The 110994-nt window shown below is 69.2% G+C and carries 114 protein-coding genes and 6 tRNA genes (2 of these 120 cut by a window edge); 71 read left to right on the top strand and 49 right to left on the bottom strand.

All coding sequences use genetic code 11. The features are described 5' to 3' along the window. Positions 1 to 1071, bottom strand: the 5' portion of a protein-coding gene (gene glgX / locus BN1193_RS07790; protein ID WP_230206446.1) for a glycogen debranching protein GlgX. Its footprint begins 1062 nt before the window's first position; the window shows 1071 of its 2133 coding nt (coding positions 1-1071); it begins with the start codon at positions 1069 to 1071; its stop codon lies off the left edge, out of view. A 73-nt stretch (positions 1072 to 1144) separates the two neighbouring features. Between glgX and BN1193_RS07795 the strand changes: the two genes are divergently transcribed. Further along, positions 1145 to 2308 (top strand): cysteine desulfurase family protein, encoded by a 1164-nt coding sequence (locus BN1193_RS07795; protein ID WP_040165282.1) that lies wholly within the window; start codon positions 1145 to 1147, stop codon positions 2306 to 2308. A 9-nt stretch (positions 2309 to 2317) separates the two neighbouring features. Further along, positions 2318 to 3415, top strand: a complete 1098-nt coding sequence (mnmA, locus tag BN1193_RS07800; protein ID WP_094770343.1) for a tRNA 2-thiouridine(34) synthase MnmA — start codon at positions 2318 to 2320, stop codon at positions 3413 to 3415. A gap of 47 nt (positions 3416 to 3462) precedes the next feature. Here the strand turns inward: mnmA and BN1193_RS07805 are convergent, their stop codons facing one another. Next, positions 3463 to 3885 (bottom strand): MarR family winged helix-turn-helix transcriptional regulator, encoded by a 423-nt coding sequence (locus tag BN1193_RS07805; protein ID WP_230206447.1) that lies wholly within the window; start codon positions 3883 to 3885, stop codon positions 3463 to 3465. A gap of 68 nt (positions 3886 to 3953) precedes the next feature. On the opposite strand from BN1193_RS07805, the gene BN1193_RS07810 reads away from it, so the two are divergent. Beyond that, on the top strand, positions 3954 to 4370 hold the full coding sequence (locus tag BN1193_RS07810; protein ID WP_040165286.1) for a hypothetical protein: 417 nt from the start codon (positions 3954 to 3956) through the stop codon (positions 4368 to 4370). Beyond that, positions 4367 to 5011, top strand: coding sequence for an NAD(P)-dependent oxidoreductase (locus BN1193_RS07815; RefSeq protein WP_040165288.1), 645 nt, complete (start codon positions 4367 to 4369; stop codon positions 5009 to 5011). The genes BN1193_RS07810 and BN1193_RS07815 overlap by 4 nt, the downstream gene beginning before the upstream one ends. 3 nt (positions 5012 to 5014) lie before the next feature. Here the strand turns inward: BN1193_RS07815 and BN1193_RS07820 are convergent, their stop codons facing one another. Beyond that, a complete protein-coding gene (locus tag BN1193_RS07820; RefSeq protein WP_052460546.1) occupies positions 5015 to 5665 on the bottom strand; it encodes an HAD family hydrolase in 651 nt (216 codons plus the stop codon). Between the two features lie 38 nt (positions 5666 to 5703). Beyond that, entirely contained in the window at positions 5704 to 6000 is a 297-nt protein-coding gene (locus BN1193_RS07825; protein WP_141396651.1) for a hypothetical protein, read from the bottom strand. A gap of 48 nt (positions 6001 to 6048) precedes the next feature. On the opposite strand from BN1193_RS07825, the gene ligA reads away from it, so the two are divergent. Both ligA and BN1193_RS07835 read left to right on the top strand, forming a co-directional pair. Further along, positions 6049 to 8400, top strand: a complete 2352-nt coding sequence (gene ligA, locus BN1193_RS07830) for an NAD-dependent DNA ligase LigA (RefSeq protein ID WP_040165291.1) — start codon at positions 6049 to 6051, stop codon at positions 8398 to 8400. Positions 8401 to 8616: 216 nt separating this feature from the next. Continuing rightward, positions 8617 to 8943, top strand: coding sequence for a hypothetical protein (locus tag BN1193_RS07835; protein ID WP_096788220.1), 327 nt, complete (start codon positions 8617 to 8619; stop codon positions 8941 to 8943). Between the two features lie 231 nt (positions 8944 to 9174). On the opposite strand, the gene BN1193_RS07840 is transcribed toward BN1193_RS07835, so the two are convergent. After that, positions 9175 to 9987, bottom strand: a complete 813-nt coding sequence (locus BN1193_RS07840; RefSeq protein WP_052460547.1) for an aminoglycoside adenylyltransferase domain-containing protein — start codon at positions 9985 to 9987, stop codon at positions 9175 to 9177. Continuing rightward, positions 9984 to 11687 (bottom strand): long-chain-fatty-acid--CoA ligase, encoded by a 1704-nt coding sequence (locus BN1193_RS07845; protein ID WP_040165295.1) that lies wholly within the window; start codon positions 11685 to 11687, stop codon positions 9984 to 9986. The genes BN1193_RS07840 and BN1193_RS07845 overlap by 4 nt, the downstream gene beginning before the upstream one ends. A gap of 54 nt (positions 11688 to 11741) precedes the next feature. Here BN1193_RS07845 and gatC point away from each other — a divergent pair, with 54 nt between their 5' ends. The 6 genes from gatC to BN1193_RS07875 all read left to right on the top strand — a co-directional run bounded on the left by gatC (position 11742) and on the right by BN1193_RS07875 (position 17453). Next, on the top strand, positions 11742 to 12041 hold the full coding sequence (gatC, locus tag BN1193_RS07850; protein WP_040165297.1) for an Asp-tRNA(Asn)/Glu-tRNA(Gln) amidotransferase subunit GatC: 300 nt from the start codon (positions 11742 to 11744) through the stop codon (positions 12039 to 12041). Continuing rightward, entirely contained in the window at positions 12038 to 13555 is a 1518-nt protein-coding gene (gene gatA, locus BN1193_RS07855) for an Asp-tRNA(Asn)/Glu-tRNA(Gln) amidotransferase subunit GatA (protein WP_040165300.1), read from the top strand. Before gatC ends, gatA begins: the two co-directional genes overlap by 4 nt. After that, positions 13555 to 15069 (top strand): Asp-tRNA(Asn)/Glu-tRNA(Gln) amidotransferase subunit GatB, encoded by a 1515-nt coding sequence (gatB, locus tag BN1193_RS07860; RefSeq protein ID WP_040165302.1) that lies wholly within the window; start codon positions 13555 to 13557, stop codon positions 15067 to 15069. The genes gatA and gatB overlap by 1 nt, the downstream gene beginning before the upstream one ends. Before the next feature lie 199 nt (positions 15070 to 15268). Continuing rightward, complete coding sequence (locus BN1193_RS07865) at positions 15269 to 16525, top strand: DNA polymerase IV (protein ID WP_040165303.1); 1257 nt, start codon at positions 15269 to 15271, stop codon at positions 16523 to 16525. 48 nt (positions 16526 to 16573) lie between these two features. After that, positions 16574 to 16894 (top strand): hypothetical protein, encoded by a 321-nt coding sequence (locus tag BN1193_RS07870; RefSeq protein ID WP_040165304.1) that lies wholly within the window; start codon positions 16574 to 16576, stop codon positions 16892 to 16894. Continuing rightward, complete coding sequence (locus BN1193_RS07875) at positions 16878 to 17453, top strand: nucleoside/nucleotide kinase family protein (RefSeq protein WP_040165306.1); 576 nt, start codon at positions 16878 to 16880, stop codon at positions 17451 to 17453. The genes BN1193_RS07870 and BN1193_RS07875 overlap by 17 nt, the downstream gene beginning before the upstream one ends. A 119-nt stretch (positions 17454 to 17572) precedes the next feature. On the opposite strand, the gene BN1193_RS07880 is transcribed toward BN1193_RS07875, so the two are convergent. Genes BN1193_RS07880 through BN1193_RS07890 form a run of 3 tightly spaced genes read right to left on the bottom strand, consistent with a single transcriptional unit; the run spans position 17573 to position 18611 of the window. Next, positions 17573 to 18043, bottom strand: a complete 471-nt coding sequence (locus tag BN1193_RS07880; protein WP_040165308.1) for a DUF2017 family protein — start codon at positions 18041 to 18043, stop codon at positions 17573 to 17575. Beyond that, positions 18043 to 18324 (bottom strand): ATP-dependent Clp protease adapter ClpS, encoded by a 282-nt coding sequence (gene clpS, locus BN1193_RS07885; RefSeq protein ID WP_141396652.1) that lies wholly within the window; start codon positions 18322 to 18324, stop codon positions 18043 to 18045. The genes BN1193_RS07880 and clpS overlap by 1 nt, the downstream gene beginning before the upstream one ends. Before the next feature lie 5 nt (positions 18325 to 18329). Continuing rightward, a complete protein-coding gene (locus BN1193_RS07890; RefSeq protein WP_407662104.1) occupies positions 18330 to 18611 on the bottom strand; it encodes a metallopeptidase family protein in 282 nt (93 codons plus the stop codon). Positions 18612 to 19010: 399 nt separating this feature from the next. On the opposite strand from BN1193_RS07890, the gene BN1193_RS07895 reads away from it, so the two are divergent. Further along, positions 19011 to 19880 (top strand): SDR family oxidoreductase, encoded by an 870-nt coding sequence (locus BN1193_RS07895; protein ID WP_040165311.1) that lies wholly within the window; start codon positions 19011 to 19013, stop codon positions 19878 to 19880. A 7-nt stretch (positions 19881 to 19887) separates the two neighbouring features. On the opposite strand, the gene BN1193_RS07900 is transcribed toward BN1193_RS07895, so the two are convergent. Continuing rightward, positions 19888 to 20829: an AraC family transcriptional regulator gene (locus BN1193_RS07900; protein WP_040165313.1), complete on the bottom strand. Its 942-nt coding sequence runs from the start codon at positions 20827 to 20829 to the stop codon at positions 19888 to 19890. Between the two features lie 162 nt (positions 20830 to 20991). Here BN1193_RS07900 and BN1193_RS07905 point away from each other — a divergent pair, with 162 nt between their 5' ends. From BN1193_RS07905 to BN1193_RS07915, 3 genes are all read left to right on the top strand, one after another. After that, positions 20992 to 21861, top strand: coding sequence for an NmrA family NAD(P)-binding protein (locus tag BN1193_RS07905; protein ID WP_040165314.1), 870 nt, complete (start codon positions 20992 to 20994; stop codon positions 21859 to 21861). Next, complete coding sequence (locus BN1193_RS07910; protein WP_040165316.1) at positions 21858 to 22319, top strand: anthrone oxygenase family protein; 462 nt, start codon at positions 21858 to 21860, stop codon at positions 22317 to 22319. Before BN1193_RS07905 ends, BN1193_RS07910 begins: the two co-directional genes overlap by 4 nt. A 160-nt stretch (positions 22320 to 22479) precedes the next feature. Beyond that, complete coding sequence (locus tag BN1193_RS07915) at positions 22480 to 23268, top strand: SDR family NAD(P)-dependent oxidoreductase (protein ID WP_040165318.1); 789 nt, start codon at positions 22480 to 22482, stop codon at positions 23266 to 23268. A gap of 15 nt (positions 23269 to 23283) precedes the next feature. Here BN1193_RS07915 and BN1193_RS07920 read toward each other — a convergent pair whose 3' ends face one another. Next, positions 23284 to 24150: a helix-turn-helix transcriptional regulator gene (locus BN1193_RS07920; RefSeq protein WP_052460548.1), complete on the bottom strand. Its 867-nt coding sequence runs from the start codon at positions 24148 to 24150 to the stop codon at positions 23284 to 23286. A gap of 117 nt (positions 24151 to 24267) precedes the next feature. Between BN1193_RS07920 and BN1193_RS07925 the strand changes: the two genes are divergently transcribed. Next, positions 24268 to 25707, top strand: a complete 1440-nt coding sequence (locus BN1193_RS07925; protein WP_230206448.1) for an MFS transporter — start codon at positions 24268 to 24270, stop codon at positions 25705 to 25707. 24 nt (positions 25708 to 25731) lie between these two features. Here the strand turns inward: BN1193_RS07925 and BN1193_RS07930 are convergent, their stop codons facing one another. Further along, positions 25732 to 26193, bottom strand: a complete 462-nt coding sequence (locus tag BN1193_RS07930; RefSeq protein WP_195907831.1) for a MarR family winged helix-turn-helix transcriptional regulator — start codon at positions 26191 to 26193, stop codon at positions 25732 to 25734. A 49-nt stretch (positions 26194 to 26242) separates the two neighbouring features. On the opposite strand from BN1193_RS07930, the gene BN1193_RS07935 reads away from it, so the two are divergent. After that, positions 26243 to 27046: an SDR family NAD(P)-dependent oxidoreductase gene (locus BN1193_RS07935; RefSeq protein ID WP_094770346.1), complete on the top strand. Its 804-nt coding sequence runs from the start codon at positions 26243 to 26245 to the stop codon at positions 27044 to 27046. A 51-nt stretch (positions 27047 to 27097) separates the two neighbouring features. Here the strand turns inward: BN1193_RS07935 and BN1193_RS07940 are convergent. From BN1193_RS07940 to BN1193_RS07955, 4 genes are all read right to left on the bottom strand, one after another. Beyond that, positions 27098 to 27173: transfer RNA gene (locus tag BN1193_RS07940), tRNA-His, on the bottom strand. A 37-nt stretch (positions 27174 to 27210) separates the two neighbouring features. Next, positions 27211 to 27837, bottom strand: coding sequence for an oligoribonuclease (gene orn / locus BN1193_RS07945; protein WP_040165325.1), 627 nt, complete (start codon positions 27835 to 27837; stop codon positions 27211 to 27213). A 49-nt stretch (positions 27838 to 27886) separates the two neighbouring features. Continuing rightward, positions 27887 to 27959 (bottom strand) — tRNA-Arg (locus BN1193_RS07950). Between the two features lie 36 nt (positions 27960 to 27995). Continuing rightward, the gene (locus BN1193_RS07955; protein WP_040165327.1) at positions 27996 to 28232 is read right to left on the bottom strand and encodes a hypothetical protein; all 237 of its coding nucleotides are present in this window, start codon (positions 28230 to 28232) and stop codon (positions 27996 to 27998) included. A 122-nt stretch (positions 28233 to 28354) separates the two neighbouring features. Between BN1193_RS07955 and msrA the strand changes: the two genes are divergently transcribed. From msrA to BN1193_RS07985, 5 genes are all read left to right on the top strand, one after another. Next, positions 28355 to 28876: a peptide-methionine (S)-S-oxide reductase MsrA gene (msrA, locus tag BN1193_RS07960; RefSeq protein ID WP_040165328.1), complete on the top strand. Its 522-nt coding sequence runs from the start codon at positions 28355 to 28357 to the stop codon at positions 28874 to 28876. A gap of 163 nt (positions 28877 to 29039) precedes the next feature. Beyond that, a complete protein-coding gene (locus tag BN1193_RS07965; protein ID WP_195907832.1) occupies positions 29040 to 29534 on the top strand; it encodes a single-stranded DNA-binding protein in 495 nt (164 codons plus the stop codon). 455 nt (positions 29535 to 29989) lie between these two features. After that, complete coding sequence (locus BN1193_RS18275; protein ID WP_052460552.1) at positions 29990 to 30256, top strand: DUF6993 domain-containing protein; 267 nt, start codon at positions 29990 to 29992, stop codon at positions 30254 to 30256. Positions 30257 to 30516: 260 nt separating this feature from the next. Beyond that, entirely contained in the window at positions 30517 to 32196 is a 1680-nt protein-coding gene (gene ettA / locus BN1193_RS07980; protein WP_040165330.1) for an energy-dependent translational throttle protein EttA, read from the top strand. Then, positions 32189 to 32674: an acyl-CoA thioesterase gene (locus tag BN1193_RS07985; RefSeq protein ID WP_040165332.1), complete on the top strand. Its 486-nt coding sequence runs from the start codon at positions 32189 to 32191 to the stop codon at positions 32672 to 32674. Before ettA ends, BN1193_RS07985 begins: the two co-directional genes overlap by 8 nt. 130 nt (positions 32675 to 32804) lie before the next feature. Here BN1193_RS07985 and BN1193_RS07990 read toward each other — a convergent pair whose 3' ends face one another. Next, complete coding sequence (locus tag BN1193_RS07990; RefSeq protein WP_052460553.1) at positions 32805 to 33704, bottom strand: acyl-CoA thioesterase; 900 nt, start codon at positions 33702 to 33704, stop codon at positions 32805 to 32807. 47 nt (positions 33705 to 33751) lie between these two features. Between BN1193_RS07990 and BN1193_RS07995 the strand changes: the two genes are divergently transcribed. Continuing rightward, the gene (locus tag BN1193_RS07995; protein WP_040165334.1) at positions 33752 to 34423 is read left to right on the top strand and encodes a hypothetical protein; all 672 of its coding nucleotides are present in this window, start codon (positions 33752 to 33754) and stop codon (positions 34421 to 34423) included. Between the two features lie 6 nt (positions 34424 to 34429). Here BN1193_RS07995 and BN1193_RS08000 read toward each other — a convergent pair whose 3' ends face one another. Further along, positions 34430 to 36091: an FAD-binding dehydrogenase gene (locus tag BN1193_RS08000; protein WP_040165336.1), complete on the bottom strand. Its 1662-nt coding sequence runs from the start codon at positions 36089 to 36091 to the stop codon at positions 34430 to 34432. A gap of 171 nt (positions 36092 to 36262) precedes the next feature. On the opposite strand from BN1193_RS08000, the gene tdh reads away from it, so the two are divergent. Further along, positions 36263 to 37306 (top strand): L-threonine 3-dehydrogenase, encoded by a 1044-nt coding sequence (tdh, locus tag BN1193_RS08005; protein WP_040165337.1) that lies wholly within the window; start codon positions 36263 to 36265, stop codon positions 37304 to 37306. Between the two features lies 1 nt (position 37307). Beyond that, entirely contained in the window at positions 37308 to 38489 is a 1182-nt protein-coding gene (locus tag BN1193_RS08010; protein ID WP_040165339.1) for a glycine C-acetyltransferase, read from the top strand. A gap of 61 nt (positions 38490 to 38550) precedes the next feature. Here the strand turns inward: BN1193_RS08010 and BN1193_RS08015 are convergent, their stop codons facing one another. The 7 genes from BN1193_RS08015 to pepN form a co-directional block, all read right to left on the bottom strand. Beyond that, positions 38551 to 38976, bottom strand: a complete 426-nt coding sequence (locus tag BN1193_RS08015; RefSeq protein WP_040165341.1) for a globin — start codon at positions 38974 to 38976, stop codon at positions 38551 to 38553. Further along, positions 38973 to 40130 (bottom strand): mechanosensitive ion channel family protein, encoded by a 1158-nt coding sequence (locus BN1193_RS08020; protein WP_052460554.1) that lies wholly within the window; start codon positions 40128 to 40130, stop codon positions 38973 to 38975. Before BN1193_RS08020 ends, BN1193_RS08015 begins: the two co-directional genes overlap by 4 nt. 100 nt (positions 40131 to 40230) lie before the next feature. Then, entirely contained in the window at positions 40231 to 41082 is an 852-nt protein-coding gene (locus BN1193_RS08025; protein ID WP_040165342.1) for an ABC transporter permease subunit, read from the bottom strand. Beyond that, positions 41079 to 41990 carry an ABC transporter ATP-binding protein gene (locus BN1193_RS08030; protein ID WP_040165721.1) on the bottom strand — a complete coding sequence of 304 codons (912 nt, stop codon included), beginning with the start codon at positions 41988 to 41990 and terminating at the stop codon, positions 41079 to 41081. The genes BN1193_RS08025 and BN1193_RS08030 overlap by 4 nt, the downstream gene beginning before the upstream one ends. A gap of 117 nt (positions 41991 to 42107) precedes the next feature. Then, entirely contained in the window at positions 42108 to 42923 is an 816-nt protein-coding gene (locus BN1193_RS08035) for an ABC transporter permease subunit (RefSeq protein WP_052460555.1), read from the bottom strand. Positions 42924 to 42952: 29 nt separating this feature from the next. Further along, positions 42953 to 43864, bottom strand: coding sequence for an ABC transporter ATP-binding protein (locus tag BN1193_RS08040; protein ID WP_040165343.1), 912 nt, complete (start codon positions 43862 to 43864; stop codon positions 42953 to 42955). 204 nt (positions 43865 to 44068) lie between these two features. Beyond that, positions 44069 to 46612, bottom strand: coding sequence for an aminopeptidase N (gene pepN / locus BN1193_RS08045; protein WP_040165345.1), 2544 nt, complete (start codon positions 46610 to 46612; stop codon positions 44069 to 44071). 117 nt (positions 46613 to 46729) lie between these two features. Here pepN and BN1193_RS08050 point away from each other — a divergent pair, with 117 nt between their 5' ends. Genes BN1193_RS08050 through BN1193_RS08065 form a run of 4 tightly spaced genes read left to right on the top strand, consistent with a single transcriptional unit; the run spans position 46730 to position 50368 of the window. Next, positions 46730 to 47227 carry a ribose-5-phosphate isomerase gene (locus tag BN1193_RS08050; protein WP_040165346.1) on the top strand — a complete coding sequence of 166 codons (498 nt, stop codon included), beginning with the start codon at positions 46730 to 46732 and terminating at the stop codon, positions 47225 to 47227. Beyond that, on the top strand, positions 47227 to 48222 hold the full coding sequence (locus tag BN1193_RS08055) for an Fpg/Nei family DNA glycosylase (RefSeq protein ID WP_040165348.1): 996 nt from the start codon (positions 47227 to 47229) through the stop codon (positions 48220 to 48222). The genes BN1193_RS08050 and BN1193_RS08055 overlap by 1 nt, the downstream gene beginning before the upstream one ends. 14 nt (positions 48223 to 48236) lie before the next feature. Further along, complete coding sequence (locus BN1193_RS08060; RefSeq protein WP_040165350.1) at positions 48237 to 48878, top strand: FMN-binding negative transcriptional regulator; 642 nt, start codon at positions 48237 to 48239, stop codon at positions 48876 to 48878. Beyond that, the gene (locus BN1193_RS08065) at positions 48878 to 50368 is read left to right on the top strand and encodes an amidohydrolase (protein WP_230206449.1); all 1491 of its coding nucleotides are present in this window, start codon (positions 48878 to 48880) and stop codon (positions 50366 to 50368) included. The genes BN1193_RS08060 and BN1193_RS08065 overlap by 1 nt, the downstream gene beginning before the upstream one ends. Before the next feature lie 62 nt (positions 50369 to 50430). Here the strand turns inward: BN1193_RS08065 and BN1193_RS08070 are convergent, their stop codons facing one another. Then, entirely contained in the window at positions 50431 to 50916 is a 486-nt protein-coding gene (locus BN1193_RS08070) for a Dps family protein (RefSeq protein WP_040165353.1), read from the bottom strand. Positions 50917 to 51050: 134 nt separating this feature from the next. Here BN1193_RS08070 and BN1193_RS08075 point away from each other — a divergent pair, with 134 nt between their 5' ends. Beyond that, the gene (locus tag BN1193_RS08075; RefSeq protein ID WP_052460556.1) at positions 51051 to 51572 is read left to right on the top strand and encodes a gamma carbonic anhydrase family protein; all 522 of its coding nucleotides are present in this window, start codon (positions 51051 to 51053) and stop codon (positions 51570 to 51572) included. A 54-nt stretch (positions 51573 to 51626) separates the two neighbouring features. Here BN1193_RS08075 and BN1193_RS08080 read toward each other — a convergent pair whose 3' ends face one another. The 5 genes from BN1193_RS08080 to BN1193_RS08100 form a co-directional block, all read right to left on the bottom strand. Next, positions 51627 to 52418, bottom strand: a complete 792-nt coding sequence (locus tag BN1193_RS08080) for an amino acid ABC transporter ATP-binding protein (protein WP_040165355.1) — start codon at positions 52416 to 52418, stop codon at positions 51627 to 51629. Next, positions 52415 to 53239 (bottom strand): amino acid ABC transporter permease, encoded by an 825-nt coding sequence (locus BN1193_RS08085; RefSeq protein WP_052460557.1) that lies wholly within the window; start codon positions 53237 to 53239, stop codon positions 52415 to 52417. The genes BN1193_RS08080 and BN1193_RS08085 overlap by 4 nt, the downstream gene beginning before the upstream one ends. Before the next feature lie 64 nt (positions 53240 to 53303). Then, positions 53304 to 54101, bottom strand: a complete 798-nt coding sequence (locus tag BN1193_RS08090; protein ID WP_040165357.1) for an ABC transporter substrate-binding protein — start codon at positions 54099 to 54101, stop codon at positions 53304 to 53306. A gap of 121 nt (positions 54102 to 54222) precedes the next feature. Continuing rightward, the gene (locus tag BN1193_RS08095; protein ID WP_040165359.1) at positions 54223 to 54966 is read right to left on the bottom strand and encodes an SDR family NAD(P)-dependent oxidoreductase; all 744 of its coding nucleotides are present in this window, start codon (positions 54964 to 54966) and stop codon (positions 54223 to 54225) included. Positions 54967 to 55081: 115 nt separating this feature from the next. Continuing rightward, positions 55082 to 55155: transfer RNA gene (locus BN1193_RS08100), tRNA-Gly, on the bottom strand. A gap of 140 nt (positions 55156 to 55295) precedes the next feature. Between BN1193_RS08100 and BN1193_RS08105 the strand changes: the two genes are divergently transcribed. The 6 genes from BN1193_RS08105 to clpX all read left to right on the top strand — a co-directional run bounded on the left by BN1193_RS08105 (position 55296) and on the right by clpX (position 60268). Continuing rightward, positions 55296 to 55372: transfer RNA gene (locus BN1193_RS08105), tRNA-Pro, on the top strand. 61 nt (positions 55373 to 55433) lie between these two features. Beyond that, entirely contained in the window at positions 55434 to 56936 is a 1503-nt protein-coding gene (gene tig, locus BN1193_RS08110) for a trigger factor (protein ID WP_040165360.1), read from the top strand. A gap of 64 nt (positions 56937 to 57000) precedes the next feature. Beyond that, positions 57001 to 57516, top strand: a complete 516-nt coding sequence (locus BN1193_RS08115; RefSeq protein WP_040165362.1) for a tetratricopeptide repeat protein — start codon at positions 57001 to 57003, stop codon at positions 57514 to 57516. 94 nt (positions 57517 to 57610) lie between these two features. Continuing rightward, complete coding sequence (locus BN1193_RS08120; RefSeq protein WP_040165364.1) at positions 57611 to 58195, top strand: ATP-dependent Clp protease proteolytic subunit; 585 nt, start codon at positions 57611 to 57613, stop codon at positions 58193 to 58195. Between the two features lie 23 nt (positions 58196 to 58218). Next, positions 58219 to 58887: an ATP-dependent Clp protease proteolytic subunit gene (locus BN1193_RS08125; RefSeq protein ID WP_040165365.1), complete on the top strand. Its 669-nt coding sequence runs from the start codon at positions 58219 to 58221 to the stop codon at positions 58885 to 58887. Positions 58888 to 58999: 112 nt separating this feature from the next. Beyond that, the gene (gene clpX / locus BN1193_RS08130) at positions 59000 to 60268 is read left to right on the top strand and encodes an ATP-dependent Clp protease ATP-binding subunit ClpX (protein WP_040165367.1); all 1269 of its coding nucleotides are present in this window, start codon (positions 59000 to 59002) and stop codon (positions 60266 to 60268) included. A gap of 4 nt (positions 60269 to 60272) precedes the next feature. On the opposite strand, the gene BN1193_RS08135 is transcribed toward clpX, so the two are convergent. After that, positions 60273 to 60629 carry a GyrI-like domain-containing protein gene (locus tag BN1193_RS08135; protein WP_052460558.1) on the bottom strand — a complete coding sequence of 119 codons (357 nt, stop codon included), beginning with the start codon at positions 60627 to 60629 and terminating at the stop codon, positions 60273 to 60275. Between the two features lie 431 nt (positions 60630 to 61060). Here BN1193_RS08135 and BN1193_RS08140 point away from each other — a divergent pair, with 431 nt between their 5' ends. After that, positions 61061 to 62536 (top strand): HNH endonuclease signature motif containing protein, encoded by a 1476-nt coding sequence (locus BN1193_RS08140; protein WP_195907833.1) that lies wholly within the window; start codon positions 61061 to 61063, stop codon positions 62534 to 62536. Between the two features lie 32 nt (positions 62537 to 62568). Here the strand turns inward: BN1193_RS08140 and BN1193_RS08145 are convergent, their stop codons facing one another. After that, positions 62569 to 64614: a M3 family metallopeptidase gene (locus tag BN1193_RS08145; protein WP_052460559.1), complete on the bottom strand. Its 2046-nt coding sequence runs from the start codon at positions 64612 to 64614 to the stop codon at positions 62569 to 62571. Between the two features lie 110 nt (positions 64615 to 64724). On the opposite strand from BN1193_RS08145, the gene BN1193_RS08150 reads away from it, so the two are divergent. Together BN1193_RS08150 and BN1193_RS08155 are read left to right on the top strand one after the other, a co-directional pair. Further along, positions 64725 to 65327 (top strand): ArsR/SmtB family transcription factor, encoded by a 603-nt coding sequence (locus BN1193_RS08150; protein WP_040165370.1) that lies wholly within the window; start codon positions 64725 to 64727, stop codon positions 65325 to 65327. Continuing rightward, complete coding sequence (locus BN1193_RS08155) at positions 65324 to 65521, top strand: hypothetical protein (protein ID WP_040165373.1); 198 nt, start codon at positions 65324 to 65326, stop codon at positions 65519 to 65521. Before BN1193_RS08150 ends, BN1193_RS08155 begins: the two co-directional genes overlap by 4 nt. Before the next feature lie 66 nt (positions 65522 to 65587). Here BN1193_RS08155 and BN1193_RS08160 read toward each other — a convergent pair whose 3' ends face one another. From BN1193_RS08160 to BN1193_RS08170, 3 genes are all read right to left on the bottom strand, one after another. Further along, the gene (locus tag BN1193_RS08160) at positions 65588 to 65803 is read right to left on the bottom strand and encodes a hypothetical protein (protein ID WP_040165375.1); all 216 of its coding nucleotides are present in this window, start codon (positions 65801 to 65803) and stop codon (positions 65588 to 65590) included. 1 nt (position 65804) lies between these two features. Then, positions 65805 to 68399, bottom strand: a complete 2595-nt coding sequence (gene valS, locus BN1193_RS08165) for a valine--tRNA ligase (RefSeq protein WP_040165377.1) — start codon at positions 68397 to 68399, stop codon at positions 65805 to 65807. Positions 68400 to 68484: 85 nt separating this feature from the next. Further along, on the bottom strand, positions 68485 to 69144 hold the full coding sequence (locus BN1193_RS08170; protein WP_141396653.1) for a pentapeptide repeat-containing protein: 660 nt from the start codon (positions 69142 to 69144) through the stop codon (positions 68485 to 68487). Positions 69145 to 69274: 130 nt separating this feature from the next. Here BN1193_RS08170 and BN1193_RS08175 point away from each other — a divergent pair, with 130 nt between their 5' ends. The 8 genes from BN1193_RS08175 to ndk all read left to right on the top strand — a co-directional run bounded on the left by BN1193_RS08175 (position 69275) and on the right by ndk (position 79958). Beyond that, a complete protein-coding gene (locus BN1193_RS08175; protein ID WP_040165379.1) occupies positions 69275 to 70900 on the top strand; it encodes an ABC transporter substrate-binding protein in 1626 nt (541 codons plus the stop codon). Between the two features lie 16 nt (positions 70901 to 70916). Then, positions 70917 to 71864 (top strand): ABC transporter permease, encoded by a 948-nt coding sequence (locus BN1193_RS08180; RefSeq protein WP_230206450.1) that lies wholly within the window; start codon positions 70917 to 70919, stop codon positions 71862 to 71864. Next, positions 71861 to 72670, top strand: a complete 810-nt coding sequence (locus BN1193_RS08185) for an ABC transporter permease (protein WP_040165380.1) — start codon at positions 71861 to 71863, stop codon at positions 72668 to 72670. Before BN1193_RS08180 ends, BN1193_RS08185 begins: the two co-directional genes overlap by 4 nt. Further along, positions 72667 to 74208 carry an ATP-binding cassette domain-containing protein gene (locus tag BN1193_RS08190; protein WP_040165382.1) on the top strand — a complete coding sequence of 514 codons (1542 nt, stop codon included), beginning with the start codon at positions 72667 to 72669 and terminating at the stop codon, positions 74206 to 74208. The genes BN1193_RS08185 and BN1193_RS08190 overlap by 4 nt, the downstream gene beginning before the upstream one ends. A 238-nt stretch (positions 74209 to 74446) precedes the next feature. After that, complete coding sequence (gene ileS / locus BN1193_RS08195) at positions 74447 to 77821, top strand: isoleucine--tRNA ligase (protein ID WP_040165732.1); 3375 nt, start codon at positions 74447 to 74449, stop codon at positions 77819 to 77821. After that, a complete protein-coding gene (locus BN1193_RS08200) occupies positions 77818 to 79176 on the top strand; it encodes a bifunctional folylpolyglutamate synthase/dihydrofolate synthase (RefSeq protein ID WP_040165384.1) in 1359 nt (452 codons plus the stop codon). The genes ileS and BN1193_RS08200 overlap by 4 nt, the downstream gene beginning before the upstream one ends. Continuing rightward, positions 79166 to 79540 (top strand): DUF4233 domain-containing protein, encoded by a 375-nt coding sequence (locus BN1193_RS08205; protein ID WP_052460592.1) that lies wholly within the window; start codon positions 79166 to 79168, stop codon positions 79538 to 79540. Before BN1193_RS08200 ends, BN1193_RS08205 begins: the two co-directional genes overlap by 11 nt. Before the next feature lies 1 nt (position 79541). Further along, positions 79542 to 79958 (top strand): nucleoside-diphosphate kinase, encoded by a 417-nt coding sequence (gene ndk / locus BN1193_RS08210; RefSeq protein ID WP_040165386.1) that lies wholly within the window; start codon positions 79542 to 79544, stop codon positions 79956 to 79958. A gap of 52 nt (positions 79959 to 80010) precedes the next feature. Here ndk and BN1193_RS08215 read toward each other — a convergent pair whose 3' ends face one another. After that, positions 80011 to 80655, bottom strand: coding sequence for a vitamin K epoxide reductase family protein (locus BN1193_RS08215; protein ID WP_094770350.1), 645 nt, complete (start codon positions 80653 to 80655; stop codon positions 80011 to 80013). Between the two features lie 316 nt (positions 80656 to 80971). Here BN1193_RS08215 and BN1193_RS08220 point away from each other — a divergent pair, with 316 nt between their 5' ends. Further along, positions 80972 to 83566, top strand: coding sequence for an Rne/Rng family ribonuclease (locus BN1193_RS08220; RefSeq protein WP_040165387.1), 2595 nt, complete (start codon positions 80972 to 80974; stop codon positions 83564 to 83566). Positions 83567 to 83575: 9 nt separating this feature from the next. Here the strand turns inward: BN1193_RS08220 and BN1193_RS08225 are convergent, their stop codons facing one another. Further along, the gene (locus BN1193_RS08225; protein WP_040165390.1) at positions 83576 to 83848 is read right to left on the bottom strand and encodes a DUF4031 domain-containing protein; all 273 of its coding nucleotides are present in this window, start codon (positions 83846 to 83848) and stop codon (positions 83576 to 83578) included. A gap of 242 nt (positions 83849 to 84090) precedes the next feature. Between BN1193_RS08225 and rplU the strand changes: the two genes are divergently transcribed. The 10 genes from rplU to BN1193_RS08275 all read left to right on the top strand — a co-directional run bounded on the left by rplU (position 84091) and on the right by BN1193_RS08275 (position 91024). Next, a complete protein-coding gene (gene rplU, locus BN1193_RS08230) occupies positions 84091 to 84399 on the top strand; it encodes a 50S ribosomal protein L21 (RefSeq protein ID WP_040165392.1) in 309 nt (102 codons plus the stop codon). Positions 84400 to 84417: 18 nt separating this feature from the next. After that, on the top strand, positions 84418 to 84672 hold the full coding sequence (gene rpmA / locus BN1193_RS08235; RefSeq protein WP_040165393.1) for a 50S ribosomal protein L27: 255 nt from the start codon (positions 84418 to 84420) through the stop codon (positions 84670 to 84672). Positions 84673 to 84734: 62 nt separating this feature from the next. Beyond that, complete coding sequence (gene obgE / locus BN1193_RS08240) at positions 84735 to 86240, top strand: GTPase ObgE (RefSeq protein ID WP_040165394.1); 1506 nt, start codon at positions 84735 to 84737, stop codon at positions 86238 to 86240. Beyond that, the gene (gene proB / locus BN1193_RS08245; RefSeq protein ID WP_040165395.1) at positions 86237 to 87064 is read left to right on the top strand and encodes a glutamate 5-kinase; all 828 of its coding nucleotides are present in this window, start codon (positions 86237 to 86239) and stop codon (positions 87062 to 87064) included. The genes obgE and proB overlap by 4 nt, the downstream gene beginning before the upstream one ends. Before the next feature lie 23 nt (positions 87065 to 87087). Continuing rightward, complete coding sequence (locus BN1193_RS08250; RefSeq protein ID WP_040165396.1) at positions 87088 to 88323, top strand: glutamate-5-semialdehyde dehydrogenase; 1236 nt, start codon at positions 87088 to 87090, stop codon at positions 88321 to 88323. A 53-nt stretch (positions 88324 to 88376) separates the two neighbouring features. After that, positions 88377 to 88595 carry a hypothetical protein gene (locus BN1193_RS08255; RefSeq protein WP_040165397.1) on the top strand — a complete coding sequence of 73 codons (219 nt, stop codon included), beginning with the start codon at positions 88377 to 88379 and terminating at the stop codon, positions 88593 to 88595. A gap of 8 nt (positions 88596 to 88603) precedes the next feature. Beyond that, entirely contained in the window at positions 88604 to 89200 is a 597-nt protein-coding gene (gene nadD / locus BN1193_RS08260) for a nicotinate-nucleotide adenylyltransferase (protein ID WP_040165398.1), read from the top strand. Continuing rightward, a complete protein-coding gene (locus BN1193_RS08265) occupies positions 89197 to 90495 on the top strand; it encodes a hypothetical protein (protein WP_040165399.1) in 1299 nt (432 codons plus the stop codon). Before nadD ends, BN1193_RS08265 begins: the two co-directional genes overlap by 4 nt. Beyond that, on the top strand, positions 90492 to 90872 hold the full coding sequence (gene rsfS, locus BN1193_RS08270) for a ribosome silencing factor (RefSeq protein ID WP_040165400.1): 381 nt from the start codon (positions 90492 to 90494) through the stop codon (positions 90870 to 90872). Before BN1193_RS08265 ends, rsfS begins: the two co-directional genes overlap by 4 nt. Positions 90873 to 90951: 79 nt before the next feature. Beyond that, positions 90952 to 91024 (top strand) — tRNA-Ala (locus tag BN1193_RS08275). Positions 91025 to 91384: 360 nt separating this feature from the next. Here BN1193_RS08275 and BN1193_RS18565 read toward each other — a convergent pair. Further along, a complete protein-coding gene (locus BN1193_RS18565; protein ID WP_094770352.1) occupies positions 91385 to 91570 on the bottom strand; it encodes an LPXTG cell wall anchor domain-containing protein in 186 nt (61 codons plus the stop codon). Positions 91571 to 91710: 140 nt separating this feature from the next. On the opposite strand from BN1193_RS18565, the gene BN1193_RS18570 reads away from it, so the two are divergent. The 3 genes from BN1193_RS18570 (at position 91711) to BN1193_RS08300 (ending at position 93572) form a co-directional block, all read left to right on the top strand. Beyond that, on the top strand, positions 91711 to 92016 hold the full coding sequence (locus tag BN1193_RS18570) for a hypothetical protein (protein WP_195907834.1): 306 nt from the start codon (positions 91711 to 91713) through the stop codon (positions 92014 to 92016). A gap of 734 nt (positions 92017 to 92750) precedes the next feature. Further along, positions 92751 to 93395 (top strand): NAD(P)H-binding protein, encoded by a 645-nt coding sequence (locus BN1193_RS08295; RefSeq protein WP_040165402.1) that lies wholly within the window; start codon positions 92751 to 92753, stop codon positions 93393 to 93395. Between the two features lie 101 nt (positions 93396 to 93496). Further along, positions 93497 to 93572 (top strand) — tRNA-Ala (locus BN1193_RS08300). A 56-nt stretch (positions 93573 to 93628) separates the two neighbouring features. Here BN1193_RS08300 and BN1193_RS08305 read toward each other — a convergent pair. Then, positions 93629 to 94180, bottom strand: a complete 552-nt coding sequence (locus BN1193_RS08305) for a DEAD/DEAH box helicase family protein (RefSeq protein ID WP_040165403.1) — start codon at positions 94178 to 94180, stop codon at positions 93629 to 93631. 98 nt (positions 94181 to 94278) lie between these two features. Here BN1193_RS08305 and BN1193_RS08310 point away from each other — a divergent pair, with 98 nt between their 5' ends. Then, positions 94279 to 95034: an SDR family NAD(P)-dependent oxidoreductase gene (locus tag BN1193_RS08310; protein WP_040165404.1), complete on the top strand. Its 756-nt coding sequence runs from the start codon at positions 94279 to 94281 to the stop codon at positions 95032 to 95034. A 14-nt stretch (positions 95035 to 95048) separates the two neighbouring features. Here BN1193_RS08310 and BN1193_RS08315 read toward each other — a convergent pair whose 3' ends face one another. Further along, on the bottom strand, positions 95049 to 95924 hold the full coding sequence (locus BN1193_RS08315) for a 3-methyladenine DNA glycosylase (RefSeq protein WP_407662100.1): 876 nt from the start codon (positions 95922 to 95924) through the stop codon (positions 95049 to 95051). Between the two features lie 38 nt (positions 95925 to 95962). Between BN1193_RS08315 and BN1193_RS08320 the strand changes: the two genes are divergently transcribed. The 3 genes from BN1193_RS08320 (at position 95963) to BN1193_RS17875 (ending at position 97855) form a co-directional block, all read left to right on the top strand. Then, entirely contained in the window at positions 95963 to 97003 is a 1041-nt protein-coding gene (locus BN1193_RS08320; protein WP_040165405.1) for a hypothetical protein, read from the top strand. A 182-nt stretch (positions 97004 to 97185) separates the two neighbouring features. Next, positions 97186 to 97329 (top strand): hypothetical protein, encoded by a 144-nt coding sequence (locus BN1193_RS18030; protein ID WP_154670784.1) that lies wholly within the window; start codon positions 97186 to 97188, stop codon positions 97327 to 97329. A gap of 58 nt (positions 97330 to 97387) precedes the next feature. Further along, entirely contained in the window at positions 97388 to 97855 is a 468-nt protein-coding gene (locus BN1193_RS17875) for a hypothetical protein (RefSeq protein WP_154670785.1), read from the top strand. A gap of 83 nt (positions 97856 to 97938) precedes the next feature. Here the strand turns inward: BN1193_RS17875 and qcrB are convergent, their stop codons facing one another. Genes qcrB through ctaE form a run of 4 tightly spaced genes read right to left on the bottom strand, consistent with a single transcriptional unit; the run spans position 97939 to position 102196 of the window. Further along, on the bottom strand, positions 97939 to 99618 hold the full coding sequence (qcrB, locus tag BN1193_RS08330) for a cytochrome bc1 complex cytochrome b subunit (RefSeq protein ID WP_052460561.1): 1680 nt from the start codon (positions 99616 to 99618) through the stop codon (positions 97939 to 97941). Continuing rightward, positions 99615 to 100691: a cytochrome bc1 complex Rieske iron-sulfur subunit gene (gene qcrA, locus BN1193_RS08335; protein ID WP_040165407.1), complete on the bottom strand. Its 1077-nt coding sequence runs from the start codon at positions 100689 to 100691 to the stop codon at positions 99615 to 99617. Before qcrA ends, qcrB begins: the two co-directional genes overlap by 4 nt. A gap of 39 nt (positions 100692 to 100730) precedes the next feature. Then, the gene (gene qcrC, locus BN1193_RS08340; protein WP_040165408.1) at positions 100731 to 101537 is read right to left on the bottom strand and encodes a cytochrome bc1 complex diheme cytochrome c subunit; all 807 of its coding nucleotides are present in this window, start codon (positions 101535 to 101537) and stop codon (positions 100731 to 100733) included. Between the two features lie 20 nt (positions 101538 to 101557). Next, entirely contained in the window at positions 101558 to 102196 is a 639-nt protein-coding gene (ctaE, locus tag BN1193_RS08345; protein WP_040165409.1) for an aa3-type cytochrome oxidase subunit III, read from the bottom strand. Between the two features lie 187 nt (positions 102197 to 102383). Between ctaE and trpD the strand changes: the two genes are divergently transcribed. The 3 genes from trpD to BN1193_RS08360 are packed head-to-tail and all read left to right on the top strand — an operon-like array spanning position 102384 to position 105705. Continuing rightward, complete coding sequence (gene trpD / locus BN1193_RS08350; protein WP_040165410.1) at positions 102384 to 103448, top strand: anthranilate phosphoribosyltransferase; 1065 nt, start codon at positions 102384 to 102386, stop codon at positions 103446 to 103448. Between the two features lie 8 nt (positions 103449 to 103456). Further along, positions 103457 to 104440: a PHP domain-containing protein gene (locus tag BN1193_RS08355; protein WP_040165411.1), complete on the top strand. Its 984-nt coding sequence runs from the start codon at positions 103457 to 103459 to the stop codon at positions 104438 to 104440. A 38-nt stretch (positions 104441 to 104478) separates the two neighbouring features. After that, the gene (locus BN1193_RS08360; RefSeq protein ID WP_040165412.1) at positions 104479 to 105705 is read left to right on the top strand and encodes an MFS transporter; all 1227 of its coding nucleotides are present in this window, start codon (positions 104479 to 104481) and stop codon (positions 105703 to 105705) included. A 4-nt stretch (positions 105706 to 105709) separates the two neighbouring features. Here the strand turns inward: BN1193_RS08360 and BN1193_RS08365 are convergent, their stop codons facing one another. Beyond that, a complete protein-coding gene (locus BN1193_RS08365; RefSeq protein WP_230206452.1) occupies positions 105710 to 106633 on the bottom strand; it encodes a 5'-3' exonuclease in 924 nt (307 codons plus the stop codon). 536 nt (positions 106634 to 107169) lie between these two features. Here BN1193_RS08365 and BN1193_RS08370 point away from each other — a divergent pair. After that, positions 107170 to 108378, top strand: a complete 1209-nt coding sequence (locus BN1193_RS08370) for a DUF222 domain-containing protein (protein WP_040165413.1) — start codon at positions 107170 to 107172, stop codon at positions 108376 to 108378. Next, complete coding sequence (locus BN1193_RS17880) at positions 108353 to 108562, top strand: hypothetical protein (protein ID WP_141396657.1); 210 nt, start codon at positions 108353 to 108355, stop codon at positions 108560 to 108562. The genes BN1193_RS08370 and BN1193_RS17880 overlap by 26 nt, the downstream gene beginning before the upstream one ends. Positions 108563 to 109020: 458 nt before the next feature. On the opposite strand, the gene hpf is transcribed toward BN1193_RS17880, so the two are convergent. The 3 genes from hpf to BN1193_RS08390 all read right to left on the bottom strand — a co-directional run. Further along, positions 109021 to 109686: a ribosome hibernation-promoting factor, HPF/YfiA family gene (hpf, locus tag BN1193_RS08375; RefSeq protein WP_040165414.1), complete on the bottom strand. Its 666-nt coding sequence runs from the start codon at positions 109684 to 109686 to the stop codon at positions 109021 to 109023. 338 nt (positions 109687 to 110024) lie between these two features. Further along, a complete protein-coding gene (locus tag BN1193_RS08385; protein ID WP_141396658.1) occupies positions 110025 to 110438 on the bottom strand; it encodes a hypothetical protein in 414 nt (137 codons plus the stop codon). A gap of 121 nt (positions 110439 to 110559) precedes the next feature. Next, on the bottom strand, positions 110560 to 110994 hold the 3' end of the coding sequence (locus BN1193_RS08390) for an LpqB family beta-propeller domain-containing protein (protein ID WP_040165415.1). Its footprint extends 1230 nt past the window's final position; 435 of the gene's 1665 nt are visible here — the last part of the coding sequence; the start codon falls outside the window, past its right edge — the gene reads right to left on this strand; it ends in the stop codon at positions 110560 to 110562.

Here is a 110994-nt window from a genome sequence, read left to right on the forward strand (position 1 = left end):
CGTGCGAATCGCCTGCAGCAGCGGGTGCTCGGGGGTGAAGGTGTGCGTGCCGTCGCGGCCGAGGGCGACGGCCAGATCGAAGCGGAATCCGTCGATCTGGACCTCCTGGGCCCAGTACCGCAGGGAGTCGAGCACGAGGCGTGCGGTGGCGTCCTGCGATGTGTCCAGCGTGTTGCCGCACCCGGTCGTGTCGATGTAGGTGCCGTCCGGCTGCTGGCGGTAGTACGTGGGGTCGTCCAGGCCTCGGAGGCTGGACAGGGGGCCGCCCGGTCCCTCCTCGGAGGTGTGGTTGTAGACGACATCGAGGATGACCTCGATGCCGGCCTGGTGCAGGAGCTTGACCATGCCCTTGAACTCGCGGAGCACGGCACTCGCGCCGCCGCGGCGGGCATCGGCGGAGGCGTAGGGGGAGTGCGGGCTGAAGAAGTTGAGGGTGTTGTAGCCCCAGTAGTTCGACAGCCCGAGGTTCAGCAGTCGGGGTTCGGACACGAACGCGTGCACCGGCAGGAGTTCGACCGCGGTGACGCCGAGGTCCTGCAGGTACTCGATCATCGCGGGGTGCGCGAGGCCGGCGAACGTGCCGTGCAGCGCGGGTGGCACGTCCGGGTGCCGCTTGGTCATGCCCTTGAGGTGGCCCTCGTAGATGACGGTCTGATCCAGAGGGATGTTGGGCTTGCGGATCTCGCCCCAGTCGAACGCGTCGTCCACCACGACCGAACGGAAGTCCTCATACCCGTGGCCCTGCAGCACGCCGCGCGCGTACGGGTCCAGGAGGTGGCGCTTCGGGTCGAACCGGCTGCCCTCGGGTCCGCTCGCGTGCAGGACGTACGCACTGCCGATGTGCAGTGCGGGTGTGGTGGCACTCCACACGTCGCCGTCGCGGGTGAGCGGGATGGTCTCGATGACCCAGTCGACGTCGTCGTCGCTGAAGACGAGGAGATCGATGGACTGAGCGGTCCGTGAGTAGACACGGATCGTCGCGCCGTCCGGCCCCAGTCGCACGCCGAGATCGTCCAGGGCGGGAGAGAGGAATCCGGGCAGCGACGCGGTCATCGGGGCAGGGCTGTCCATGACACCAGATTACGACTCGCAGCGCGGCGTTGACTCCGACGCGCGTCGTGGCGTGGCGTGGGAGAGTGGAGGGGTGACCGTGTACCTCGACCATGCCGCCGCGACACCGCTGCGTCCCGAGGCGCGGGACGCCTGGCTGGTGGCCACGGAGACGCTCGGCAATCCCTCCTCGATCCACGGTGCCGGACAGGCTGCGCGACGGCTGCTGGAGGACGCGCGCGAACGCCTCGCGGCCGTGATCGACTGCGATCCGATCGAGGTGGTGCTGACCTCCGGGGGGACGGAGGCGATCAACCTCGCGCTCAAGGGGTCCTGGTGGGCACGGCCCTCCGGACGGAATGTGATCGTACTGCCGGACGGGGAGCACCACGCGACCATGGACGCGGTGGAGTGGCTCCGGTCCGCGGAGGGGGCCGCCGTTCGCGCGGTTCCCCTGACGCCGACCGGAGAGATCACACCGAACGCGTTCGCCGCGGCGCTCGGTCCGGACGTGGTGCTCGCGACCGCCCTGGCCGCGAACAATGAGGTCGGCACCGTCAACGACGTCGCCGCGCTGGCGGCCGCCGCCGTCTCCGCCGACGTCCCGCTGCACGTTGACGCGGTCGCCGCGTTCGGGCATGAGCCGGTGTCGTTCGCCTCGCTGCGGGGCGTCGGCGGAACCGGGCTCGTGGCGATGAGCCTGTCCGCGCACAAGATCGGCGGTCCCGTGTCCGCCGGTGCGCTCATCGTGTCCCGGACCGCGCGGATGTCGGCGCTCCTGCACGGCGGCGCCGCGCAGCGCGATCTGCGCGCCGGGACCCAGGACGTACCGGCCGCATCGGCGTTCGCGGCCGCCGCCGAGGCGACCGCGCGCGATCGTGCTGCGGAGGAAGTCCGGGTCCGCGGGCTCCGCGACCGGCTGGTGGCCGGCCTCCGGTCGGCGGTTCCGGAGTCCCGGCTGCTCGGCGACCCCGATCGCCGACTGTCCGGAAACGTGCACGCGCTGTTCCCGAACGCGCCGGGGGAGTCGCTGCTGTACCTCCTCGATCACGCCGGGATCGCGGTGTCCACCGGCTCCGCGTGCACGGCGGGCATCGCGGAGGCGTCGCACGTCGTCCGCGCGATGGGATTCAGCGAGTCCGAGGCGCGCAGCGTGCTGCGGTTCTCGCTGGGTCGCACGTCCACCGCGGCGGACGTGGACGCGCTGCTCGCCGCCGTCGGCGACGCGTACGGCCGCGCCTCAGCACGGCGCTCGTAGACTGGAACGATGCGAATTCTGGCAGCGATGAGCGGCGGCGTCGACTCGGCGGTCGCCGCGGCGCGCGCCGTCGACGCCGGACACGAGGTCGTCGGCGTGCACCTGGCGCTCTCCCGTGCCGGCGGCACGCTGCGGACCGGCAGCCGCGGGTGCTGCACGATCGAGGACGCGATGGACGCCCGCCGCGTCTCCGACAAGCTCGGCATCCCGTTCTATGTCTGGGACTTCTCGGAGCGGTTCCGGGACGACGTGATCGACGACTTCATCAGCGAATACCGCGCGGGGCGCACGCCGAACCCGTGCATGCGCTGCAACGAGAAGATCAAGTTCGCGGCGCTCCTGGAGCGCGCGATGGAGCTCGGCTTCGACGCGGTCTGCACCGGTCATTACGCCGCGCTCGTCGACGGCCCCGACGGGCTCGAATTGCATCGCGCCGCGGACGACGCGAAGGACCAGTCCTACGTCCTCGGCGTGCTGACCGCCGAGCAGCTGGCGCACACGTACTTCCCGCTCGGCACGACGCCGTCCAAGGCGGTGGTCCGGGCTGAGGCCGCTGAGCGCGGTCTGCTCGTGGCGTCCAAGCCGGACAGTCATGACATCTGCTTCATCCCGGACGGCGACACGAAGGGCTGGCTCGCCGAGAAGGTCGGCACCGCGACCGGGGACATCGTGGACCGCTCGGGCGCCGTGGTCGGCTCGCACGAGGGCGCGCACGCGTACACCGTGGGCCAGCGCCGCGGTCTGCATCTCGGGGTCCCGGCTCCGGACGGCAAGCCGCGCTTCGTACTCGAGGTCCGTCCGGTGACGAACACCGTCGTGGTGGGGCCGAAGGACGCCCTCGCGATCGCGGAGATCTCGGGTTCCCGCTTGTCCTGGGCCGGCGCCGCGCCGCGCTCCGAGTCCTTCGCCTGCGACGTGCAGATCCGCGCCCACGCCGACCCGGTTCCCGCGCATGCGGTGCACTCGGACGCGGGCCTGCGTGTCACGCCCGCCACGCCGCTGGACGGCGTTGCACCGGGCCAGACCGCCGTGCTCTACGACGGCACCCGCGTCATCGGCCAGTTCACGATCGATACGACCGTCTCCGCCGTCCCCGTCGACGCCTGACCGGTCTCAGCTCGGACCGGAGGTCGCGACGCCCCGCCCCGGCCAGCTCAATGACCGGGCGCCCGGCCCACGCGGTCGAGGAGCTCGAGGAGGGTGGCACGCTCCGCGACGGTGAATCCCGCGAACACGCGGTCCTGGACCTCGGCCATCACGTCGCCGAGGCGCGACACCTCCTCGCGCCCGGCAGCGGTGAGGGTCACGAGCTGGCGGCGCCCGTGGCTGGGATCCTTCACCCGCGACACCGCTCCGCGTTCCTCAAGCGCGCGCACGGTGTGGGTGACATCTCTCGGGTCGAGGGCCGCAGCGGCACCCAGCTCCGTCTGGCTGAGTCCGTCCCTGTCCGCGAGCACGGACAGGCAACGGAACTGATACCCGTTCGCACCACTCGCGCCCAGGTGCGCCTGCAGCATCTGGCGGGAGCGGACGGCGGCTGAGCTGAGCACCCAGGTGGGAAGATCCGTGAACTCCATCGACGCCTCTTGTCCTATCTTGGTGACACCAATACAGTGATGGTCACACCAACATTATCGGAGGAGCCATGTCTGATTCCCGCCCGCTGCCCACGGTGATCGGTCCGACCGAGAACGCCCTGCGTGCGCTTCTCACACGCACGCTGTCGATGACGCCGATAGCCGGGTACACCGCGTGGGTGGTCCTGAACACCGCGGAAAAGGTGGGTCACGAATCCGAGCTGCGTGGGGCGGTCGAGTCTCAGCTCCACGCTGAGCCGGCGGTGATCGACCATGCGATCGCGGACTTGCGTGAGCGCGGGATGCTCGGCGCTGACGGTGAGGGGATCACCAGCACCGGGGCCGCCGTGCTCGAGAGTGCCCGTGCCGACGTCCGGGCGGTGACGCAGGGTCTCGTGGGCGACGTCACGGAGGCGGATCAGGAAGCCACGCGGCGCGCGCTCGACGCGATTCGGCGCCGAGCAGAACAGGGGCTGGCGCGATGAACCTCGTGCTCTTCGGCGGTGCCGGCCGGACCGGACGGCACGTCCTCGACCTGGCGCTGCAGGCCGGGCACCACGTCGTGGCGGTCGTGCGGCGGCCCGAGGCCGTGGACGCGGACCGGGACGGGCTGCGAGTCGTCGTCAGCGACGTTCTTCGCCCGCAGCAGTGGGCCGCTGATGTCGTCGGTGCCGATGCCGTCGTCTCGACCCTCGGGATCGGTCCGGGCATCCGGTCGACGACCGTGTTCTCCGAGGGTGCCCGCGCCATGCTCGACGCCATGGACGACGCCGGTGTGCGACGAATCGCGGTCGTGTCCGCGCCGCCGGCGGAGCACCGGAGCGATTGGGGGCGTTACGGAGCGCTGCGTTCTCGCGTCCTCTTCCCGATCCTCGACCGACGGTTCGGGGTGAGCTACGACGACATGCGCCGGATGGAAGCGATCCTGCGCGCGAGCGACGCGGAGTGGACGAGTTACCGACCGCCGTATCTGTCCGATTCCGCTCGGAGGCACCCGGTCCGCACGGCGATCAACGCCCCGGTGCCGGGTGCACGACGACTGTCGCGCACCGAGCTCGCCGCGACGATGCTGGCGGGGCTGACGGACCCGACGCACGTCCGCGCGGTGGTCGACCTCGCGCGGTGATCCTCAGGCGCCGTGTCGGACCTCGTCGAACATCCGCCACATCTCGTCGGGCGGGGCGATGTGTGTACGCACGCCCACGTCCGCGGCGTCGCCGTCGTCACGGCGTGAGTCGCCGATCATGAGGCACCGGTCCGGTGATGTGCCGACAGCGTCAGCAGCGAGTCGGAAGATCACCGGGTCCGGTTTGACGCGGCCGACTTCGAAGGAGAGGACGACGGCGGTGAACGCTTCCGCCACGCCCCACCGGTGCAGCACGGGGCGCACATCGAGTGCCGTGTTCGACACCAGCGCGAGCGGGACACCCCGGGCGTGCAGATCGTGCAGGAACGCGATGGCGCCGCGGTTCGGCACGCACTGATCGAGCATCGTGTCGTACAGCGCGACGGCGGCGGGCGCGAGTCGTCGATCGCCCCGCGTCAGCGTGTCCGTGAAAGCGGTTCGATGGAGTGCCGGGTCCAGATCCCAGTCGCCGGCCGGATGACGCGTCGCCGCGTCGACCCACACGGTGGGCAGGCGGGCGGTGACGGTGCGCGCGATCGTGCTCGGCATCGCGGACGACCCGGCGGCGTCCGCCCACCGCTCGATCGGGCCGGCGACCGCGAGCGTCCCGAAGAAGTCGACGAGGACGGCGTCCGCATGTCGAGGGTCGGTCATGCAGCGACCCTCTCACGGACAGTGCGCGGGCCGGGCCGTCAGCGGGTGGGCGGAGTGCCGCGCACCGCGTCGAGGTGCTGCTGAGCGATGGAGCGGACGCCGGTGAGAACGACGGCGACGAGCAACCAGCCGAAACCGATCGCCACCCCGATCAGCCCGAGGGCGGTCTGAACCCGCACCCAGTCGAACGGATCCGCGTTGGGCGTGAAGCGGGACGCGTTCAGGTACAGCAGTCCGCCGAACAGGATCAGGAATGGGGGAATCACATAGCCCCACACGGCCACGCCGGGCAGCCTCAGCATCGTCCGTGGGTCCGTGGTCGGCTCGTCACTCATGTCCGGCATCCTACGGTCGATGTCGGTCCCGCCGCGTAGGCTGAACGGGTGACTGAAGCCGCACCGGTGCCCACGACCCTGGACGATGCTCGCGCGGAGTCGGAGGAGCTGACGACGCGCATCCTGGACGCGCGCGACGCCTACTACGGCGAGGATGTGTCGGTCGTCGACGACCAGACGTACGACGAGTGGATGCACCGCCTCGAGGCACTCGAAGAGGCGTATCCGGAGCTGCGCGGCCAGGACTCGCCGACGCAGATCGTGGGGGCGTCCGGGCAGAGCATGCTCTCGCCCGTCGAGCACGCCGAGCGCATGCTCTCGCTGGACAACGTCTTCTCCCCGGAGGAGCTGCACGACTGGTGCGTGAAGACGCAGACCGCCGCCGGCACGTCCGTCCGGTGGCTGACCGAACTGAAGATCGACGGGCTTGCGCTGTCGCTGCGGTATGAGAACGGCGTGCTGACGTCGGCCGCCACGCGCGGCGATGGACGCGTCGGTGAGGATGTCACGGTGAACGCCCTCCGCGTCGCCGGGGTTCCCGAGCGCCTGAGCGGCACCGGACATCCCGCGATCGTCGAGGTGCGCGGCGAGGTCTTCATTCCCGTCGCCGCGTTCGAGGCGTTGAACGCGCTGCAGGCCGAGCTGCGCGACCGGGTGGTCGCGGAGACGTCCGGACGCCGGGGTGTGGAGGAGGCGGAGAAGAGCGCACAGCGACGGTTCCCGGCCTTCGCGAACCCGCGCAACGCCGCCAGTGGTGGCCTGCGGCAGCAGCTGGACAAGAAGGACGGCATGGAGCTGGAGGCCGGCCTCGCCCGGTTGTCGTCACTGCGGCTGTACGTCCACGGTATCGGCGCGTGGGAGAACCCGCCGGTGTCCGCGCAGAGCGAGGTGTACGGACTGCTCGCCGAGTGGGGACTGCCGACGAGCCCGCACTTCCGGGTCTTCGACGACACCGCGGGCGTGCTCGAGTTCGTGGCCCACCACGGCGAGAACCGGCACGCGATCGAGCATGAGATCGACGGCATCGTCGTCAAGGTCGACGACCTCGCCCTGCACGCCGAACTCGGCGCCACGTCACGCGCGCCGAGGTGGGCCATCGCCTACAAGTACCCGCCGGAGGAGGTGCAGACGCGCCTGCTGGACATCGTCGTGTCCGTCGGGCGGACCGGTCGCGCCACGCCGTTCGCGCAGATGGCGCCGGCCAAGGTCGCCGGGTCCGTCGTGCGCCAGGCGACGCTGCACAACCAGCAGGTCGTGAAGGCCAAGGGCGTGCTGATCGGCGACATGGTCGTCCTGCGCAAGGCGGGAGACGTGATCCCCGAGATCCTCGGCCCGGTGGTCGAGCTGCGGGACGGCACCGAGCGGGAGTTCGTGATGCCGTCGCGCTGCCCCGAGTGCGGATCGGAGCTCGCGCCGCAGAAGGAGGGCGACATCGACCTCCGCTGCCCGAACGCGCGGTCCTGCCCGGCGCAGGTGCGCGGCCGGGTCGAGCACATCGGGTCCCGCGGCGGACTCGACATCGAGGTGCTCGGCGAGGTCACCGCGGCCGCGCTGACTCAGCCGGTCGCGGGCCAGAGCCCGGTGTTGGACACCGAGGCCGGACTGTTCGATCTCACGCTCGAGGAGATCGTGCCGATTCAGGTTCTCGTGCGTGACTCCGAGACCGGCGAGGTCAAGCTCGACGAGAACACCGGTGAGCCGGTCAGCCGTCGTCCGTTCCAGAAGTCGCGCAAGGCCTACCCGGACAGCGCCGCCGGGATGACCGCCGCCGAGCGCCGTGCCGCAGGCATCACGCAGATCACCGTGATCGAGCCGTCGGCGCAGGCGACGAAGCTTCTCGCGGAGCTGGAGAAGGCCAAGACGAAGGACTTCTGGCGTTTCCTGGTCTCGCTGAACATCCGCCACGTCGGTCCGGTCGCTGCGCGCGCCCTGGCGCAGTACTTCGGGTCCCTGGACGCGATCCGGGCCGCGTCGCGTGAGGAGCTGGCCGCCGTCGAGGGCGTGGGCGGCATCATCGCCGATGCGCTGCTGGACTGGTTCGACGTGGACTGGCACCGCGAGATCGTGGAGCGCTGGGCCGCCGCCGGAGCGCAGCTCTTCATCCCGGGCCACCCGGGCCCGGGGGCCGCTGTCGCCGCCGGGGGAGTCCTGGACGGGCTCACCGTCGTCGCGACCGGGACCCTGGACGGCTACACCCGCGAAGGTGCGCAGGAGGCGATTCTCAACGCCGGCGGCAAGGCCGGGAACTCCGTGTCGAAGAAGACTCACTTCGTCGCGGCGGGTCCCGGTGCCGGCTCCAAGCTCGCCAAGGCTGAGGAGCTCGGGGTCCGCATCCTCGACGCCGCGCAGTTCCACATCCTGGTGACCGAGGGCCCGGACGCCCTCCCGCCCGTCGAGTAGCCCGCGTCGCTCCCACGTTCGGCACGTTCGCGAGACCGGACCTGACGAAGGGGAGAGCAAGCCCGGCGTCGCTCTCAGGTTCGTCGGGAGCCGCGCTCCCTCCAGGCCCCGCGCGGACGGACCCGCGTGCCCGTTGTCGGCGGCTCGAGAACCGTGACCGGACGGGCCACCGGAGGGAGTGGGCCGGCATCCAGCCTCAGGCCCTACGCTCCCACCATGGACACCGGGGCCTTCCTCTTCGCGGTGCCGATCTATGCGCTGGTGGTCTTCGGGATCGTCATGCTTCCGGCGGTGTTGCTCACCATCGCCCTGCTGTACCGGGGGATCGCCGAGCTGTTCACCCTGCTGATGCGATGGGTCTGGAGGATCGCGCGCCCGAATCGACCCGGGCGAACGAGTGCGAGCATCAGCGCGCTGGGCGCGGAGACCGGTGGACGAATGACGCACGCCGCCCGCATCGCTGCGCGGCAGCGGTCGCGCACGCGGCGGGCGAAGCGCGCGAGCGCCGCGAAGGCGGCAGTGTCCGGAGCAGCCCTGGCCTGACCTTTCGCGGCAGTCACGGTTCCGGACCGGATGCTCCCAACCGCGACCGTTCCACGGCATCGGACCTGCAGAGCCTGAGAGCGAGCGCCGGCTCGCTCTCGATCTCGACAGGAATCAGGCTGCAGAAGCGAGGATCGTGGGAGCGACCCGGGTCAGGCGAGGGCGCTCGGTCGGGACGCCCCTCGCGAAACCGTCAGGACGCGAGTCGGTGCGAAGGAACGGGGCGTCCGTTCACCGAGGATCCTCCGTTGCGGCCGTGCCGGAGGACGTTTCGAGCGCGTCGAGGACCATCGTCTGCAGGGTGTTCGCGAGGCTGCGCGCCGGTTCGGGGTCTGGCCAGTCGTCGGTGCGCGTCCCGCGGTAGGCGTCGGCTGCGGTCCGCAGCACGCTCGCGTGCGCGGGGGTGAGTTCCGTCGCGACGATACCGGCGGCGTCGTCCTTCGAGACCACCCGTCCCGTACGGACGGTCACGAGCATGCGGGCGAGCGTGAGCAGGACGTTGCGCTCGTCTCCGCTGAGGTTGGCCACCACGTCGGGCAGGGCGCCGGCCACGGCGTCACGCAGTCGCACAGGACTAACCGGTGGGGTCAGCGACTCCAACGCCGCACCCCAGAGCGCCCGATTCGCATCAAGAGCGGCCGCGATCACGATCACGATGTCCGGATCGTGGGCGCGCGCCGGCGCGGGATCGGCCTCCAGCTCGGCCCGCAACCACTCGCCGTACTGGAAGTCGCGCCAATCGGAGTGATCGTGGAGATCCTCGCGGGTCAGCACCGTGAGCTCGATCGGACGGAGCGGATGCCCGGCGCGGCGCTCGGGGTGACCCGACCAGCCCGAGATGACGAACAGTTGCCGGACGAGCGCCGTGCGCTCGTCCGGCATGAGGGATCGGTCGGTCACCGCCAGGATGTCGAGGTCACTGTCCGGCCGCAGCCGGGAGGACACCGCCGACCCGACGAGGTACACGCCGAGCAGACGGCTCGGCAGCACTCGTTGCAGGAGCTCGAGAACCGCCCGCACCTGCGCGGGCGCGGGCTCGCTCACGAGTTCGGCTCGAGGACCTCGAGCACCTTCTCCTTGACCTGGCGGCGGAGGACCTTGCCGAGCATGGACTTCGGAAGTTCGTCCACCACGACGATGCGCCGCGGCACCTTGTACGGCGTCAGGTTGTCGCGTGCCCAGGCACGCATCGCGTCGGTGTCGACGGTGGCGCCGTCCTCGACGATGATCGCGGCGACGACCTGCTCGCCGGAGTGACCGTCCGGGAGCCCGACCACGGCGACGTCCGCGACGCCGGGGTAGTCGCGTAGTTGGTGCTCGACCTCGGTCGGTGCGACGTTGAAGCCGCCGGTGATGATGAGCTCCTTGATCCGGTCGACGATCTTCACGAAGCCGTCCTCATCGATCTGGACGACGTCGCCGGTGCGATACCAGCCGTCCACGAAGGACGCGGCGGTCTCCTCCGGACGGCCGTGGTAGCCGCGGAACACCTGCGGGCCGCGGACGACGAGTTCACCCGGGGCGCCCGGCTCGACATCCTTCGTCGGGTCTTCCTGATCCACCACGCGCACCTCGGTGCCCGGCAGCGGCAGGCCGATCGTGCCGGCCTTCCGGTTCTCCGCGACGGGGTTCACGGAGATGACCGGCGAGCACTCGGACAATCCATAGCCCTCGACGAGGTATCCGCCGGACGCCTTCTCGAACGGGACCACGAGCGAGTGCGGCAGGGCCATCGCGCCGGAGATCGCGACCTGTGTCCCAGCCAGCGAAGCGCCGGTCTCCGCCGCGCGCGACACGAGCCGCTCAGCGATCGGCGGCACCAACGGCAGCAGCGTCGCGGGGTGTTTCTTCGTCACCTCGAGCACCATGTCCGGATCGAACTTCGGAAACAGCACCAGTCGAGCCCCGAGGGACATCGCGAACGTGAGGCACAGCGTCAGACCGTACGCGTGGAACATCGGCAGCACGGCGTACACCACGCACCCCTCGCCGGGGGTGATCTGGGGGATCCAGGACTGCGCCTGCCGGGCGTTCGAGAGCAGGTTGCGGTGGGTGAGCTCGGCGCCCTTGGGAGAGCCGGTCGTGCCGGAGGTGTACTGGATGACCGCGAGATCGTCCGTCTCCGGGCGCGCCCAGGAGCCGGGCAGCGGACCGGCGGAGGTGATCTTCGGCCACGGGATCGTGCCGGACACCGGCGACCACAGCGCGTCGCGGGACTCGCGAGCCTTCGCGACGGGCAGCTTCAGCGCGAGGCGCGTGCCCAGCGGCATCGCCGGGATGACGTCAACGGAGATGAGGGTGTCCACGGCCAGTTCCGGCGGCAGGGCCTGAATGTGCTCCACGACCTTGTTCCAGACGATCGCGTGCTTGGCGTGGTGGTCGGCGAACTGCTTGGCGAACTCGCGCCGCGTGTAGAGCGGGTTGTGCTCGACGACCACGGCACCGAGTCGCAGCACGGCGTAGAAGGCGACGATGTGCTGCGGGCAGTTCGGCAGGCTGATCGCGACCGGATCGCCCGGCTTCACCCCGTGCTGGCGCAACCCCTCGGCAGCCCGTTCGATCTGGTCGCGCAGCTGGCGGTACGTGGTCTCCCGTCCGAAGAACTGCAGCGCAGGAGCGTTGGGATAGCGGGCGGCGGACTCATCGATGATGTCCACGAGCGAGCCGGTCACCTCGCCCAGATCCTCAGGAACTCCGGGGGCGTAGCTCGCGGTCCACGGCCGCGGTGGATGGAACTCAGTCACCGCGACAGCCTACGTCCCCCGGAGAGCGGACACGGACGAACTAGACTGGAGGGCGTGTCTGAAATCACCCCCGAACTCGTCCGCCATCTCGGCGTGCTCGCGCGGATCCGGCTCACCGACGAGGAGGTCGAGCGCCTGACGGGCCAGCTCGGCGTCATCGTCGACAACATCGCGAAGGTGTCCGAGGTCGCACTCCCGGACGTCCCCGCGACGAGCCACCCGCTGCCGCTGTCCAACGTCTTCCGACCCGATGTGCCGCAGCCGCCGCTGACCACCGCGGAGGTCCTGCAGAACGCACCGGACTCCGATGACGACCGCTTCCGCGTGACGGCGATTCTGGGGGAGGAACAGTGAGCGACATCATTCGCCTGAGTGCCGCCGATCTCGCCGCGAAGCTCCGCGCCGGCGAGATCTCCTCCGTTGAGGCCACGCGCGCCCACCTGGACCGCATCGCGGCGGTGGACGGCGACGTCCACGCCTTCCTGCACGTCAACGCGGCCGCCGAGCAGGTCGCGGCCGACATCGATGCACGCCGCGCGGCGGGCGAGGACCTCGGCGAGCTCGCCGGCGTCCCGCTCGCGATCAAGGACGTGCTGGTCACGACCGACATGCCCTCCACCTCGGGATCGAAGATCCTCGAGGGCTACATGTCGCCGTACGACGCCACCGTCGTGGCCCGCTCGCGTGCGGCCGGTCTGGTGCCGATCGGCAAGACCAACATGGATGAGTTCGCGATGGGCTCTTCCACGGAGCACTCCGCGTACGGCCCGACCCACAACCCGTGGGACCTGGACCGGATCCCGGGCGGCTCCGGTGGTGGCTCCGCCGCCGCCGTCGCCGCGTTCGAAGCGCCGCTCGCGCTCGGCTCGGACACGGGTGGTTCCATCCGTCAGCCCGCTCACGTCACCGGAACGGTGGGTCTCAAGCCGACGTACGGCGGCGTCAGCCGGTACGGTGCGATCGCGCTCGCCTCGAGCCTGGACCAGGTCGGTCCGGTCACCCGCACGGTGCTCGATTCGGCGCTGCTGCACGACGTGATCGCCGGCCACGACCCCAACGACTCGACCTCGCTCACGGACCAGTGGCCCTCGTTCGCCGCCGCCGCCCGCGAGGGGGCCCGGGGAGAGGTGCTGAAGGGGCTCAAGGTCGGTGTCCTCAAGGAGCTCCCGGACAGTGGCTTCCAGGCCGGCGTCGCGGAATCCTTCCGCGCGGCCCTCGCGCTCATGGAGGCACAGGGCGCTGAGATCGTCGAGGTCAGCACGCCGCACTTCGGATACGGGGTCGCCGCGTACTACCTGATCCTCCCGGCTGAGGCCTCCAGCAACCTGGCCCGCTTCGACTCGGTCCGTTACGGCCTGCGCGTCACGCCGGACGGCAACGCCACGGTTGAGGACGTCATGGCCGCCACGCGCGACGCCGGGTTCGGTGACGAGGTCAAGCGCCGCATCATCCTCGGGACCTACGCGCTGTCGTCCGGGTATTTCGACGCCTACTACGGCTCGGCCCAGAAGGTCCGCACGCTCATCCAGCAGGACTTCCATTCCGCGTTCGAGCAGGTGGACGTGATCGCGACCCCGACCGCCCCGACCACGGCGTTCCGTCTCGGCGAGCAGATCGATGACCCGCTGCAGATGTACCTGAACGACTTCACGACGATTCCGGCGAACCTGGCCGGTGTGCCCGGCATCTCGCTGCCGTCGGGGCTGGCGGCTGAGGACGGTCTGCCGGTCGGCATCCAGTTCCTCGCGCCCGCTCGCGAGGACGCCCGCCTGTACCGTGCCGGTGCCGCGCTGGAGGCGGTGCTGGTCGACCATTGGGGCGGTCCGCTGCTGGATCGTGCACCCGAGCTGAACGGAGCGGCACGCTGATGGCCGACACGCTGATGGACTTCGACAAGGCTCTCGAGCTGTTCGAGCCGGTGCTCGGCTTCGAGGTGCACGTCGAGCTGAACACCGAGACCAAGATGTTCTCCTCGGCGCCGAACCCGGCTCACGAGTCCAACCACGGGGCCGCGCCGAACACACTCGTCGCGCCCGTGGACATGGGTCTTCCGGGTGCCATGCCGGTGGTCAACCAGAAGGCGGTGGAGTCCGCCATCAAGCTGGGTCTGGCCCTCGGCTGCTCCATCGAGAAGCACAGCACCTTCGCGCGGAAGAACTACTTCTATCCGGACCTCGGCAAGAACTACCAGATCTCGCAGAAGGATGACCCGATCGCGTACGAGGGTTCCGTCGAGGTCGAACTCGCCGACGGACGCCTGATCGCGATTCCGATCGAGCGCGCGCACATGGAGGAGGACGCCGGCAAGCTCACGCACGTCGGCGGTGCCACCGGGCGCATCCAGGGTGCTGAGTACTCGTTGGTCGACTACAACCGTGCGGGTGTGCCGCTCGTCGAGATCGTCACGCACATGATCGAGGGCGCCGAGCACGACGCGCCCGAGATCGCGAAGGCGTATGTCGGGACGATCCGCGACATCGCCAAGGCCCTCGGCATCTCCGAGGCGCGCATGGAGCGCGGCAACCTGCGCTGCGACGCGAACGTGTCGCTGCGCCGCCGTGGCTCAGACCAGCTCGGCACGCGCACGGAGACGAAGAACGTCAACTCGATGCGGTCGGTCGAGCGCGCGGTCCGGTACGAGATCCAGCGGCAGGCGGCGATCCTCGAGGCCGGCGGCACGATCACGCAGGAGACGCGCCACTGGCACGAGGACACCGGACGTACGTCCGCGGGACGTCCGAAGTCCGACGCGGACGACTACCGCTACTTCCCGGAGCCGGACCTGGTGCCGGTCGAGCCGAGCGACGAGCTCATTGAGCGCTTGCGCGGCGAGCTGCCGGAGGCGCCCGTCACGCGTCGTCGTCGACTGAAGGCGGAGTGGGGCTTCACCGACCTGGAGTTCCAGGACGTGAACAACGGCGGACTGGTCGACCAGGTGGAGGCGACGATCGCCGCCGGTGCCACGCCGGCGTCCGCCCGCAAGTGGTGGACCGGTGAGATCACCCGTCTCGCCAACGCGCAGGACGCCGATGCCGCCGAGCTCGTCAGCCCGGAGCACGTCGCGGCCCTGCAGGGCCTCGTCGACGCCGGAACGCTGACCGACAAGCTCGCACGTCAGGTGCTCGAGGGTGTCATCGCCGGTGAGGGTTCGCCGCAGGAGGTCGTCGACGCCCGCGGGCTCGCCGTGGTCTCCGACGACGGTGCCCTGATCGCCGCGATCGATGAGGCACTCACCTCGCAGCCGGACGTCCTGGCGAAGATCAAGGACGGCAAGGTGCAGGCCGCCGGTGCCATCATCGGCGCCGTGATGAAGGCGATGAAGGGTCAGGCTGACGCCGCCCGTGTGCGCGAGCTCATCCTGGAGCGCGCCGCCGCGAACTGATCGCGACTCCGTGGGGCCCGCACCGCTCTCGGTGCGGGCCCCACGCTCGTCTCGGCCCGTCTTCGCCGGGGCGCAGCGGCGGGTGCTCGCGCCGACACGCCGGCCCCGGGTGCTGTCGTCGCGGCGTGTCGACGCTCTCGCCCGCCCGTGTGTTCGCGGTGGTGCGAACCGTGTCTGAGGGCCGGGGGAGAATGGATGCATGGGTCGAGGTGACGGCAGCGGGCGGATCGTGTCGCCGCCGAACGCGGACGACACCGGTGCCGGCATCCTGCACGTCGACATGGACGCCTTCTACGCCTCCGTCGCGGTGCTCGATGACCCCACCCTGGCCGGCAAGCCCATCATCATCGGTGCCCCGGAGGGTCGTTCGGTGGTCTCCAGCGCCTCCTACGATGCCCGGCGCTACGGCGTACGGGCGGCCATGCCGGTGGGGCAGGCCATCCGGCTGTGCCCGCAGGCGATCATCGTCGCGCCCCGGTTCGATCGCTACGTGGAGATCTCACGCCGGGTGATGGACATGTTCCGAGACGTCACGCCACTGGTCGAGCCGCTGTCGATCGACGAGGCCTTCCTCGACATCACCGGCGCGCGGCGGCTGTGGGGGAGTCCGCGCGAGATCGCGCAGCGCCTGCGGGCTCGGGTGGAATCCGAGGTGGGTATCACCTGCAGCATCGGCGCGGCCTCCACCAAGCACGTCGCGAAGATGGCGTCCACCCTGTGCAAGCCGGACGGGCTGCTGATCATCCCCGCAGCGAAGACGCTGGATTTCCTCGCGACGCGTCCGGTCCGAGCCATGTGGGGTGTCGGACCGAAGGCCGCCGAGGCTCTGGAGAGTCGGGGCATCCGGATGATCTCGGATGTCCGCGTGACGCCACCGGCCACCCTCGAGCGTGCGCTCGGACCGGCGATGGGGCGTCGGGTCTGGGACCTCGCACACGGTGTGGATGCGCGGGATGTCCAGACCACGCGTGTGGAGAAGAGCATCAGCCATGAGGAGACGTTCGAGACGGACGTCACCGACGCCGGATTCCTGCGATCAGAGCTGTTGCGGTTGTCGGACCGTGTCGCGGTGCGCTTGCGCAAGGGCGCGATGGAAGCGCGGGGTGTGGCGATCAAGGTCCGCTTCGACGACTTCACCACGGTCAACCGTTCGATGACGTTGAGCGAGCCGACCGACGTGGGGCGCCGCATCGCGCAGGCCGCCCAGGAGCTTTTCGATGCGCTCGATCTGCGTGCCCCGGTCCGTCTGGTCGGGGTGAAGACGGAGAAGCTGCAGCCGTCCGGCGGTGGCGGGCTGGGTCTCTGGGACGATGATGCGGACTGGCGGGCGGTCGATGACGCGATGGACGGCGCGACAGCGCGATTCGGCAGTGGCGTGGTGACGCGGGCGACGTTTCTCGGCCGCTCGAACCGGTACGCCGAGCCGAAGGCCAATGACCTGGACGAACGGTCCTGATCGGACTCGGGCGGTGACGCGGACGGCGCGGCACGCTAGCGTGGAGTCATGCCGAATCTCCCCATCGAACTCGGAAAACTGACCGGCGCGCTCGGCGTGAAGAGCACCTACGGCGAGCAGGAGGACGTCGACGGCGTCCGCATGATCCCCGTGGCGGTCTCCTGGAGCGGCTTCGGCGCGGGACAGGACGGCGAGTCCGGTCAGGGTGGCGGAGGTGGCGGCTTCAGCGCTCCCGTCGGCGCGTACATCCGCCGGGGCGACGACATCCGCTTCGAACCGAACATCGTGTCGGTGCTCGCGGTCGGGATCCCCTTCGTCTGGGTCGCCGGACGAGCTCTCGCGCGGATCATCCGTGCCCTCAAGCGCTGACCCGCTCGATGAGGCGCTGACCGCCGCGACCGCGCAGATCCTGTCCGCCGTCGCTCGCGTCGGTGTGCCGGCGCCGGTGGTGCTGCTGGACGGACGTTCCGGCGCGGGCAAGACCTCGCTCGCTGCGCGGTTGGCGCGTGCCTGGACATCGGGTGACGTGCAGGTGCTGGCTCTTGATTCCGTCTATCCCGGTTGGGACGGTCTCGCCCGGGGCGCGGAGATCGTGCGCGGCGGAGTGCTGGTGCCGCATCGCGACGGTGTCGCCGGACGCTGGAACCGGTGGGACTGGGCGCGTGACGAGCCGGCGGAGGAGCACGTGATCGACCCCGCTCGGCCGCTCATCGTCGAGGGCAGCGGCGTTCTCACCCGCGCGAGCGCGGAGCTGGCCGATGTCACCGTGTGGGTCGACGCGCCGGACGACGAGAGGCGCGAACGTGCCCTCGAGCGCGACGGGGACACCTATCGTCCGCACTGGCAGCAGTGGGCGGCGCAGGAGGACGCTCACCTCGCCTCCGACCATCCGCGCGACCTCGCGGACATCGTGATCTCTCTGCCCTGACGCTCCCGATCGCGACAGCTCCGGCGTCGGTGATCTGCCGCGCGTGGGAGCAAGCGGGAGACGCTCTCGAAAGTGGCAGATCGGGGCGTGTGAGAGTGCGGGAACGTGAGAGCGATGACTCAGGGGAGCAGATCGTCGGTCGCCTCGACCAGGCCATCCAGCCGGTAGCCGAGCCAGTCGTACACGCCGAAGCGGGCGTCGTCCGGATCGTGCTCGCCGTCGTCCTCGACGCCGAGGCGGGACGAGATGATCAACCGCAGTGCCGACAGCGTCCGCATCCAGCTGTCGATCGCCGCCGCGTCCAGCGCGATGTGGACCAAGTCCTCGGGTTCGCCCGCGATGCCGGCGGTCGCCAGTCCGTCCGCCACGACGCCGGCATCGGCGACGCGGCGCGCGATCAGATCGGCGGCGGTCAGGCGATGGAACTCCCGGCCGGCCTGGTCGTCGTCCGGATAGGCGTTCGGAGTGAGGCGCTGGACGGCGGGGTCATCGTCCGCGCCGGAACGGAGCAGATCGGTGAACTGCTCGACGAGGTCGGCGAGACCGCCGACCTCCATCCGGCTCAGCGTGAGGCGGAATTCGTCGGGCATCAGCCGGCCTTCCGCACGGTCGCCTGCAGGCCGTAGTCGTGCATGGCGCCGGCGTGCAGCTCCATCTGCTCCCGCGGCCCCTCAGCGACGACGGCTCGTCCGCCCTGGTGGACCTGCAGCATGAGCTCGGTCGCCCGCTCCCGGGAGTACCCGAAGTAGGTGCGGAAGACGCGGACGACGTACGACATGAGGTTCACCGGGTCGTCCCAGACCACCGTCTGCCACGGCACGTCGGGTGAGACGGCCGCGTTCAGGTCGACGTCGAGATCGGGAGTGGCCATCGCCATCATGCCCACCCCAGTTCGTGAAGGCGGTCGTCGTCGATGCCGTAGAAGTGCGCGATCTCGTGCACGAGGGTGGTGTGGACTTCGTCGCGCAGTTCGTCCATGCTCTCGCAGGCATGCAGGTGCGGCTCGCGGTAGACGATGATGCGGTCGGGCAGGTCGCCCATGCCGTAGTGACCACGTTCGGTCAGGGCGAGCCCGTCGTAGAGACCGAGAAGATCGAGGGAGCCGTCCTCGGGTCGGTCCTCGACGACGAAGATCACGTTGTCGAGGCCGTCGACCATGTCGTCCGGAAGCTGGTCCAGTTCGTCGATCACCAGCGCCTCGAACGCCTCCGGGTCGACCTCCAGCGGTGCCGCCGCGGTGTCCTCCGCCGGCACCTCGCTGATCTCACTCACCTGCTGCTCATCCATCCACTCGGCGTCTGTGCACCGCCAGTCTAACGATCCGACCGGGGGCGGGGCCGGTCGCGCGACGGTGAGCGGCGTCGACGTCGCCGATTGACGCGGACAGCCGGCGGCCCGGCTACCGACGCCGGGCGGACCGCGGACTGCGATCGCAGGCGATTCACACAGATCTCGGGTCGGCGCCTCGGTCCGCAGGCCTTTTCGGGGCCGTGGTGTCGGTGGGGCGGGACACCCTGATTCCGGGCCGGAGGAACCAGCCCGGAACAGGAGCCGATCATGTCCATTCTCATCACCGGCGCGACGGGCACCGTCGGGCGCCATCTCGTCTCAGCGCTCGTCGATGCGGGGGAGAGCGTGCGAGCGCTCAGTCGTGACCCCGCGTCAGCCGCGCTCCCGGAAGCCGTCGAGGTCGTCGCGGGAGATCTCGCCGCCCCCGCCGGACTCGCGCCGTCGATCTTCGATGGCGTCGATCGCGTGTTCGTCTTCCCCGCCGCCACCGTCGACCACCTGGTCGCGGGCGCCGTCGCTGTCGGGGTCGATCGATTCGTCGTGATGTCCTCGCTCGCGGCGGCGGAGGAGTTCCCGCGGGATCGCGGTTCGGCGAGTCAGGTCCATCACGCCGCTGTCGAGAAGGCCGTCACCGCTCGCAGTGACAACTGGACCGTGCTGCGACCGGGCACCTTCGCCGACAACCTGCTGTCCTGGGCGCCGTCGATCGCGCATGGCGCCCCGGTGCGGGCACCGTACCTCGCGTCGGCGCAGGCTCCCATCCACGCCGCCGACGTCGCGGATGCGGCCGCGGCAGCTCTCCTGAGCGACGACTGGACCCGCCAGGCGATCGCGTTGAGCGGGCCGGAATCGCTCACCCGACGGGAGCAGATCGCCGCGATCGGCGCCGCGATCGGCGCGGAGATCACGGCGGAGGAGATCACTCCGGAGGAGTTCCGCACGGAGGCCGCGGCGTATGTCCCCGAGCCGGTGATCGCGATGCTGCTGGACTACTGGCGCGACACGGTGACCGAACCTGACCGTGTGCGCTCAGGTGTGCGGGATCTGACCGGCAAGCCCGGACGCACGCTCGCCGAGTGGGCGGCCGAGCACCGGTCTGCGTTCCTGCCCGCGACGACGCCGGCCGCCGGACGCTGACGGTGGTTCACTCCGAGGCGCTGCGCCGGGTGGCGCCGGGCGTCCGCCCGATCACGCGGGTGAACGCCCGGGTGAAAGCGGCCTCCGAGCGGTAGCCCAGTTCGCCGGCGAGCGCGGACACGGTGGTCCGTTCGGTCGTCAGTCGACTGTGGGCCAGCGTCATCCGCCAGCGAGTGACGTAGGCCATCGGTGCGACCCCGACCACCTCGGTGAAACGGGCGCTGAAGGCGGAGCGCGACAGGCTCGCGGAGCGAGCGAGCAGCTCCAGCGTCCACTCGCGTCCGGGGTCGTCGTGGACGGCGTCGAGCGCGGCGCCGATCCGGGGGTCGCGCATCGCGCCGAGCCACCCCGTGCCGGCAGCGTCGTCCTCGGAGAGCCACTGCCGGATCGCCTCGATCACCAGAAGGTCGGCCAGCCGCGTCGCGACCGCATCGCCGCCGACCTGGGGGCGCGTCAGTTCGCCGGCGAGGAGTCTCAGGATGTCGCGCACTCCGGAAGCCAGCGACTGGTCTTCGCCCCGGACGAGCAGGGTTGTCGGGAGGGCCCGCAGCAGCTCCCGGGCGGCCGGCTCATCGAATGAGACGATGCCGCAGAGGAGCTGGGTCCGCGCACCCGTTCCGCCGTGCCGCACGAGCGAGTACTGCGGGGTGAGGTACTCCTGCGGGAGCAGGTCGACGCGTGGACCTTCCTCGATCTCGGGATGGCTGCGCAGCTCATGACCGCGGCCGTGCGGCACCAGGACGAGATCACCGGCACGGACCTCGATCAATTCGCCATCGGAGAGCCGGACCCAGCAGTGTCCGGTGACCACGGTGTGGAAACTGATCGCGTCCGGCAGCACGGGCATCTCTAGTGCCCACGGCGCACCGAGCTCGGCGCGGGAGCAGAACACGCTCCGCATCCGCACGGTGTGCAGGGCGTGCTCGAGCCGGTCCGGGGTGGAGGTCATGGGGTGATTCTGGCAGACCGTTCGCTCCGACGTCCGATCAGCGCGGACGAACGAGCAAGAACTCGAGATGAATGGGCATGGAACATCCGGTCTCGCGTCCGTAGCGTCGGCGTGACAGACGGTGATCAACACCGGCGCCGATCATCCCCAGGAGGAAACCTCATGTTCGTCATCGCAGGAGCAACCGGACGCGTCGGGTCGGCGGTGGCCAGGCGCCTTCTCCAGGAGGGGGCGGAGGTCCGCGTCCTGGTCCGTCGACCCGAGGACGCCGCGCCGTGGCAGGAACGGGGCGCGGAGGTCCGGCAAGCGAACCTCTCCGATCACGATCAGCTGCGGGCCGCTGTGCGGGGGAGCGCGGGATTCTTCGTCCTGCTGCCGTTCGATCTGCGATCGTCCGACCTCGATGCGCATGCCCGGTCGGTGACCGCCGCGGTCGCCGGCGCGGTCTCGGACGAGGCGATTCCCGCGGTGGCCATGCTTTCCTCCGGAGGGGCGGATCGAGCCAGCGGCACCGGCCCGATCCGGGGACTGCACGAGGTGGAGACGGCGCTGCGTGCGACCGGGACACGGCTGACCGCGCTCCGGCCTGGACACTTCCAGGAGAAGGTCACCGACGTGATCACCTACGCGCGGGCGAGCGGCCGGTACCCGATCTTCAGCCGGTTCCCGGATCGGCCGCGGCCGATGGTCGCGACCGCCGACATCGGTGACGCCGCGGCGCAGGCGCTGTTGACGCCCGCGTCGCGGTCGGAGGCCGTGGATGTGCACGGCCCGGAGGTGTCCGAGCTCGACCTGGCGGCGGACCTCGGCACCGCGCTCGGCTGCGAGCTGATGCCCGAGGTGATTCCGGAACCGGCCTGGGCGGAGGTGCTCACCGCGACGGGGCTCTCCGCCCACGCCGCAGAGAGTGTTGCGGAGCTGTACCGCGCGGATGACGCCGGATTGCTCGCGCCGCGGGGCGACCGGGTCATTCAGGCGCAGACGCCAGCGCTGCACACGATTCGGCGGCTGGTCGCGGATCTGACCTCATGAGCGCGGTCGCCGGCGGAGGAGTGGCCACCCTGTTCGTCGCGATCGTCGCCAACGGCCTCCTTGCGGGCATGTTCTTCACGTTCGCGGTGGCGATCAGCCCGGGTTTGCGACGCGTCGACGACGAGGTGTTCGTCGGGACAGTCCGGTCCGTCAATCGCGTGATTCTGCGACCGGCGTTCCTCATGGTGTTCGCGGCGGCCCCGGTGTCGGCGGTGGTGGCCACGGTCCTGGCGGGCGGAGAACCCCTGACGCTCGCCGGGGCGATCGCGGCTCTCGTCTCCTTCGCCGTCACCGCGCTGGGCAACGTTCCCCGCAATCGGGATCTGGATCGTGCGGGAGCCCAGCCGGCGGGGCTGGTCCGCGCCAGGTATGAACGCCCGTGGAACCGCGCGAACGTCGTGCGGACGATCGCGAGTGTCCTCGCGCTTCTGCTCCTGACGGCAGCGGCGGTGCGATGATCACGTTCCGTGAGTGAGGCGCGTGGCGGCGCTCGAAGCCTGTCCCTGTCGATGCTGGGCACCGCAGGGGCCTGGCTGTTCGGGGCTTCGCCGCGCACCGTGGAACCATCGCCGCGCCGCAACCGCCGCCGCGGCCGGACCGAATGAAGCGAGACATCCCATGCAGCTCGAGCTGACCGACCGTGTCGTCATCGTGACGGGAGGCACCAGCGGCATCGGCCTGGCCACCGTCCGCGAGCTGGCCGCCGAAGGGGCTCGGGTGGTGGCGGTCGCTCGTCGTCGTCCAGAGGCGGGCGCCCTACCCGACGGCGTCGATTTCCTCAGAGCGGACCTCGCCAACCCCGCCGTCGCAGCCCCCATGATCGCACAGACGCTGGAGTGGTACGGACGCATCGACGCCCTGGTGAACAACGCCGCGCTGTTCGACACGAGGGACGAGTTCACCTCGATCGAGGACGACCTGTGGCGAGCGACGTTCGAGCTCAACGTGTACGCGCCGGCGCGCTTGGTCCGGGCGGTGATCCCCGCGATGCGGGCGAATGAGGCCGGCGGCAGCATTGTGCATCTGGGGAGCGAAGCCGGACGGATGCCGGATCCATCGATGGCCGCGTACGCGGCGTCCAAGGCGGCGCTGCTGTCGCTGTCGAAGTCGCTCGCGAGCGCATACGGACCGGTGGGCATCCGCTCAAACGTCGTCTCACCCGGTCCGACCCGGACGGCCCTCTTCGACGCGCCCGGGGGCTTCGCGGACCAGTTGTCGGCGCGGTTCGGCAGCGACGCGGACGCCGCCGTCGACCGGTTCATCCGCGAGGAGCGCCGCCTGCCCAGTGGCCGGATCGGACGGCCCGAGGATGTCGCCGGGGTGATCGCGTACCTGGTCTCACCCCGCTCGAGTCAAGTGACCGGGGCAGAGTGGGCCGTTGACGGTGGGGCGCTGCGTCAGCTCTGAGGCCGTGGCATCGCGTCAGGACGAGGCCAGCAGACGCAGCGCGGCCGCTGAGGAGCTGCCCGGCTCCGCGGTGTGCGTGAGGATCCGCTGTCCGTTGCCTTCCGGCAGATGGAGGACCTCGAACCCGAGTGACAGCTCGCCCACCTGGGGGTGGCGGAACCGCTTCACGCCACTGGTGCAGAGGCGCACATCGTGTCCGGCCCACAGTCGCGCGAACTCCGGGCTGTTCATCGACAGCTCGCCGACGAGCTCGGCCAGGCGCAGGTCATCGGCGAACTGCGCCGCGACGTACCGGAGTGAGGCGACGGCTCGGGCGGCCTCCTCATCCCAATCCGCGTAGAGGTCGCGGGTGTGCTCGTCCCGGAACAGCAGCTTCAACTGGTTCGGACGCTCCTGCGGACGGGACGGTGCGTCAAAATCCAGGTGTCCAGCCAGCAGCAGATGTCCGGAGCGGTTCCAGGCGAGGATGTCGTTGAAGCGACCGAGCAGCACGGCCGGGACCTCGCCCATCGCGTGCAACAGCTGCTCCGCACCCGGTTTGGCGATCTCGGGTTGGGACGCGCGCGTGCGGACCGGGGGTGCTGGGTGCGCGAGCGCGTACAGGTGCGCGCGCTCATCCGCGTCCAGTTGCAGGGCACCGGCGAGGGCATCGATGATCGCGTCGGACGCGTTCTGGGATTGCCCCTGTTCCAGTCGGGTGAGGTAGGTCACGGAGACACCCGCCAGCTGCGCGAGCTCCTCGCGCCGCAGCCCGCTCACGCGGCGGCGTCCGTAGGAGGTGACGCCGGCCTGGTCCGGAGTGATCCGATCCCGTCGGGAACGCAGGAACTCACCCAACTCGGTCACGGGCCGATCGGCGTCCACGAGGTTCGGTACTGGCACACCACCATTGTCGTCGACCCGGCGGGACGGTGCCTGACCCTGTGAGTGCCAGGCTCCGCCAGCCCACCTTCACGGGGGATCTGGCTCCCGGTCCGGAGCGGATCGAATCTGGGGAGCATGAGCAGAATCAGCAGCCCGAATCCATCATCCGCGACGGGGATGAACCCGCCGCCGTCCAGCGGCGAGCGGTTCACGCGGACGGAATGGATCGCGATGGCCGTGCTGCTGACGGCGAACTTCACCCTGGCGGTGGACTTCTCGATTCTGAACGTCGCGCTCCCGCACATCGGCCATGAGCTCGGGTTCGCCACCGGCTCGCTGCAGTGGATCGTCACCGCCTTCGCCCTGTGTGCGGCCGGGTTCACCCTGTTCTTCGGGCGGGTCGCCGACCTGTTCGGACGCAAGCGTCTGTTCCTGATCGGCATCGTGCTGCTGGGTGTGTCGTCGTTGGTCGGCGGACTGGCCGGCGACCCGGCCGTGCTGCTGACGGCCCGCGTCGGCCAGGGCATCGCCACCGCGATGGTCACGCCGGCCGCGCTCTCGCTCATGACCACGATGTTCCCGGAGGGGCCCGCCCGCTCGCGGGCACTCGGACTCAACGGCGCACTGATGGCCGCGGGCTTCACTGCCGGTGCCGTCCTCGGCGGTGTGCTGACCGGCACCGTCTCCTGGCGCTGGGCGTTCTTCATCAACGTCGTCGTCGCACTCCTCGTGCTGACGATCGCTCCGTTGGTGCTTCGTGAGCCGGCCAGGGGATCCCGTCCGCGCCTCGACCTGCCCGGTGCGGTCCTCGTGACGCTCGCCCTGGTGGCGCTCGTGTTCGGAATCGACACCGCCGGGCACAGCGGGTGGGCGCATCCGCGCACGTGGGGCCCGCTCGCGGCCGCCGTCATCCTGTTCGCGATCTTCCTGGCGATCGAGTCCCGCACCACCGAACCGCTGATCGCGCCGGCCCTGCTGAGACGTCGGAACATCGCGTGGGGCAACCTCGCCGGGCTCCTGGCCTTCGCGACGGAGACGTCCCTGGTGTTCCTGCTGACGCTTTACCTGCAGGAGGTCCTCGGCTACACGGCGCTGACCGCGGGGTTGGTTCTCGGCGTTCTCGGCGTAGGCACGGTTCTCGGAGGACTTCTCGCGCCGAAGATCATCGGCAGGACGAACGCGCGCACGGCGATCGTGATCGGCTTCGTCGTCCAGGCTGCCGCGACGGTGCCGCTCGCGTTCGTCTCGGACAGTCGCCTCTGGCTGGCGCCGCTGCTGATCCTGACCTTCATCGGTGGTGTCGCGAACCTGGTCGCGATCGTCGGCTACGCCGTCGCTTCCACCTCCGGTGTCCCGCAGCGCCAGCAGGGGCTCGCGACCGGTCTGGTGACCATGAGCCAGCAGGTCGGCATCGCGCTGGGCACCCCGCTGATGTCGGCGATCGCCGTCAGTGTGACGGCGACGACTCTGCTGCCCGGAATCCGGCTCGCGATCGGTGTCAACACCGCTCTCACCCTCGTGGCCGGCCTCCTCGTCGCGCTCCTCCTGAAACGTTCCGACCGCCCGATGCCGTGACGACGGCGTCCGGTGTTCAGGCGATCATGCGCGCGGCTCCACCTCGTCCGGAGTTGATCGCGCGTGCTGCCAGAGCAGGAGAAGGTGACGGCGGAGCGCATCGCGCTGGGTTGTGTCGAGAGGGGCCAGAAGGTCCTCTTCGATGGAACCGGCGGCAACCGCGAGTTCCTTCGCCGCCGCAACCCCGCTGTCGGTGAGTTCGACGGTCCGGCGGCGTCTGTCCGTCGGGTCGTCGGAGCGCGAAATGAGGCCGCGGCGCTCGAGCGGAGTGAGGACCGGGCCCATGTTGCGCGGGTCGACCAGGGTCGCGTCGGCAAGGGCTGTGGCACCCATCGGGCCCGCCGCGAGCAGGGTCAGCAGGATCGCGTGGTGATGGGGGGTCAGATCACGCTGTGCGAGAACGTCCATCCAGGACCGCGTCGCGAGGACACCGAGCTGTGAGATCAGGAATCCTGTTGAGGTCTGGAAAGGGACGTCGGTCGGCATGTCCCACATGATACTTGAAGACAGTCATGGATCATGATACTCATCGTTCATGACTATTATGGTGACCGGCGCGACGAGCGGTATCGGACTGGCGAGCGTGATCGCCCTCGGCCACCGTGGTCGAGACGTGGTCGCGATCGGGCGTTCGGAGGAAACCGTTGCGCGTGCCGTCGAGACGGCCAAAGCGAACGGCGTCACTGGCCGGCTGTCCTCGTACGTCGCTGACCTCGCCCACCGCGATCAGGTCGTCGCTCTGTCTCAAGCCGTCGCCGCCGACCACCAGCGACTCGACGGGCTCGTGATGTGCGCGGCCGTCGTCAACCCGATCCGCGCGGTCACCGATGGCGTGGACACCACGCTGGCGGTCAACCATCTCGCGCCCGTGCTGCTGGCCAGGCTCTTGGATCAGACCGTGAACGTCGGACGAATCGTGCTGTTGTCCTCTTCTCAGCACTCCGCGGCCGGACCGTTCGATCCGGCGGTCTTCGAGTCCGGTTCGCCGGCGTCTGGGATGCGCCGATATGAGGCGACCAAACTGCTGAATCTGCTGTTCGCTGCGGGTCGGATCGAGCACCCGCACCGGGCACCGATGGAGGTGATCGACCCCGGGTTCGTGCGAACCGGCTTGGGCCGCAATGCCCGCGGCGCGTTTCGGCTCCTGCTCACACTCACTCGCCCGCTGCAGGTCAGCCCTGCGGTTCCGGCACGATTGATCGCGGATCGACTTGACGCCGCCGACTTCCGGGACGGCTCGTATCGGGCCGCGAAGGGGCCTGCGAAGAAGGCGGCGAACGCGCGGGATCAGGCAGCCGTTGACCGCGCGTGGGAGTGGACCGAGGACCAGCTCGCGTGACCGGCCTTCCGGGCGGAAGACGAAGGCCCGAGCGGATGCTCGGGCCTTCCTTGGGGTGGCTAACGGGACTTGAACCCGCGACCCCCGCGACCACAACGCGGTGCTCTACCAACTGAGCTATAGCCACCATGTTTCCCGCTCAGCGGGGCAACCTGTCTATTGTGTCACATGTTCTGAGCGAACGATGACACGGCCGCCTGGGACGCCTCGCGCGCCTCCTCGCTGGTCGGACCCGGGTCCGGAACGAACACCGCGCGGCGGTAGTAGTCGAGCTCGCGGATCGACTCCAGGATGTCCGCGAGTGCGCGGTGTCCACCGTCCTTCTCGGGTGCCTGGAAGTACGCACGCGGGTACCAGCGGCGCGAGAGTTCCTTGATGGAGGACACATCCACGTTGCGGTAGTGCAGGAAGTGGTCGACGCGCGGCATGTACTTCGCCAGGAACATCCGGTCCGTGCCGATCGTGCTGCCGGCCAGCGGAGCCTTGCCCTCGAGCGGCACGAAGCGCTGGATGTACTCGAGCGACATCGCTTCCGCCTCGCCGAGGGGAACGCCGTTCGGGATCTCCGCGAGGAGACCCGAGGTACGGTGCATGTTCGTGACGAACGCATTCATGTTCGTCAGAGCCGAATCGTCCGGCTTGATGACGACCTGGAAGCCGGGGTCGAGGATGTTCAACTCGAAATCGGTGATGACGATCGCGATCTCGACGAGCTCATCGACGCCGAGGTCGAGGCCGGTCATCTCGCAGTCGATCCAGACCAGGCGGTCGCTGTCCACAGAGGAAACCATGGCCCCAGTCTACCGACGGGTGCCGACCCTTGACGGTGCTCCGTCCTCGTCCCCCATAGGTGATTCGAACACCTGACCGGCGGATTAGAAGGCCGCTGCTCTATCCACTGAGCTAATGGGGGTCACCCCAAGCGTAACGGCTCGACCTCGGCGGCCGGTCAGAGCCATCGGAGGCACTGGACGGCCTCGGCCATGCTCCAGAATGCGCCCTGTTCCACGAAGGTCCCTGTCGGGACGTGGTAGCGGCGAGCATGGTAGCGGGAGCCCTCCTCGCCGGCGTGCACGGCGATGTGCCCGAGGACGCGGCCGGTCGTCGCCAGGACGCGGAACGTCGTCGCGTTCACGGGGATCAGCCGTTCCGGGCGGGTCTGCGTGGCCGGTGCCGTGGTGATCATCTGCGCCTCCTTCGGGCGTGTCTTCGTCGGTGACGCTACGCGGGGGGACGGACATCGCGGGAACAGAGGCGACGAGCGTAGCGTTGCTGTGCATGCGGACCGACCGCGGCGAAGGAGGACTCATGGAGACGTACGTGCTGGCCGGAGGGTGCTTCTGGTGCCTGGACGCGGCGTACCGCGCGTTGAACGGTGTGTCCGAAGTGGTGTCCGCCTACACCGGTGGAGTGGTCGAGAACCCCAGCTACGAAGCGGTCTGCACGGGTCGCACGGGACACGCGGAGGCGGTGGCGGTCACCTTCGATCCCGACGTCATCCCGCGTGAGGTCATCCTGGACGCGTTCTTCACCATGCACGACCCCCGTCAGCTCAATCGACAGGGGAACGACATCGGCACGCAGTACCGGTCGGCGATGTTCCCCGCCGACGACGGCCAGCGGGAGCTGTTCGAGGCGGCCCGAGATCGCGCGAACGACACGTGGGGTGGAGGAGTCGTCACCACGATCGAGCCTCTCGGCAAGCTCTACCCCGCCGAGGATTACCACCAGGACTTCTTCGCCAAGAACCCGACGCAGGGCTATTGCCTGGCCGTCGCCGTGCCGAAGGTCAACAAGGTTCGCGCCGCGTTCTCGAAGTACCTGCGCTGAGGCTCCCGTTCCTCCCCAGTGCGGGCATCGCCCCTCCTGTTGCCGGCGGCGTCCACGCTGTCCCGCTCGGACCGTGATCGCGTCACGATCATCTGGATCCGGCGTCGCACGGGCACGGCGACGCCGGATCGGGCCGCAGAGGGTCTGCGGAGGAGGGATGGAGATGACGGAGAACATCACAGCGGTCGGCAACGTCGCGTCGGAACCGAAGCAGGGCGTCAGCTCGAAGGGGGACGCCTACACGTCCTTCCGACTGGCCGCCGAATCGCGTCGCCGCAACACGCTCACCGGAGAGTGGGAGGACGGTGATCCGAATTGGTTCACCGTCTTCGCCTACCGAGCGCTCGGCGAGAACACGTACGCGTCCGTGCGCGTCGGCGATCGGGTCGTCGTGAGCGGACGGTTGCGGCTGCAACCGTGGGCGAACGGCGACAAGCAGGGGACATCGGTCAGCATCGCCGCGGACGCACTGGGCCCGGATCTCAAGTGGGGTACGACCACCTTCCGGCGCGTTCGGCGCGGCGGCCCGGTCGACCCGGACTCCGGCTTCAGCGCGGCGGATCCGGAGTCTGAGGGCAGCGTGCCGAATGACACGCCGGTGGCCTTCGCGGCCATGGAAGACCTCCTCGATGTGGAGGATGTCGCTGCGCCGTTCTGAGCTCATGAGGCCGAACGGGCACCGGCCGTCCAGGGAACGGGGGATCGTCCCGTCTAGAGTGGCGGGGGGGCCCGCCGCCCGCCGCCCCCCCACCCCGCCGCACCGACCCCCCCCCCTTTCGCGTCCGCGCCGCTGGCCGGGTGCACGGCGACGCCCGGACCCCCCCCCTCCCCCACCGCCCCCCCCCTCCCCCCGGGGGGGGGGGGTGCCCCCGCGCCCCGCACCCACGCCCCCCCGCCGCCCTGCCCCCCCCGTTTTCCGCTCGGGCGCTGCGGGCGGGTTGCCCGCCGCCGCCGGACCCCGCCACTTCCCTCACGGCCTCTCCGGTCCACTCGGAGTCCACGCCGGACGCCACCGTTCCGGAGACGCCGACCGCGAAGAAGGAACCGGTCGCCTTCGTCCCCGATGGCTCCGCCGAGGACAACCTGCCGATCTTCACTCAGACGGTCAACGCCGTGTGGGGGAGCGCCGACAAGATGCGTGGACGGGCGTACATCGATGCCCTGATCGCCGCGGGGTTCACGGACACGTCCGCGATGCAGCTCACCAGCGACACCACCACGGTCGGGAACGAAGCCGAGACGATGCTGTTCTCCGTGCTCGTGAAGGGCAAGTGCCTGGTCGGCCAGGTCGGCCAGGCGACCGGAAACCCGGTCACGGAGGTGGCGGCGCCCCTCGGCGACGGGGTCTGCCTCCTGGGCAAGACCGTCCCCGTCCAGTGACCTGCTGACGGTCTCCGGGCCCCGCGAGCGTTTCGCCCTCTCGTCCCGGCGCGGCCGATCGACCGCGACGCCGTCGACCCGATGCGTGCGGGCGCCACGGACGCTGCCCGTGCACGCCCGCCACCCCGCTTCGGCGCCCGCAGGCCCGGTAGGCTGGTGGGGACATCACGGGAGGTGCTCGCCGCGCGCGGCCGGAGCCCGACATCATCCGCGCTGACCCGTGGGCGCGAAGACGACACATTCAAGGACGTGGGAGCCGCATGGCTGAATACATCTACCAGATGGTGCGAGCACGCAAGAAGGTGGGCGACAAGCTCATCCTCGACGACGTGACGATGGCCTTCCTGCCGGGCGCGAAGATCGGCATGGTCGGCCCGAACGGCGCCGGTAAGTCGACGATCCTGAAGATCATGGCGGGACTGGACGCACCGTCCAACGGAGACGCCACACTCACGCCCGGCTTCTCTGTCGGCATCCTGATGCAGGAGCCCGAGCTCGACGAGTCCAAGACGGTGCTGGAGAACATCCAGGACGGTCTGCCGGTCAAGGCCAAGCTGGACCGCTTCAACGAGATCTCCGCGCTGATGGCCGAGCCGGATGCCGATTTCGATGCTCTGCTGGCCGAGATGGGCACGCTGCAGGAGGACATCGACGCGGCCGACGGCTGGGACCTGGACTCCCAGCTCGAGCAGGCGATGGACGCCCTGCGCACCCCGCCGGCGGACGCCGCGATCGCCCCGCTGTCCGGTGGTGAGAAGCGCCGCGTGGCGCTGGCCAAGCTGCTGCTGCAGAAGCCCGACCTCCTTCTGCTCGACGAGCCCACCAACCACCTGGACGCGGAGAGCGTGCAGTGGCTGGAGCAGCACCTGCAGTCCTACAAGGGTGCCGTCATCGCGATCACCCACGACCGGTACTTCCTGGACCACGTCGCCGAGTGGATCGCCGAGGTCGACCGCGGCCGGCTGTATCCGTATGAGGGCAACTACTCGACCTACCTCGAGAAGAAGCAGGAGCGCCTGGACATCCAGGGCAAGAAGGACGCCAAGCTCGCCAAGCGCCTGAAGGACGAACTCGACTGGGTCCGCTCCAGCGCGAAGGGCCGCCAGACCAAGTCGAAGGCGCGCCTGGCCCGCTACGAGGAGATGGCCGCCGAGGCCGAGCGCACGCGGAAGCTGGACTTCGAGGAGATCCAGATCCCCGCCGGTCCGCGCCTGGGCTCGATCGTCATCGAGGCGAAGAAGCTGCAGAAGGGCTTCGACGGCCGCTCGCTCATCGACGGCCTGAGCTTCAGCCTGCCGCCGAACGGCATCGTCGGTGTCATCGGTCCGAACGGTGTCGGTAAGACCACGCTGTTCAAGACGATCGTCGGCCTCGAGCCGCTCGACGGTGGCGATCTGAAGATCGGTGAGACGGTCAAGATCAGCTACGTCGACCAGAGCCGCGCGAACATCGACCCGAACAAGACACTGTGGGAGGTCGTCTCCGACGGCCTGGACATCATCACGGTCGGCAAGACCGAGATCCCGTCGCGTGCGTACGTGTCGAAGTTCGGCTTCAAGGGTCCGGACCAGCAGAAGAAGGCCGGTGTGCTCTCCGGTGGTGAGCGCAACCGGCTGAACCTGGCGCTGACGCTCAAGGAGGGCGGCAACCTTCTGCTGCTCGACGAGCCGACCAACGACCTGGACGTCGAGACCCTGTCCAGCCTGGAGAACGCTCTTCTGGAGTTCCCCGGTTGCGCTGTGGTCATCACCCACGACCGGTGGTTCCTGGACCGCATCGCAACGCACATCCTGGCCTACGAAGGCACCGAGGAGAACCCGGACCAGTGGCACTGGTTCGAGGGCAACTTCGAAGCCTATGAGGAGAACAAGATCGTGCGCATGGGCCCCGAGGCGGCCCGCCCGCACCGCACCACGCACCGCAAGCTGACCCGTGACTGACACCCGTCGCCTGCACGTTCCCATCCACCTGCGGTGGGGGGACCTCGACGCGTTCAACCACGTCAACAACACCTCGATGCTGAAGCTCCTGGAAGAGGTTCGTGTTCGCGCGTTCTGGCTTCCGGGCCCCGGGGAGGAGGCGCCGGACACGGCGGTCCTCGCCGCCAGCCTCGACGTCGGCGTGCTGACGCTGGTCGCTCGGCAGGAGATCGAGTACCTCGCGCCGGTGCCGTACCGGCGCAATCCGCTCGATGTGCAGTTGTGGTTCGCCAAGCTCGGCGGCTCGAGCATGGACATCTGCTACGAGGTGTGGAGCCCCGTCGAGGAGCCGGGCGAGCCCGTGCTGTACGCTCGCGCGACCTCGGTCATCGTGATGGCCGACGCCGTCACCGGCCGCCCGGTGCGACTGACCGACGAGCAGCGCGCCGCCTGGTCGCCGTACCTCGGCGAGCCGGTCGCCTACACGCACCGCCGCTGAGACGACGCGAAGCCCTCCGGAACCGCGTTCCGGAGGGCTTCGCGTGCCCGCGAGACACCCGGGCACGGCCGAGACTCCGCGCATTGCGGGGTTTCTCGGACGTGCCTGGGTGTCTCGCGGAGGAAGTGAGTCAGGCGAAGTCGGTGGGGTCGGGGACGCGGATCATGATCTCCTGGGCCACGGTCGCCACCAGCACGCCGTCGCGGGTGAACATGCGCGCGGTCGACAGACCCCGCCCACCGCGGGCGCTGGGGGAGTCCTGGACGTAGAGCAGCCAGTCATCGACGCGGGCGTCCCGGTGCCACCACATGGCGTGATCGAGGCTGGCCACCCGCAACCCCGGCGAGAGCCAGGAAACGCCGTGCGCCCGCAGGACGGCGTCCTGAATGGTCATGTCGCTCATGAACGCCAGGGTCGCTCGGTGCAACCACGGGTCATCCGGCAACGGACGCCGAATCCGCATCCACACGACATTGTGGGCGTCGGTGCTCTCGGCGGGGTGGAGGTGCACGGAGCCGTACGGGTACCGCGTCTCGATCGGGTGCTGCGTGAAGAACTCGGCGCGTGCCGCCGCATCGGGCAGATTCCGGACGGCCTCGAACGCGTCCGGGAGCGTCTCCGGCGCGGGGATGCCCGCCGGCATGGTCTCCTGATGGTCCAGACCTGGTCCGGCGTCCTGGAACGACGCGATCATCGAGAAGATCGGCTGGCCGCCCTGATAGGCCTGGGCGCGGCGGGTGGAGAAGGATCGCCCGTCGTGGATGCGATCCACGGACAACGTGAGTCCGCGGTTCGCATCGCCGGGACGCAGGAAGTAGCCGTGCATCGAGTGCACCACGCGTCCCTCCTCGACCGTGCGGGACGCGGCCACCACGGACTGCGCGAGCACCTGTCCGCCGAAGATTCGCCCGGTGGGCATCGGAAGTGACCGTCCGGTGAAGATGTCCTCGGTCGTGCGCGCCTCGGTGGCATCCAGATCGAGGACGTCGACCATCGCGTCCACCTTGTCCATGTCGGACGACTGACTCATGGCACCTCCAGCGGACCGGCGGTCGGCCCGCTGGCTAGTCTAGGAGGATGCCCGCCTCGCTTCTGCTCACCGACACCGACACCGCGCGCGACGTGCTGACCTTCGCCGGACGTGCCGCTCGGGCGGGTGCCGACGCGGTCCGTCTGCAGGCCGAACACGGGGTACTGCGGGTGACGGCGGCCACCCTCTCGCCGAACGGGCTGCTCGATGCGACCCCGACGGTCCTGGCGATGCGCGTGGTGGGTGCGGACCCGGAACTCGTCTGCGACTTCGCGGTCGTGCCGGACGGACTCACTGCGGACGCGCTGACCCCCGGAGCGGTCACCCTGCCCGACACCGCGGTGTCCCCGGCCTGGACCGGCGTCGCACCGCCGCAGAGCGGATGGGAGGCCCTCGGCGAGATCCCCGCATCCGTCCTGCAGCTGATCGCCGCGGACGGCATCGCAGCCGTCGCCGACACCGTACCCACGGACGCGGGGGAGGACATCGTTCGTGCGGTGCGCGCGCGCGTCTGGGGTCCGCTGGACGAGCGGGTCCTGGACGCACCGCGTGGCGTCGCCTTCACCGCCGACGCGTTCGGATTCCTCCGCGGGGACGAAACGGTCGCGGTGTTCCGGGCCGAGCGGTGGATGCGTTTCTCACTGCGGCGCGGCCATGTCCTCAGCCGCGGCCCGGCGCGCGTCGGACTCACACCGGTGCGTGCCACCGGCGCCGTCTGACGCGGCTCAGCGGCTCGCGCCGCGTCCGGCCTGCCGTCCGCTGAACAGGCACCCGCCGAGGAACGTGCCCTCCAGCGCCCGGTAGCCGTGCACGCCGCCTCCGCCGAACCCGCTCGCCTCACCGCACGCGAACAGCCCGGGAATCGGCTCGCCGGACGCGGACAGCGCCCGACCGTCCAGGTCCGTCTCGATGCCGCCGAGGGACTTCCGGGTCAGCACGTGCAGTTTGACGGCGATCAGGGGGCCGGCCGCCGGATCCTGCAGGCGGTGGGGTGCGGCCGTGCGGATGAGCTTGTCGCCACGATAGGCGCGCGCGGATCGGAGCATCGCGATCTGCGCGTCCTTGGTGAAGTCATTGGTGATCTCTCGGTCCCGGGCTTCGACCTCGCGGATGACGTTCTCGCGATCCAGGAGCTCCCCACCGGGAAGCGCCTGCATCTCGTCCAGCAGAACGTTGAGCGTGTCGGCGTGGACGAAGTCCTCGCCCTGATCCAGGAACGCCTGCACCGGCTCCGTCGGGCCCTTCGCGAGGCGGGACTTCAGGAGCAGCGACACGTCCTTGCCGGTCAGATCCGGATTCTGCTCGCTCCCGGACAGGGCGAACTCCTTCTCGATGATCTTCCGCGTCAGGATGAACCACGAGTGATCGTGCCCGGTCGCCCGCAGATGGGCGAGGGTACCGAGGGTGTCGAAACCGGGGAAGAGGGGGACCGGCAGACGATGCCCGGTGGCATCGAGCCACAGCGAGGACGGACCGGGCAGGATGCGGATGCCGTGCCCGGGCCAGACCGGATCCCAGTTGCGGATGCCCTCGACGTAGTGCCACATGCGGTCCTCGTTGATCAGCCGTGCGCCGGCGGACGCGCTCACACCGAGCATCGAACCGTCGACGTACGCCGGCACGCCGGTGAGCATGCTCGTCGGGGCGGTGCCAAGGCGAGACGGCCAGTTCGCCCGCACGAGGTCGTGGTTGCCCCCGATCCCACCGGACGCGACGATGACGGCACCCGCCTCTACCTGCCACTGGCCGGCGACATCGCGATTCGAGGCCTCGCCGCGTTCCGCGCCGGACTCGATCAGCACATCCCCGCGCGCTCCGGTCACGGCCCCATCCGTGACGATGAGCTCCGTGACGCGGTGCCGCGGCAGAACGGTGAGCGTCCCGGCCTCCTCCGCGGCTTCCACGGCGGCTTGGAAGGGAGCGACGATGCCCGGTCCGGTGCCCCACGTGATGTGGAATCGCGGAACGGAGTTGCCCGGCCCGATCGCGCCGTACCCGCCGCGCTCGGCCCATCCGACGACCGGGAAGAAGCCGACACCCAGTTCGCGCAACCAGGCGCGCTTGCCCTCCGCCGCCCACTGCAGGTAGGCCTCCGCCCACGCCCGCGGCCAGCGATCCTCCTCTCGATCGAACCCCGCATTGCCGAACCAGTCCTGGCGAGCGAGGTCGAGGTCATCCGTGATGCCCATGCGGCGCTGCTCCGGAGAGTCGATGAGGAAGAGCCCGCCGAAGGACCACCAGGCCTGCCCGCCGAGGTTGGTCCGCGGCTCCTGGTCGACGATGACCACCTGTTTGCCCGCCAGGACCGCCTCGCGCGCGGCGACGAGTCCGGACAGGCCCCAGCCGATCACGAGGACATCGGTGGACCGGGAGGTGGTGGGGGGCATCTCGACTCCTTCGTCGTGGGGCTTTCCGATGACGCTATCCGGTCTGCGCCGACGCGACACGACGACGCACCCGATCGCCGCGAGAGGGTGCACCGGCCGTAGGGTGGGAGACGGCCGTTTCGCAGACCCCGCGGGCGGTGACCGCTCACGAGGCAGGGAGAATGCGCGGCGATGAAGGCGCTGTTCAAGAGCGAGGCCGGACCGGGCTTCGAGTACGTCGATCGACCGGAGCCGGAGGTGGGGCCGGCGGATGTCAAGATCCGCGTGCTGCGCACCGGAATCTGCGGCACCGACCTGCACATCGAACGCTGGGATGACTGGGCGGCGGGCAATGTGCCCACCCCGATCATCCCGGGCCACGAGTTCAGCGGCGAGGTCGTCGAGGTCGGCCCGCTCGTGCACGATGTCAGCGTCGGCGATCTGGTCTCCGGCGAGGGTCACATCGTCTGCGGCATGTGCCGCAACTGCCGTGCCGGCCGGGCGCAGATGTGCATCCGGACGAAGGGTGTGGGTGTGCAGCGCGACGGCGCGTTCGCGGAGTACATCGTCATCCCGGGCCGGAACGTGTGGGTGCATCAGACCCCGATCGATCCGGACGTCGCGGCGATCTTCGACCCGTTCGGCAACGCCGTCCACACCGCGCTGAAGTTCGGCGTCGTCGGCGAGGACGTGCTGGTCACCGGGTGCGGACCCATCGGTCTGATGGCGATCGCGGTGGCGCGTCACGTCGGCGCGCGCTTCATCGTGGCGACGGACGTTTCCGCCCCACGCCTCGAGATGGCGCGGCGGATGGGCGCGGACGCCGTCGTGGACGTCTCGGCCGGCCGCGTCGCGGACGTGCAGCGCGAGCTCGGCATGCGGGAGGGATTCGACGTCGGCTTTGAGATGTCCGGCTCCCCGGCGGCGCTGCCGGAGATGATCGAGAACATGAACCACGGCGGGCGCATCGCGATGCTGGGGCTGCCCGCGGCGCCGTTCCCGGTGGACTGGGGCAAGGTGGTCACGCACATGCTCACCCTGAGCGGGATCTACGGCCGCGAGATGTTCGAGACGTGGAACTCCATGAGCGCGATGCTGCAGTCCTCGGACACGCTGCGAGACCGGCTCGGGGAGATCATCTCCGACCGCTACCCGGCGCGCGAGTGGCGCGCGGCGTTCGATGCGGCCGCCTCCGGTGGCGTGGGCAAGGTCATCATCGACTGGACGGAGATCTGAGATGTACACGGGTGTGAAGGAGCAGTTCCAGGCGGAGCTCGACGAGATCGAGGCGGCCGGACTGACCAAGCATGAGCGCGGCATCGCCGGTCCGCAGGGGTCGGAGGTCCGCGTCGGCGATGCCGACGTGCTGAACTTCTGCGCGAACAACTACCTCGGCCTCGCCGATGACCCGCGCATCGTGGCCGCGGCCCACCGCGGGCTCGACGAGTGGGGCTACGGCCTGGCCAGCGTGCGCTTCATCTGTGGCACGCAGGAGCAGCACCTGGCTCTCGAGCAGCGGCTGTCCGCTTTCCTCGGCTACGAGGACGCGATCCTGTTCTCGTCGTGCTTCGACGCCAACGGCGGGGTCTTCGAGACCCTGTTCGGCGCGGACGACGCGATCATCTCCGACGAGCTGAACCACGCCTCGATCATCGACGGCATCCGCCTGTCCAAGGCCGCGCGCCACCGTTATCACAACCGCGACATGGCGGACCTCGAGGCGAAGCTGGTGGAGACCGCCGGCGCGCGGCGCCGCGTGATCGTCACCGACGGCGTGTTCTCGATGGACGGCTACATCGCCCCGCTCGCGGAGATCTGCGACCTGGCTGAGAAGTACGACGCGCTGGTGTTCGTCGATGACTCGCACGCGGTCGGCTTCGTCGGCGAGAACGGCCGCGGCACGCCCGAGCTGTGTGGCGTCGAGGGCCGGGTGGACATCACCACGGGCACGTTCGGCAAGGCCCTCGGTGGGGCATCCGGCGGCTACGTCGCCGCGCACGGCGAGATCGTTGATCTGCTGCGCCAGCGCGCCCGTCCGTACCTGTTCTCCAACACCCTCGCGCCGGCCATCGTCGCGGGCACCATCGAAGCGCTGGAGCTGCTGGCGGCCTCCGGCGAGCTGCGCGAACGTCTGCGGGAGAACGCGGCACTGTTCCGGCGGCTGATGACGGACGCCGGATTCGAGCTGCTGCCGGGCGAACACCCCATCATCCCGGTGATGTTCGGCGATGCCCGGCTGACGGCGAACATCGCCGCGGAGCTGCAGACCCGCGGGGTCTACGTCACCGCGTTCAGCTTCCCGGTGGTGCCGCGCGAGCAGGCGCGCATCCGCGTGCAGCTGTCCGCCGCGCACAAGTCGGACGAGATCGAGCGCTGCGTCGCGGCGTTCGTCGCAGCCCGGGACACCGTCACCGCCTGACCCGTCGGCGCTGTCGGCCGCGTCGCCGCTCATCCACCGGACCGGTGGCGACGCGGGCGGGTCAGAGCGCGGGTCGGCCGCCGGCGGCCGGGCCGATTCCGCTCGGCTCGAAGGTGTTCACCATGGCGTGGGCGGCGCGGTCGAGGTAATCCCACAGGGTCGCCTCGTGAATCGGGGAGAGCTGCAGAGCGTCCACGGCGGCGCGCATGTGCGCGAGCCACCGGTCGCGAGCGTCCGGGTCGACATGGAAGGGCATGTGCCGCATCCGCAGACGCGGATGGCCGCGCTGCTCGGAGTACGTCGACGGGCCGCCCCAGTACTGCTCGAGGAACATGGTCAGGCGCTCGTGCGCTCCGGCCATGTCCTCATCCGGGTACATCGGCTTGAGCACCGGGTCCGCGGCGACGCCGGCGTAGAACACGTCGACCAGACGGACGAACGTGTCGTGTCCGCCGATCTGCTCGTAGAAGCTGGGGGCGTCGGTCATGACTGGTCCTTCTCGCCGGACTCGGGTTTGTTCTTCTTCTTCGGTGTCTTCTGCCCGGTGGGCGACGGTTTCGTGACGGGGCGAGCGTCATCCTCCGGCGTCACCGGGATCGCGGTCGGTCCGGCGACGGTCCGCGCCCGCCAGGTGGGCCGCTTCGGCGTCGAGACCACCGGTTGCGTCGCCGTGCGCGGCGGGTTGGCCCCGCGCACGCGGAAGGCCCCCTCGCTGCCGGTCAGCTCCACGGAGATGAGGTTCGCCACCGGCATGTCCGTGGCCTGGAACGCGCGCTTCAGACGCGTTCGGAGTTCCTGAGCGACGTCGTCGCGTGAGGTGGAGCGCGTCCGCATGACCGCGCGCAGCACCATCGTGTCGTCGGTCACGGCCTCCAGGCCCCACGTCTCCGGTTTGCCGACGATGCGCGAGCGCCACTTCGGGTCCTGGGCGAAGGAGGTGAGTGCCCCCTGGAGCACCGCGTCGGCGGCGTCCACGTCGGCGGCGGCCGGAACGGACACGTCCACGATGACCCGGGACCAGCCCTGCGACATGTTGCCGATGCGGAGGATCTCGCCGTTGCGGACATACCAGAGCGTGCCGTTCACATCGCGCACGTGCGTGACTCGCACGCTGACGTACTCCACGATGCCGGTGGCGAGACCGAGGTCGACGACGTCGCCGATGCCGACCTGGTCCTCGACCACGATGAAGATGCCGTTCAGGACGTCCTTGACGATGTTCTGCGCGCCGAAACCGAGGCCGGCGCCGACGGCGGCGGTGATGAGCGTCAGGGAACCGAGGATGTCCTGGTTGAGCACCTGGACGGACAGCACGCCGGCAACGATCACAAGGGTGATGTTCACCACGTTCTGCAGGATGGACCCCAGGGTCCGCGTGCGCTGGACGAGGCGCGCGGCTGCGAGCGGGGAGCGGTCGAGGGCCTGCGTGTCCTCGACGTTCGCCTTGTGCTTCGCCCCCAGCACGATGCGGTTGACGATGCGGCGGATGACGAACCGGAGACCCCCGGCGATGAGGAAGCAGATCACGATGATGCTCGCGACCGACAGCAGGTTCAGGCCGGTCTGCAGCAGGAACCTCAGCACGCTGTCCCATGACGGCGGTGTCCAGTCGGGGAGGGGGGAAGTCGCGGTGAGGAGCACCGTCCCATCCTACGAGGGGCGACCTTCGCGTCCGGTGGACCCTCCACCGCACGGCGAAGGCGGGACGCCACTGCGCCCCGCCTCCGTGGATTCGTGACGCTCAGGCGTCGCGCGTCTTCAGGACCACGTATCCGGCGGCGAGTCCGGCGACCGCCCATCCGGCGATCGCGAGACCGCCACGCAACTGCGCGTCCCCCGTGTTCTGCACGAAGTCGGATCCGGCATTCATCGGCAGGTAGTTGGCGACGGTCTGGATCCAGTCGAGGTTCGGGACCATACCGAGCATGCTCGCCACGATCGGGAGCACGAACACGATGCCCGCGACGATCGCGAGCGAACCCGCGCCGCTGCGAACCGCGAATCCGACCCCGAGGCCGAGCAGGGCGAGACCCGCGAGGTAGAGCGCGTTCCAGATGTAGGGGAGCACGGCGGTGGCCGGGTCGCTGAGGTCCAGACCGGCATCGACACCGCCGAAGATCGGCAGCGTCACCGCGAGGGCGACGAGGTTGGTGATCAGGCTCAGTGCCACGACGAAACCGAAGACGGACAGCGCCTTCGCGAGGAACGCGCGGGTGCGATCCGGGGCGGCCGTGAGGGTCGAACGGATCATGCCGGTGGAGTACTCACCGGTGACGAAGATGGTGCCGAGGATGCAGGCCAGCAGCACCGTGAACATGGACGGGAGTGTGACGGCCGACGCGATGCTTCCGTTCGCGCTCTCCGGCGAGACCAGGTCGTTCGAGGTCAGTTGCAGGGCCACCAGCACGCTGATTCCCACACTGAGCGCGAAAACGATGGCGGCGGACCACCAGGTGGAGCGCAGCGTGACCAGCTTGATCCACTCGGAGCGGACCTCGTGACCGAGGGTCAGTCGATAGGGTGACGCGGTGCGCGTGGCCGGGGTGGCCGGAGTCGTGGTGGCGGCCGGGGCGGGAGCGGTTGCGGTGGTCACTTCATGTCCTTCGTCTTGTACTCGACGGCGTCGCCGGTGAGGGCCATGTACGCCTCTTCCAGCGACCCCGTGCGCGTGGTGAGCTGGTGCACGGTGATCCCGGACGCCGCGGCGATGTCGCCGACGTGTGCCGCGGGGGCGCCGGAGACGATGAGCTCGTCCGGGGCGGTGGTGGCGACGGTGACGGTGTCCGAACGGAGGGCGGATGCGAGCTCGGCCGCCCGGGGCGAGCGGACGAGCACGTCTTCGCGGGTCCACTGCGAGACCAGCTGCGGCAGGGGCGCATCGGCGAGGACGCGACCCTTGCCGAGCACGATCAGGTGGTCGGCGGTCTGCGCCATCTCGCTCATCAGGTGGCTGGAGAGCAGCACCGTGCGGCCCGAGGCGGCGTAGGAGCGGACGAACTCGCGCACCCAGCGCACGCCCTCCGGGTCCAGGCCGTTCACGGGCTCGTCGAGGATCAGGGTCTGCGGGTCGCCGAGCAGTGCGGCCGCGATGCCGAGCCGCTGTCCCATGCCGAGGGAGAATCCGCCGGCGCGCTTACGGGCGACCGCGGTGAGACCGGTGATCTCCAGCACCTCGTCGACGCGACGGGCCGGGATGCCATGGCTGGCGGCCATGGCTCGGAGGTGGTTGCGGGCGGTGCGCCCCGAGTGGACGGCCTTGGCATCCAGCAGCACGCCGACTTCAGTCAGTGGAGAGCCCGAGCGGGCGTAGGAGTGTCCGCCGACGGTCACGGTGCCCGAGGTCGGATCATCCAGCCCCACGATCATGCGCATGGTGGTGGACTTGCCGGCGCCGTTCGGGCCGAGGAAGCCGGTGACCGCGCCCGGACGCACCTGGAAGGAGACATCGGTGACGGCTGCGCGGGCACCGTACCGCTTGGTGAGGTTCTCTGCGACGATCATGTGCTTCACGCTACGGATGACCCACACGGGGCCACATCGTCCGGGCGGACGACGTGGCCCCGTGTGGGTCATCCGAGAGGATGATCTCTGCGGACGGTGGCGGTGGAACCCGTCTGGTCAGGCGTCGCGCTTGGCGAGCGAGATCGCTCCGAGAACGCAGCTGACCACAGCCCACCCGACGAGGACGAGCCCGCCGTGAAGGCGCGCAGTCGCATCGCCGAGCATGAAGTCGTTGCCCGCGGTCATGGGCAGCATCCGCATGAATTCGGACACCCAGTCCACGTCCTGAAGCGACGGGATGACGCCCGGGATCATCGGAATGACGAAGATGATCGTCACGACGACCGCGATGGCTCCGGTCGCGTTCCGCATGCAGTAGCCGACGCCGACGCCGAGCGCACTGACGAGGGCCAGGTAGACGGCGCCGTTGACGTACGGCAGGATCGCGGTCTCCGGCTGGGAGAAGTCGATGACGATTCCGGCGTCCTTCCCGATGAACGACGCGACGATCACCGAGATCAGCGACGTGGTCAGGGACACGGTGAGGACGAACAGTGCGGCCACGACCACCTTGGCGATGAGGCTGCGAATGCGATCGGGGGCCGCGGTGAGCGTCGAGCGGATCATGCCGGTGGAGTACTCGCCGGTGACGAGCATGGTGCCGATCATCGAGGCGAGCAGGACCGTGAACATCGCCGGCATGACCGCTCCGCGTGCGAACACGAGGTTGTCGGGTGTCTCCAGCTCTGCTCCGAGGCCTGCCATGTCCGAGGTGTACAGCGCCGCGATCGCCACGGTCGAGACGATCACGATGGCGGCGGACCACCAGGGCGAGCGCAGCGTGGTGAGCTTGATGGCCTCGCTGCGGATCAGATGGGGCAGAGTGACGCGTCGGCGACTTCCGCCGTTCGATGCCCGCGTGCGGGGGGCCATGGGGGCCGTGCGTGTGAGTGAGCTCGCCATCATGCCACCTGCTTCGTCTTGTATTCGACCGTGTCTCCGGTGAGGGCCATGTACGCCTCTTCCAGCGAGCCCGTGCGCGTGGCCAGCTGGTGGAGCGGAATGCCCGCGGCGGCGGCTCGGTCACTGATCCACGACGCCGGTGCGCCCACGATGACGAGCTCGTCGGGTCCGCCGGCCTCGACGGAGACCACGTCCGAACGCAGCACGCCGGCCAGCTCCGCGGCGCGCGGCGAACGCACGAGCACCTCTTCGCGCGTCCAGTCGCGGACGATGTCCGACAGCGGCGCGTCGGCGATGAGTCGGCCGCGACCGAGGACGAGAAGGTGATCGGCGGTGAGGGCCATCTCGCTCATCAGGTGGCTGGAGAGCAGAACGGTCCGTCCGAGGGCGGCGTACGAGCGGACGAGGTCGCGCACCCAGCGGACGCCCTCCGGGTCCAGGCCGTTGACCGGTTCGTCGAGGATCAGGACGTCCGGGTCGCCCAGCAGCGCCGAGGCGATGCCGAGTCGCTGACCCATGCCGAGCGAGAAGCGGCCGGCGCGCTTGCGGGCGACCGAGGTCAGCCCGGTGAGGTCGAGGACCTCGTCCACACGTGAGATGGGGATGCCGTGAGTGGCCGCCATGGCGCGCAGGTGGTTGCGCGCCGTGCGGCCGGTGTGGACGGCCTTCGCGTCGAGCATGATGCCGACGTGCGTCAACGGTGACGCCAGCGATGCGTACCGGTGGCCGCCGACCGTCGCGGAACCGCTGGTCGGACGATCCAATCCCACGATCATCCGCATGGTCGTGGACTTTCCGGCACCATTCGGGCCGAGGAATCCGGTGACGATGCCGGGGCGCACGGAGAAGCTGACGTCGGAGACAGCGAGGCGGTCTCCATACCTCTTGGTGAGGTTCTGAACGGTGATCATGAGACCACGCTATGCAGAGGAAGGGATGTTCTTCGGGCGCCTCAGGGGGCTTTCGGGGTACGGTCCGGGTCATCCCCGACCGTGCCCCCAGGCGCGTCCCGGGCGCATCCGAAGCCGCAACGCGAAACACCCATACGAGTCCGAGGAACCCCGCGATGCGGGGTGTTCGGGACGCGTATGGGTGTTTCGTGGACGGGCGGGAGGTTACTCGGCGTCACGCTCCTGCGCGGCCAGGGCGCGCTCGACGACGGCGAGGCTTTCGGCGACGGTGCGGCGCAGCGCGGGAGCCGCGTCCGGGTTCGCGGACAGCCAGGCGCGCGTGGCGTCCCGCAGGTCGTGGTTCGCCAGCCCGGACGGGTACAGGCCGGTGGCGAGGTAGTCCGCGATCTGGAAGGTGCGGGACTCCCAGATCGAGGAGATCCGGTCGAAGTACTGCGGGACGAAGGCGGTCAGGTCGGAGATCGTCGCCGGATGCGTCAGGCCTGCAGCCGCGGACCGGACGATCGTGTTCGGCAGGTCGCTGCGCTCCACGAGGGAGTCCCAGGCCTTCTGCTTGGCCTCCCGGCCGGGCAGCGCGGCACGCGCCTGCGCGGCGAACTCGCCGCCCTTGGCGGTGTTGTCCTCGGCGAGGGCGGCGTCGATGGCAGCCTCGTCCACGACGCCGCCGGCTGCGAGGGCCACGAGCAGCTGCCAGGACAGGTCGGTGTCGATCTCGAGTCCGTCCAGGACGATCTCACCGTCGCGGAGCTGACGCGCACGCTCGACCTGCTCCGGCGTGGACGCCGACGAGGCCAGCGCCTGTGCGAACTGCAGCTGGTTGTCGCTGCCGGCCGCCGCGGCCTGAGCCAGCTCCCAGACGCCGTCGGCCACGCGGGCACGCGCTGCGTCCCGGGCCTCCGGAGCGACGTACGTGTTCGCCGCCTGCTGCACCTGAGCGAGCGTCGTGCGCACCGTCGTCGACTCGGTCTCGTTGCCGATGTTTCCCAGCACGAGCTCGATGTAGTCGGTGGCGGCGGTCTCGGCGTCGCGGGTCTGATCCCAGGCCGCGCCCCAGACCAGCGAGCGCGCGAGGGGGTCGGAGATGTCGGACAGGTGCTCGATCGCGGTGCGCAACGACACCTCGTCCAGGCGGATCTTCGCGTAGGCGAGGTCGTTGTCGTTCAGCAGCACCAGGTCGGGGCGCTTGCGACCCTTCAGCTCCGGCACGTCGGTGCGGTCGCCGTCGACGTCCAGCTCCAGGTAGTGGCTGCGCGTGAGCGCACCGTCGACGAGATCGTAGAAGCCGACACCGAGGCGGTGCGGACGGATCGTGGGATAGTCCGCCGGGGCCGTCTGGGTGATCGCGAAGCGGGTGATCTTGCCGTCCACATCGGTGTCCACGACCGGTGACAGGGTGTTCACGCCCGCGGTCTCCAGCCACTTCTTCGACCAGGTGGACAGGTCGCGGCCGCTTGCGGCCTCCAGTTCGACGAGCAGGTCGCTGAGCTCGGTGTTCGAGTAGGCGTGCTTCTTGAAGTACGCGGCGACGCCGGCGAAGAACTCCTCGATGCCGACCCACGCGGTCAGCTGCTTGAGGACCGAGCCACCCTTGGCGTAGGTGATGCCGTCGAAGTTGACCTGCACGTCCTCGAGGTCATTGATCTCGGCGACGATCGGGTGGGTGGACGGGAGCTGGTCCTGACGGTAGGCCCAGGTCTTCTCCATCGCGTTGAAGGTGGTCCAGGCCGCCTTCCACTCGGTGGCTTCGGCGGTGGCGATCGTGGATGCCCACTCGGCGAACGACTCGTTCAGCCAGAGGTCGTTCCACCACTTCATGGTGACGAGGTCACCGAACCACATGTGCGCGAGCTCGTGCAGGATCGTGACGACGCGACGCTCCTTGATCGCGTCGGTGACCTTGCTGCGGAAGACGTAGGTCTCGGTGAAGGTGACCGCGCCGATGTTCTCCATGGCGCCGGCGTTGAACTCCGGGACGAACAGCTGGTCGTACTTGGCGAAGGGGTACGGGTAGTCGAACTTCTCGGCGTAGTAGGCGAAGCCCTCGCGCGTCTTGTCGAAGATGTAGTCCGCGTCCATGTACTGCCACAGGCTCTTGCGGGCGAAGATGCCGAGCGGAATGACGCGGCCGTCGGCGTTGGTCAGCTCCGAGTGGGTGGACTCGTACGGTCCGGCGATGAGGGCCGTGATGTAGGAGGACATCTTCGGCGTGGCCTCGAACGCCCAGGTCGCGACACCCTCACCGGCCGGGATCGGGTCGGGTGTGGGGGAGTTGGAGACGACCTTCCAGTGCGCGGGAGCGGTCACGGTGAAGGTGAACTCGGCCTTGAGGTCGGGCTGCTCGAACACGGCGAACATGCGGCGCGAGTCCGGGACCTCGAACTGTGAGTAGAGGTACACCTCGTCATCCACCGGGTCAACGAAGCGGTGCAGGCCCTCGCCGGTGTTGGTGTAGAGGCAGTCCGCCTCGATGACGAGCTCATTGTCGGCAGCGAGCTCGTCCAGCGCGATGCGGGAGTCAGCGTACGCGGACGCGTCGATGGTCCGGCCGTTCAGCGTGATCTCGTGCACCTCGCGGGCGATGAGGTCGATGAACGTCGACGCGCCCTCGGTGGCGGTGAAGTGGACCACCGAGCGGGATCGGAACACCTCCGCCCCGCGGGTCAGATCGAGGGTGACGTCGTACGCCTTCGTGTCGACGATCGCGCGGCGCTCCTGCGCCTCGCTGCGGGTGAGGTTCTCTCCAGGCACTGGGCTTCTCCCGTGGGGTTCTCAGGGGTTCTGCGGCGATGGCCGCTCGAGCGGATGCGCCGCTGTGGTGGCACACGGGCAACAGCCTACGCCCCGAGGCCTCCGTAGGATGGGAGCATGCGCATCCACATCGGCACCGATCACGCCGGACTCGAGTTCTCCCACCGCATCCAGGAGCACCTGCGCAAGCAGGGGCACGAGGTCATCGACCATGGTCCGGTCGCGTACGACCCGGTGGATGACTACCCCGCCTTCTGCATCCGTGCCGCCCAGGGCGTCATCGCCGACCAGGTCTCCGGGGTGGAGGCGCTCGGCGTCGTGTTCGGGGGGTCCGGCAACGGCGAGCAGATCGCCGCCAACAAGGTCGCGGGCATCCGCGCCGCCCTGGCCTGGAACGAGGCGACGGCGAAGCTCGCGCGTGAGCACAATGACGCGAACGTGGTCGCCATCGGCGCTCGTCAGCACGATTTCGATGAAGCCGCGTTCCTCATCGACACCTTCATCGCGACGCCGTTCTCGAACGAGGAGCGTCACGTCCGTCGAATCGGACAGATCGCGGAGTTCGAGAAGGACGGCGCTCTGCTTCCTGATCCGCGGGCCACCGAGGGCGCCTGATGCCCGAGGGCCACTCCGTCCATCGCATCGCGCGACAGATCGAGCGGAACTTCGTCGGGCGTCCGGTGTCCGTCACCTCGCCGCAGGGACGGTTCGCCGAGGGCGCCGCACTGCTGGACGGCCGGGAGATCCTGGAGGTCCGTGCCGTCGGCAAGCAGATGTTCACCCGGTTCGACGGCGAGCTCTGGCTGCGCGTGCATCTCGGTCTCTACGGCGCATGGGATTTCGCCGGTGAGATCCTCGTGGACCCGACGATCGCGTCCGCGAACGGCCGGATGGGCCAGACGAACCAGCGCGGCACCGACCTGGACGCGGTGTACGACGACGCCGGCGAGAACTCGCTGAGCTCGATCGGCGCCCCCCGCCGGACTCGCGTGAACGTCCGGATGTCGGAGCAGACCAAAGGCCTGCCGGCAGCGGTCGATGAGTGGCCGCCCCCGGTGGTGGGCCAGGTGCGGGTGCGTCTGCTGACCGAGCTGACGTGCGCGGACCTGCGCGGACCGACGGCGTGCGAGGTGCAGAGCCCGGACGAGATGCTCGCGACGGTCGCGAAGCTCGGTCCGGACCCGCTCGTCGGCGACACGGCCGAGGGAGAAGAGCGCTTCGTGCGAGCGGTGCGTCGTCGCGGTGTCCCGATCGGACAGCTTCTGATGGACCAGGCCGTCGTCAGCGGCATCGGCAACGTGTACCGCGCCGAGATGCTCTTCCGGGCGAATCTGAACCCGCACCGACTCGGCAAGGACGTCAGCGAGGAGACCGCCCGGGCGCTCTGGCGCGATTGGGTGGAGCTGCTCGCCATCGGTGTGGAGACCGGCCAGATGATGACCATGGACGACCTCGACCCGGAGGCGTACCGTCGTGCCATGGCCAGCCGGGACGACCGGCACTGGGTCTACCACCGCGCCGGCGAACCCTGCCGTGTGTGCGGAACGAACATCGTGCTCGAGGAGATGGTGGCGCGCAAGCTCTACTGGTGCCCGAGCTGTCAGCGCTGAGTCGAGGAGAACGGATGCGCCAGAACCCCAGCTTCGCGATGACCGATGTGGCCGAACTCCGTCGCATCATCGCCCGTCACCCGTGGGCGACCCTGATCGGTCACGGACCGGACGGCGTCACGGCTTCTCACTACGCGATCCTGCTGGACGAGGATCGCGACGACCTGACGATCGTCGGCCACGTCGGACGACCGGATGAGGCGATCCTCGGCCTCGGCGAGGGCGAACTGACCGTGATCTTCCAGGGCCCGCACGGGTACATCACCCCGCGCTGGTACGGCGACACTCCGAACGTGCCGACCTGGAACTTCGTCGCGGTGCACCTGTCCGGGGTGCCGGAGATCCTGAGCCCGCAGGAGAACCTGGTCGTGCTCGAACGCCTGGTCGATCACTTCGAATCCGCGGCTCCCGACCCGCGCGGAATGTGGCAGCCGCCGAACGACCCCGACTTCATCGACCGGCTCGCCCGCGGCACCGTCGGCTTCCGGCTCACCCCGACCCGCGTCACGGCGAAGCGCAAGCTCAGCCAGAACAAGCCGGACGAGGTCGTCGACACGATCCTGGCCGGACTCGAGGGGGAGGGCCCCTACGCGAACGTCGAGCTCGCGGCCGAGATGCGCCGCAGCGAGGCCACGCGCCGGGCGGCCCGCGGATGATGGCACTCGGCGCTCGGCCGACGATGGTGCGCAACGTCCGCATCTCCGGTCCGACCGCGGAGCTCCTCGCCACGGACGAGCCGGTGGACCTGTGTCTGTCCGGTGGTCGGATCGTGGACATCGCGCCGCACGGTGCCCTGCGCGCGGGGGGCGAATCGATCGACGGCGACGGCCTGTGGGCGATCCCCGGCCTCTGGGATCACCATGTCCACCTCACCCCGTGGGCACTGCGTGCGACCCGCACCTTCCTCGGGGGCGCGCAGAATGCGCGTGAGGCGGCGGCGGTCATCGCCCGCGTCGCCCCCGATGCGGACGGGATCCGTGTCGGTATGGGATTCCGCGACGCGCTGTGGCCGGACGAGCCGACCCTGGCGATCCTGGACGCGGCCACCGGGGACGTTCCGACGTATCTCGTCAACGCCGACCTGCACAGCGTGTGGCTCAACTCCGCGGCGCTGCGCCGGGAGGGCCGTGCCGGCGGGGACGGGTCCGGCATGCTGCGCGAGGCGGACGCGTTCGAGCTGTCAGCCCGACTGGACGCCCTCGTCGCGGACCGCGCGGACGCGCTCGTCGCCGAGGCGGCGGACGCCGCCGCCGCACGTGGTGTGGTGGGGGTCGTGGACCTGGACTTCGCGTGGAACGCCGACAGCTGGCGTCGGCGCGTCGCGGACGGCTTCGACGCGCTGCGGATCGCGTTCGGCGTCTACCCGGATGATCTGGGGCGGGCCCGGTCGGCCGGGCTGCGCACCGGCGAGTCCCTCGGGGGCGAAGGACTGGTGCGGGTCGGTCCGCTCAAGATCATCGCGGACGGCTCCCTGGGGACCCGGACAGCGGCGTGCTCGCACCCGTACCCCGACACCGGCCGCGGCGTGCTCGCGTACGACGCCCAGTCGCTGACCATGCTGGTCGCCGAGGGCGTCGCGGCCGGCTTCGACATCGCGGTTCACGGCATCGGAGATCGTGCCGTCACGCTGGCCCTCGATGCGTTCGCGCGCACCGGCGCATCCGGTTCGGTCGAGCACGCGCAGCTCGTGGACCGGGTGGATCTCGCTCGCTTCGCCCACCTCGGTGTGACCGCGAGCGTCCAGCCCGCGCACGCGCTGGATGACCGTGAGCTCGTCGGTGCCGAGTGGGGCGCGCAGACCGGCCTGGCTTACCCTCTGCGCACGCTGCACGCCGCGGGTGCGAACATCGTGTTCGGTTCGGACGCGCCCGTCGCGGCGCTGGACCCGTGGGGCGCGATGGCGGACGCCGTCGGCCGGCGCCGCGGAGACGAGGACGTCTGGCGCGGGGAGGAGCGACTCGATGTCGCCACCGCGCTGGCCGCATCCACCGCGCTCGGCACCGCGCATCGGACGGAGCTGGCCCCCGGCAGCGTGGCGGATGTCGCGTTCTGCACCGCGGACCCGTACGCCGCGGACGCGGATGGCCTCCGCGCGATGTCGGTAGGCCTGACGCTGCTCGCCGGCCGCGTCACCCACCTCGGCTGACGGGAACGGCGATGGCCCCGCACCGGAGTGCGGGGCCATCGGGACGTGTGTCCGTGCGTGCGTCAGTGCGCGATGTGCGAGGCGAGGAACCAGCGGTCCTTCTCCAGACCACGACGGATCTCGATCGCGACGTCCTGGCTGGTGAGGTCGATGTCGTCCAGACCGTCGATCGCCGCCTGCACGTCGGCGAGGATGACGTCGATGTCCGCGATCACGTCCGCGATCAGCACGTCGGACTGTGTGAAGCCGTCCGGAACGGCGGTCGCGGTGACCTTGGCGGCGACGGTGGTGGCGCGGGCGTCGATCGGCAGACCGAGGGCGACGACGCGCTCCGCGGCGGTGTCGGCGAAGTCACCGGCGTGGGCGACGACGCTGTCGAACAGCTCGTGGACGCCGACGAAGTTGGCTCCGCGAACGTGCCAGTGCGCCTGCTTGCCGTTCAGAACCAGGGCCTGCAGGCCCAGGACGACGGGGGACAGGAACTGTGCGGTGGCAGCGGCGACCGTGGGGTCGCTGGCGGTGGTTGCGACGGTGATGGTCTTGCTCATGATGTTCTCCTCGAGTTCGACTCGGTGGCCTGTGTTCCCAACCTACTCAGCACGAAAAACCGCGCAAGCAAGCTGAGGCTGGGCTTACAGAATGCGGTGCCGATAGGTTCGAAGGACGAACAGGAAGGACGGTCATGGCCGATCGAGACGGAATCCACGCCATCGCATCCGGCACCCCGGAGGTGGCGGAGTCGACCTACATCGCTCCCGGTGCGCACGTCATCGGAGCGGTCACACTCGGCGAGCGCACCAGCGTCTGGTACAGCGCCGTGGTCCGCGGCGACGTGAACACGATCACGATCGGTGACCGCAGCAACGTGCAGGACAACGTTTCGATCCACGTGGACGCCGAGCATCCGGCCGTGATCGGCACGGACGTGTCGATCGGGCACAACGCGGTCGTGCACGGGTGCGAGGTCGGCGACGGGTGCCTGATCGGCATGGGTGCCGTGGTTCTCTCCGGAGCGGTGATCGGCGCGGGCAGCCTGGTGGCCGGGGGAGCTGTGGTCCTCGGTGGCACCGTCGTCCCATCTGGATCCCTCGTGGCGGGCGTGCCGGCGAAGGTCCGCCGGCCGATCACCGACGAGGAACGTGCCGGACTCGTGGAGAACGCCGCCCGCTACCTCGAGATCACACAGATGCACCGCGGCGTCTGAACGAGGATGCGCCGCCGCCCGCGGGGGCGACGGCGCATCGACTTCTCTGCGGTTTCAGTCGTCGTAGACCTCGACGTGCGTCGGGTCCAGCACGCGTCGGAGGAAGTCCTGCGTGCGCACGTTCTGCGGATTCCCGATGACCTGAGCCGAGACTCCCTGCTCCACCACGACGCCTCCGTCCATGAAGACGACGTGATCGGCGACGTCCCGAGCGAAGCCCATCTCGTGAGTGACCACGATCATGGTCATGCCCTTCTGGGCGAGCTTGCGCATGATCGCCAGCACATCGCCGACGGTCTCCGGGTCCAGCGCCGATGTCGGCTCGTCGAACAGCATCAGCTGCGGGTCCATGCTCAGCGCGCGAGCGATCGCCACCCGCTGCTGCTGACCGCCGGACAGCTCGCCCGGGAAGCGGCCGGCGAGCTCTGCCAGGCCAACGGAGGCCAGCTGTCGCAGCGCCACCTCCTGAGCCTCGGCCTTCGAGCGCTTGAGGACCTTCTGCTGGGACACCGTGCAGTTGCCGAGGACGGTCAGGTGCGGGAACAGATTGAACTGCTGGAACACCATTCCGACGTGCCGGCGCATGTCGTCGACCTCGACGTCCGGGTCGGTGGCGGTGAAGCCGGCGACCTCGATCGTGCCCCCGTTCGGCTGCTCGAGGAGATTGATGCAGCGCAGCAGCGTCGACTTGCCGGAACCGGAGGGTCCGATCAGGCACACCACCTGACCGGGGTTGACCTCGAGGTCGATGCCCTTGAGCACCTCGTTGTCACCGTAGGACTTGCGGAGCCCGGTGATGCGGACACCGGCGGCGGTGGCGATCGGGGCCGTCTCGGGAGCACTCATGCGTCCACCTCCGTCTGCTTCGTCTTCTTCGGTCGGGAAACCTGCTCGGTCCGCTTCTCGAACCAGCGTGCCAGCAGGCTGAGCGGCAGGGTGATCGCGAGGTAGAACACACCCACCACGACCAGGGGCGTCATGCCGCCGCCGAGGGAGAGCAGACCATCGCGGCCGAGCTTGGTCAGCTCGTAGTTGACCGTCGCCATCCCGAGCACCGACACCAGCGAGGTGTCCTTCGTCAGCATGATGAGTTCGTTGGTGAGCGGCGGGAGCACGATCCGGAAGGCTTGCGGAATCACGATCGAGCTGAGGGCGCGCCCGTGTGACATACCGAGCGAACGGGCGGCCTCGGTCTGGCCCTTCGGAACGGCCTGGAGGCCGGCCCGCAGCGTCTCGGCCATGTAGGCGGCGGAGACGAGCCCGAGGGAGACCATCACGGTGACCCAGAAGTCCCATTTGGCACCGAAGGCCATCGGGACGCCGTATCCGAAGGCGAGGAGGACCACCAGTGCAGGCAATCCCCGGAAGAACTCGATGTACGCGGTCGCGAACCAGCGGTAAGGCGGGAAGCTGGCCGTCTTCATGAGCGCCAGGACGAGACCGAGGGAGAGACCGAACACGAACGAGGTGAGCGTGTACAGAACGGTGTTCACCAGGCCCGGGAAGAAGATGGTCCGGAAGAGGTCTTTGACCTTGCCGAAGCTGAAGAAGTTCTCGATGACGACGGGCCAGTTGACCAGAAGCAGGATCACGACCACGATCGCGACGAAGACCGTGATCTGGATCGACTGACTGGTGACGCGGCGTTGGCGTGTGGTCAGAGCCATGAAATGTTGCCTTTCCGTCCGAAGGCCGGCCCGCCTCATTGCGGACCGGCCTCGGGTCATCGGGTCAGTTGCCGAACCACTTGGTCTTGAGCTCGTCCAGCTTGCCGCTGTCCGTGAGGCTCTTCAGCGTGGCGTTGACCGCGTCGAGCATCTCCGAGTTGCCCTTGGGCACCGCGATTCCGAGCTGCTCACCCGTGCTGATCTTCTCCACGACGGCGAAGTCGCTCTTGTCCCGGATGGCGTAGCCGAGCACGGAGAGGTTTCCGAGGGACGCGTCCGTGGTGCCCGCGATCAGTGACTGCACCTGCAGGCCCGAGTCCTCGTAACCGATGGTGTCGATGCCGTTCTTCTTCGCGTACTCCTCACCGGTGGTGCCGGTCTGCACGCCGATGTTCTTTCCCTTGGCCGTGTCCAGCGACGTGATGCCGGAGTCCTTCTTCGCGATCACGGCGAGGTCGTCGTCGTAGTAGGGCTCGGAGAAGTCGACGTTCTTCTTGCGGTCGTCGGTGATGGTGATCGAGGACGCCGCGATGTCGCAGTCCACCTTGAACGCGCCGGAGGTGATCGCCTCGAAGGAGGAGTCCACGACCTTCAGCTCGAGCTTGTTGTCGTCCGCGACGGCCTGCGCGATGTCGATGTCGAAGCCGACGGGCTTGTCGTCCTTCATGAACTCGAACGGCTCGTACGGGATGTCCGAGCAGACGGTGAGCGTGCCGGCGGTGACCAGCGTGAGACCGGACGCGTCGGCGGAGGCGGTCGAACCGCCCTTGCCGGAGTCGGTTCCGGTGGCGCAACCGGTCAGGGCGAGCGCGGACACAGCGGCCAGGACGGCCGTGGCGAGCAGGGTGGAACGAGCCTTCATGGGATCCCCATCTGTTCGGGTCAGGATGATGGGTCAGCCTATCCGGGAACAGCGTTTCGGCGCGGTCACTGCCCCACCCTGTTGTGGGAATGAGACCTGGGATGCAGTAGCCGCGGCCGGGTCAGCGCAGTTCGGTGCGCGGACGGACCCAGACCTCGGTCAGCTGCGCGTCGGCGGGCGCGTCCAGGACGTGCCGCACCGAGCGGGCGACCGTCTCCGGTGCGATGCGGATGCGGGCGGCGGCCTCGTCCAGCGGCTGATCCTCGGCACCGAGCGCACCGCGAGTGGCCGTTGGGCCGGGGGAGACGGTGCTGACGCGTACGCCGTCCGGCTCCAGCTCCGCCCGGATGCCGTCCGCGTACGCCTGGAGCGCGTGCTTTGTGGCGGCGTACACGATGTGATTCGCGGCGGCCCTGCGGGACGCACCGGAGCCGATCAGCACGATGGTTCCGCGCGCGTCGCGCAGCGCGGGGAGAAGGACGCGGGTCAGTTCGGCCGGCGCGATCACGTTGACCTCGAGCATGCGGCGCCAGACGTCCGGTGTCGTCTCGGCCGTGGTGTGGTGCAGGAGGGCGGCCGCGTGCACCACCGCGTCCACGCGGGGGAGTTCGGTGAGCGCCGACTCGATGCTCTCGAGATCGGCGAGGTCGAGCTGTACCGGAATGATCGCGCCCTCACGACCGCGCGCGACGACCTCGTCCAGACGGCGCTCGTCGCGTCCCACCGCGATGACGACCCGATCCGCGGACAGGTCCACCGCGATCTCCGCACCGATCCCACTGGAGGCGCCGGTCACGACGACGACAGGTTGATCGGCGGACGCGATGGTCTCGGCGACGTCCGGGGTGATGCTCGTGGCGGTCATGCCTCGACGCTAACCGCCGGCACGGACGGTGCACGCCGCATCCGTCACAGACCGCAACCTGACCGAGCACGGTTCGCAAACGACGAAGGCCCCGCAGTGCGGGGCCTTCGTGAGGTGGAGGGGATGACGGGAATCGAACCCGCGTGGCCAGTTTGGAAGACTGGGGCTCTACCATTGAGCTACATCCCCGCTGTTGCGCATGGCAACGGATCAACTCTAGCGGATCGAAACGAGTGCTCTGCGCCGCGTCGGGCGATGGAACCGTGGTGGGTGACGCGTCGGCTAGACTCTTGGGGGCCGTTTCGTGCCCGCGTTCGCGCGCGGAATCCCGGGGCGTAGCTCAGCTTGGTAGAGCGCCCGCTTTGGGAGCGGGAGGTCGCAGGTTCAAATCCTGTCGCCCCGACCACGGCCACCCAGACATCCGCACCGCGAACGTGCGGGATCGCAACAGGAAGAGACGAACAAGCATGGTGAACAGCACCGTCGAGAAGCTCAGCCCGACCCGGGTCAAGCTGCACATCACGGTCACGCCGGACGAGCTCAAGCCCAGCATCGACCACGCCTACGAGCACATCGCTCAGGACGTGCAGATCCCCGGCTTCCGCAAGGGCAAGGTCCCCGCCGCGATCATCAACCAGCGCATCGGGCGCGGCGCGGTCATCGAGCACGCCGTCAACGAGGGCCTGGACACCTTCTACCGTGAGGCCGCGTCCGCTCACGACGTGCGCGTCGTCGGCCGTCCGTCCGCGGACATCATCGAGTGGCCGAGCGAGAAGGACTTCTCCGGCGACCTGGTCGTCGACGTCGAGGTCGACGTCCGTCCGGAGTTCGACCTGCCCGAGCTGAAGGACGTCACCGTCACGGTCGACCCGATCGCCGTGGACGAGGACGCCATCCAGAAGGAGCTCGACGACATGCGCGCCCGCTTCGGCACGCTCGTCACGGTCGAGCGTCCGGCTGCGAAGGGTGACTTCGTGGAGCTCGACCTCGTCGCCACGATCGACGGCGCCGAGATCGACCGCGCTCAGGGCGTGTCCTACGAGGTCGGCTCGGGCGAGCTGCTCGAGGGCACGGACGAGGCCATCGAGTCCCTCACCGCCGGTGAGGACACCACGTTCCGCTCCACGCTCATCGGTGGCGAGCACGCCGGCAAGGAGGCGGAGGTCTCCGTCACGGTCAAGGCCGTCAAGGAGCGCGAGCTGCCCGAGGCTGACGACGAGTTCGCGCAGATCTCCAGCGAGTTCGACACCATCGCCGAGCTGCGCGACAGCCTGGCCGAGCGGGTCCAGCAGCAGGGCGCGTTCGCGCAGGGCTCGGCCGCGCGCGACAAGCTCGTCGAGGCGCTCATCGAGGCCACGGACATCCCCGTTCCGGCTCAGCTGGTCGAGGACCAGGTGCACGAGCACCTGGAGCAGGAGGGTCGACTCGAGGACGACGAGCACCGCGCCGAGGTCACCGAGGCCAGCGAGAAGCAGTTCCGCACGCAGATGATCCTGGACAAGATCGCCGAATCGGTGAACGTGCAGGTCAGCCAGGACGAGCTGAGCCAGTACCTGATCCAGTCCGCCGCGCAGTACGGCATGGCTCCGCAGGAGTTCGTCGAGATCCTCCAGCAGGGCAACCAGCTGCCGCAGCTGATCGGTGAGGTCGGCCGCAACAAGGCTCTCGCCGTCGCGCTCGGCAAGGTCACCGTCGTCGACACCGACGGCAAGCCGGTGGACGTCAGCGGCTTCGCCGCCGTTGAGGACGAGACTGCCGACGAGGACGCCGCCGACGAGGCCGACGAGAAGCCCGCCAAGAAGGCGCCGGCGAAGAAGGCCGCCGCAAAGGCGGACGCCGACGACGCTGAGAAGCCCGCCGCCAAGAAGGCGCCGGCCAAGAAGCCGGCCGCGAAGAAGGACGACGCGGAGAAGGCTCCGGCCAAGAAGGCGCCGGCCAAGAAGCCGGCCGCCAAGAAGGACGCCGAGTAACCACTCACCGCGAAGGGCGGGCGACGGATGTCGTCCGCCCTTCGCCGTACCCGGGAGGGATGACATGACGGAGAATGTGCCCGAGGACTGGCAGAGCCGCGTCGACGCGGTGTGGCAGGACGAGGAAATGGATGACACCGCGCGCATCGCGGCGATCGACGCGCTGTCCACGGAGCTCGGCGACGAGCACCCCGTCGCGCTGTTCGAGCGCGCCGGTGCTCGCGACTCGGCCGGGATCGAGGGGGAGGCCGAGCCGCTGTACCGCGCCGCCCTCGCTGCGGGATTGGATCCGATGCGGCGCACGCGCGCGGTGATCCAGCTCGCCAGCACGATCCGCAACCTCGGCAAGGTGGACGAGTCCCTGGCGATGCTGGCCGCGGAGTACGACGCCAGCCGTGGCGGTCCGCTGGCCGATGAGGCGGCCGCCTTCTACGCGCTGGCCCTCACCTCCGTCGGCGACGAGCGTCGCGCGGCGTCGGTGGCGCTGACCGCGCTCGCCCCGCATCTCAGCCGGTACACCCGGTCCGTCACCGGGTATGCGGCGGAGCTTCTCGGTCCGGCGCGACCGGTCGGGGACTGAGCGCGCCGACACGGCGTATGCCGACGGCGAACAGGGGCCGAGGCGATTCTGCGCGCCGGTAGATTCGAATCACCAATACGAAACGGGAGCACTCATGGCTGAACCCCTCATGGCGACCAGCGTCTTCGACCGGCTGCTGAAGGACCGCATCATCTGGCTCGGTTCCGAAGTCCGCGACGAGAACGCCAACGAGATCTGCGCCAAGATCCTGCTGCTCGCGGCTGAGGACCCGAACAAGGACATCTACCTCTACATCAACTCGCCCGGCGGGTCGATCACGGCCGGTATGGCCATCTACGACACGATGCAGTTCGTTCCGAACGACATCGTCACGGTGGGCATCGGCATGGCCGCCTCGATGGGGCAGCTGCTGCTGACCAGCGGCACCAAGGGCAAGCGCTACATCACCCCGAACGCCCGCGTGCTGCTGCACCAGCCGCACGGTGGCTTCGGTGGCACCGCGAGCGACATCCAGACCCAGGCGCAGCTCATCCTCTCGATGAAGAAGCGCCTCGCGGAGATCACGGCCGGGCAGACCGGGAAGACCGTCGAGCAGATCAACGAGGACGGGGACCGCGACCGCTGGTTCACCGCTGACGAGGCGCTCGAGTACGGCTTCGTCGACCACATCCGCGAGCACGCGACGGACGTCCACGGCGGCGGCGGAACCGCGGCCTGAGGCGAGAGAAAAGGACAACCCGCATGAACACTCCGAACTTCTCGGCGCCCCAGTCCGGTCTGATGATGCCGCAGAGCCGGTACATCCTGCCCCAGTACGAGGAGCGCACGGCCTACGGCTACAAGCGGCAGGACCCGTACAACAAGCTGTTCGAGGACCGCGTGATCTTCCTCGGCGTGCAGGTGGACGACGCGTCCGCCGATGACGTGATGGCTCAGCTGCTGGTTCTGGAGAGCCAGGACGCGGACCGCGACATCATCATGTACATCAACTCGCCCGGTGGCTCGTTCACCGCGATGACCGCGATCTACGACACGATGCAGTACGTCGCGCCGGACATCCAGACCGTCGTGCTCGGGCAGGCCGCCTCGGCCGCCTCGGTGATCCTCGCCGGGGGCACCCCGGGCAAGCGCCTGGCGCTGCCGAACGCGCGCGTGCTGATGCACCAGCCGGCCGTCGGCGAGGCCGGACACGGCCAGGCGTCGGACATCGAGATCCAGGCTGCGGAGATCCTCCGCATGCGCACCTGGCTCGAGGAGACGATGGCCAAGCACACCGGCCGTACGGTCGAGCAGATCAACAAGGACATCGACCGCGACAAGATCCTCTCCGCCCAGGAGGCGCTGGAGTACGGTCTGGTCGACCAGGTGCTGACCTCGCGCAAGCGACAGGCACCCGCGATCGCGCAGTGACGCACTGACGAATGCCCGGCCGACTCGGTCGGGCATTCGTCATTTCGGCGCGGATGACCCGGGGATGTCCGGGTGTGCGATTAGGCTCGAAACACGAAGGCTAGGAGGCGACATGGCGCGTATCGGTGAGAGTGCCGACCTCTTCAAGTGCTCGTTCTGCGGAAAGAGCCAGAAGCAGGTCCAGCAGTTGATCGCCGGTCCCGGCGTGTACATCTGCGACGAGTGCGTCGAGCTGTGCAACGAGATCATGGAGGAGCGCCTGGCCGAATCCGCCGGCGGCGTGATCACCGAGTTCGATCTGCCGAAGCCTCGGGAGATCTTCTCCTTCCTGGACGAGTACGTGGTCGGGCAGCTGCAGGCCAAGCGCGCGCTGTCCGTTGCGGTCTACAACCACTACAAGCGCGTCCGTGCGCACGGCACGATCCAGACGGCCGAGGCCAAGGCCGATGAGATCGAGATCGCCAAGAGCAACATTCTGATGATCGGTCCGACCGGGTGCGGAAAGACTTATCTCGCGCAGACCCTGGCGAAGCGGCTGAACGTGCCGTTCGCCGTCGCCGACGCCACCGCCCTCACCGAGGCCGGCTACGTCGGGGAGGATGTCGAGAACATCCTGCTCAAGCTCATCCAAGCCGCGGACTACGACGTCAAGCGCGCCGAGACCGGCATCATCTACATCGACGAGGTCGACAAGATCGCCCGTAAGGCCGAGAACCCGTCGATCACGCGCGATGTGTCCGGCGAGGGCGTGCAGCAGGCGCTGCTGAAGATCCTGGAGGGGACGACCGCATCGGTTCCCCCGCAGGGTGGCCGCAAGCACCCGCACCAGGAGTTCATCCAGATCGACACGACGAACGTGCTGTTCATCGTGGCCGGCGCGTTCGCCGGGCTCGAGGAGATCGTGTCCTCGCGCGTCGGCAAGCACGGGGTCGGTTTCGGCGCACCGCTGCACGACAAGTCCAAGGCTCAGGACCTCTTCAGCGAGGTGCTGCCCGAGGACCTGCACAAGTTCGGCCTGATTCCCGAGTTCATCGGCCGACTGCCCGTCGTGGCATCGGTATCGCCGTTGGATCAGGACGCGCTCATGGAGATCCTCACGGAGCCCCGCAACGCCCTGGTCAAGCAGTACCAGCGGATGTTCGAGCTGGACGACGTCGAGCTCGAGTTCGACGAGGACGCACTGCGCGCCATCGCCGACCTCGCCGTCGAGCGCAAGACCGGCGCCCGCGGCCTGCGTGCGATCCTCGAGGACGTGCTCGGCCCGGTGATGTTCGAGATCCCGTCCGCGGATGACGTGCGCAAGGTCATCATCACGAAGGGCGCCGTCGTCGACGGCGACGCCCCCACGCTGGTGATGAACGAGAAGCGCAAGAGCGCCTGACGCCTCACCGCACGGGCAGGACCAGATCCGTGCGCAGCTGCTCCTCGGGCGTCGTGCGCGGGTCCGACACGTAGGCCTCGATCGAGATGCCCGTCGGCGTGCCTTCCGCGGCCGCGACGAGCGTGGCCCAGGCGGCGCCGAGTCCTTCGTAGGAGCCGACGTGGCTGGTGACGGCGGCGGGACCGGCGGGGAAGGCGGAGGTCGTGATCACCCCGGCGGGGCTGGGGACGGCGTTCGTGGGAGCCGACGCAGCCGGGTAGCCGAGCTCGAGATCGAACGTCGCCTGGACGTCGCCGCGATAGACGGCGACGGCGGGGGGCGCGGGTGGAGGGGCGAGGACAAGACGACGTTGGGCGAGCACCGTCGCGTTCGCGAGATGGTGGGTTTCCTGCGGCTTAAGACGGTGGAGTGCGTGTTCGGGTCGGGCGGGCTTCTCCCGTTCCCGAGGCGGCAGGGTCGCGTGTGGTGATTCTTGCGCTCATCTCCCGCCTCCGGTCTCGACCCTCCCGCCTTCCGCACGTGCGCGTCCGCTGCCTGCCGCGACCCGGTCGTGGAGCGAGCGTCAGCGAGATGAGGTCATGAGCCGCTCTCGAAACCCGTGGAGCCGTCGGGCAACGCGACGTCGGGATGGCCTGGATGGGGGTGTCGGCGGGCGCATTCTGGGGTCGTTCCCGGGCCCGCAGGAGGCGCTACGCAAACTGCACTGCATTCCCGAAGCGATCACGAGAAATATCTACTGAACTGGCCTTTCCACCCTCGTGAATGTCCCACGCCCTCGGTAAAATCGGGGGTATGAGGACCTCGATGGAGCGGGCACGGAGCGCGATGGCGGAAGCCATCGCCGCGCTGACCGAAGCCCTTCACGAGGACGCGGTCTCGAGCGCCGGCGGAGCGGACCTCCTCGGCTTCGCGCTCGAGGTCGGCGCGCTCCTCCGCACCACGCAAGCGGCGCTGATCATGACGACCGCGGAGGCGGATCAGCGTTCCAGCTCGACCGGTGACCGGCGGTTCGACATCGCGTGCGGGTGCCGGAACGTGAACGAACTGATGCAACGGGCCACCGGTGCGGCCCCGACGACGATCAAGCAGTGGAGCCGTCTCGGCTCGCTGGTGCGGGAGGACCTCGCGATGACGGGCGAACGTCGCGCGGCGCGGTTTCCCGCTCTCCGCCAGGCCCTGTTTGCGGGCCGGATCGGTGCCGATGGGCTTGCCGCCGCGGCGGTGCCGCTGGAGGCGATCCGCGATCGGATCCCGGCCGACCACCTCGCCGCCGCCGATCAGGCGCTGGCCGACGTCGCCGCAACGGATGACGATGACCTTGTCCTCACCGAGCATGCCGCGGCCACGGCGGGGGACTGGGGCGCCCCGGCACCGGACGCCACCGAGAGCCACACACGACGGTCGACGCCCGCGATGACCGACACTCTCCGTGTGCACGCGTCGGCGTGGGCGGCCGCGTTGGACCAGGACGGTGCGATGCCTCAGGACGAACGGGCCCAGCGGATGCGTTCCCTGTATCTCGGCACCATGCGTGACGGCCTGGTGCCTCTGCAGGGCCGTCTCTCGGCGGAGGTGGCCCTGCAACTCCAGACGATCATCGACGCCATCAACAACCCGCACGGAAAGGAAGCCGGAGTCCGGTTCCGCGACTCGGATGACGAGCCGATGCGGGACGAGCGGACGACAGCGCAGCGCGCGCACGACGCCCTCGCCACCGCGCTCGGTGTGGCCGCCGCCTCAGACCTGCCCGTCCTCGGTGGCTCCGCGCCCACCGTGGTCGTCCACGTGACCGAGGACGCACTCAGCACCGGCACCGGGTGGGCGCGGGTCACGGGCGCCGACGCGACCGGTGGCGACCTGCACGTCCCCGTGTCGGTCGCGACCCACACCGCGTGCATCGGCCAGATCCAGCGCGTGGTGACCGGAAGCGACGGGCGGGTGCTGGCCATGACGATCATCGACCGCGCCTTCAACGCTCACCAGCGCCGCGCGATCACCCTGCGCGACAGCACCTGCGTCATCCCCGGATGCCACACGCCGGCTCGCTGGTGCGAGGTCCACCACGTCACCGAGTGGCACGACGGCGGAACCACGAGCATCGACAACGGCGTTCTGCTCTGCTGGAACCATCATCGCTTCATTGACTCCAACGGCTGGGCGATCCGCATGGCCGGCGGCGTTCCCGAAGTCCGAGCCCCGCACTGGATCGACCCGACCGGTCGCTGGCGATCGACGCGGCCGCCGGCCCCCGCAATCTCACCCGGATGATGAGTGCGGGGGAGAGCTCTGCCCGCGGCGCGTCAGCCCGTCAGCCCGCGGCGGGCGAGGAGCGGGGCGATGTCGGCGTCGCGGCCGCGGAAGTCACGGTAGGCCTCCAGGGGGTCCTTCGAACCGCCGACGCCGAGGAGTCGCTGCCGGAAGCGGTCGCCGTTCTCGCGCGTGAGACCGCCGTTGTCGGTGAACCACTCGACCGTGTCGGCGTCCAGGACCTCGCTCCAGATGTAGGAGTAATAGCCCGCGGAGTACCCGCCGGCGAAGACGTGAGCGAAGAACGTGGTGGAGTAGCGCGGTGGGACGACGTCGATGTCGAGGCCCAGGCGTGCCAGAGCCTCCGTCTGGAACGCGTCGACGTCGGTGACCGCTGCGGCCTCCTCCACCGTGAGGCTGTGCCAGGCGAAGTCGAGCCAGGCGGCGGCGAGGTACTCCGTCGTGAGGAAGCCCTGGTTGAAGGCCTCGGCCTCGCGCAGGCGGGCCACGATCGCCGGATCCAGCGGCTCACCGGTCGCGTGGTGAACCGCGTATTCCGCCAGGACCTCCGGCCACATCACCCACATCTCGTTGACCTGACTCGGGAACTCCACGAAATCGCGGTAGACGTTCGTGCCGGAGAACGAGGGATAGGTGGTGCGCGCGAACAGGCCGTGCAGGGCGTGACCGAACTCGTGGAAGAGGGTGTTCACCTCGTCCAGGCTGAGCAGCGTCGGGCCCTCGATCGGCCGGGTGACGTTGAGGTTGTTCACGACGACCGGGAGCGTGCCCTCCAGCGCGGACTGTTCCACGATCGGGTTCATCCACGCTCCGCCGCGCTTCGTGTCCCGCGTGTAGAGGTCCAGGACGTACAGGCCGACGGCGCTGCCGTCGGCGTCCGTCACCTCGAAGACCCGGACCCCCTCGTGGTACGTCGGGAGGTCGTCGCGCTCGGCGAACGTCACACCGTACAGCGCGGACGCGGCGCGGAAGACGCCGTCCTGCAGCACGCGCTCGGCCTCGAACCAGGGCTTCAACGCATCGGTGTCGACCGCGTAGCGCTCGGCGCGCACCCGCTCGGTCAGGAACGCCCAGTCGGACGCCTCGAGGGGGCGAGCCTCCAGCCCGTCCAGCATCGCCTGCAGGCTCTCCGCCTCCGCACGGGCGTTGGCCACCGCGGGAGCGGCGAGGCGGGTGAGCAGATCGATCACGGCGTCCGGCGACCCGGCCGTCTCGTCCGCCGTGACGTACGCGGCATGCGAGTCGTAGCCGAGAAGCCGTGCCCGTTCCGCCCGCAGCCGCACGATCTCGAGCACGACCGGACGATTGTCGTTCGCGTTCTCCCGCCGGCCACGGCTGCGGACGGCGGCGAGCACGCGCCGCCGCGAGTCGGCGTTCGTGAGCCGGGCGAGCACGGGCTGATTCGTGAAGTTGAGCAGCGGGAGCAGCCACCCTTCCTCACCGCGTTCCGCCGCAGCGTGGCGCGCGGCCGCGAGCTCCGTCTCGGACAGGCCGTCCACCTCGGATCGGTCCGTGAAGTGCACGGCCAGATCGTTCGTGTCGGCGAGCAGATTCTTCTCGAACGTCGTGGTCAGCGTGGACAGTCGCTGGTTCAGAGCGGTGAGCCGCGCCTTCGCCTCATCGTCCAGACCCGCTCCTGCGTGCGTCATGCGCTGGTACGTACGCCGCAGGAGGTACGCGTCCTCACCGGTCAGACCGAGCTCCGCCCGCCGCTCCCAGAGCGATCGGACCCGCTGGTAGAGGAACGTGTCAAGCGTGATCGCGTCCAGGTGCGCCGCCATCAGCGGCGCCAGCTTCTCCTCGACCGCCTGGATCTCCGGCGTGGAATCCGCGGAACTCACGGTGTAGAACGTGTTCGCGACGCGTCGGAGGGCGGATCCGCTGCGCTCCAGGGCGATGAGCGTGTTCTCGAACGTGGGCATGGACCGCACCCGCGTGATCGCGTTCACCTCGGCTCGGTGCTCGGCGAACGCGGCCTCGAATGCCGGCAGATAGTCGTCCACCGCGATGCGGTCGTACGGCGGCACCTGGAAGGGGAGCGTGGATTCGGACAGGAGCAGAGCGACGCCGTCAGACATCGTGCCAGCCTATTGCCGTCGTCCGCGCGCGGGGCCGGAACAGGGCGCGCGTATCGCAAGTTGCAAAGAAACATTTGCAAAGGAGACGTTGCAAAGGTAACTTTGCAACCATGAGCACGAACGAGACACCGGATGCGACGCTGTCCGCGGCCGCGATGCGCGCGATGTCCCACCCGCTGCGGCTCCAGATCCTCGACGCGCTCGACCAGCGCGGGCCGCAGACGGCCAGCTCGCTGGCGCGGATGGTGGGGGAGTCGTCGGGAGCCACGAGCTATCACCTCAGAGCTCTCGCCAAACACCAACTCGTCGTCGAAGACGCGGAGCGAGGAACCGCGCGGGAGCGGTGGTGGCGGATGAACCCCGACGGCCTGCGCATGGAACTCGCCGTCACCCGCGACTCCGCGTCCGAACGGGCGACGGCGGAGCTGCTCATGATGGAGATGTTCCGCACCCGCAACGATCACCTCCTCGCCTTCCTCCGGGACGCGACCCGTCATGGGGGAACCGTCGAGGACCGGGATGCGACGCTGATGACCTCCTCGGTCCGACTGACCCTGGAGCAGTTCGCTCAGATCGCGCGCGAGCTGACCGCAGTGATGGATCGCGCGAAGGAGATCGCGGAGGCGAACGGCGAAGACGGTGGTGTCCTCTATTCGCTGCGCGCCGATCTGTTCCCCCTGGACGCCGCGGAGAGCACGAGTGAGGAATCATGACAGCGATCGTCTCCACCCGCCCGCTGCGGGTTCCCGGCGCCACTCACGCTGAGCGCGGCGTCCTCGCGTTCACTGCGTGGCTGGAGCGTCGCGTGGTGGAACGCGCGACTCACCGCGATCGTCGCGCTGCCGCCCTCGACGCTCACCGGGCGACCGCGGACGCCTGGTGGGTCCTCAACGGCGTTCGACGCTGAGAGGCAGAGGATGCTCAGCGTCGTCATCGGACCGGTCGGCCGCCCCACGCGGCCTCGGGACGAGTCTCAGTCCGACCAGGGCCGAGTGACCACGGTGCCGTCCACCAGCTCGGTCACCTCGATGCCGGTGTCGAGCTCGGCGATGGGGCGACCTTCCAACCAGGTGAGCGTCCAGTGCGCGTCGGGCGCGTCGGCCGATGCGGCGGCGATCGCCTCATGAAGCTGCGCGGGCACGGTGGCCGGCGGCTGAACAGCCGCCGCCCACCGCGTTCCGAGCTGCATGTCAGGCCTCCGCGACCGGCGCGAGCTCGATCTCGACGACGGCCAGCTCCGGCCCGTCCACGAGGGTGAGCTCGGCGATCCGGCCCACGGCGGCGAGGTCCGCCTGCGCGCCCTCGAGCGCTGCCCGCGTCTCGGCAGGCGCGGCGATCACGGCACGCGACACGGGCGTCTTCTGCGATGCCTTCGCCTCGGTCTTCGCGCGACGCACGCCGATCAGCGCCGCCGAAGCCGTGGTCAACACGGCGGGGTCGCCGGCCGCGTCGGACGGCGTCGGCCACGCCGCGGTGTGCACGGAACCGTCGTTGAACCAGCTCCACGCCTCCTCGGTGGCGAACGTCACGACCGGGGCGAGCAGACGCAGCAGCGTGGACAGCGCGGTGCGCAGGGCGGTGACGGCGGAATCGCCCGCGGCTCCTCCGGCGTACGCGCGCTCCTTCACCAGCTCCAGGTAGTCATCGCAGAACGTCCAGAAGAACGATTCGGTCACTTCCAGTGCGCGGGCGTGGTCGTACGCGTCCAGCGCCGCGGTCGCGTCGGCGATCACGCGGTCCAGCGTCGCGAGCATCGACAGGTCCAGCGCCTCAGTGACGTCGGCGGAGGCCGGCTCGCCGAAGGACAGCACGAACTTCGCCGCGTTCAGGACCTTGATCGCGAGCCGACGACCGATCTTCACCTGCGTCGGGTTCTGCGGGTCGAACGCCGCGTCCGCGCCCAGACGGCTGGAGGCCGCCCAGTAGCGCACCGCATCGGTCCCGTGCTGGTTCAGGATGTCCGCGGGGGTGACCACATTGCCCTTGGACTTGGACATCTTCTTCCGGTCCGGGTCCACGATGAAGCCGGAGATGGCGGCGTCGGTCCACGGTGCACGGTCGTCCTCGAGCAGCGAACGGAGCATCGTCGAGAACAGCCAGGTGCGGATGATGTCCTGTCCCTGCGGTCGCACATCGAACGGGGCGACGAGCTTCCACAGCTCCTCATCCCGCTCCCACCCGCCGGCCAGCTGCGGGGTCAGCGAGCTCGTGGCCCAGGTGTCGAAGATGTCCACCTCGGCGTCGAAGCCACCCGCCACTCCGCGCTGCTCGGCCGTGTAACCGGCCGGAACGTCGGTGGTGGGATCGATCGGCAGCGCGGACACCTCCGGCGTCAGCACGCGGTCGTAGTCGCGCTCGCCGTTCTCGTCCAGGCCGTACCAGATCGGGATCGGCACACCGAAGAAGCGCTGGCGCGACACCAGCCAGTCGCCGGTGAGGCCACCGACCCAGTTCTCGTACCGGACGCGCATGAAGTCCGGGTGCCAGGAGACTTCGCGGCCGGCAGCGACCAACTGCTCGCGCAGCTCCGCATCACGGGCGCCGTTGCGGAGATACCACTGGCGGGTGGACACGATCTCGAGCGGGCGGTCGCCCTTCTCGAAGAACTTCACGGCGTGCGTGAACGGCTTGGACACGGCGGTCATGTCGCCGGTCTCCTGCAGCTTCTCCACGACCGCCTTCCGGCCGGAGAACACGGTCTTGCCGGCCATGTTCTCCGCGTACCAGGCAGCGGCGTCCGCGCTCACCGACGCCGGAGCGTCCGGCAGGAAGCGCCCGTCGAGGCCGAGCGCGGTGAGGTTCGGCAGGGACTCGCCGGCGGTGGTGCGCAGCTCGCGCCACCACACGATGTCGGTCACGTCACCGAACGTGCAGACCATCGCGACGCCGGTGCCCTTGTCCGGCTGCGCCAGGTGGTGACCGTGGATCTCGATCTCCGCGTCGAAGAACGGCGTGCGCACCTTCTGACCGATCTTGTCCTTGTGCGGACCCTCCGGGTGCGTCACCAGGGCCACACACGACGGCAGGAGCTCCGGACGCGTCGTGTCGATCGCGATCGTGCCGGAACCGTCCGCGAGCGGGAACTCGATGGTGTGGTAGCTGGCCTGCTGGTCGCGGTCCTCAAGCTCCGCCTGCGCGATCGCGGAGCGGAAGTCCACGTCCCACAGCGTGGGTGCGAGGTCCTGGTAGGCCTCACCGCGGTGCAGGTTGTGCAGGAACGCGAGCTGGGACGTGCGGATCGTCTCGTCCGAGATCGTGCGGTACGTCTGCGTCCAGTCCACGGACAGACCCAGCTGGCGGAACAGCGCCTCGAACTGCTTCTCGTCCTCGACGGTCAGCTGCTCGCACAGCTCGATGAAGTTGCGGCGGCTGATCGGCTGCTGGTCGGCCGCCTTGACGGACTTGCCCTCACCGCCGGAGAACGGCGGGGTGTAGTCGGCCACGTAAGGCAGCGACGGGTCGCAGCGCACGCCGTAGTAGTTCTGCACGCGGCGCTCGGTCGGCAGACCGTTGTCGTCCCAGCCCATCGGGTAGAACACGTTCTTGCCGCGCATGCGCTCGAAGCGCGCCTTGACGTCGGTGTGCGTGAACGAGAACGCGTGACCGATGTGCAGGCTGCCGGACGCCGTCGGCGGGGGAGTGTCGATCGAGTAGACGCCGGAGCGCCCGGACTCCGCGGCCGCAGCACGGTTGAAGCGGAAGATACCGGAGTCCTCCCAGCGCTCGGACCACTTCGTCTCGAGACCTTCGAGGGCGGGCTTGTCGGGAATCTGCGCGTCGGCCATGGGGTCTCCAAGACGATATGTGCGGCACCGTGTGAGCGTGCCTGAATGTGTGTGGGCTTCCATTCTACGGGGCCGGCACGAGGTGTCAGCCGCGGACGTCGATGCCGATCGCGACCGCGAGGTCTCGAGCGAGGAACTGGGCCTGCTGCTCGGTGATCGTGGCACCGGACAGCGCCCGCGGGTCGACGTGATGCTCGATGTCCGCTCCGCGAAGGTCGACGTCGGTGAGCGTGGCGTCGCGCAGATCGAGTTCGCCGACCCGCGTGCCGGGCAGCGCGACGCGCGTGAGGCGAGCGGCCGGCGCGTCCAGCGTCGTCACGGTGCAGCGGTCGAACTCGACGTCCGTCACCGTCGCACGACCGAGGCTGACGTAATCCACGCGCACGCCTTCGCACAGGACCGCATCGAGCGTCGCGTCGCCGAGATCGAGGGTGCCGATCCGGCCTCCGACGATGCGCACGGAACGGAGCCGTGCTCCGCGCAGGCCGAGGCGGGTGACGCGGACGTCGCGCAGTTCGACATCGCGCAGCGCCCCGTGCGCCAGGACGAGGTCATCGCAGCGCACGCCGTCCAGCACGCACTCCTCCAGGGTCGCGCGCGGGGCGTCGACCACGTCCGGGAGACCTCCCCACCGGCGGCCGCCCAGGTCGTCCCCGGGCGTGATGACCGTCGCGTCGATGAACACATCCGGAAGGTCCGGCAGGGAGCGAAGAGGAGCGCGCAGCGGGCGAGTTCGGGAGGCCATCCCGCAACGCTACGGGACGCCGCCGAGGACGAGTCGCGCGCACCGGCGTCATTCGTTGTTGCATGGCGTCCAACAACGGCGGATGGGAGATATCCTGGGAATCTTCCCGTTCCCCGAGAGGTTTCCCGCCATGTCCTCACGCGCTCGCTTCGCGCGCCTGCTCACCGCCGCGGCGATCGCCGCGGCCAGTGCCCTCACCCTGTCCGCCTGCGCCGGCGCTTCCTCCGCCGAGTCCGAGAACGGATCCGCCGACGCGAAACTGGTGTGGGCGATCGAGGGCGCCAACCTCGAGGCCGGGCACATGGACCCGCAGACGAGCCAGCTGGACGTGTCCGGCATGGTGCAGCGCGTCGTGCTGGACTCGTTGGTGTTCCAGAACGCGGACGGCACGTTCTCGCCGTGGCTCGCGAAGAAGTGGACCGCCTCCGACGACGCGAAGAGCTACACGTTCACTCTGCGGGACGACGTCACGTTCACCGACGGCGAGCCGTTCAACGCCGCCGCCGTCAAGGCGAACTTCGACCGCATCATCGACCCCAAGACGGGGTCGGCGCAGGCGGCGAGCATGCTCGGTGGCGAGGACTATGCCGGCACGACCGTGGTGGACGAGTACACCGTGCGCGTCGACTTCGCCCAGCCGTACGCGCCGTTCCTGCAGGCGGCGAGCACCGCGAACCTCGGGTTCTACGCGCCGAAGGTCCTCGCCGCGCACAGTGACGAGCTGAAAGCCGGCGGCCCGGACCTCAACGTCGGAACAGGACCGTTCGTGCTGACCGACTACACGCCCGGCCACGAGATCGTCTACACCCGCAATGACGACTACGCGTGGGGCCCGCAGGGCCAGAAGGCGCCCAAGCTGAAGACCCTGCGAGTGGAGATCGTGCCGGAGCCGTCCGTTCGTGCGGGCATGGTCAACAGCGGGGAAGCGCAACTCGCCAGCCAGCTGCCGCCGAGCAGCGTGTCCGAGCTGAACAAGGACCTCACCGTCGACGTGAAGGACTACCCCGGCCTGCCGTACTCGCTCTACCTCAACGAGAAGCACGGTGTCTTCGCGGACGAGAAGGTCCGGCAGGCGTTCCAGCTCGGCATCGACCTGGATCCTGCCGTCGACTCGATCTTCTACGGGCAGTTCGCGCGTGCCTGGTCCATCCTCGGGCCGACGACGCCGGACTATGACAAGAGCTTGAAGGGCACCGGGGCGTTCGACCCGGACGCGGCGAACGCGCTCCTGGACGAGGCCGGATGGACCGGACGCGATACTGACGGCTACCGGACGAAGGGCGGCGAGCGGCTGTCCGCGACCTGGATCGCCTGGACGCCGGTTCCGGATGACCGCACCGCGTTGGCCAATGCGATCCAGTCGGATCTGAAGAAGATCGGCTTCGAGGTCAAGCGCGAGGTGCTCGAGCCGGCCGCCTACAACGAGAAGTACGGTCCGAAGAACTTCGACCTCACCGACTGGGGCTTCTCCGGCGTGGACCCGGACCTGCTGCGCAGTCACCTCGCCACGGACGGCTTCCAGAACGCCTCGCAGGTATCTGACCCGCAGGTGGACGCCTGGGTGTCACAGGGCAAGGAGTCGACCGACCCCGCCAAGCGGACCGAGGCGTACACCGCTCTGCAGCAGTGGAACGCGAAGCACGTCGCGATCGTGCCGCTGTACGTGCCCGGACTGATCACCGCTCGGGACAGCGCCGTGCACGGCCTCTCGTACGATCTGTACGGACGTCCGCTGTTCTACGACGTCTCGCTCTGAGTCTGAAGGAGGCGCCGTGCGCGCGGTGACGACGAGGCGCGTCCTGCTGCGGGCGGCGTCACTGCTCGCCACCGGTGTCGCGGTGCTGTGGGCGGCGGCGACGCTGGTGTTCGCCGTGATGCGAGTGCTGCCCGGTGATCCGGTGGGCGTGATGCTCGGGCCGACCGCTCAGGTCAGTGAGAACACGCGCGAGGTGATCCGCCGTCAGCTCGGACTGGACCGTCCGGTGCTGACGCAGTACCTGGACTACCTGGGCGGTCTCCTGCGCGGAGATCTCGGCGAGTCGTATCAGCTGCGCAAACCGGTCGCCGAGATCCTCGCCGCCCAACTCGGTCCGACGGTGCAGCTGGCCGCCCTCGCGCTGCTGCTCGCCCTGGTCCTGGCGACGATCGGTGCAGCACTGGGACGGTGGCGGACGCCGCGCGTGATCCTGGCCGGGCTGGAGCAGGTCGTCGTCGCGATGCCCGTGTTCTGGATCGGACTGATCCTGCTGGCGGTGTTCGCGTTCGGGCTCGGCTGGTTTCCGGTCTCCGGGCGCGGTGGCGCCGCTCTCGTGCTGCCTGCCGTGACCCTGGCTCTGCCCACCGCGGCGCTCCTCGGTCAGGTGTTCCGCGACGGCGTGGAATCAGCGGAACGGGAACCGTTCGTGGAGTCGGTGCGCGGACGAGGAGTGGGACCGACGCGTCTGCTGACGCACCACACCGCCCGGCACGCCCTGCTCGGCACCGTGCCGATGGCGGCCTATCTCGTGGGCTCGCTCCTGGGCGGAGCGGTCGTCGTGGAGACGGTCTTCGCTCGTCCCGGCCTCGGTCGCGTGACCCTGACCGCCATCCTGGACCGCGACCTGCCGGTCATCTCCGGTGTCCTGCTCCTGTCCACCCTCGTGTTCGTGGTGGTCTCGCTCCTGTCCGACCTCGTGGTCCCGATGCTGGATCCACGGCGGTCCGTCGGGAGGTCACGATGACGATCCTCCGACGCGCTCTTCTGGTCCTCGCGGCGCTTCTGCTCGGCGTCTTCGTGGTGGCCGCGCTGTGGCCGGGCCTCCTCACGCCCGCCGACCCCTTGCAGACGGACGTGAGCGCCGCGCTTCTCCCGCCGACGGCCGACCATCCCTTCGGCACCGACCAGAGTGGGCGGGACGTGTTCGCGCGCGTCGTCCACGGCACGCGTCAGTCCCTGGGGGTGGGTGTGCTCGCGACCGCGATCGCGCTCGTCGCCGGGACCCTGCTCGGAACGCTGGTCGGCGTCGCGCCGCGGATCGTGGACGCCGTGGCCATGCGCCTGGTCGATGTCCTCCTGGCGGTTCCCGAATTCCTCATCGCCCTGGTCGTCGTCGCCCTGATCGGACCCGGCGCCACCAACGTCGCGCTGGCCGTCACGATCGCCGTGACGCCGGTGTACATCCGGTACGCGCGGGCCCACACCCACACGTTGCGGGCTCAGGACCACGTCGAGGCGGCGCGGCTGCTCGGGCTGAGGTCGGTGACCGTCGTCGCCCGCCATGTGCTGCCCGGCGTGCTGCGCCGGCTCAGCGTACTCGCGACCCTCGGCATCGGAACGAGCATTCTCGCGGTCGCCGGACTGAGCTTCCTCGGTCTCGGCGTGGGTGAGCCGACGCCGGAGTGGGGGCTCATCCTGTCCGGTGGACGCAACGTCCTGGGTCGTGCGTGGTGGATCACGCTGTTTCCCGGCCTCGCGATCACGCTCACCGTGCTGGCGACGAGCCTGCTCGGGCGGGCGTTGCGTGCTCGGATGGAGGCGACCGCATGAGCGGGATCGCGGTTCGGAACCTGACGCTGCGCCTCGGTGAGCGGACGCTGATCGACAGCGTGTCGCTCGCCGTCGCGCCGGGGGAGGTGCTGGCCCTGGTCGGCGAGTCCGGTGCCGGCAAGAGCCTCCTGCTGCGGTCCCTGCTCGGGATGGCCCCGACCGACGCGGCGGTGTCCGCGCAGGAGCTGGCCGTCGACGGCGTCGACCTGCGTGCGGCGAACGAACGGCGCTGGCGCACCGTCCGCGGTGCGCGGGCGGGACTGGTCATGCAGGATGCGCTCGGTGCGCTCGATCCGGTGCGTCGGGTCGGTGCCGAAGTCGCCGAGCCCCTGGTGGTGCACACGACCCTGACGCGGGCGGACCGCGCGGGGCGCGTCCAAGCCCTGCTGACCGACGTCGGAATGCCGGAACCCGCGGTCCGCGCGCGCCAACGTCCGCACGAACTCTCCGGTGGACTCCGCCAGCGTGCGGTGATCGCCACCGCGCTGGCCGCGGACCCACCGGTGCTGCTGATGGACGAGCCCACCACAGCGCTGGACGCGACGGTGCAGCGCCGCGTGCTCGCCCTGGTGCGTTCCCTCGCTGACGGCGGGCGGGCGGTGCTCGTGGTCAGCCATGACCTCGCCGCCGTGTCCCTCATCGCCGATCGCATCGCGGTGATGCGGGACGGCCGCATCCTCGAATCGGGTCCGGTGGCGCGGATGCTGACCGAGCCCGAGCATCCGTACACACGCGAACTGTTGGACGCCGCCCGCCGCACGGCGCCGACGTCGCGCGCCGTCACCGCAGCGGTTCCCGTCCTCTCCGCCGCGGCGGTCACCCGCCGATTCGGCGATCGCATCGCGGTCGACGCGGTGTCGGTCGACGTCCGTCCGGGGTCGATGCTCGGCGTGGTGGGGGAGTCCGGCTCCGGCAAGACCACTCTGGCGCGCCTCCTGCTCGGCGCGGACACCGTGGACGCCGGCGAGGTGCGGCTGGACGGTGAGCTCTGGAACCCGCTGCCCGAACGACGGCGGCGTGCACGCCGGCGCGGCGTGCAGCTGGTGTCGCAGAATCCGCGCGCGGCGTTCAATCCGACGTGGACCCTGCGGCGTTCGCTCGCCGAGGCCCTGGCGTCCGTCGGTGTGCCGCGCGGCGAACGCGCGGGCCGGATCGCAGAGCTCGCCGCTCGCGTGGAACTGGACGCGGCGGTCCTGGACCGACGCCCCCGTGCCGTGTCCGGCGGGCAGCTGCAGCGCGCGGCGATCGCCCGCGCTCTCGCCACCGGACCGCGTGTGCTCGTGCTGGATGAGCCGCTGTCGGCTCTGGACGTGTCCGTCGGTGCGCGCATCCTCACCCTGTTGGAGCGGCTGCGGGACGAGGGCCTGGCGATGGTCCTCATCTCCCACGATCTCCGCGTGGTCGGCCAACTCGCGGACGAGGTGGTGGTGATGCGCGGCGGCGCGGTGATCGAGAGGGGCCCCACCGCGGAGGTGTTCGCCGCACCGCAGCACGCGTTCACCCGCGAACTCCTGGCTGCCGCCGCCTCCCGAACCTGATGCCTGTGTCGGGCGAAAGGGGCGGTCCGACGCGGTACGATGAACCCACGCGCATTGATCCGGCATCACCGGGGAGCACTCGGAAGAACCGGCCGCGGCCGCAGTAGAACCGAGCGGGGCAGGCCCGTCACAGCCGAAGTACGAAGTGGCCGTCCGATTCCGGACGGCAATGCGGGGTGGTACCGCGGTCGCACCGATCGTCCCCGCAGGAGCCAGCAACGAGCACCTGCGAGATGACATGACCTACCCCCGATCAGCCTTCGGCCCCGCCGCCGACGCCGCCACCGTCGACGCTGTCACCCCGAGCCCCCGGTTCCCCCAGATCGAGCGCGAGATCCTCGACTTCTGGGCCCACGACGACACTTTCGCCGCGTCGATCGCGAACCGCGACGGCGCCGAGGAGTGGGTGTTCTACGACGGCCCGCCGTTCGCCAACGGCCTGCCGCACTACGGCCACCTGCTCACCGGTTACGCCAAGGACCTGTTCCCGCGCTTCCAGACGATGCGAGGCAAGAAGGTCGACCGCGTCTTCGGCTGGGACACGCACGGTCTGCCGGCCGAGCTCGAGGCGATGAAGCAGCTCGGCATCACCGAGAAGAGCGAGATCGAGGCCATGGGCATCGACACGTTCAACGCGAAGGCGCGAGAGTCGGTGCTGACGTACACGCGCGAGTGGCAGGACTACGTCACCCGACAGGCGCGCTGGGTGGACTTCGAGAACGGCTACAAGACCCTGGACACGTCCTACATGGAGAGTGTGCTCTGGGCCTTCAAGACGCTCTACGACAAGGGCCTCGCGTACGAGGGGTACCGCGTCCTGCCGTACTGCTGGCGCGATGAGACGCCGCTGTCCGCGCACGAGCTGCGCATGGACGATGACGTCTACAAGATGCGACAGGACCCGTCCGTCACCGTGAGCTTCCCGCTCACCGGCGTGAAGGCGGAGGCCCTGGGCCTCACCGCCGTCCGCGCCCTGGCGTGGACCACGACACCCTGGACGCTGCCCACCAACCTCGCTCTCGCGGTCGGCCCGGAGATCGCGTATGCCGTGGTGCCCGCCGGACCCAACGGTGCAGCGGACGTCGCCGCCGGCGACGACGCGCAGTCCGCGTCCTCGCACCGGTACCTTCTGGCCGAAGCGCTGCTCGGTGCGCACGCGAAGGAGCTCGGTTACGACTCCGCCGAGGAGGCCACCGCCGCGATCGAGCGCACGGTCCTGGGTGCCGAGCTCGCCGACGTGCACTACGACCGCCTGTTCGACTACTTCGCCGACGCCGAGACGTGGGGCACCGAGAACGCGTGGCGGATCCTGGTGGACGACTACGTGTCCACCGCCGATGGCACCGGCGTCGTGCACCAGGCGCCCGCCTACGGTGAGGACGACAAGCGCCTCGCGGACGCCGCCGGCATCCCCACCATCCTGTCTCTGGATGACGGCGGCAAGTTCCTGTCCGTCGTGACGGACGTGGCCGGCGAGCTCTGGATGGACGCGAACACGCCGCTCATCCGTCTGCTCCGCGCGAACGGTCGACTGCTTCGGCAGGCCTCGTACGAGCACTCCTACCCGCACTGCTGGCGGTGCCGGAACCCCCTGATCTACAAGGCCGTCTCCAGCTGGTTCATCCGTGTCACGGACTTCAAGGACCGGATGCTCGAGCTGAACGAGGAGATCACCTGGGTCCCGGAGAACGTCAAGGAGGGCCAGTTCGGCAAGTGGCTCGAGGGCGCGCGCGACTGGTCGATCAGCCGCAATCGCTACTGGGGCTCGCCGATCCCGGTGTGGCGCAGCGATGACCCCGAGTACCCGCGCGTGGACGTGTACGGCTCGTTCGCCGAGATCGAGCGCGACTTCGGACGTCTCCCGCTCGACCACGACGGACAGCCCAACCTGCACCGTCCGTTCATCGACGACCTCACACGCCCGAACCCGGACGACCCCACCGGAAAGTCCACGATGCGCCGCATCGAGGACGTCCTGGACGTCTGGTTCGACTCCGGATCCATGCCGTTCGCGCAGGTCCACTATCCGTTCGAGAACCAGCAGTGGTTCGAGGAGCACTCGCCGGCGGATTTCATCGTGGAGTACATCGGACAGACGCGCGGCTGGTTCTACCTGCAGCACGTGCTCTCCACGGCACTGTTCGACCGCCCCGCGTTCGTGGGCGTCTCCTGCCACGGCATCGTGCTCGGCAGTGACGGTCAGAAGATGTCCAAGTCGCTGCGCAACTACCCGGACGTGTCCGAGGTGTTCGACCGCGACGGTTCCGACGCGATGCGCTGGTTCCTGATGTCCAGCTCCGTGCTGCGCGGCGGGAACCTCATCGTCACCGAGGAGGGCATCCGCAGCGGCGTGCGGGAGTTCCTGCTGCCGCTGTGGAACTCGTGGTACTTCTTCGCGACCTACGCCAATGCAGCGCGGCCCGGTGGCTATGAGGCCACGTGGCGGACGGACTCCACCGACGTCCTGGACCGCTACATCCTCGCGCTTCTGGGCGATCTGGTGCGCGACGTCGCCGCCGACCTCGAGGGGCTGGATTCGACCAGCGCGACCGAGAAGCTCCGCGAGTTCGTCGAGGCGCTGACGAACTGGTACATCCGCCGCTCGCGCGACAGGTTCTGGGTCGGCGTCACGGACGACCCGCGGTCCACCGAGGCGTTCGACACTCTGTACACCGTGCTCGAGACGCTGACCCGCGTCGCGGCGCCGCTGATCCCGCTGATCGCGGAGCGCGTCTACCAGGGACTCACGGGCGAGCGCAGCGTGCACCTGACCGACTGGCCCGACGCGGAGGCCTTCGCCCCGGCGACCGACATCCGCGCAGCGATGGACGCCGTCCGCGAGATCTCCTCCACCGCCAACGCGCTGCGCAAGCAGCACGGTCTGCGCGTGCGCCTGCCGCTGTCCACCATGACCGTCGTGGCGACGGACTCCGCGGGCCTCGCACAGTTCGACGGCATCCTCGCCGAGGAGCTGAACGTCAAGCGCGTCGAGCTCGTCGAGCTCGCGGCCGGCAGCGCCGAGGCCTACGGCATCAGCAAGCGTCTCGTGGTCAACGCGCGTGCGGCCGGGCCGCGCCTGGGCAAGACGGTCCAGCAGGCCATCGGCGCCGCGCGCTCCGGAGACTGGACCGAGGTCGACGGCGTCGTGACGGCCGGCGGCATCGCGCTGCAGGCCGGCGAGTACGAGCTCGCGCTCGAGGTCGCCGGCGGGGCCGAGGGCACCGCCCTGGCGCTGCTTCCGCGTGGCGGCTTCGTGCTGCTGGACACCGTCGTGACCGCGGAGCTCGCCGCCGAAGGACTCGCGCGCGACGTCATCCGTGCGGTGCAGGACACCCGCAAGGCCGCCGACTTCGACGTCAGCGATCGCATCCGGCTGCGCCTGGCGTTCGCCTCCGACGCGGACGCCGACGCGGTGGCGTCCGCGTTCGCGACGGCCGACATCGCCGGCGAGACGTTGGCCACGGCCTACCAGGTGACCGGCGAGGGCGTGGAGCGCCTGAGCTCCGGCGAGGTCGGGCACGCGTTCGAGCACGATGCGGACTTCGCGAAGGGCAAATTCGCCAACGCGGCCGCGTTCACCGTGTCCGTGGCCCGGATCGGAGCGAGCGCGTGAACGACATCGAACGTGCCGACGCCGTCTACAGCGCACTGCTCTCGCGCATGGGGGAGCAGTGGGTGCAGCCGCGCAAGGAGCGCACCGCGCGCGTCCTGGAGCTGCTGGATGACCCGCAGCGCACGTACCGCGTGATCCACATCACCGGGACGAACGGCAAGACCTCCACGGCTCGGATCGCCGAGTCCCTGCTGCGGGCCCACGGGCTGCGGACGGGCCTGTTCACGAGCCCGCACCTGGTCCGCTTCACGGAGCGGATCCGCGTCGACGGCGAACCCATCGCGGATGCCGCCGTCGCCGATGCGTGGGACGAGATCGCGCCGTTCGTCGCGATGGTCGACGCCGAGCTCGCGACCGTGGGCGACGCACCGCTGACGTTCTTCGAACTGCTCACAGTCCTGGCCTTCGTGGCGTTCGCCGACGCGCCCATCGACGTCCTCGTGCTCGAGGTCGGCATGGGTGGCGCGTGGGATTCGACCAACACCGCCGACGGCGACGTGGCGGTGTTCGCGCCCATCGACATGGACCACGCGGACCGCCTCGGCGACACGATCGAGAAGATCGCGACGGTCAAGGCCGGGATCATCAAGCCCGGCGCCGCCGCGGTGTCCGCCCGCCAGACGCCCGAGGCGGCCGCCGTGCTGCGTCGTGTCGCGGCGGAGCAGAACGCCACGATCGCCTTCGAGGGGGAGGACTTCGACCTCGTCCGCTCGCAGGTCGCCGTCGGTGGCCAGCTGGTCACCGTCCGCGGGCTCGCGGGGGAGTACGCCGAGGAGTTCCTCCCGCTGTACGGCACGCACCAGGCGCACAACGCCGCCCTGGCTCTCGCCGCGGTGGAGTCGCTGATCGGTGCGGCGCAGCAGGCGATCGCGGATGACATCGTGGCCGAGGGCTTCGGCGAGACGACCTCGCCGGGGCGTCTGCAGCTGATCGGCACGGAGCCGACGGTCCTCGTCGACGCCGGCCACAACCCGCACGGTGCCCGTGCGCTGGCGACCGCGCTGCGAGAGTACTTCGACTTCGACGAGTGGGGCCTCGTGCTCGGTGTGCTCGCGGACAAGGACGCCGCCGGCATCGTGGACGCGCTGCGTGAGATCCCCGCCCACGTGTTCGTCACGGCACCGGACTCCGACCGTGCCGAGGACCCGGACGCTCTCGCTGACCTCGTCGAGGAAGCGGGACTGCGCGCCAGCGTGCACCCCAACCTCGATGACGCGTCCGAAGCCGCCCGCGCCTGGGCGAGTGAGAACCCCCGCCGGGCGGTCATCATCGTCGGTTCCGTGGTGCTCGCCGGCGAAGCGTTGCGCCTGTCCGAAGAGGAGAACTGGAAGGCGGGTGCCGACGATGCGTCCTAGCTATCCGCTGGCCGCGCGGCTCGGTGCGATCATCCTCGGCTTCGAGGCGATCGTCGTCTTCCTCGGCGGCATGATGGTCTACGGCCTGAACGGCACGCCTCCGGGCGTCCCCGCCTGGTGGGCGATCATCGCCGGCCTCGTGCTCGCGGTCATCATGATCGTGGTGGCGGGCATGTGCCGCTTCCGATCCGGCATCATCGCGGGGTGGGTGCTGCAGGTCGTGGTGCTCGCCTGTGCGGTGTTCAACCTGGCCTTCGTGTTCGTCGCTCTCGTCTTCGGCGGGATGTGGGCGTATGCGATGATCACGTCGGCACGGCTGTCGCGTCAGCGGCAGGACGTGCCCGACACGACAGAAAGTGAATGAGATGGCAACCGAAGAAACCCTCGTCCTCGTCAAGCCCGACGGTGTCGCTCGCGGTCTGACCGGCGCGATCCTCGCGCGCATCGAGTCGAAGGGCTACTCCCTGGTCGACCTCAAGCTCGTCGAGCCGGACCGGGACCTGCTCGAGCAGCATTACGCCGAGCACGCCGGCAAGCCGTTCTACGAGCCGCTGCTGGATTTCATGATGTCCGGTCCGTCGGTGGCGATCCGACTCGCCGGCAACCGCGTCATCGAGGGATTCCGGTCCCTGGCCGGCACCACCGACCCGACGACGGCCGCACCCGGCACAATCCGCGGCGACTTCGGTCGCGACTGGGGCCTGGCGGTTCAGCAGAACCTCGTGCACGGTTCGGACAGCACCGAGTCGGCCCAGCGCGAGCTCGGCATCTGGTTCGCCTGAAGCAGACATGACGAAGGCCCCCGGTGAAAACCGGGGGCCTTCGTCATTCGCGTCAGAGAGTGGCGAGGAAGTTCAGCCGCAGTTGCGCCATCACCGCGATGATCGCGAAGCACACGATGGCGAACACGGGGGTCCACGAAATGAGTCGGTCGCCGGCGGCACGCAGCCGGTCACCGAACACGCCCTCGCGCATGACATGGAAGGTCACGGCGAAGAACGACGGGATGGTCACCGACCACGTGACCATGCACCACGGGCAGAGGGTGCCGAGCACGAAGATGCTCTGGCTGATGAGCCAGACCACGAAACCGATGGCGAACACGAAGCCGACCCAGAACAGCGCCCAGAACCACTTCGCGAAGCGCGCACGCGCCAGCAGTGCGGCGCCGACCACGATCGGGGCGATCCAGCACGCGAGGCCCAGGATCGGGTTCGGGAAGCCGAACACACTGCCCTGCCACGACTCGAGGTTCGCCGAGCACTGCACGATCACGGAGAAATCGCAGCCCGCGGCGACGCCCGGGTCGACCAGCTTCTCGAACTTCTCCAGCGTGAGTGCGAAGGCCGCGAACCACCCGATGACGCCCGCGATGATGAGCCAGATCGCGAAGACCACCGGTGGGTGGATCGACCGGCCGACGGCCACATCGACCTCCTCCGTGTCCGTGATGGGGTCCGTGGTGTGAGCCGTCGTCATGAGTCGAGTATGTCAGCGAGCTCGGCGGCGCTCCTGGGCTGGGGCCGTGAAAGATCGGGCGCGTTCGGGCCGTGCGACGACATGCGTGACGGGTCGGTCTGGGCGATTCGGTGCCGGAGGTGCGATAATGACAGGGATGACCCCGACGGGCCGCGCCCGGATCGGTCATCGCAGAAGACTTCGAGGCTGAAAACCTCAGCGATCAGAGCCGCAGAGCCGGTCGCAGACCATGTGAGATTCGCGGCACCGGCCTACCGGACCGCACGAGATTTCGCCGGGTGACGCGCGGTGTCGCCCCGCAGGGAGTACGCCAGCGATGGCTGAGACGAACAACGAGAATGAAGCCCCGTCGAATGTGGAGTCCGATGCGCTGATGCCGGACACCGGCGCGCTGGGGGACACCGGAACCGTCGCCGACGAGGCGCCGGTCGCCGAGCCGGAAGACGAGACGCCGACCGCGTCCGAACCGGAACCCGCGGCCGTGGCCGCCGAGGAACCGCCCGCTGAGGAGCACGCGCGCGAGCCGCTCACCGCGGACGCGCAGCCGAGCGACGTGCCCACCGACGCCCCGGTCGATGACGCTCGTGGCACGGTGAACGGCGACGAGACGGCGACCGATGCGGTCGGCACGGCAGCGGAGGTCGCCGCGGCCGTCGAACCGGCGCCCGAAGAGACCTCAGCTGAGGACGCTGCCCCCGAAGGGACCACGGTCGAGGACGCTGCGCCCGCTGCGGACACCGAGCCGGCCGCGGCGGAGAAGCCCGCTGAAGCGGACGAGCCGGCCGACGCGGAGGTGCCGAATGAAAGCGCCGAGCCGGAGTCACCGACCGCGGTGTCGCTGGGGCTCATCGCCGAGGAGTTCATCTCCCAGGTCTCCACCACCCTGCACTTCTACGCCCCCGAGCTGACGCCGCTGCCGGCACGTCGTACCGACGAGCGGGACGCGGACGCGGAGGACGGCGGGTCCTCCCGTCGTCGCCGTCGCCGCGGCGGGGCCTCCGCGGACGCCGAGGAGACCGGCGCGCCCGAGCCGCGTCGCCGCCAGCGTGCGGTCGAGTACATCACCGAGCCGCAGCGCATCAAGGGCTCCACGCGCCTGGAGGCGAAGAAGCAGCGCCGGCGTGACGGTCGTGACGCCGGTCGCCGGCGCGCGGTGGTCACCGAGGCGGAGTTCCTCGCCCGCCGGGAGTCCGTCGATCGACAGATGATCGTGCGGTCCAAGAACGGGCGCATTCAGATCGCCGTGCTCGAGGACAAGGTGCTCGTGGAGCACTACGTCGCCCGCAACCAGGACGCGTCGCTGATCGGCAACGTGTACCTCGGCCGGGTGCAGAACGTGCTGCCCTCGATGGAAGCCGCATTCGTCGACATCGGGCGCGGTCGCAACGCCGTGCTGTACTCCGGTGAGGTGGACTGGGACTCCGTCGAGACCGGTAATCAGCCGCGTCGCATCGAGCTCGCGCTGAAGACCGGCGACAAGGTTCTCGTCCAGGTCACGAAGGACCCGGTGGGACACAAGGGCGCCCGCCTCACGAGCCAGATCTCGCTGCCCGGCCGCTACCTGGTCTACGTGCCGGGCGGCGCCATGAACGGCATCTCCCGCAAGCTTCCGGACACCGAGCGGGCGCGCCTGAAGCGCATCCTCAAGGAGGTCCTGCCCGAGTCCAGCGGCGTCATCGTGCGCACGGCGGCCGAGGGTGCCACGGAGGAGCAGCTCACCGTCGACGTGAACCGCCTCACCGCGCAGTGGGAGCACATCGCCGCGCAGGCCGAGAACGGGCACGCACCGCAGCTGCTGCACTCCGAGCCGGACCTGCTGGTCAAGATCGTCCGCGACGTCTTCAACGAGGACTTCCAGAAGCTGATCATCCAGGGCGATGAGGCGCAGACCACGATCGAGAACTACCTCCGTGGTGTCGCCCCCGACCTCCTGGAGCGCGTTGAGCGCTACGAGGGGGAGAAGGACCCGTTCGATCAGTTCCGCATCACGGAGCAGATCGAGAAGGCTCTGGACCGCAAGGTGTGGCTGCCCTCCGGCGGTTCGCTGGTCATCGACCGCACGGAGGCGATGACGGTCGTCGACGTCAACACGGGCAAGTTCGTCGGCTCCGGCGGCAACCTCGAGGAGACCGTCACCAAGAACAACCTGGAGGCGGCGGAGGAGATCGTCCGTCAGCTGCGGTTGCGCGACATCGGCGGCATCATCGTCATCGACTTCATCGACATGGTGCTCGAGTCCAACCGCGACCTCGTGCTGCGCCGGCTCGTCGAGTGCCTGAGTCGGGACCGCACGAAGCACCAGGTCGCCGAGGTCACCTCGTTGGGCCTCGTGCAGATGACCCGCAAGAAGCTGGGCCTCGGTCTGCTGGAGACCTTCAGCGAGCCGTGCGAGGTCTGCGCCGGTCGTGGCGTGATCGTCCACCACGACCCCGTCATCAAGCACCGGTCCGCCGGCGGAAACGGCAACGCCAACTCCTCCGGCGGCGGACGGCGTTCGCGTGGCGGCAACGGCGGCGGCAACGGTGGTGGCCAGTCCTCCACCGGCTCGGCCAACGCGGCGGCCCACGTGATCACAGAGGGCGCGAAGTCGGCGCTCGCGCAGATCGCCGCCTCCACGATGCCCCCCGCCCCGCACACGGAGCCGATCGCCGAAACGCCGGCACCGGCGGCCGAGCCCGAGCGCTCCGAGCGGCCGAAGCGCGCGCGCAAGAAGCGCTCGTCCGGGTCCGGCTCATCCGCGCCGAAGACGGAGAAGGAGCAGCTGCTCGAATCCGTGCTGGACGCCCTGCCGGAGCCCAAGGCGCCCGGTCAGGGTCGCGCGCGGCGCCGGGTGACCACCGCGGCGCTCACGGGCACGCCGGTCCCCACCACGCCGGTGGCATCGGGCGAGTCCGCCTCGGCGGCGGAATGATCTCCCGCGTCACCGTCCGCGGCGTTCGCGGGCGGTGACGCGCAGTCCGGAGGCGATCAGTCGTCGGACCAACTGGTGTCCGTCGACGTGCTCGGCGCCGGCCGCGATCAGTCGCGGCACCATCTCCTCCGGTACGTCGTAGTGGTCCCGATCGAACGCGCGTGCCGGCACCCCCTGTGCGGACGCGAAAGCGTGAAGTTCGGCGAGGTCGCTGTCGCTGACCAGATGCGCCCACAGCCGTCCGTGTGCGGGCCAGCGGGGGTCGTCGACGAGCACGGTCATGTCTCGATCGTACGGTCGTCGCCGAACTCCAAGGCGACACGCAGGGCTCTCCTTTTGCCGAGTGGTGGGAGTATCCGGTAAAGTAGTCCCTTGGTGCGCATACGCGTCGCCCGCCCCCGGGCGGCGTCGAGAGACTTGCAGTCGCATCCGCTCCCTGTGAGCGACCCAGCCGGGGAGTGCAAGCACAGTCTTTGCAGACGTTCCGGAACCGCGCAAGGTTCCCCGAAGAAACAAGGTGGCAAGTGGTTTACGCAGTTGTGCGCGCCGGTGGACGGCAGGAGAAGGTTGAGGTCGGCACGATCGTCCAGCTCGACCGTGTCCAGGCCGCCCAGGGCGAGAAGATCGAGCTCCCCGCGGTCCTGTTCGTCGACGGTGACACCGTGACGACCGACGCGGACAAGCTCGCGAAGATCAAGGTCACCGCTGAGGTTGTCGGCAACCTCCGCGGTCCGAAGATCGTCATCCAGAAGTACAAGAACAAGACCGGTTACAAGAAGCGCCAGGGCCACCGTCAGGAGCTCACGCGCGTCAAGGTCACCGGCATCAAGTAAGCACGGGAGTACACAGACATGGCACACAAAAAGGGCGCAAGCTCCACCCGTAACGGTCGTGACTCCAACGCACAGCGCCTCGGCGTGAAGCGTTTCGGCGGCCAGCAGGTCAACGCCGGCGAGATCATCGTCCGCCAGCGTGGCACGCACTTCCACCCCGGCGCCAACGTCGGCCGTGGCGGCGATGACACGCTGTTCGCACTCGCCGCCGGTGCGGTCGAGTTCGGCGCGAAGGGCGGCCGCAAGGTCGTCAACATCGTCACCGCTGAGTAAGAATCAGCACCTGGATCGGGGCGGGCTTCGGCTCGCCCCGACCTTTTTATCCGGAGGGTTCCATGGTCACGTTCGTCGACCAGGTCACGCTGCACCTGCGCGCAGGTCGCGGAGGCAACGGCTGCGTCTCGGTGCGCCGAGAGAAGTTCAAGCCGCTTGCCGGCCCAGACGGTGGCAACGGTGGCCACGGCGGTGACGTCGTGCTCGTCGCTGACCCGCAGGTCACCACACTGCTGAGCTATCACCACAGTCCGCATCGCACCGCCGGCAACGGTGGCTTCGGGATGGGCGATAACCGCTCCGGCGCGCTCGGCGAGCCGCTCGAGCTCCCCGTTCCGGTCGGCACGGTCGTGCGCGATGAGGACGGTGAGGTGCTCGTCGACATGATCGACGCCGGCATGCGCTTCGTCGCGGCACCGGGCGGGCAGGGCGGCCTCGGCAACTCCTCACTCGCCACGCAGAAGCGCAAGGCCCCCGGCTTCGCGCTTCTCGGCACGCCGGGCTGGGAGGGCGATGTCGTCCTCGAGCTGAAGACCGTCGCCGATGTCGCTCTGGTGGGCTACCCGTCGGCGGGCAAGTCGAGCCTGGTCGCCGCCATCTCGGCGGCCCGTCCGAAGATCGCGGACTACCCGTTCACCACGCTGCACCCGAATCTCGGCGTCGTGCAGGCGGGCGATATCCGCTACACCGTGGCCGATGTCCCCGGTCTCATCGAGGGCGCCAGCGAGGGCAAGGGCCTCGGCCTGCAGTTCCTGCGCCACGTCGAGCGCTGCTCGGCGCTGGTGCACGTGCTGGACTGCGCGACGCTGGAGCCCGGCCGGGACCCGATCAGCGACCTCGACGTCATCCTCGCCGAGCTCGCGGCCTACCCCGTCCCGGAGGGACAGGTGCCGCTGCTGGAGCGTCCGCAGCTGGTCGCACTGAACAAGGTGGATGTCCCGGAGGCGAAGGACCTCGCCGATCTCGTCCGCCCGGATCTCGAGGCACGCGGGTTCCGCGTGTTCGAGATCTCCACGGTGGCGCACAGGGGCCTGCGCGAACTGACGTTCGCCCTGGCCGACCTGGTCGAAGAGCACCGCCTGGCCGTGGCCGATGCGCCCGTGCCCGAGCGCATCGTGCTTCGTCCGCAGGCGTCGGAGAAGGAGTACACGGTCCGGTTCGAGGGCGGCACGTACGGGAACATGTACCGCATCCGCGGCGCGAAGCCGGAGCGCTGGGTCATGCAGACGGACTTCACGAACGAGGAGGCCGTGGGCTTCCTCGCCGAACGTCTGAATAAGCTCGGCGTGGAGGACGAACTGTTCCGCGCCGGCGCCACGGCCGGTTCGACCGTCGTCATCGGAGGCACGGACGGTGTCGTGTTCGACTGGGAGCCGACCATGTCCTCGGCTGCCGAGCTGATGGTGTCCCCGCGCGGCTCCGACCCGCGCGTGAACCCGAACAACCGCCGCACCAACGCCGAGCGCCGCGACGAATACCACGCCTGGATGGACGCGAAGGCCGAGGCCCGAGCTGAGCTCGAGGCTGAGCGCATCGCCGCGAACGAGCAGCGGGACGACGCGGAATGACGGCGCGCAGCCGCGCCGATCTGTCGGGCGTTCGTCGCCTGGTGGTGAAGGTCGGCTCGTCGTCGATCTCGGGGGAGGCGTCCTGGCGGATTCCGCTGCTGGTGCACGCCCTCGCGGACGCCCATCGGCGCGGCACGGAGGTCGTGCTGGTCAGCTCCGGCGCGATCGCGACCGGCATGCCGATCCTCAATCTCGACTCCCGGCCGACGGATCTGGCCACGCAGCAGGCCGCAGCCGCCGTCGGGCAGAACGTCCTGATCTACCGCTACCAGGAAGCGCTGCGTCCGTTCCAGATCCACGCCGGACAGGTGCTGCTCACGGCCGGGGACCTGGAGAACCCGATGCACCGTTCCAACGCGCGGCGCGCCATGGAACGCCTGCTCGGTCTGCGCATCATCCCGATCGTGAACGAGAACGACACGGTGGCCACGCACGAGATCCGGTTTGGCGACAACGACCGTCTCGCAGCGCTCGTGGCGCAACTGATCGGTGCGGACGCACTCGTGCTGCTCAGCGACATCGAGTGCTTGTACACCCGTCCGCCCGGTGAGCCCGGTGCTGAGCCGATCGATCAGATCACGCCGGGGCAGGACCTCACCGGCCTGCAGTTCGGCGAGAAGGTCGTCAATACGGTGGGGACCGGGGGAGCGGCCACCAAGGCCTCCGCCGCCCGGCTCGCGGCCGCCGCCGGAATCGGTGTGCTCGTCACGAGCGCCGACCGGGCCGGCGACGCCCTGGCCGGTGAGCAGATCGGAACCTGGTTCGTTCCCGCTGACGTCACGCCCGGAACGCTCACCGGAGCGCTGGCTAAGGTGGAGCCGTGAGTGAAGAGTTTCCCACGGAGCTGATGGCGCGGTTGCACGCGGCCAAGAACGCATCGCGTGACGTCGCGCGCCTCACCAGCGCGGCGAAGGCCGATGCGCTGCACGCGATCGCGGATGCTCTCGAAGCCGCCGCCGGGCGCATCGTCGAGGCGAATGCCGCCGACCTGGCGCGCGGCGCTGCAGAAGGCATCGGCGACTCGCTGCTGGACCGGTTGCGTCTGACGCCGGAGCGCGTGGGCGCCCTCGCCGCAGCCGTTCGCGACGTCGCCGCGCTGCCGGATCCGGTCGGTCAGGTGGTCGGCGGACACCGGTTGCCCAACGGTGTCGCGTTGGAGCAGGTCCGCGTGCCGTTCGGTGTCGTCGCCGCGATCTACGAGGCTCGCCCGAACGTGACCGTCGACATCGCCGCGCTGGCGCTGCGGTCCGGCAATGCGGTGCTGCTGCGTGGCGGCTCGGCCGCACGCGATTCCAACATCGTTCTGGTCCAGGTGATGCGCGATGCCCTGGTCGCAGCCGGCGTGCCGGCGGACGCCGTGCAGTCCGTCGACGACTTCGGGCGCACCGGAGCCCGCGCTCTGATGACCGGTCGTGGCTTCATCGACGTGCTCGTTCCGCGCGGCAGCGCGCAACTGATCGCCGCGGTCGTGACCGAGTCCACCGTGCCGGTGATCGAGACCGGTGCCGGCAACGTCCACGTCTTCCTCGACGAGAGCGCCCCACAGGACTGGGCGCGAGACATCGTCGTCAATGCCAAGGTCCAGCGGCCGAGCGTCTGCAACGCCGCGGAGACGGTGCTCGTGCACCGGGCGGCGGCGGACCGACTGGTCGGCGACATCGTGCGGGCGCTGCAGGCCGAGGGCGTGACGGTGCACGGCGATGAGGCGACGGTCGCCCGTGCGGACGAGGTCGTCGCGGCGACCGAGGCGGACTGGCAGACCGAGTACCTCGGCCTCGACATCGCGATGCGGGTGGTCGAGGACCTGGATGCCGCGCTCGAGCACATCCGCACCTATTCGACCGGTCACACCGAGTCGATCATCACCACGGACAGCCGCAACGCGGACCGCTTCCTCGCGGAGGTCGACTCCGCGGTGGTGATGGTGAACGCGTCCACACGCTTCACCGACGGCGGTGAGTTCGGCTTCGGCGCCGAGGTGGGCATCTCGACGCAGAAGCTGCATGCCCGGGGCCCGATGGGGCTGTCCGAGCTGACCAGCACGAAGTGGCTCGCGCGTGGTTCCGGACAGGTGCGGGCCTGACGAATAGACTTGACCTGATCTCCTCCTATGAAGTGACCCGAATGGAGTCCCCCATGAACATCTCCTCGCTCATCGTGCACGCGGCCGAGGGCGCCGAGCACGGCGGCAACGTGATGCTGCACACCTTCCCGGCCGCTCTGATCGCGGCGGTGGTGTTCTTCGCGCTGGCCATGGTGACGCTGTCGTACCGCAACGTCGCCAACCGTCACGCGGCCAAGGCCGAGAAGTTCGCGGCTGAGAACGGTCAGCACCCGCACGGGAACGGCCACTGAACCTCTCCATGACTGATTCGCGGCGACCTCGCATCGGGGTGATGGGTGGAACCTTCGACCCGATCCACCACGGCCACCTCGTGGCTGCGAGCGAGGTCGCGCAGGGGTTCGATCTCGACGAGGTCGTGTTCGTTCCGACCGGTCATCCCTGGCAGAAGACCGGGGTCAGCGACAGCGAAGACCGGTACCTGATGACGGTCGTCGCCACGGCGTCCAACCCCCGCTTCACCGTGAGTCGCGTGGACATCGATCGGACGGGCCCGACCTACACGATCGACACCCTCCGGGATCTGCACGCCCAGCGCCCCGACGCCGAGCTGTTCTTCATCACCGGCGCCGACGCCATCGCCCAGATTCTCAGCTGGCGGGACCATGATGAGTTGTGGGATCTGGCGCACTTCGTCGCGGTTTCCCGGCCCGGCCACGTGCTGACGACTGAGGGTCTGCCGACGGAGAACGTGAGCCAACTGGAGATCCCCGCCCTGGCGATCTCATCCACGGACTGCCGCGAGCGGGTGGAGAACGGCCACCCGGTGTGGTACCTCGTTCCCGACGGGGTCGTCCAATACATTGCGAAGCATCATCTGTATCGGAGCAACGCATGACCACCACCGAGCACAACGAACCGCAGCTGACGCGCCGCCAGTTGCGTGAGCTTCGGCTGACGGGTCAGACGCCCGTCGTCCAGACCGCGGACACCCCCGTTCCCGCGGAGAACGCCGAACCCACGCCGCCGCGCCGCGATGCACCGGAACCGGCTGCCACCGCGACGGAAACGGCCCAGGAAACGGCCGAGCCCGCGGCTCCGCTGCCTCGCGCCGTGGAGACTGAGGTGCCGTCAGCACCGGAGGTTCCGCAGGCGGACGAGAGCGCGCCCGAGGATCACCCGCTGACGCGTCGCGAGGCGCGCGAGCTCGAGCGAGCTCGAACGGCGTCGCTCGCGGTCAGCGAAGAGGTCTCCACCCCGGCGGAGGACCGCGAACCGACACCGCCTCCGGCGCGCGATTCCGCCGAGCCGGCATCGGCCTGGGCACCGCCCGCCGCGCCCGTAGAGGACGCTGAGGCTGAGGCTGAGGCTGCCGCGGTTGTCGAGGAGGCACCGTCCGAGCCCGTCGCTTCCGCACCGAGCACGGGCGACGAGTGGTGGCGCACCGCTCCGGCGACCGGGGCCATCCAGATCCACCGTGCGGCCACGGCCGAGGAACCGACGGCGCCGAACGCAGACGCCGCATCCGGCGACGAGTGGTGGCGCACGGCCCCGGCGACCGGTGCGATCCAGATCCACCGTGCCGCGGCTGAGGAAGTGCGTGCTCCCGAGCCCGCACCGGTGCGCGAGACCGCGCACGTGGTCGCGGCGCCGACGACGGACGACGACGGCGTGTCCGAGGGCAAGCCGACCGTGAACGCCGATTTCGGTGCCGAAGTGCTCGCTGAGGCGACCGCCACGGTGCCGCCGGCCGGAACGACGTCGTTCGATGACCTGCTCACCCGCGATTCCGCTTCGTCGGGAAGCACCGCGAGCGGAAGCACGCTGATCCTCAACGACAGCGCGATGCCGCTCCTGACCGCCCCGGTCACCTCGAGCGGTGAGCGGCTGGTCACGGGCACCTTCAATCTCCCGGATTCCTTCGGTTCGCAGGGGCACAGCCCCGGGACCACCGACGGCAAAGACGTCGATGCGGTCCTGATCGATGGCGAGCTGCCGCCGGCGTCCTCCCCGACGCCGATCGCGGCGACCGCTGCGGTCAGCCAGGCGAAGGCACCGGGCGAGATCATCAAGGCGCCGGCACCCGAGAAGAGCAACAAGCTCATGCTCGTGCTGGCCATCACCGCAGGAGCCCTGGCGCTCGCCCTCGGCGGCGTCATCGTCGTGGCCCTGCTGAACGGAGCATTCCAGTGACAGCCACCGACCTGGCGAAGAACATGGTCCAGATCGCGGCCGAGGCCGCAGACGCGAAGGGTGGCGTGGACATCGTCGCGCTCGACGTGTCCGAGCCCCTGCCGTTCACGGACGCGTTCGTCATCATCACCGGCCGCAACGAGCGCAACGTCGCCGCCATCGCCGACGAGATCGAGGACAAGCTGCTCGAAGCAGGGCACAAGCGCCTGCGCCGTGAGGGCCGGGTGGACGCGCGCTGGGTCCTGCTGGACTTCGGTGACATCGTGGCGCACGTGTTCCACGAGCAGGAGCGCACGTACTACGACCTCGAGCGCCTCTGGAAGGACTGCCCGACCATCGCCTTCACGCTTCCTGAGCCGGTCGAGCTGCCCGCCTGAGGCCCCCGCTGTCCGGACCACTCCCTCAGCTGTAGTAGGCTTGGGGGAGTTGGCCGGAAGGCCGGCGAAAACAGAATACGGGCCTGTGGCGCAGCTGGTAGCGCACCTGCATGGCATGCAGGGGGTCAGGGGTTCGAGTCCCCTCAGGTCCACCGAATCACGAGAAGAGCCCCGGTTTCCGGGGCTCTTCTCGTTCCGGCCGGGGAGCGTTCGTCGGCGCGTGACTGCTGGGGTGCTCTTGCCGCTCGCCGGCAGCGCTGCGTGCCGGACGCTTTGCCGGCTTCGCCCCCGCCCGACCACGCCGAGAGCGCACCGGGCGCCGGGCAGGGTTACGACGCGGAGCGAGCCGACATCGTTCGCGCGGATTCCCACGGGCGCCCGGCGCAGGACATCGGGACGGTGAAGGGGCCCTGCGTGTGCAGGGCCCCTTCTTGGCCGGCCGATCACCGGCCGTGGCTCACGTCAGGAGGCCGGACCGACTCAGTGCTGGTCGGATCCCTGCCACCGAACCGTCACCGTGTCGCGCGGCGCCGCATCCCGAGCACCAGGCCACCCACGGCCACGAGAGCCAGGGCACTGAGCCCGAACGGGGTGAGGTCGCTGGTACCCGTCGTCGGCAGCGAGGGCTTGGACGGTGGCGTCGACGTCGGCGCTGGAACCGGCGGGACCGATGCGGTGGAGGTCGGCGTCGGCGTCACCGTAGGTGTCGGCGTGGCCGTCTCGGTCGGCGTGGGCGTCGGGGTCGGCGTGGGCGGCTCGGGCGGCGGGGGCGGCGGGGGTGGGGGGGGCCGCGTGGGCGGCGGGGGGGGGCGGGGTGGGGGGGGCGGTGGGCGTGGGCGTGGGGGTCGGCGTGGGCGTGGGCGTCGGGGTGGCCGTCGGGGTCGGCGTGGGCGTCGGTGTCGGCGTGGCCGTCGCGGTCGGTGTCGGCGTGGCCGTCTCGGTCGGCGTCGGGGTAGGCGTCGGTGTGGGCGTCGGCGTCGGCGTAGGCGTCGGCTCGACCGGGCACTGCTCCTTGGTGAAGGTGAAAGTCCACTCCGTGGGTCCCTCGAGTGTCACGCCCTTCTGCGGGATCGCGGTCACCGTGACGGATTCCGCATTCGCGGGGTGGTCACCGGCACTGACGACGGTTCCGTCGATCGCGTAGTCGACGCCCTCCGTCTCCGGGATTCGCACGTAGTCGTCGGTCGGTGCGCCGCCGGCGGGCTCGCACACGTCGCTCGAGGTCGGTGCGGTCGGCGTGACGGTGCACAGGTCCTGAAGGTCGGACTCGACCGTGTACCCGTTCCATTGCGTCTCATCCCAGCCGTGCGGTTCCGTGAAGTCCGCGTTGTACCAGTCGCCCAGCACCGGCTTGTCGCCGCCTTCCAGGATGTGGATCACGTCCACCTGGACGGTGATCCGGCCGCACAGCGCCACCGGGAACGCCTCCGGGTTGTCCGTCGGGTTCAGCACGGCGGCCGGTTCGGTGTCCGACATCTCGAAGTAGATGAGTTGCTGCGGCCCGCCCCACTGCGAGCCGGGCCGGTCGTACGCGAACACCGCGTTCATCCACTCCTGCTCAGGTGCGGCCTCCTCGGCCAGGGCAGGCGTCGCGATCGCGGCAGGGATCGCCAGCGCGGCGATCACCGCCCCCACGCGCGCCCAAGGTGAGAGCTTCATGAAATATTTCCCCTTCGTGGTTTCCCGGCGCGCCAACCGACCCCTACGAGACTCCGTAGCGGAAGAACCCGCGGACGGGGAGATCCCCATCTCCTCCGCGGGACGACACAGGACGCGTCGAGAAAATGCTAACGATTCACATTCCGAGGCGTCAATGATGTGACAGTGAGCAAGTTCTCACACTGTGTCTCGGAATCGAGCCCGACTATCGTGGAGCGCATGGCGCGCATCCTGATCTTCGGCGGGCACGGTCGAGTGGCACTTCTCACGGCCGCGGTGCTGACGCAGGGCGGGGACAGCGTCACGGCGGTGATCAGGAACCCCGATCATCGCCGAGACGTGTCCGACGCGGGAGCGGAGCCGCTGGTCCTCGACCTCGAAGCGGCGGAGGTGGCCGACCTGGCGGCCGCGATCCGCGGGCACGACGCCGTGATCTGGTCGGCGGGTGCCGGCGGTGGGGATGCGCGGCGAACCGCGGCCGTGGACCACGCTGCGGCCCTGCGAAGCATGGCGGCGGCCACCGCCGCGGAGGTTTCGCGGTACGTCATGGTGTCGTACTTCCGATCCGGTGCGGATGACGCAGTGCCGGCCGGCGATCCGTTCCGGCCGTATGCCGACGCGAAGGCCGCCGCGGATGACGCGTTGCGCGCCACCGCACTGGACTGGACCGTCCTCGGTCCGAGCCGCCTCACGGACGATGCTCCGATCGGCCGCATCGACGTCGCAAGTGCGGCATCGACGACCGTCGCCCGTGGCGACGTCGCCGCCGTGATCGCCACTTCGCTCCGGGCGCCGGCCACGTTCCGACGTACGATCCGCTTCAACACCGGCGCGACGCCGATCCCCGAGGCGCTGGGGGTGTGAGCGCGCCCCGCAGCGGACGCGCCCGGGATACCCTCCGAGTCGGGCCCGACGCTCAGCGTGTTGTAGGCTGTTCCCGTCGGTTCGAGAGCCGATGCCCATCCGGGCCTGTGGCGCAGCTGGTAGCGCACCTGCATGGCATGCAGGGGGTCAGGGGTTCGAGTCCCCTCAGGTCCACCAATATTCATCAGAAGCCCCGATTCGTCGGGTCTTCTTTCGTTTGACCCGTGGGTGACTCACCCCGCCCACGCTGACAGTGACCTCTCCAGCGACGCGAGCCGCGTGGCGGGCGAGCCGGACAGTTCCAGCACGCGGAGGTCGTCGCCGACCAGGTCAGGATCGTCCAGGAGGTCCAGCAGCACGTCGTTCATGCTGACCCGGAGCGCGGGTTCCTCGTCTGCGGGGGCGCTGATCGCATCGGCGGGAACGAGCGGGAGAACGACGAGCACATCAACGGTCTGCAGCGCGCGGCCGGTCAGGTCCATCGCCCGCAGGAGCGTTTCACGGGCCGGTGCCCGGCCGCGGAGCTCTCCCCAGGCGAGGAGGTAAGCGAGGAAATCCAGAGGACAGCGTTCGGCGATGAAGGGGCCGGAGGGTGGGTCGCTGATCAGCCGATGGGCTGCGCCGTTCAACTGTGCGACGAAGGACGTCACGCCGGGAGAGTCCCACGACTCGTCGATGTCCTCGAACGGGTCCGCGAGCACGGCGTACTCCGGATGGCGCAACGCGAAGTCCGAGATCAGAGTGCTCTTCCCGCTGGCGTGAGTGCCCGACACGACGATGCGCATGGGGTGAGGGTAGCGCCCTGCACCCGGCGGATCCGTGATTACCTCGAGGTGGGCGCTCGCACAGTCCGTGGGCACCGTCACCGCGGGAGGAATTCAGAATGTCCAGCACAGCACCGGTCGCCTTCGTCACCGGGGGCGCCTCCGGAATCGGCCTCGCCGTCGTCAACCGGTGGATCGCGGAGGGCGGGCACGCCGTCATCGCGGACGTTCGAGTCGAGTCCCTGGACGAGGCGGTGGGGGCGCTTCCGGTCGGCACGGCCCGGGGCGTCGTCTGCGATGTGACGGATCGGGCGAGTGTGGATGCGGCTCGCGCCAGTGTCGCCGGCACGGAGGCACGCCTGGACGCCGTCGTGAACTCCGCGGGTATCGCGCGCCCGGAGCCGAGCAGTGCGATCACCGACGCGGCCTTCCAGCTGATGCTCGAGATCCACGTCACCGGGTCGATGCGGGTCTGTCGCGCCGCATACCCGCTGCTGCGCGCGTCCGGTGGTGCGATCGTGAACGTGGCCAGTGTCGCGGCGATCGCCGGTCTGCCGGAGCGCGCGAGCTACACCTCGGCGAAGTCCGCCATCGGTGGTCTCACCCGCACGCTGGCGGTGGAGTGGGGGAGGACCGGCGTACGCGTGAACGCGGTCGCGCCCGGCTACGTCCGCACCGCCTTGACCGACAAGCTCATCCGGGACGGGGATCTCAACGACGAACCGGTGCGTTCGCGGACGCCGCTGGGTCGCTTCGCGGAACCGGACGAGATCGCCGGGGCCGTGCAGTTTCTGGCCGGTTTGGCTTCGTCCTTCGTCAACGGGCACGTTCTGGTCGTCGACGGTGGACTCACCATCGACGGCGACTGGTACTGACCGGTCCGGGCAGGTCAGAAACCGGCCGCCGACGCCGCGTCGAGCAATCGCCGGCGCAGCGTCTCTCCGCGCTCACTGAAGGCACGCTGTCGCCGGACGTACTCAGCCTTACCCGCGGGCGTCTCGACGGTGACGGGGGAGAAACCCCACTCCGTGAGGTCGTAAGGAGATGCCTCCATGTCGAGGCGCCGGATGTCTCGGGCCAACTCGAAAGCGTCGAGCAGCGTCTCTCCGGGAACCAGCGGGCCGAGCTTGATCGCCCACTTGTAGAGGTCCATGCCGGCGTGGAGGCAACCGGGCTGCTCGCGCTGCGCCTGAGTGTCCCGCGTCAGGGGCAGCTCATTCCGTCCCGTCGCGGCCGGCGTGAAGAACCGAAAGGCGTCGAAATGCGTGCACCGCAGGTCGGCGCCCTCCACGACGCTGTCCGTCCCCCGCTGGCCCAGGCGGAGGGGAACCGCGTGCCGGTGCTCGCCCTGCTGATAGACCATCGCCCACTCGTGCATTCCGAAGCACCCGAATCGCGCCGGACGCGACGTCGTTGCTCGCAGCAGCGCCACGATCCGCTCGATTCCGGCGCCGCGGTCCGCACGCAGCGCATCCAGATCGACGCAGACGCCCTCCGCCGTGAGCCGGTACCAGCGCCAGGCGGCCTGCGGGGCGTGGGCGGCATCAGCCAGCACCGTGCCGGCGCCGGGGTGCCAGCGACGCAGAACGCTCGGCTTGTAGGAGTAGTAGGTGAACAGGAAGTCCCAGACCGGATGAGTCTCGCCGCGTGCCGCTCGCTCCCGATGCTCGAGCGTCAGCGCATCGGCCCGTGCGACGTGGGCCGCGCCCATCGTCGTCCAGGCTTCGCGCGGCATCGAAACACGCGTGATCACGGGGGAAATCATGTCTTCATTCTCTCTCGCCGCCCGCTAATCTGAATTCCATGCAGACCCAGCCGCCCCCGGGGGCAGCGGCGACGGAGCTCGCGTTCCGGCAGAGTCAGACCAAGAAGGTGCTCAGCACGCTGATCATCATCGCGGTTCTCGGCCTACTCGCGTTCATGTTCTTGCCGCGATTCCTCCCGAACACCATGAACCACGCCACGCGCTACACGATCGCGGGGCTCGCCACCGCGGTCGTCGCGGCGCTGATGATCGTCACGACGCTGTGGCTCGGCAACACCCGGGTCGTGGTCACTCCCACGCACGTCGAGGTGCGCCGCCCGGGGAAGACGATCCATTCGTGGCCGCGCGAAACCACGGCGTTCAACACGCACGTACTGAAGCAGACCACGAACGGGATTCCGTCCGGCACGACGCGGTCGCTCGTCGCGCACACGCCTGCCGGGACGACGAAGGTGGCCTTCTCCACCATGTCGCGGAACACCTTCAACGAGATGTTCGCCGCCGTGTCAACCCCGGTCGGCGTCGCGCCCGGGGCAGCAGGCGCGGCTCCTGCGGCGCGTCCGCAGGCACTTGTCGGCTTCCCTCGTGTCTTCGAGACCAAGCCGCCGGTGTTGCGCCGACGGGCGAGCGTGCTGATCGTCCTGGGAGTGATCGCTCTCGTGGTCGCGGTCGCTCTGATCTACCTCGGCATCACTGACGAGTCGATGGCCTTCAGCGAGTTCGTCGTTTACGGCACGGTCGTCCTCATGGTCGCCCTGGTCCTGGTGGTCATCGGGACCGTGGGCTTCGTGCAGGACGCGGCACGTCCGAAGCGCATCGAGGTGGGCGCCGCCGGCGTCAACATCGACGGGACGACGTACCCGTACGCCGGCCTGAGTCGCATCTGGGTGACGCCGGACACCTACCAGCGTCGTCGTCTGAAGCTCGTCGGCCCGACCGGCGTCGCGAAGACGTACTCGCTGGGAGTGGCGACCACCAACCCGGACAAGGCCGTCCTGGGGGACTGGGTCAATCTCGTCGGGTCGCTTCAGCAAGCGACCGCCGCGACCCCGGGACTCGTCGCATTCGACCTCGAGTGAGCCGTTCTCATCCGATCACGGGCTCGGCAGCACACGCTGCCGGGCCCGTCCTCGTTCGGGGCGCGGGAGAGGTGGGTGGTCGATGCCCCGGCTGCCTCCTCACTCTCACGGTCGAACGGCGGGGCACAGCCCGGTAGGATCGCCGCAAACTGACGACCTTGCTCTGGGCGGGAGGGACCGACATGGTTGCACGAGGATGTCTCGGCCTGTGGGTCGCCGCCGGTGCCGCGCTCGTGCTCACCGGGTGCGCCGGCCCACCGAGCGGTGCCGGCGGCCGGCGTGCCGGCTGCCGCATCGTCAGCTCCAACCGAGACGGCGGCGCGTGACGCGACCGCCGAGGAGGATCCGAACACCGCGCTGGGCGCGATGGAGGGCGTCCCGTGCATGCTCGCGAATCGTGCCGGCGATGCACGCTGGGTGGGGGAGCCCGATGTCGGACTCACCGCCGGAATGGATGTTCTGCAGGCGTGGGTGGACGAGAACAATGACACCGCGGTATCCGTGTTCGCCTGCAGCGACTACAGCGGTGCCGTCCTGCTCGTGACTCCAGCGGCCGCCGGTGTCGAAGACATCGTCGCGAAGGCGGCGCAGAAGTTCTCCCACGGCGAGTCCGTTCGGGTCGAGTACCAACCCGCATCGCTCGCCGATCTCCTGGCCGCCACGAACGAGCTCTCCGCCCGGGCGATGGACGTCCCTGGTGTCGCGAGCATCGGTGTGGATGCGATCCGCGGCGTGGTCAGGATTCGCACCAGCGAGGAACCTCCGGGCGTCGGTGAGCGAGTCCAGGACATCGAGTCGGCCTTCCGGGACGTCAATCCGGATATCGCGATCATGTGGGACCACCAGAGCTGACCGGCCCACACCCGTCCGTCTCCTTGAAGAGGTGACGCGAAAGGGGCTCCGGACGAATGTCCGGAGCCCCTTTCAGCGTGCGATCAGTGCTTCGCGTCGCCCTCGATCTCGGGAGCGTCGTGGCCGCCGGCGACACCGTGCGCGTGGTGCGCGTCAGCCGCGTCGAGCTCGGTCTGCGTGACCGGAGCCAGGCGGTCCTCGAAGAACCAGCGGGAGATCGCCGCGCGCGTGTTCTGCCAGAAGCCGATGCGGCCCTTCGCGTTCGGACGCACGACCAGCGGCTCGTACGTGTCGTAGTCGACGAGCTTCCAGCGGTCGTACGCGTCGACCGGCTTGTGGACCTCGATGTACTCGCCACCCGGGAGTCGGACGATGCGTCCGGACTCGTAACCGTGCAGCGCGATCTCGCGGTCCTTCTTCTGCAGCGCGATGCAGATCCGCTTCGTGACGAAGTAGGCCAGGATCGGGCCGAGGATGAGCAGCGCCTGGAGGGAGTGGATGACCCCCTCCATCGTCAGGTGGAAGTGCGTCGCGATCAGGTCGGACGAAGCGGCGGCCCACATCACGGCGTAGAACGTGACACCTGCGGCGCCGATGGCGGTGCGGGTCGCCGCGTTGCGAGGACGCTGAGCGATGTGGTGCTCGCGCTTGTCACCCGTGACCCAGGCTTCGATGAACGGGTACAGCAGGACCAGCACGATGAAGCCACCGAGCACGACCAGCGGGATGATGATGTACCACGTGAAGGAGTGGCCCCACAGGATCGTCTCCAGGTGCGGCGGAATCAGTCGCAGCATGCCGTCCGCGAAGCCGATGTACCAGTCCGGCTGGGTACCGGCGGACACAGGGGAGGGGTCGTATGGTCCGTAGTTCCAGATCGGGTTGATCTGGAAGAGCGACGCGATCAGGACGATCACACCGAAGACGAGGAACAGGAAGCCGCCCATCTTGGACATGTAGACCGGCATCATCGGGTAGCCCACGACGTTCTGGTTCGTGCGGCCGGGGCCGGCGAACTGCGTGTGCTTGTTGATGATCATGAGCATCAGGTGGAGGACCACCATGGCGATCACCAGCAACGGGAGCAGCAGGATGTGCAGCGTGTACAGGCGGCCGACGATCTGCGTGCCCGGGAACTCGCCGCCGAAGAGCAGGAACGAGGTCCAGGTGCCGATCAGCGGAATGCCCTTGACCATGCCGTCGATGATGCGCAGGCCGTTACCGGAGAGCAGGTCGTCCGGCAGCGAGTAGCCGGTGAAGCCCTCGGCCATTGCGAGGATGAACAGGACGAAACCGATGACCCAGTTCAGCTCGCGCGGCTTGCGGAACGCGCCGGTGAAGAACACGCGGAGCATGTGCACGCCGATGCCGGCGACGAACACGAGCGCCGCCCAGTGGTGGATCTGGCGGACCAGCAGTCCACCACGGATGTCGAAGGACAGCCGGAGGGCGGAGTCCATGGCCGCGGACATCTCGACACCACGCATCGGGGCGTACGCACCCGTGTAGTGGGTCTCGACCATCGAGGCCTGGAAGAAGAACGTCAGGAACGTGCCCGAGAGGAACACGACGACGAAGCTCCACAGGGCGATCTCACCCAGCATGAACGACCAGTGGTCGGGGAAGATCTTCCGGCCGAGCTCCTTGACGAAGCCGGACAGGCTGGTGCGCTCGTCGAGATAGTTCGCGACGCCGCCGATGAACTTCCCGCCGAGGGGCTTGTTTTCCGCCTTCTGCTCAGAAGGCGCGGTTGCGGTACTCAATGACGCTCCCAGAAGCTCGGGCCGACGGCCTCGGTGAAGTCGCTCTTCGCGATCAGGTACCCCTCGGAGTCAACCTCGATCGGAAGCTGCGGCAGCGGACGTGCAGCCGGGCCGAAGATGACGGCCGCGTGACGGGTGATGTCGAACTGCGACTGGTGGCACGGGCACAGCAGGTGGTGCGTCTGCTGCTCGTACAGGGCCACCGGGCAACCGACGTGCGTGCAGACCTTGGAGTAGGCCACGATGCCCTTGTAGGACCAGTCCTTGCGGGACGGTTCCTCGATGAGGTCCTCCTCCGGGAGGCGGACCAGCAGCACGATGGCCTTGGCCTTCTCCTCCAGGTAGCCGTCGTGGTGCGACAGCTTCGCGAGGGATTCCGGGATCACGTGCACGGCGGAACCGAGCGTCAGGTCAGCGGCACGGATCGGAGTGCCGTCCGGGTCGTGCGCGAGGCGCTCCCCGGTCTTCCACATCGTCTGGTTCAGGAGTGCGACCGGGTCGCCCGCGATGGGGTTGTCCGGCGTGGAGTGCGGTGCGAGTCCGCGGAACAGCGTGACGCCCGGGATGATCGAGGCGACGACGGCGGCGATCAGCGAGTTGCGGATCATCGTCCGGCGGCCGAAGCCGCTCTCTTCGTTGGCCTCGGCGAAGGCCTCGACGGCAGCCTCGCGAGTGGCGTCCTTGCCGCGGGTCTGGTGACGCGCCTCGACGTGCTCCTTGTCCGACATCAGCGCCTTGGACCAGTGGATCGCGCCGATACCGATCGCGAGCAGTGCCAGGGCGATGCCGAGACCGATGAAGAGGTTGTTGTACCGGACATCGATGAGCTTGCCGCTCTCGATCGGGAACAGCATGTAGGCGGCGACCGCCCAGATGCTCCCCGCCACGGACAGGTAGAAGAGGGTGTAGACCGTGCGCTCAGCGGCCTTCTCGGCCCGAGGGTCCTTGTCGGTCATCCGCTCGCGGTGCGGCGGGAGGCCGGGGTTCTGGGCCGGGTCATCGGTCGCGACAGCGGTGCCGGCCGGAGGCTGATAGCTCCGTTCCAGCGCCTGCGAGTCGTCCTCGTGTGCCATTGTGCTCCTCGTACGTGAATTCTTAAGAGTGACCGGGCGTCAGTTCGACTTCGCCGTGATCCAGACGGTGATGGCGACCAGAGCGCCGATACCGAAGATCCAGATGAACAGGCCCTCTGAGACGGGACCGAGCGAGCCGAGCGTGAACCCGCCGGGGTTCACCTCCTGCTGCGTGAACACGAGCGAGGCGATGATGTCCTGCTTGTCCTGTTCGGTCAGCGTCATGTTGTTGAACACCGGCATGTTCTGCGGACCGGTGACCATCGCGGCGTAGATGTGCAGCGGGCTGGTCGAGGTCAGCGGTGGAGCGTACTTTCCCTCCGTGAGTGCACCACCGGCGGCGGCCACGTTGTGGCACATCGCGCAGTTGATGCGGAAGAGCTCCGCACCGCGGGCGACGTCACCCTCGCCGGAGATGATGTTCTCCGCGGGATAGGTGGCACCCGGGGCGACCGACTGCACCCAGGCGGCCATGTCGCGGGTCTGCTCCTCGGTGAACTGCACCGGCTTCTGCGGAGCCTGGGGGCCCTGCATCTGCAGCGGCATGCGACCGGTGGACACCTGGAATTCGACGGCCAGTTCGCCCACGCCGACCAGCGACGGTCCGTTGGCGGTTCCCTCGAGGTCCATACCGTGGCAGGTGGCGCAGTTCGCCTGGAACAGCTTCTTGCCCGTGTCGGTGTCGGCCGCGGCCGAAACGCTCGTGGAGGAGTCGGTGGTGGCGGCGACCGCAGCGCTCGCGCCGGCGTAGGCCCCACCGGTGAGGAGGAGTCCGAGACCGATCAGCGCGACCGCGGCCAGCGGGCTGCGCCGGCCGTTGTTGCGGGTCTTCTTCTCTCGTGCCATGTCTGTGACAGCTCCGCTTCTTACTTGAGGAAGTAGATGACGGCGAACAGGGCGATCCACACCACGTCGACGAAGTGCCAGTAATAGGACACGACGATCGCGGTGGTGGCTTCCTTGTGCCGGAAGTTCTTGACGGCGTAGGCGCGTCCGATGACGAGGAGGAACGCGATGAGGCCGCCGGTGACGTGCAGGGCGTGGAAGCCGGTCGTGATGTAGAACGCCGAGGCGTAGGAGTCAGCCGAGATCGGCATGCCCTCCGTCACCAGGGTCGTGTACTCCCAGACCTGTCCGGACACGAAGATCGCGCCCAGCGCGAAGGTCAGCCAGAACCACTCGACCATGCCCCAGCCCAGCGGACCGCGCGACTTCGTCGAGTACGGCTGCATGCGCTCGGCGGCGAAGACACCCATCTGGCAGGTCACGGAGGACAGCACCAGGACGATCGTGTTCACCAGCGCGTAGGGCACGTTGAGCATCTCGGTGCGGCTCGCCCACAGCTCCGGGGAGGTGCTCCGGAGGGTGAAATAGATCGCGAAGAGGCCGGCGAAGAACATGACCTCGCTGCCGAGCCACACGATGGTGCCGACGGCTACGGGATCAGGTCGCTTGATGCTTCGGGCCACGGGGGCATGCGTCACTGTGCTCGTCACAAGATCCATTATTGCCGATTTCTTCTCAGGATTTTCGCAACTGCACCACACGGGTCTCCCGGCGACGGGCGCGGGCTCGGTGCCGCGAGCCTGGGAACCTGCCGTGCATCTGGGATGGAGGACCGATCGCGGAGTATTCGCGAGGGCGAAGATACCGACGCCGCGTCGGCGTGTCGTGCCCGGATAGGATTCGAACATGACCGAATCCCTCACCTGGCCTGACCTCCTCACCGCTCTGCTGGACCGACGAGACCTCAGCGTGTGGGAGTCGACCTGGGCCATGCGACAGGTCATGAACGGTGACGTGAGTGATGCCCAACTGGCCGGATTCCTCGTCGCTCTCCGAGCGAAGGGGGAGACCGTCGACGAGATCGTGGGCTTCCGCGACGCCATCTTGGAATCGGCGGTGCCGCTGCCCGTTCCGGCCGATGTGCTGGACATCGTCGGCACCGGCGGAGACCGCCACCGCACCGTCAACATCTCCACGATGTCCTCGATCGTCTGCGCGGCGGCGGGCATCCCGGTGGTCAAGCACGGCAACAAGGCGGCGAGCTCCTCGTCCGGTGCCTCCGATGTGGTGACGGCTCTCGGCGTGAACCTCACTCTGGATCCGGAGAAAGTCGCCGAGGTCCTCCGGCGCACGGGGATCTCGTTCGCGTGGGCGGCCGCGTTCCACCCCGGCTTCCGGCACGCGGGAGCAACCCGGGGCGAGCTGGCGATCCCGACCGTGTTCAACATCCTCGGTCCGCTGTGCAATCCGGCGCGCGCCGAGGCCAACGCCGTGGGTGTCGCGCAGCTTGATCGCGTTCCGCTGATCACCGGCGTCTTCCGCACCCGCGGGGCGACCGCACTCGTCTTCCGCGGCGACGACGGTCTCGACGAGCTGACCACGACCGGTCACTCGCGGATCTGGGAGGTCACCCGCGGTGACATCCACGAGCACGATCTGGACCCGCGCGATCTGGGCATCCCGTTCGCATCGTTGGAGGACCTGCGCGGCGGGGACCCCGAGCACAACGCCGACGTGGTGCGCTCGGTCCTCACCGGTCAGACCGGTCCGGTGCGTGACATCGTGCTGCTGAACGCGGCAGCGGGCATCGTCGCGTACACGCTGTCGCATGACGCAGCGCAGGCGCAACGCTCCATGGTGGAGCGCATGGCGGAGGCCGTCGTGCGGGCGAGGACGGCGATCGACGAGGGGGCCGCGGAGCGCAAGCTCACGGAGTGGATCGACGTCACGTCGGAGCTCGCGGAGTCCTGAGGTCGCGCGTGGACCCCGTCGCCGCACTGCAGGAGATCGCCACCCTGCTCGAACGGGAACGGGCGTCCCGTTACCGTTCGAAGGCGTTCCGCTCCGCCGCGGCGGCCATCGCGAACGTTCCCGCGGGGGAGCTGCGCCAACGGCTGACGACCGGTCGGATTCCGGGTGTCGGGGACACCACGCGCGCCGTCATCCTGCAAGCGCTGGCCGGCGACGTGCCGGAGAGACTGGCCGAACTCCGCGCACGCTTCGCGGTGGAGGTCAGCGTGTTGCGGTCCCGTCTGCGCGGCGATCTGCACGCACACACCGAGTGGTCGGACGGCACGACGCCCATTCAGGAGATGGTCGATGCGGCGGCCGCGCTCGGGCATGAGTACCTGGCGATCACGGATCATTCGCCGCGCCTGCGCGTCGCGCGCGGCCTGTCGCCCGAGCGGCTGCGAGAACAGATCGTCGTGATCCGCGGGCTGGACGCGCCGTTGGCCGTGCTGAGCGGTATCGAAGTGGACATCCTCACCGACGGTGCCCTGGACCAGGAAGACGAGCTGCTGGATGAGCTCGACATCGGCGTGGCGTCCGTCCACTCGAAACTGCGGATGGAGAGCGGACCGATGACGGCCCGCATGATCCGTGCCGTCTCGTCCGGCCGTGTGCAGGTGCTGGGACACTGCACCGGGCGACTCGTCGCGGGGGAGCGCGGCACCCGTCCGCCATCGGCGTTCGACGCGGAGGCGGTCTTCGCGGCCTGCCATGAGAACGGTGTGGCCGTGGAGATCAACTCCCGGCCCGAGCGCGATGATCCGCCGGACGAGCTGATCGCACTGGCGCTTGAGATCGGGTGCCTGTTCGCAATCGACTCGGACGCCCATGCGCCGGGTCAGCTCTCGCTGCTGGATCATGGTGCGGCGCGGGCGGAGAACGCGGGGATTCCCGCAGAGCGCATCGTGACCACCTGGCCCCTCGACCGGCTGCGATCCTGGACCGGCCGCTGAACGGTGTGGCGGGGCGGCCCGCATAGGATCGGGGCGTGATGTCAGCCGTGCGGAGACCCCTGCCCTGGTTGATCTTCGGGGGACTGTTCGTCGCGGCGCTGAGCATGCGGTCCCCGATCGTGGCGCCGACTCCGGTCATGAGCAGGATCGCCGCGGACTTCGGTATCGACGCGGGGACGGCGGGCCTGATCACGACCGCTCCGGTCCTCATGTTCGCGCTGCTGACGCCGGTCACCGCCGTCGTCGTCCGGCGGCGCGGGCCCGAGGCCGCTCTGATGATGACGTTGGTCGGAGTGCTGATCGGGTCGTTCGTGCGGGCGCTGCCCGGGTTCGGCTGGATGCTCGCGGGCATGGTCATCATCGGTGCGGTGATCATGATCGGCAACGTCGCAGTGCCGGTGATCATCCGCCGGGACACGCGGCCGGATCGCGTCCCTCTCGTGACGGCCGCGTACACGGCGATGCTGAACGTGGGCTCGCTGCTGACCACGCTGCTGACGGCTCCGCTGGCGGATGCGGTCGGCTGGTCGCTCGCGCTCCTGCTGTGGAGCAGCATCACCGTGGCCGGTGTTCTGCTGTGGGGCGCGCACCTGATTCGCAGCCGGAAGTCCGTCCCGGACGCGGCGGCGGTCGCTGCCGAACGAGATGCGGTGGCGGCGGTCACGGGTCCGATTCCCGTCGTCGGGCCGAAGCCGCGACTGCTGCGTCCCGTCACGATCGTGCTGCTGCTGGCGTTCGGGATGCAGTCGGGCGCGTACTACTCCCTCACGACGTGGCTCCCGTCGATCGCCCATGACGTCCTCGGGGAGGGCACGACGGCGGCGGGAGCGCTGGCGAGCATCTTCCAGGGTGTCGCGATCGTCGGCGCGTTGCTGATCCCCGTCCTGATGCGGTACCTGCCGATTCCGGCGGTCAGCGGCATCGTCGGGCTGGCGTGGGTGACGGTGACGCTGGGCATGACGATCGCGCCGCACCTGATGGCGCTGTGGATGACGATCGGCGGCTTCGCTCAGGCGGGCGGATTCATCACGATTCTGACGCTCATGGTCACAGCCGCTCGTTCTGACTACGAAGCGGCGGGGATGTCCGCGATCGTGCAGGGCGGCGGTTACCTGATCTCGACGACCGGGGCGCCCGTGACCGGACTGCTGCACGATGTCAGCGGTGGGTGGGCGGTCCCACTGTGGGTGCTCACCGCGGTGTCCGTGGTGTACCTGCTGACGCTGGTCGTGGCGAGCAGGATGGCTCGACCGAGGCCCGCGTGAAGGATCAGGCCTCCGGGATCGCAGCGAGGTAGCGGTCGAGGGCCGAGGCATAGCCCCAGCGGTCGGCGTGCTTGCGGGCGGCGTCTGCGTTCGTCGGTTCAGCCAGCGGAACCTCGGGCACGCTGACGTCCACGTCGCGAGCCACGCGGACCACGGCGGGGGCGACTTCGAGGTACACCGCTGCAGCCAGCAGCTTCTTCTGCACGCCCGCGGACATTCCGGTGCCCGATTCGGCGGCGGTGATGATTCCGGAGAGGGTGTCATGCGTCTGCAGCAGGGTGGCGGCCGTCTTCTCGCCGACGCCGGCGACGCCCGGAAGGCCGTCCGAGGCGTCCCCGCGCATGGTTGCGAAGTCGGCGTACTGCGCGGCATGGATGCCGTACTTGGAGACGATCGATTCGTCCGTCAGGACCTCGAGGTTGCTCATGCCGCGGGCGGTGTAGATCACGCGGACACCACGTTCGTCATCGATGAGCTGGAAGAGATCGCGGTCTCCGGTCACCACGTCGACCGGTCCTTCGGCATGCGTGGCCAAGGTGCCGATGATGTCATCCGCCTCGAAGTCCGCGTGCCCCACGATCGGGATGTCGAGGTTCGCGAGCATCTCCCGGATGAGCGGGATCTGCGCGGTCAGCTCCGCCGGCGTCTCCTCCGTGTCCGGGCCGTCCGCGTTCTCCGCCACGACGCGATGCGCCTTGTAGGTCGGGATGAGGTCGACGCGCCACTTCGGGCGCCAGTCGTCGTCCCAGCACGCCACCACAGCGGACGGGCGGTAGGTCGTGACGAGCTTCGTGATGATGTCAAGCAGCCCGCGAACCGCGTTGACCTGCGTTCCGTCCGCGGCCCGCACGGTGTCCGGGACACCGTAGAACGCACGGAAGTAGAGACTGGCGGTGTCCAGGAGCATGAGCGGGCCGGGTCGATCCATGGGCTCAGCGTATCCGGCTCTCTCCCGCCGCAGGTCGACGCGCGCGCTTTGAGAGTTCCAGCCTCATCCGTTGTTCCTTCGCCTCCCGTTTCCGCTGGGCCGGGTTCCTTCGACCCCGTGGGTGGAGACGTTCCGCTCGCCGATTGCGCTCCAGCGTGCGCCGGACCCTCTGGCTTATGACGACACGGGTTTTCGGGATGGTCGCGTTCTCGTTTCGGCGCACGGTTCCTGGAGGTGGCTGGGTCGAGTGCGCTCGTCCTTGCGGGTGCGATTCGTGCCGCGCTTCGAGGGGCTCGGGTGGCTGGGTTTCCAGCGGCTTAAGACTGCCCGGTGGATGGGGACGTTCCAGACGCCGTCTCACGGTCCGTCCGCGTGCATCCGCCCCTGGTCGTTGGGCGAGCGTTGGCGAGCCGAAAACGCGGTGAGATCATGGCGGGATCGGGTGTGAGAGAAACCTCATTTCCACAGGCTTAAATCCATTCACAGCCTGGGATATTCAACGTCCAATGTCGGAGGCCCGGCGTAAAATATGGGTTATGAACACCACGATGGAACGGACCCGGGAAACGATGGCACACGCCGTCGCCGACCTCCGCTCCATCCTGGTTTCCGGCACCCTCGACACCGCCGACCGGGACGACATGCTCGGGTTCATGATCGGGGTCGGCGACCTCTACCGGCAGGTCGAAGCCACCCTGGTCATCGGCACCGGTGTCATCGAGAAGCGCTCCGCCACGGCGGAGCGCTTCGACGTTGCCAGCGACTGCCGCTCCGCCAACGAAGTGATGCAACGCACCACCGGTGCCGCCCCCACCACCATCAAGCGATGGAGCCGGCTCGCGGCCGTCGTGAAGCCGGAGCGCACGCTCGCGTCGGGTGAGGTGCGGCCAGCAGAGTTCCCGGCCCTCCGCGACGCGCTCACCACCGGCGCCCTCGGGGCGGATGGTCTGGAAGCCGCCACCCGGCCCTTGCGGGAGATCAAGGATCGCGTCGCGTCGACGGACCTCGCGGAGGTCGACGAGGTTCTCGCGGCGATGACCACGACCACCGGCGCACCGGTGATGTGCGCCACCCTCCGCGAGCTCTCCCTCCGGCTCGCCACAGACCTCGACCTCACCGGCGCCGAGGCTGAAGAAGAGAAAGCCTTCCAGGGTCGGGCCCTGCGGCTCGGCGTCAAGCGCAACGGGCTCGTCCCGATCACCGGTCAACTCGTCCCTGATGTTGCCGGGGCACTCTCGGTGCTGTTGGATTCGATCAACAACCCGCACGGCCAGCCCGCCGGGGCGAAGTTCCGGCCCACCGACGAGTCGGACGAGAATGCGGATGTGCGGAGCATGGCGCAACGCAACCATGACGCTCTCGGCACGATCCTTGCCGCGGTCCCGAATGCTCCGGACATGCCGACGAATGGCGGCGGCGCCCCGGTGCTGGTGATCCACGCGACTGAGGACACCGTCCGTGCCGGTGAAGGCTGGGCCACGATCCCCGGGGCCGACGGGACGGGTACCGATCTTGCGGTACCGTTCGCCGCGGCGAAGCACGTCGGATGCTGTGGCACCATCCAACACCTCACCACCGCCCCCAAACGGACGCATCGTCAAGCTCACCATCGACAAGCGGCTCTTCAGCACCGATCAGCGGCGTGCGATCAGCGCCCGGGACCGGTCCTGCGTGATCCCGGGATGCCACACCCCAGCCCGGTGGTGCGAGATCCACCACGTGAAGGAATGGTCCAGGGGCGGTGAAACGGATGTCGATAACGGGGTGCTGATCTACTGGCACCACCACCGATTCATCGACCGCATGGGGTGGGACATCCGGATGAACGACGGCGTCCCCGAAGTCCGTCCACCCGACTGGATCGACCCCACGAAGACCTGGCATTCGACCGGCCCACGGGCCGCGGGACTGCCGAAACGGGGTGCGTGATGCGTGGGGAGAACTCCGTCCGCACCACACCCACCCTGCGCCCCGCGACGGCCCGTCGCGCCGGCGCTCGCCCAACAACCGAGAGTGGGCCGGCGACCGGCGCGACGACGGCCATCCGGGGGACGCGAGCCGGCGACGCGAGCCGATCCATCACGGACGGTCTTAAGCCGAAAACCCAACCCCGCCGGAACCCGCAGCGCCGAACCCAACGCACCCACGCCACCCCGAGCGCACCCGACGCAACCACCCCGAAATCCGTGCGCCGAAACGCGAACAGCACCACCCCGAAAACCCGTGTCGTCTCAAGCGAAATGAACGCGAGAACGCTGGTACGCGACACGAGCACCTCCGCCACCCACGGACCAACGCTTCGTCGAACGACCCGGACAGAGACCGCGCACCGGAATGAGAACGGCGCGCGGCCCCCGAAGGGAACGCGCGCCGTCGAACCTCGAACGTCAGCCGGCGACCGTCTCCTCCGCAGGCTGCGTCAGCGTGTCGAGGGCGATCACGCCGTAGTCCCATCCCTTGCGGCGGTAGACCACCGACGGCTGGTCACTGCGAGCGTCCACGAACAGGAAGAAATCGTGGCCCACGAGCTCCATGCGATCCACCGCATCCTCGACGGTCATCCACTCCGCGTCGAAGCGCTTGGTCCGGATCACGACGGGCGTGTAGTCCGGCTCGTCCTCGTTGCCGGTCAGGATCGGGATCTCACCGGTCCGCACCTGCTTGAGAACGTCCGCCGAAGCGGGCTGAAGGTCGAGCCCCGCGATCGCACCCGAGTTCTTGTCCAGGTGAGCGCCGCGCGGGTTGTCCCGCGCGTCGAGCCGCTTGCCCTTCACACGCCGCATCTGCTCCATGAGCTTGTCCAGCGCGATATCGAACGCGACGAACTTGTCCGCGTCCGTCGACTCCGCCCGCACGACCGGCCCCTTGCCCACGAGCGTGAGCTCAACGGTCTCGTCATCCATGCGGCCTTGGCGATAAGCATGATGGGTCACCTTGACGTCCAGGCGCTGCGCCCGGGGTGCGATGTTGCCCAGTCGAGCGGCCTTCTCCTCAGCCACCTCGCGGAATCGGTCCGAGATACCGACGCCCACACCGACGAAGCTCGTTTCCATCTCTGGCCTCCCTGTCCGGTCCGCCGGAGGGCGGACCCTCTCGCTTGTGAACCCCACCGTAGCCGCCCCGTCCGAGGATGTCACCCGATGTTCATCGGAGAAATTCGTCGGAGTGTGCTGACCGCCGTCGCGGCCGCGAGAACCGGCACACCGGAGGCTCGCAACACCACCTCCGCCGCGTGCAGAGTGGCCCCTGTGGTGACCACGTCGTCCACCAGAATCACCCCGGCGATCCCCGGCAACGGACGGCTCCGAACACGAAACGCGCCGCGCATGTTCTCAATGGGTGGGCCTGTCTGACATTCCACCACCTTCCTGTCCGTCGACAGCGTCGAATGTTAAGAGGAGGCAGGCAACCGGACCGCCGGCACGCCCAGCCGACCCAGCAGCAGGTCGGGCACCCGGTACCCCCGACGCCGAAACGCCGCCGCGCCGGTCGGGATCGGAACGACCGCCACCCGCTGCCCCGCCGCCGCGCGACGCAGCGCCGCACCCAAAGCCGGGCTGAGCACCCGGGCGAGCCCCGTCCGCCCGTCCTCCTTCAGCCCGCGCAGGATCGCCGCCGTCCGCTCGTCCCACACGGCACCGCTGTGCACGGCCAACCCGTGCACGGTCCGGACGAGCGTCTGCAGCTCCGGACGGCACCCGACACAGCAGGCGACCCCCGTCCGAGAGCACACGGCGCACTCCTGCGGCAGCAGCAGCCCGCCGGCATCCCGCAGGGCCGCCACCACCGCTGCACGCACCGTCACCGCGCCAGTCTGGCCCGGCACCGCGAAGCGGATCGGCTCCGGCCGCCACCCGAGGTCAGGGAACACGCTGGGGAGGAACCCACCCGCCCCCCGACCGGGGCGGCCGTCCGGCTTCCCGACCCTAGGAGACCTGCTGCACCCCGAGCACGTGAATGCCCTCGGCGACCTTCGTCCACGACGACCCACGACGCGTGTACAGAACCCCATCGGCCGTCAGCACGCGCACCGTCGTGGAGACGTTCGTCCCCGCCAGCGACGCAGCACCGGTGGGCGCCGAGATCACCTCGGTCTTGCCCCCGATCATGCTCGTCACGAGGTTCATGTCCTCACCGTCGGCGACCAGCGTGCCGACGGTGGAATCATCGAGCCACGTCAGCCCGGTCCCGGCGCCCGTCAGCGACGCCACCTCCACGAACGCGCCCACCCCGGACGGCACGCCGTCGCTGTCACGCAGCACCGGGAAGTAGCCGAGCCACGACTGGCCGTCGACGGTCCCGGTCACCGCCAGGCGCGTGCCGTCGCGGGAGATCTCCATCGCCCGCACCGCGGAGACGCC

This window comes from Microbacterium gorillae, from assembly GCF_000826185.2.
Classification (GTDB): Bacteria; Actinomycetota; Actinomycetes; order Actinomycetales; family Microbacteriaceae; genus Microbacterium; species Microbacterium gorillae.

What these genes read in the sequence shown, in the direction of transcription:
- mnmA (WP_094770343.1), top strand. Translation starts at nt 2,318, where the DNA reads ATGCGAATTCTGGCAGCGATGAGCGGCGGCGTCGACTCGGCGGTCGCC.
- BN1193_RS07805 (WP_230206447.1), bottom strand. Translation starts at nt 3,885, where the DNA reads ATGGAGTTCACGGATCTTCCCACCTGGGTGCTCAGCTCAGCCGCCGTC.
- BN1193_RS07810 (WP_040165286.1), top strand. Translation starts at nt 3,954, where the DNA reads ATGTCTGATTCCCGCCCGCTGCCCACGGTGATCGGTCCGACCGAGAAC.
- BN1193_RS07815 (WP_040165288.1), top strand. Translation starts at nt 4,367, where the DNA reads ATGAACCTCGTGCTCTTCGGCGGTGCCGGCCGGACCGGACGGCACGTC.
- BN1193_RS07820 (WP_052460546.1), bottom strand. Translation starts at nt 5,665, where the DNA reads ATGACCGACCCTCGACATGCGGACGCCGTCCTCGTCGACTTCTTCGGG.
- BN1193_RS07825 (WP_141396651.1), bottom strand. Translation starts at nt 6,000, where the DNA reads ATGAGTGACGAGCCGACCACGGACCCACGGACGATGCTGAGGCTGCCC.
- BN1193_RS07835 (WP_096788220.1), top strand. Translation starts at nt 8,617, where the DNA reads ATGGACACCGGGGCCTTCCTCTTCGCGGTGCCGATCTATGCGCTGGTG.
- gatB (WP_040165302.1), top strand. Translation starts at nt 13,555, where the DNA reads ATGGCCGACACGCTGATGGACTTCGACAAGGCTCTCGAGCTGTTCGAG.
- BN1193_RS07865 (WP_040165303.1), top strand. Translation starts at nt 15,269, where the DNA reads ATGGGTCGAGGTGACGGCAGCGGGCGGATCGTGTCGCCGCCGAACGCG.
- BN1193_RS07870 (WP_040165304.1), top strand. Translation starts at nt 16,574, where the DNA reads ATGCCGAATCTCCCCATCGAACTCGGAAAACTGACCGGCGCGCTCGGC.
- BN1193_RS07880 (WP_040165308.1), bottom strand. Translation starts at nt 18,043, where the DNA reads ATGCCCGACGAATTCCGCCTCACGCTGAGCCGGATGGAGGTCGGCGGT.
- clpS (WP_141396652.1), bottom strand. Translation starts at nt 18,324, where the DNA reads ATGGCCACTCCCGATCTCGACGTCGACCTGAACGCGGCCGTCTCACCC.
- BN1193_RS07890 (WP_407662104.1), bottom strand. Translation starts at nt 18,611, where the DNA reads ATGGTCGACGGCCTCGACAACGTGATCTTCGTCGTCGAGGACCGACCC.
- BN1193_RS07895 (WP_040165311.1), top strand. Translation starts at nt 19,011, where the DNA reads ATGTCCATTCTCATCACCGGCGCGACGGGCACCGTCGGGCGCCATCTC.
- BN1193_RS07900 (WP_040165313.1), bottom strand. Translation starts at nt 20,829, where the DNA reads ATGACCTCCACCCCGGACCGGCTCGAGCACGCCCTGCACACCGTGCGG.
- BN1193_RS07905 (WP_040165314.1), top strand. Translation starts at nt 20,992, where the DNA reads ATGTTCGTCATCGCAGGAGCAACCGGACGCGTCGGGTCGGCGGTGGCC.
- BN1193_RS07910 (WP_040165316.1), top strand. Translation starts at nt 21,858, where the DNA reads ATGAGCGCGGTCGCCGGCGGAGGAGTGGCCACCCTGTTCGTCGCGATC.
- BN1193_RS07915 (WP_040165318.1), top strand. Translation starts at nt 22,480, where the DNA reads ATGCAGCTCGAGCTGACCGACCGTGTCGTCATCGTGACGGGAGGCACC.
- BN1193_RS07925 (WP_230206448.1), top strand. Translation starts at nt 24,268, where the DNA reads ATGAGCAGAATCAGCAGCCCGAATCCATCATCCGCGACGGGGATGAAC.
- BN1193_RS07930 (WP_195907831.1), bottom strand. Translation starts at nt 26,193, where the DNA reads ATGCCGACCGACGTCCCTTTCCAGACCTCAACAGGATTCCTGATCTCA.
- BN1193_RS07935 (WP_094770346.1), top strand. Translation starts at nt 26,243, where the DNA reads ATGACTATTATGGTGACCGGCGCGACGAGCGGTATCGGACTGGCGAGC.
- orn (WP_040165325.1), bottom strand. Translation starts at nt 27,837, where the DNA reads ATGGTTTCCTCTGTGGACAGCGACCGCCTGGTCTGGATCGACTGCGAG.
- BN1193_RS07955 (WP_040165327.1), bottom strand. Translation starts at nt 28,232, where the DNA reads ATGATCACCACGGCACCGGCCACGCAGACCCGCCCGGAACGGCTGATC.
- msrA (WP_040165328.1), top strand. Translation starts at nt 28,355, where the DNA reads ATGGAGACGTACGTGCTGGCCGGAGGGTGCTTCTGGTGCCTGGACGCG.
- BN1193_RS07965 (WP_195907832.1), top strand. Translation starts at nt 29,040, where the DNA reads ATGACGGAGAACATCACAGCGGTCGGCAACGTCGCGTCGGAACCGAAG.
- ettA (WP_040165330.1), top strand. Translation starts at nt 30,517, where the DNA reads ATGGCTGAATACATCTACCAGATGGTGCGAGCACGCAAGAAGGTGGGC.
- BN1193_RS07990 (WP_052460553.1), bottom strand. Translation starts at nt 33,704, where the DNA reads ATGAGTCAGTCGTCCGACATGGACAAGGTGGACGCGATGGTCGACGTC.
- BN1193_RS07995 (WP_040165334.1), top strand. Translation starts at nt 33,752, where the DNA reads ATGCCCGCCTCGCTTCTGCTCACCGACACCGACACCGCGCGCGACGTG.
- BN1193_RS08000 (WP_040165336.1), bottom strand. Translation starts at nt 36,091, where the DNA reads ATGCCCCCCACCACCTCCCGGTCCACCGATGTCCTCGTGATCGGCTGG.
- tdh (WP_040165337.1), top strand. Translation starts at nt 36,263, where the DNA reads ATGAAGGCGCTGTTCAAGAGCGAGGCCGGACCGGGCTTCGAGTACGTC.
- BN1193_RS08010 (WP_040165339.1), top strand. Translation starts at nt 37,308, where the DNA reads ATGTACACGGGTGTGAAGGAGCAGTTCCAGGCGGAGCTCGACGAGATC.
- BN1193_RS08015 (WP_040165341.1), bottom strand. Translation starts at nt 38,976, where the DNA reads ATGACCGACGCCCCCAGCTTCTACGAGCAGATCGGCGGACACGACACG.
- BN1193_RS08030 (WP_040165721.1), bottom strand. Translation starts at nt 41,990, where the DNA reads ATGATCGTCGCAGAGAACCTCACCAAGCGGTACGGTGCCCGCGCAGCC.
- BN1193_RS08035 (WP_052460555.1), bottom strand. Translation starts at nt 42,923, where the DNA reads ATGGCCCCCCGCACGCGGGCATCGAACGGCGGAAGTCGCCGACGCGTC.
- BN1193_RS08040 (WP_040165343.1), bottom strand. Translation starts at nt 43,864, where the DNA reads ATGATCACCGTTCAGAACCTCACCAAGAGGTATGGAGACCGCCTCGCT.
- BN1193_RS08050 (WP_040165346.1), top strand. Translation starts at nt 46,730, where the DNA reads ATGCGCATCCACATCGGCACCGATCACGCCGGACTCGAGTTCTCCCAC.
- BN1193_RS08055 (WP_040165348.1), top strand. Translation starts at nt 47,227, where the DNA reads ATGCCCGAGGGCCACTCCGTCCATCGCATCGCGCGACAGATCGAGCGG.
- BN1193_RS08060 (WP_040165350.1), top strand. Translation starts at nt 48,237, where the DNA reads ATGCGCCAGAACCCCAGCTTCGCGATGACCGATGTGGCCGAACTCCGT.
- BN1193_RS08065 (WP_230206449.1), top strand. Translation starts at nt 48,878, where the DNA reads ATGGCACTCGGCGCTCGGCCGACGATGGTGCGCAACGTCCGCATCTCC.
- BN1193_RS08070 (WP_040165353.1), bottom strand. Translation starts at nt 50,916, where the DNA reads ATGAGCAAGACCATCACCGTCGCAACCACCGCCAGCGACCCCACGGTC.
- BN1193_RS08075 (WP_052460556.1), top strand. Translation starts at nt 51,051, where the DNA reads ATGGCCGATCGAGACGGAATCCACGCCATCGCATCCGGCACCCCGGAG.
- BN1193_RS08080 (WP_040165355.1), bottom strand. Translation starts at nt 52,418, where the DNA reads ATGAGTGCTCCCGAGACGGCCCCGATCGCCACCGCCGCCGGTGTCCGC.
- BN1193_RS08085 (WP_052460557.1), bottom strand. Translation starts at nt 53,239, where the DNA reads ATGGCTCTGACCACACGCCAACGCCGCGTCACCAGTCAGTCGATCCAG.
- BN1193_RS08090 (WP_040165357.1), bottom strand. Translation starts at nt 54,101, where the DNA reads ATGAAGGCTCGTTCCACCCTGCTCGCCACGGCCGTCCTGGCCGCTGTG.
- BN1193_RS08095 (WP_040165359.1), bottom strand. Translation starts at nt 54,966, where the DNA reads ATGACCGCCACGAGCATCACCCCGGACGTCGCCGAGACCATCGCGTCC.
- tig (WP_040165360.1), top strand. Translation starts at nt 55,434, where the DNA reads ATGGTGAACAGCACCGTCGAGAAGCTCAGCCCGACCCGGGTCAAGCTG.
- BN1193_RS08115 (WP_040165362.1), top strand. Translation starts at nt 57,001, where the DNA reads ATGACGGAGAATGTGCCCGAGGACTGGCAGAGCCGCGTCGACGCGGTG.
- BN1193_RS08120 (WP_040165364.1), top strand. Translation starts at nt 57,611, where the DNA reads ATGGCTGAACCCCTCATGGCGACCAGCGTCTTCGACCGGCTGCTGAAG.
- BN1193_RS08125 (WP_040165365.1), top strand. Translation starts at nt 58,219, where the DNA reads ATGAACACTCCGAACTTCTCGGCGCCCCAGTCCGGTCTGATGATGCCG.
- clpX (WP_040165367.1), top strand. Translation starts at nt 59,000, where the DNA reads ATGGCGCGTATCGGTGAGAGTGCCGACCTCTTCAAGTGCTCGTTCTGC.
- BN1193_RS08140 (WP_195907833.1), top strand. Translation starts at nt 61,061, where the DNA reads ATGAGGACCTCGATGGAGCGGGCACGGAGCGCGATGGCGGAAGCCATC.
- BN1193_RS08145 (WP_052460559.1), bottom strand. Translation starts at nt 64,614, where the DNA reads ATGTCTGACGGCGTCGCTCTGCTCCTGTCCGAATCCACGCTCCCCTTC.
- BN1193_RS08150 (WP_040165370.1), top strand. Translation starts at nt 64,725, where the DNA reads ATGAGCACGAACGAGACACCGGATGCGACGCTGTCCGCGGCCGCGATG.
- BN1193_RS08155 (WP_040165373.1), top strand. Translation starts at nt 65,324, where the DNA reads ATGACAGCGATCGTCTCCACCCGCCCGCTGCGGGTTCCCGGCGCCACT.
- BN1193_RS08160 (WP_040165375.1), bottom strand. Translation starts at nt 65,803, where the DNA reads ATGCAGCTCGGAACGCGGTGGGCGGCGGCTGTTCAGCCGCCGGCCACC.
- valS (WP_040165377.1), bottom strand. Translation starts at nt 68,399, where the DNA reads ATGGCCGACGCGCAGATTCCCGACAAGCCCGCCCTCGAAGGTCTCGAG.
- BN1193_RS08170 (WP_141396653.1), bottom strand. Translation starts at nt 69,144, where the DNA reads ATGGCCTCCCGAACTCGCCCGCTGCGCGCTCCTCTTCGCTCCCTGCCG.
- BN1193_RS08175 (WP_040165379.1), top strand. Translation starts at nt 69,275, where the DNA reads ATGTCCTCACGCGCTCGCTTCGCGCGCCTGCTCACCGCCGCGGCGATC.
- BN1193_RS08185 (WP_040165380.1), top strand. Translation starts at nt 71,861, where the DNA reads ATGACGATCCTCCGACGCGCTCTTCTGGTCCTCGCGGCGCTTCTGCTC.
- BN1193_RS08190 (WP_040165382.1), top strand. Translation starts at nt 72,667, where the DNA reads ATGAGCGGGATCGCGGTTCGGAACCTGACGCTGCGCCTCGGTGAGCGG.
- ileS (WP_040165732.1), top strand. Translation starts at nt 74,447, where the DNA reads ATGACCTACCCCCGATCAGCCTTCGGCCCCGCCGCCGACGCCGCCACC.
- BN1193_RS08205 (WP_052460592.1), top strand. Translation starts at nt 79,166, where the DNA reads ATGCGTCCTAGCTATCCGCTGGCCGCGCGGCTCGGTGCGATCATCCTC.
- ndk (WP_040165386.1), top strand. Translation starts at nt 79,542, where the DNA reads ATGGCAACCGAAGAAACCCTCGTCCTCGTCAAGCCCGACGGTGTCGCT.
- BN1193_RS08215 (WP_094770350.1), bottom strand. Translation starts at nt 80,655, where the DNA reads ATGACGACGGCTCACACCACGGACCCCATCACGGACACGGAGGAGGTC.
- BN1193_RS08220 (WP_040165387.1), top strand. Translation starts at nt 80,972, where the DNA reads ATGGCTGAGACGAACAACGAGAATGAAGCCCCGTCGAATGTGGAGTCC.
- BN1193_RS08225 (WP_040165390.1), bottom strand. Translation starts at nt 83,848, where the DNA reads ATGACCGTGCTCGTCGACGACCCCCGCTGGCCCGCACACGGACGGCTG.
- rpmA (WP_040165393.1), top strand. Translation starts at nt 84,418, where the DNA reads ATGGCACACAAAAAGGGCGCAAGCTCCACCCGTAACGGTCGTGACTCC.
- obgE (WP_040165394.1), top strand. Translation starts at nt 84,735, where the DNA reads ATGGTCACGTTCGTCGACCAGGTCACGCTGCACCTGCGCGCAGGTCGC.
- proB (WP_040165395.1), top strand. Translation starts at nt 86,237, where the DNA reads ATGACGGCGCGCAGCCGCGCCGATCTGTCGGGCGTTCGTCGCCTGGTG.
- BN1193_RS08250 (WP_040165396.1), top strand. Translation starts at nt 87,088, where the DNA reads ATGGCGCGGTTGCACGCGGCCAAGAACGCATCGCGTGACGTCGCGCGC.
- BN1193_RS08255 (WP_040165397.1), top strand. Translation starts at nt 88,377, where the DNA reads ATGAACATCTCCTCGCTCATCGTGCACGCGGCCGAGGGCGCCGAGCAC.
- nadD (WP_040165398.1), top strand. Translation starts at nt 88,604, where the DNA reads ATGACTGATTCGCGGCGACCTCGCATCGGGGTGATGGGTGGAACCTTC.
- BN1193_RS08265 (WP_040165399.1), top strand. Translation starts at nt 89,197, where the DNA reads ATGACCACCACCGAGCACAACGAACCGCAGCTGACGCGCCGCCAGTTG.
- BN1193_RS08295 (WP_040165402.1), top strand. Translation starts at nt 92,751, where the DNA reads ATGGCGCGCATCCTGATCTTCGGCGGGCACGGTCGAGTGGCACTTCTC.
- BN1193_RS08305 (WP_040165403.1), bottom strand. Translation starts at nt 94,180, where the DNA reads ATGCGCATCGTCGTGTCGGGCACTCACGCCAGCGGGAAGAGCACTCTG.
- BN1193_RS08310 (WP_040165404.1), top strand. Translation starts at nt 94,279, where the DNA reads ATGTCCAGCACAGCACCGGTCGCCTTCGTCACCGGGGGCGCCTCCGGA.
- BN1193_RS08315 (WP_407662100.1), bottom strand. Translation starts at nt 95,924, where the DNA reads ATGATTTCCCCCGTGATCACGCGTGTTTCGATGCCGCGCGAAGCCTGG.
- BN1193_RS08320 (WP_040165405.1), top strand. Translation starts at nt 95,963, where the DNA reads ATGCAGACCCAGCCGCCCCCGGGGGCAGCGGCGACGGAGCTCGCGTTC.
- BN1193_RS18030 (WP_154670784.1), top strand. Translation starts at nt 97,186, where the DNA reads ATGGTTGCACGAGGATGTCTCGGCCTGTGGGTCGCCGCCGGTGCCGCG.
- BN1193_RS17875 (WP_154670785.1), top strand. Translation starts at nt 97,388, where the DNA reads ATGCTCGCGAATCGTGCCGGCGATGCACGCTGGGTGGGGGAGCCCGAT.
- qcrA (WP_040165407.1), bottom strand. Translation starts at nt 100,691, where the DNA reads ATGGCACACGAGGACGACTCGCAGGCGCTGGAACGGAGCTATCAGCCT.
- qcrC (WP_040165408.1), bottom strand. Translation starts at nt 101,537, where the DNA reads ATGGCACGAGAGAAGAAGACCCGCAACAACGGCCGGCGCAGCCCGCTG.
- ctaE (WP_040165409.1), bottom strand. Translation starts at nt 102,196, where the DNA reads ATGGATCTTGTGACGAGCACAGTGACGCATGCCCCCGTGGCCCGAAGC.
- trpD (WP_040165410.1), top strand. Translation starts at nt 102,384, where the DNA reads ATGACCGAATCCCTCACCTGGCCTGACCTCCTCACCGCTCTGCTGGAC.
- BN1193_RS08360 (WP_040165412.1), top strand. Translation starts at nt 104,479, where the DNA reads ATGTCAGCCGTGCGGAGACCCCTGCCCTGGTTGATCTTCGGGGGACTG.
- BN1193_RS08365 (WP_230206452.1), bottom strand. Translation starts at nt 106,633, where the DNA reads ATGGATCGACCCGGCCCGCTCATGCTCCTGGACACCGCCAGTCTCTAC.
- BN1193_RS08370 (WP_040165413.1), top strand. Translation starts at nt 107,170, where the DNA reads ATGAACACCACGATGGAACGGACCCGGGAAACGATGGCACACGCCGTC.
- hpf (WP_040165414.1), bottom strand. Translation starts at nt 109,686, where the DNA reads ATGGAAACGAGCTTCGTCGGTGTGGGCGTCGGTATCTCGGACCGATTC.